At 70.0% G+C, this 113,535-nt stretch carries 111 protein-coding genes and 4 tRNA genes (1 of these 115 only partly in view); 56 read left to right on the forward strand and 59 right to left on the reverse strand.

Annotation, left to right across the window (positions count from 1 at the left end; all coding sequences use genetic code 11):
• Positions 1-159: 159 nt before the first annotated feature.
• The 3 genes from AC1DS4_RS04040 to AC1DS4_RS04050 all read right to left on the reverse strand — a co-directional run bounded on the left by AC1DS4_RS04040 (position 160) and on the right by AC1DS4_RS04050 (position 2,701).
• A tRNA-Arg gene (locus AC1DS4_RS04040) sits at positions 160-233 on the reverse strand.
• A gap of 13 nt (positions 234-246) precedes the next feature.
• Entirely contained in the window at positions 247-1,491 is a 1,245-nt protein-coding gene (locus AC1DS4_RS04045) for a M20 metallopeptidase family protein (protein ID WP_477632627.1), read from the reverse strand.
• A 10-nt stretch (positions 1,492-1,501) separates the two neighbouring features.
• A complete protein-coding gene (locus AC1DS4_RS04050) occupies positions 1,502-2,701 on the reverse strand; it encodes a PrsW family intramembrane metalloprotease (protein ID WP_477615292.1) in 1,200 nt (399 codons plus the stop codon).
• 65 nt (positions 2,702-2,766) lie between these two features.
• Here AC1DS4_RS04050 and orn point away from each other — a divergent pair, with 65 nt between their 5' ends.
• The 5 genes from orn (at position 2,767) to AC1DS4_RS04075 (ending at position 5,220) form a co-directional block, all read left to right on the forward strand.
• Positions 2,767-3,396: an oligoribonuclease gene (gene orn, locus AC1DS4_RS04055; protein WP_477615291.1), complete on the forward strand. Its 630-nt coding sequence runs from the start codon at positions 2,767-2,769 to the stop codon at positions 3,394-3,396.
• Positions 3,397-3,547: 151 nt separating this feature from the next.
• A tRNA-His gene (locus AC1DS4_RS04060) sits at positions 3,548-3,623 on the forward strand.
• Positions 3,624-3,704: 81 nt separating this feature from the next.
• A complete protein-coding gene (locus tag AC1DS4_RS04065; RefSeq protein ID WP_477615290.1) occupies positions 3,705-4,355 on the forward strand; it encodes a class I SAM-dependent methyltransferase in 651 nt (216 codons plus the stop codon).
• Between the two features lie 101 nt (positions 4,356-4,456).
• Positions 4,457-5,086 (forward strand): copper resistance CopC family protein, encoded by a 630-nt coding sequence (locus tag AC1DS4_RS04070; protein ID WP_477615313.1) that lies wholly within the window; start codon positions 4,457-4,459, stop codon positions 5,084-5,086.
• Between the two features lie 58 nt (positions 5,087-5,144).
• A tRNA-Lys gene (locus AC1DS4_RS04075) sits at positions 5,145-5,220 on the forward strand.
• A gap of 475 nt (positions 5,221-5,695) precedes the next feature.
• Here AC1DS4_RS04075 and AC1DS4_RS04080 read toward each other — a convergent pair.
• The gene (locus AC1DS4_RS04080; RefSeq protein WP_477615289.1) at positions 5,696-6,949 is read right to left on the reverse strand and encodes a PP2C family protein-serine/threonine phosphatase; all 1,254 of its coding nucleotides are present in this window, start codon (positions 6,947-6,949) and stop codon (positions 5,696-5,698) included.
• Positions 6,950-7,165: 216 nt separating this feature from the next.
• Here AC1DS4_RS04080 and AC1DS4_RS04085 point away from each other — a divergent pair, with 216 nt between their 5' ends.
• The gene (locus AC1DS4_RS04085; protein WP_477615288.1) at positions 7,166-7,504 is read left to right on the forward strand and encodes an STAS domain-containing protein; all 339 of its coding nucleotides are present in this window, start codon (positions 7,166-7,168) and stop codon (positions 7,502-7,504) included.
• A 25-nt stretch (positions 7,505-7,529) separates the two neighbouring features.
• Here AC1DS4_RS04085 and AC1DS4_RS04090 read toward each other — a convergent pair whose 3' ends face one another.
• The 5 genes from AC1DS4_RS04090 to AC1DS4_RS04110 form a co-directional block, all read right to left on the reverse strand.
• Positions 7,530-7,805, reverse strand: a complete 276-nt coding sequence (locus tag AC1DS4_RS04090; protein ID WP_477632626.1) for a hypothetical protein — start codon at positions 7,803-7,805, stop codon at positions 7,530-7,532.
• A gap of 145 nt (positions 7,806-7,950) precedes the next feature.
• Positions 7,951-10,503: a phosphoenolpyruvate--protein phosphotransferase gene (gene ptsP, locus AC1DS4_RS04095; RefSeq protein WP_477632625.1), complete on the reverse strand. Its 2,553-nt coding sequence runs from the start codon at positions 10,501-10,503 to the stop codon at positions 7,951-7,953.
• Between the two features lie 57 nt (positions 10,504-10,560).
• Positions 10,561-11,199, reverse strand: coding sequence for a dihydroxyacetone kinase subunit DhaL (gene dhaL / locus AC1DS4_RS04100; protein ID WP_477632624.1), 639 nt, complete (start codon positions 11,197-11,199; stop codon positions 10,561-10,563).
• A 2-nt stretch (positions 11,200-11,201) separates the two neighbouring features.
• Positions 11,202-12,203, reverse strand: a complete 1,002-nt coding sequence (gene dhaK / locus AC1DS4_RS04105) for a dihydroxyacetone kinase subunit DhaK (RefSeq protein ID WP_477615284.1) — start codon at positions 12,201-12,203, stop codon at positions 11,202-11,204.
• Between the two features lie 37 nt (positions 12,204-12,240).
• Positions 12,241-13,032, reverse strand: coding sequence for an MIP/aquaporin family protein (locus AC1DS4_RS04110; RefSeq protein ID WP_477615283.1), 792 nt, complete (start codon positions 13,030-13,032; stop codon positions 12,241-12,243).
• A 127-nt stretch (positions 13,033-13,159) separates the two neighbouring features.
• Between AC1DS4_RS04110 and AC1DS4_RS04115 the strand changes: the two genes are divergently transcribed.
• The 4 genes from AC1DS4_RS04115 (at position 13,160) to AC1DS4_RS04130 (ending at position 15,838) form a co-directional block, all read left to right on the forward strand.
• Positions 13,160-13,927 (forward strand): IclR family transcriptional regulator, encoded by a 768-nt coding sequence (locus AC1DS4_RS04115; RefSeq protein ID WP_477624411.1) that lies wholly within the window; start codon positions 13,160-13,162, stop codon positions 13,925-13,927.
• A 264-nt stretch (positions 13,928-14,191) separates the two neighbouring features.
• On the forward strand, positions 14,192-14,623 hold the full coding sequence (locus tag AC1DS4_RS04120; RefSeq protein WP_477645994.1) for a DUF309 domain-containing protein: 432 nt from the start codon (positions 14,192-14,194) through the stop codon (positions 14,621-14,623).
• Positions 14,624-14,765: 142 nt separating this feature from the next.
• Entirely contained in the window at positions 14,766-15,116 is a 351-nt protein-coding gene (locus tag AC1DS4_RS04125; RefSeq protein WP_477632623.1) for a VOC family protein, read from the forward strand.
• Between the two features lie 125 nt (positions 15,117-15,241).
• A complete protein-coding gene (locus AC1DS4_RS04130; RefSeq protein WP_477632622.1) occupies positions 15,242-15,838 on the forward strand; it encodes a VOC family protein in 597 nt (198 codons plus the stop codon).
• Between the two features lie 67 nt (positions 15,839-15,905).
• Here AC1DS4_RS04130 and AC1DS4_RS04135 read toward each other — a convergent pair whose 3' ends face one another.
• From AC1DS4_RS04135 to AC1DS4_RS04185, 11 genes are all read right to left on the reverse strand, one after another.
• Positions 15,906-16,463, reverse strand: a complete 558-nt coding sequence (locus AC1DS4_RS04135; RefSeq protein WP_477632621.1) for a TetR/AcrR family transcriptional regulator — start codon at positions 16,461-16,463, stop codon at positions 15,906-15,908.
• A complete protein-coding gene (locus AC1DS4_RS04140) occupies positions 16,460-16,900 on the reverse strand; it encodes an SRPBCC family protein (RefSeq protein ID WP_477615277.1) in 441 nt (146 codons plus the stop codon). The genes AC1DS4_RS04135 and AC1DS4_RS04140 overlap by 4 nt, the downstream gene beginning before the upstream one ends.
• Positions 16,901-17,002: 102 nt before the next feature.
• Positions 17,003-18,253 carry an MFS transporter gene (locus AC1DS4_RS04145; protein ID WP_477632620.1) on the reverse strand — a complete coding sequence of 417 codons (1,251 nt, stop codon included), beginning with the start codon at positions 18,251-18,253 and terminating at the stop codon, positions 17,003-17,005.
• A 198-nt stretch (positions 18,254-18,451) separates the two neighbouring features.
• Positions 18,452-18,949: a hypothetical protein gene (locus AC1DS4_RS04150; RefSeq protein ID WP_477615275.1), complete on the reverse strand. Its 498-nt coding sequence runs from the start codon at positions 18,947-18,949 to the stop codon at positions 18,452-18,454.
• Positions 18,950-19,228: 279 nt separating this feature from the next.
• Positions 19,229-19,942 (reverse strand): response regulator transcription factor, encoded by a 714-nt coding sequence (locus AC1DS4_RS04155; protein WP_477615274.1) that lies wholly within the window; start codon positions 19,940-19,942, stop codon positions 19,229-19,231.
• Positions 19,939-21,702: a sensor histidine kinase gene (locus tag AC1DS4_RS04160; RefSeq protein ID WP_477632619.1), complete on the reverse strand. Its 1,764-nt coding sequence runs from the start codon at positions 21,700-21,702 to the stop codon at positions 19,939-19,941. Before AC1DS4_RS04160 ends, AC1DS4_RS04155 begins: the two co-directional genes overlap by 4 nt.
• Before the next feature lie 334 nt (positions 21,703-22,036).
• A complete protein-coding gene (locus AC1DS4_RS04165; protein ID WP_477632618.1) occupies positions 22,037-24,574 on the reverse strand; it encodes a hypothetical protein in 2,538 nt (845 codons plus the stop codon).
• Between the two features lie 396 nt (positions 24,575-24,970).
• The gene (locus AC1DS4_RS04170; RefSeq protein WP_477632617.1) at positions 24,971-25,720 is read right to left on the reverse strand and encodes a hypothetical protein; all 750 of its coding nucleotides are present in this window, start codon (positions 25,718-25,720) and stop codon (positions 24,971-24,973) included.
• Between the two features lie 240 nt (positions 25,721-25,960).
• Positions 25,961-26,392: an SRPBCC family protein gene (locus tag AC1DS4_RS04175; RefSeq protein ID WP_477632616.1), complete on the reverse strand. Its 432-nt coding sequence runs from the start codon at positions 26,390-26,392 to the stop codon at positions 25,961-25,963.
• A 158-nt stretch (positions 26,393-26,550) separates the two neighbouring features.
• Positions 26,551-27,747 carry a luciferase domain-containing protein gene (locus AC1DS4_RS04180; RefSeq protein WP_477615270.1) on the reverse strand — a complete coding sequence of 399 codons (1,197 nt, stop codon included), beginning with the start codon at positions 27,745-27,747 and terminating at the stop codon, positions 26,551-26,553.
• A 28-nt stretch (positions 27,748-27,775) separates the two neighbouring features.
• The gene (locus AC1DS4_RS04185; RefSeq protein ID WP_477615269.1) at positions 27,776-28,354 is read right to left on the reverse strand and encodes an NADPH-dependent F420 reductase; all 579 of its coding nucleotides are present in this window, start codon (positions 28,352-28,354) and stop codon (positions 27,776-27,778) included.
• A gap of 93 nt (positions 28,355-28,447) precedes the next feature.
• Here AC1DS4_RS04185 and AC1DS4_RS04190 point away from each other — a divergent pair, with 93 nt between their 5' ends.
• Positions 28,448-28,963 (forward strand): MarR family winged helix-turn-helix transcriptional regulator, encoded by a 516-nt coding sequence (locus AC1DS4_RS04190; RefSeq protein WP_477615268.1) that lies wholly within the window; start codon positions 28,448-28,450, stop codon positions 28,961-28,963.
• Positions 28,964-29,004: 41 nt separating this feature from the next.
• Here the strand turns inward: AC1DS4_RS04190 and AC1DS4_RS04195 are convergent, their stop codons facing one another.
• Positions 29,005-30,468, reverse strand: coding sequence for a phospholipase D family protein (locus AC1DS4_RS04195; protein ID WP_477632615.1), 1,464 nt, complete (start codon positions 30,466-30,468; stop codon positions 29,005-29,007).
• A gap of 48 nt (positions 30,469-30,516) precedes the next feature.
• Positions 30,517-31,203, reverse strand: coding sequence for a hypothetical protein (locus tag AC1DS4_RS04200; protein ID WP_477615266.1), 687 nt, complete (start codon positions 31,201-31,203; stop codon positions 30,517-30,519).
• A 310-nt stretch (positions 31,204-31,513) separates the two neighbouring features.
• Here AC1DS4_RS04200 and AC1DS4_RS04205 point away from each other — a divergent pair, with 310 nt between their 5' ends.
• The 4 genes from AC1DS4_RS04205 to AC1DS4_RS04220 are packed head-to-tail and all read left to right on the forward strand — an operon-like array spanning position 31,514 to position 35,521.
• Positions 31,514-32,602 carry a glycosyltransferase gene (locus tag AC1DS4_RS04205; RefSeq protein WP_477632614.1) on the forward strand — a complete coding sequence of 363 codons (1,089 nt, stop codon included), beginning with the start codon at positions 31,514-31,516 and terminating at the stop codon, positions 32,600-32,602.
• The gene (locus AC1DS4_RS04210; protein ID WP_477624403.1) at positions 32,590-33,657 is read left to right on the forward strand and encodes a glycosyltransferase; all 1,068 of its coding nucleotides are present in this window, start codon (positions 32,590-32,592) and stop codon (positions 33,655-33,657) included. Before AC1DS4_RS04205 ends, AC1DS4_RS04210 begins: the two co-directional genes overlap by 13 nt.
• Positions 33,654-34,679 (forward strand): glycosyltransferase, encoded by a 1,026-nt coding sequence (locus AC1DS4_RS04215; RefSeq protein ID WP_477632613.1) that lies wholly within the window; start codon positions 33,654-33,656, stop codon positions 34,677-34,679. The genes AC1DS4_RS04210 and AC1DS4_RS04215 overlap by 4 nt, the downstream gene beginning before the upstream one ends.
• Entirely contained in the window at positions 34,676-35,521 is an 846-nt protein-coding gene (locus AC1DS4_RS04220) for a glycosyltransferase family 2 protein (RefSeq protein ID WP_477632612.1), read from the forward strand. Before AC1DS4_RS04215 ends, AC1DS4_RS04220 begins: the two co-directional genes overlap by 4 nt.
• A gap of 48 nt (positions 35,522-35,569) precedes the next feature.
• Here the strand turns inward: AC1DS4_RS04220 and AC1DS4_RS04225 are convergent, their stop codons facing one another.
• Positions 35,570-35,992 carry a hypothetical protein gene (locus tag AC1DS4_RS04225; RefSeq protein WP_477632611.1) on the reverse strand — a complete coding sequence of 141 codons (423 nt, stop codon included), beginning with the start codon at positions 35,990-35,992 and terminating at the stop codon, positions 35,570-35,572.
• 95 nt (positions 35,993-36,087) lie between these two features.
• The gene (locus AC1DS4_RS04230; RefSeq protein WP_477632610.1) at positions 36,088-40,875 is read right to left on the reverse strand and encodes a beta strand repeat-containing protein; all 4,788 of its coding nucleotides are present in this window, start codon (positions 40,873-40,875) and stop codon (positions 36,088-36,090) included.
• Positions 40,876-41,216: 341 nt separating this feature from the next.
• Between AC1DS4_RS04230 and AC1DS4_RS04235 the strand changes: the two genes are divergently transcribed.
• The gene (locus tag AC1DS4_RS04235) at positions 41,217-42,014 is read left to right on the forward strand and encodes an IclR family transcriptional regulator (protein WP_477615259.1); all 798 of its coding nucleotides are present in this window, start codon (positions 41,217-41,219) and stop codon (positions 42,012-42,014) included.
• 124 nt (positions 42,015-42,138) lie between these two features.
• Positions 42,139-43,362, forward strand: a complete 1,224-nt coding sequence (locus AC1DS4_RS04240) for a 4-hydroxybenzoate 3-monooxygenase (protein WP_477632609.1) — start codon at positions 42,139-42,141, stop codon at positions 43,360-43,362.
• Between the two features lie 38 nt (positions 43,363-43,400).
• Here AC1DS4_RS04240 and AC1DS4_RS04245 read toward each other — a convergent pair whose 3' ends face one another.
• On the reverse strand, positions 43,401-44,087 hold the full coding sequence (locus tag AC1DS4_RS04245) for a substrate-binding domain-containing protein (protein ID WP_477632608.1): 687 nt from the start codon (positions 44,085-44,087) through the stop codon (positions 43,401-43,403).
• Between the two features lie 98 nt (positions 44,088-44,185).
• Here AC1DS4_RS04245 and AC1DS4_RS04250 point away from each other — a divergent pair, with 98 nt between their 5' ends.
• The 5 genes from AC1DS4_RS04250 to AC1DS4_RS04270 are packed head-to-tail and all read left to right on the forward strand — an operon-like array spanning position 44,186 to position 49,175.
• On the forward strand, positions 44,186-45,211 hold the full coding sequence (locus AC1DS4_RS04250) for an amidohydrolase family protein (RefSeq protein WP_477615256.1): 1,026 nt from the start codon (positions 44,186-44,188) through the stop codon (positions 45,209-45,211).
• Between the two features lie 24 nt (positions 45,212-45,235).
• On the forward strand, positions 45,236-45,925 hold the full coding sequence (gene ligK / locus AC1DS4_RS04255; RefSeq protein ID WP_477615255.1) for a 4-carboxy-4-hydroxy-2-oxoadipate aldolase/oxaloacetate decarboxylase: 690 nt from the start codon (positions 45,236-45,238) through the stop codon (positions 45,923-45,925).
• Between the two features lie 7 nt (positions 45,926-45,932).
• Positions 45,933-46,862 carry an amidohydrolase family protein gene (locus AC1DS4_RS04260; RefSeq protein WP_477615254.1) on the forward strand — a complete coding sequence of 310 codons (930 nt, stop codon included), beginning with the start codon at positions 45,933-45,935 and terminating at the stop codon, positions 46,860-46,862.
• Positions 46,859-48,220, forward strand: coding sequence for a protocatechuate 4,5-dioxygenase subunit alpha (gene ligA / locus AC1DS4_RS04265; RefSeq protein WP_477615253.1), 1,362 nt, complete (start codon positions 46,859-46,861; stop codon positions 48,218-48,220). The genes AC1DS4_RS04260 and ligA overlap by 4 nt, the downstream gene beginning before the upstream one ends.
• Before the next feature lies 1 nt (position 48,221).
• Positions 48,222-49,175, forward strand: a complete 954-nt coding sequence (locus tag AC1DS4_RS04270; RefSeq protein ID WP_477615252.1) for a Gfo/Idh/MocA family oxidoreductase — start codon at positions 48,222-48,224, stop codon at positions 49,173-49,175.
• Between the two features lie 37 nt (positions 49,176-49,212).
• Here AC1DS4_RS04270 and AC1DS4_RS04275 read toward each other — a convergent pair whose 3' ends face one another.
• From AC1DS4_RS04275 to AC1DS4_RS04310, 8 genes are all read right to left on the reverse strand, one after another.
• Entirely contained in the window at positions 49,213-50,184 is a 972-nt protein-coding gene (locus tag AC1DS4_RS04275) for an aldo/keto reductase (protein ID WP_477615251.1), read from the reverse strand.
• 102 nt (positions 50,185-50,286) lie between these two features.
• Positions 50,287-51,288 (reverse strand): alpha/beta hydrolase, encoded by a 1,002-nt coding sequence (locus AC1DS4_RS04280; protein WP_477615250.1) that lies wholly within the window; start codon positions 51,286-51,288, stop codon positions 50,287-50,289.
• 14 nt (positions 51,289-51,302) lie between these two features.
• The gene (locus tag AC1DS4_RS04285; RefSeq protein ID WP_477615249.1) at positions 51,303-52,115 is read right to left on the reverse strand and encodes an alpha/beta hydrolase fold domain-containing protein; all 813 of its coding nucleotides are present in this window, start codon (positions 52,113-52,115) and stop codon (positions 51,303-51,305) included.
• Positions 52,112-53,389 (reverse strand): amidohydrolase family protein, encoded by a 1,278-nt coding sequence (locus tag AC1DS4_RS04290; RefSeq protein ID WP_477615248.1) that lies wholly within the window; start codon positions 53,387-53,389, stop codon positions 52,112-52,114. The genes AC1DS4_RS04285 and AC1DS4_RS04290 overlap by 4 nt, the downstream gene beginning before the upstream one ends.
• 118 nt (positions 53,390-53,507) lie before the next feature.
• A complete protein-coding gene (locus AC1DS4_RS04295) occupies positions 53,508-54,353 on the reverse strand; it encodes a fumarylacetoacetate hydrolase family protein (RefSeq protein ID WP_477615247.1) in 846 nt (281 codons plus the stop codon).
• Positions 54,354-54,355: 2 nt separating this feature from the next.
• Entirely contained in the window at positions 54,356-55,240 is an 885-nt protein-coding gene (locus AC1DS4_RS04300; RefSeq protein WP_477615246.1) for a fumarylacetoacetate hydrolase family protein, read from the reverse strand.
• Positions 55,241-55,360: 120 nt separating this feature from the next.
• On the reverse strand, positions 55,361-55,930 hold the full coding sequence (locus AC1DS4_RS04305; RefSeq protein ID WP_477632607.1) for a carboxymuconolactone decarboxylase family protein: 570 nt from the start codon (positions 55,928-55,930) through the stop codon (positions 55,361-55,363).
• The gene (locus tag AC1DS4_RS04310; protein WP_477632606.1) at positions 55,927-56,745 is read right to left on the reverse strand and encodes an IclR family transcriptional regulator; all 819 of its coding nucleotides are present in this window, start codon (positions 56,743-56,745) and stop codon (positions 55,927-55,929) included. The genes AC1DS4_RS04305 and AC1DS4_RS04310 overlap by 4 nt, the downstream gene beginning before the upstream one ends.
• 150 nt (positions 56,746-56,895) lie before the next feature.
• Here AC1DS4_RS04310 and AC1DS4_RS04315 point away from each other — a divergent pair, with 150 nt between their 5' ends.
• The 8 genes from AC1DS4_RS04315 to AC1DS4_RS04350 all read left to right on the forward strand — a co-directional run bounded on the left by AC1DS4_RS04315 (position 56,896) and on the right by AC1DS4_RS04350 (position 66,099).
• The gene (locus AC1DS4_RS04315; protein WP_477632605.1) at positions 56,896-57,654 is read left to right on the forward strand and encodes an SDR family NAD(P)-dependent oxidoreductase; all 759 of its coding nucleotides are present in this window, start codon (positions 56,896-56,898) and stop codon (positions 57,652-57,654) included.
• A gap of 46 nt (positions 57,655-57,700) precedes the next feature.
• Positions 57,701-58,495 carry an SDR family NAD(P)-dependent oxidoreductase gene (locus AC1DS4_RS04320; protein WP_477632604.1) on the forward strand — a complete coding sequence of 265 codons (795 nt, stop codon included), beginning with the start codon at positions 57,701-57,703 and terminating at the stop codon, positions 58,493-58,495.
• A gap of 50 nt (positions 58,496-58,545) precedes the next feature.
• Positions 58,546-59,520: a GlcG/HbpS family heme-binding protein gene (locus AC1DS4_RS04325; RefSeq protein ID WP_477615241.1), complete on the forward strand. Its 975-nt coding sequence runs from the start codon at positions 58,546-58,548 to the stop codon at positions 59,518-59,520.
• Positions 59,517-60,440 (forward strand): ketopantoate reductase family protein, encoded by a 924-nt coding sequence (locus AC1DS4_RS04330; protein WP_477632603.1) that lies wholly within the window; start codon positions 59,517-59,519, stop codon positions 60,438-60,440. The genes AC1DS4_RS04325 and AC1DS4_RS04330 overlap by 4 nt, the downstream gene beginning before the upstream one ends.
• Positions 60,441-60,563: 123 nt before the next feature.
• A complete protein-coding gene (locus AC1DS4_RS04335; protein ID WP_477615239.1) occupies positions 60,564-61,586 on the forward strand; it encodes a sugar ABC transporter substrate-binding protein in 1,023 nt (340 codons plus the stop codon).
• A gap of 11 nt (positions 61,587-61,597) precedes the next feature.
• On the forward strand, positions 61,598-62,686 hold the full coding sequence (locus AC1DS4_RS04340) for an ABC transporter permease (protein WP_477632602.1): 1,089 nt from the start codon (positions 61,598-61,600) through the stop codon (positions 62,684-62,686).
• A 5-nt stretch (positions 62,687-62,691) separates the two neighbouring features.
• Positions 62,692-63,471 (forward strand): ATP-binding cassette domain-containing protein, encoded by a 780-nt coding sequence (locus tag AC1DS4_RS04345; protein ID WP_477615237.1) that lies wholly within the window; start codon positions 62,692-62,694, stop codon positions 63,469-63,471.
• Positions 63,472-63,480: 9 nt separating this feature from the next.
• The gene (locus tag AC1DS4_RS04350) at positions 63,481-66,099 is read left to right on the forward strand and encodes a family 78 glycoside hydrolase catalytic domain (RefSeq protein WP_477632601.1); all 2,619 of its coding nucleotides are present in this window, start codon (positions 63,481-63,483) and stop codon (positions 66,097-66,099) included.
• A 42-nt stretch (positions 66,100-66,141) separates the two neighbouring features.
• Here AC1DS4_RS04350 and AC1DS4_RS04355 read toward each other — a convergent pair whose 3' ends face one another.
• Complete coding sequence (locus AC1DS4_RS04355) at positions 66,142-66,768, reverse strand: MBL fold metallo-hydrolase (protein ID WP_477632600.1); 627 nt, start codon at positions 66,766-66,768, stop codon at positions 66,142-66,144.
• A 111-nt stretch (positions 66,769-66,879) separates the two neighbouring features.
• Here AC1DS4_RS04355 and AC1DS4_RS04360 point away from each other — a divergent pair, with 111 nt between their 5' ends.
• The 9 genes from AC1DS4_RS04360 (at position 66,880) to AC1DS4_RS04400 (ending at position 74,880) form a co-directional block, all read left to right on the forward strand.
• Positions 66,880-67,422 (forward strand): VOC family protein, encoded by a 543-nt coding sequence (locus AC1DS4_RS04360; RefSeq protein WP_477632599.1) that lies wholly within the window; start codon positions 66,880-66,882, stop codon positions 67,420-67,422.
• On the forward strand, positions 67,422-68,330 hold the full coding sequence (locus AC1DS4_RS04365) for a flavodoxin family protein (protein ID WP_477632598.1): 909 nt from the start codon (positions 67,422-67,424) through the stop codon (positions 68,328-68,330). The genes AC1DS4_RS04360 and AC1DS4_RS04365 overlap by 1 nt, the downstream gene beginning before the upstream one ends.
• 3 nt (positions 68,331-68,333) lie before the next feature.
• Complete coding sequence (locus AC1DS4_RS04370) at positions 68,334-69,572, forward strand: FAD-dependent oxidoreductase (RefSeq protein WP_477632597.1); 1,239 nt, start codon at positions 68,334-68,336, stop codon at positions 69,570-69,572.
• Positions 69,569-70,336 (forward strand): SDR family NAD(P)-dependent oxidoreductase, encoded by a 768-nt coding sequence (locus tag AC1DS4_RS04375; protein ID WP_477632596.1) that lies wholly within the window; start codon positions 69,569-69,571, stop codon positions 70,334-70,336. The genes AC1DS4_RS04370 and AC1DS4_RS04375 overlap by 4 nt, the downstream gene beginning before the upstream one ends.
• Positions 70,337-70,355: 19 nt before the next feature.
• Positions 70,356-71,750, forward strand: a complete 1,395-nt coding sequence (locus tag AC1DS4_RS04380; RefSeq protein WP_477632595.1) for an FAD-binding oxidoreductase — start codon at positions 70,356-70,358, stop codon at positions 71,748-71,750.
• Positions 71,743-72,243 (forward strand): VOC family protein, encoded by a 501-nt coding sequence (locus AC1DS4_RS04385; protein ID WP_477632594.1) that lies wholly within the window; start codon positions 71,743-71,745, stop codon positions 72,241-72,243. The genes AC1DS4_RS04380 and AC1DS4_RS04385 overlap by 8 nt, the downstream gene beginning before the upstream one ends.
• Positions 72,240-73,484 carry a glycoside hydrolase family 1 protein gene (locus tag AC1DS4_RS04390; RefSeq protein WP_477632593.1) on the forward strand — a complete coding sequence of 415 codons (1,245 nt, stop codon included), beginning with the start codon at positions 72,240-72,242 and terminating at the stop codon, positions 73,482-73,484. The genes AC1DS4_RS04385 and AC1DS4_RS04390 overlap by 4 nt, the downstream gene beginning before the upstream one ends.
• Before the next feature lie 428 nt (positions 73,485-73,912).
• Positions 73,913-74,398 (forward strand): cysteine dioxygenase, encoded by a 486-nt coding sequence (locus AC1DS4_RS04395; protein WP_477632592.1) that lies wholly within the window; start codon positions 73,913-73,915, stop codon positions 74,396-74,398.
• Positions 74,395-74,880, forward strand: a complete 486-nt coding sequence (locus AC1DS4_RS04400) for a rhodanese-like domain-containing protein (RefSeq protein WP_477632591.1) — start codon at positions 74,395-74,397, stop codon at positions 74,878-74,880. The genes AC1DS4_RS04395 and AC1DS4_RS04400 overlap by 4 nt, the downstream gene beginning before the upstream one ends.
• A gap of 54 nt (positions 74,881-74,934) precedes the next feature.
• On the opposite strand, the gene AC1DS4_RS04405 is transcribed toward AC1DS4_RS04400, so the two are convergent.
• On the reverse strand, positions 74,935-75,222 hold the full coding sequence (locus AC1DS4_RS04405) for a DUF3618 domain-containing protein (RefSeq protein WP_477615227.1): 288 nt from the start codon (positions 75,220-75,222) through the stop codon (positions 74,935-74,937).
• 34 nt (positions 75,223-75,256) lie between these two features.
• Positions 75,257-75,727 carry a thioredoxin-dependent thiol peroxidase gene (gene bcp / locus AC1DS4_RS04410; protein WP_477632590.1) on the reverse strand — a complete coding sequence of 157 codons (471 nt, stop codon included), beginning with the start codon at positions 75,725-75,727 and terminating at the stop codon, positions 75,257-75,259.
• Between the two features lie 165 nt (positions 75,728-75,892).
• On the opposite strand from bcp, the gene AC1DS4_RS04415 reads away from it, so the two are divergent.
• Genes AC1DS4_RS04415 through AC1DS4_RS04430 form a run of 4 tightly spaced genes read left to right on the forward strand, consistent with a single transcriptional unit; the run spans position 75,893 to position 78,453 of the window.
• Positions 75,893-76,582: an energy-coupling factor ABC transporter permease gene (locus AC1DS4_RS04415; protein ID WP_477632589.1), complete on the forward strand. Its 690-nt coding sequence runs from the start codon at positions 75,893-75,895 to the stop codon at positions 76,580-76,582.
• Entirely contained in the window at positions 76,579-76,944 is a 366-nt protein-coding gene (locus AC1DS4_RS04420) for a PDGLE domain-containing protein (protein ID WP_477615224.1), read from the forward strand. Before AC1DS4_RS04415 ends, AC1DS4_RS04420 begins: the two co-directional genes overlap by 4 nt.
• Position 76,945: 1 nt before the next feature.
• The gene (gene cbiQ, locus AC1DS4_RS04425) at positions 76,946-77,707 is read left to right on the forward strand and encodes a cobalt ECF transporter T component CbiQ (RefSeq protein WP_477632588.1); all 762 of its coding nucleotides are present in this window, start codon (positions 76,946-76,948) and stop codon (positions 77,705-77,707) included.
• Positions 77,704-78,453 carry an energy-coupling factor ABC transporter ATP-binding protein gene (locus AC1DS4_RS04430; RefSeq protein WP_477624390.1) on the forward strand — a complete coding sequence of 250 codons (750 nt, stop codon included), beginning with the start codon at positions 77,704-77,706 and terminating at the stop codon, positions 78,451-78,453. Before cbiQ ends, AC1DS4_RS04430 begins: the two co-directional genes overlap by 4 nt.
• Here AC1DS4_RS04430 and AC1DS4_RS04435 read toward each other — a convergent pair whose 3' ends face one another.
• The 7 genes from AC1DS4_RS04435 to rph all read right to left on the reverse strand — a co-directional run bounded on the left by AC1DS4_RS04435 (position 78,454) and on the right by rph (position 82,971).
• A complete protein-coding gene (locus tag AC1DS4_RS04435) occupies positions 78,454-79,824 on the reverse strand; it encodes a CoA transferase (RefSeq protein WP_477632587.1) in 1,371 nt (456 codons plus the stop codon).
• 58 nt (positions 79,825-79,882) lie between these two features.
• Complete coding sequence (locus AC1DS4_RS04440) at positions 79,883-80,134, reverse strand: Ada metal-binding domain-containing protein (protein WP_477624388.1); 252 nt, start codon at positions 80,132-80,134, stop codon at positions 79,883-79,885.
• Between the two features lie 6 nt (positions 80,135-80,140).
• Positions 80,141-80,767, reverse strand: coding sequence for a DUF1684 domain-containing protein (locus AC1DS4_RS04445; protein ID WP_477624387.1), 627 nt, complete (start codon positions 80,765-80,767; stop codon positions 80,141-80,143).
• Positions 80,768-80,771: 4 nt separating this feature from the next.
• A complete protein-coding gene (locus AC1DS4_RS04450) occupies positions 80,772-81,362 on the reverse strand; it encodes a TMEM175 family protein (RefSeq protein ID WP_477615218.1) in 591 nt (196 codons plus the stop codon).
• A 46-nt stretch (positions 81,363-81,408) separates the two neighbouring features.
• A tRNA-Leu gene (locus tag AC1DS4_RS04455) sits at positions 81,409-81,493 on the reverse strand.
• 108 nt (positions 81,494-81,601) lie between these two features.
• Positions 81,602-82,210, reverse strand: coding sequence for an RdgB/HAM1 family non-canonical purine NTP pyrophosphatase (gene rdgB / locus AC1DS4_RS04460; RefSeq protein WP_477632586.1), 609 nt, complete (start codon positions 82,208-82,210; stop codon positions 81,602-81,604).
• Positions 82,207-82,971 carry a ribonuclease PH gene (gene rph / locus AC1DS4_RS04465; protein ID WP_477632585.1) on the reverse strand — a complete coding sequence of 255 codons (765 nt, stop codon included), beginning with the start codon at positions 82,969-82,971 and terminating at the stop codon, positions 82,207-82,209. The genes rdgB and rph overlap by 4 nt, the downstream gene beginning before the upstream one ends.
• Before the next feature lie 56 nt (positions 82,972-83,027).
• Here rph and AC1DS4_RS04470 point away from each other — a divergent pair, with 56 nt between their 5' ends.
• A complete protein-coding gene (locus tag AC1DS4_RS04470) occupies positions 83,028-83,840 on the forward strand; it encodes a deoxyribonuclease IV (RefSeq protein ID WP_477615215.1) in 813 nt (270 codons plus the stop codon).
• A gap of 25 nt (positions 83,841-83,865) precedes the next feature.
• Here AC1DS4_RS04470 and AC1DS4_RS04475 read toward each other — a convergent pair whose 3' ends face one another.
• The 5 genes from AC1DS4_RS04475 to clpS all read right to left on the reverse strand — a co-directional run bounded on the left by AC1DS4_RS04475 (position 83,866) and on the right by clpS (position 87,240).
• Positions 83,866-84,585, reverse strand: a complete 720-nt coding sequence (locus AC1DS4_RS04475; RefSeq protein ID WP_477632584.1) for an MBL fold metallo-hydrolase — start codon at positions 84,583-84,585, stop codon at positions 83,866-83,868.
• A gap of 17 nt (positions 84,586-84,602) precedes the next feature.
• Positions 84,603-85,379: an MBL fold metallo-hydrolase gene (locus AC1DS4_RS04480; RefSeq protein WP_477632583.1), complete on the reverse strand. Its 777-nt coding sequence runs from the start codon at positions 85,377-85,379 to the stop codon at positions 84,603-84,605.
• On the reverse strand, positions 85,376-86,227 hold the full coding sequence (murI, locus tag AC1DS4_RS04485) for a glutamate racemase (protein ID WP_477615212.1): 852 nt from the start codon (positions 86,225-86,227) through the stop codon (positions 85,376-85,378). Before murI ends, AC1DS4_RS04480 begins: the two co-directional genes overlap by 4 nt.
• A gap of 85 nt (positions 86,228-86,312) precedes the next feature.
• Positions 86,313-86,948, reverse strand: a complete 636-nt coding sequence (locus AC1DS4_RS04490; protein WP_477632582.1) for a DUF2017 domain-containing protein — start codon at positions 86,946-86,948, stop codon at positions 86,313-86,315.
• Between the two features lies 1 nt (position 86,949).
• Positions 86,950-87,240, reverse strand: a complete 291-nt coding sequence (gene clpS, locus AC1DS4_RS04495) for an ATP-dependent Clp protease adapter ClpS (RefSeq protein ID WP_477615312.1) — start codon at positions 87,238-87,240, stop codon at positions 86,950-86,952.
• Between the two features lie 71 nt (positions 87,241-87,311).
• On the opposite strand from clpS, the gene AC1DS4_RS04500 reads away from it, so the two are divergent.
• From AC1DS4_RS04500 to AC1DS4_RS04540, 9 genes are all read left to right on the forward strand, one after another.
• The gene (locus tag AC1DS4_RS04500; RefSeq protein ID WP_477615210.1) at positions 87,312-88,619 is read left to right on the forward strand and encodes a nicotinate phosphoribosyltransferase; all 1,308 of its coding nucleotides are present in this window, start codon (positions 87,312-87,314) and stop codon (positions 88,617-88,619) included.
• A gap of 28 nt (positions 88,620-88,647) precedes the next feature.
• Entirely contained in the window at positions 88,648-89,238 is a 591-nt protein-coding gene (locus tag AC1DS4_RS04505) for an isochorismatase family protein (RefSeq protein WP_477615209.1), read from the forward strand.
• A gap of 131 nt (positions 89,239-89,369) precedes the next feature.
• Complete coding sequence (locus AC1DS4_RS04510) at positions 89,370-90,782, forward strand: MFS transporter (protein ID WP_477615208.1); 1,413 nt, start codon at positions 89,370-89,372, stop codon at positions 90,780-90,782.
• Positions 90,783-90,816: 34 nt separating this feature from the next.
• Positions 90,817-93,027, forward strand: coding sequence for a molybdopterin oxidoreductase family protein (locus AC1DS4_RS04515; protein WP_477615311.1), 2,211 nt, complete (start codon positions 90,817-90,819; stop codon positions 93,025-93,027).
• Positions 93,024-94,625 carry an FAD-dependent oxidoreductase gene (locus AC1DS4_RS04520; protein ID WP_477645995.1) on the forward strand — a complete coding sequence of 534 codons (1,602 nt, stop codon included), beginning with the start codon at positions 93,024-93,026 and terminating at the stop codon, positions 94,623-94,625. The genes AC1DS4_RS04515 and AC1DS4_RS04520 overlap by 4 nt, the downstream gene beginning before the upstream one ends.
• Positions 94,626-94,635: 10 nt before the next feature.
• On the forward strand, positions 94,636-97,215 hold the full coding sequence (gene nirB, locus AC1DS4_RS04525; RefSeq protein WP_477615206.1) for a nitrite reductase large subunit NirB: 2,580 nt from the start codon (positions 94,636-94,638) through the stop codon (positions 97,213-97,215).
• A complete protein-coding gene (nirD, locus tag AC1DS4_RS04530; protein WP_477624380.1) occupies positions 97,212-97,682 on the forward strand; it encodes a nitrite reductase small subunit NirD in 471 nt (156 codons plus the stop codon). The genes nirB and nirD overlap by 4 nt, the downstream gene beginning before the upstream one ends.
• Positions 97,679-98,896: a uroporphyrinogen-III C-methyltransferase gene (gene cobA / locus AC1DS4_RS04535; protein ID WP_477615204.1), complete on the forward strand. Its 1,218-nt coding sequence runs from the start codon at positions 97,679-97,681 to the stop codon at positions 98,894-98,896. Before nirD ends, cobA begins: the two co-directional genes overlap by 4 nt.
• Before the next feature lie 20 nt (positions 98,897-98,916).
• Positions 98,917-100,008, forward strand: a complete 1,092-nt coding sequence (locus AC1DS4_RS04540) for a uroporphyrinogen-III synthase (protein WP_477615310.1) — start codon at positions 98,917-98,919, stop codon at positions 100,006-100,008.
• Positions 100,009-100,020: 12 nt separating this feature from the next.
• On the opposite strand, the gene AC1DS4_RS04545 is transcribed toward AC1DS4_RS04540, so the two are convergent.
• On the reverse strand, positions 100,021-101,952 hold the full coding sequence (locus AC1DS4_RS04545) for a bifunctional metallophosphatase/5'-nucleotidase (RefSeq protein WP_477615203.1): 1,932 nt from the start codon (positions 101,950-101,952) through the stop codon (positions 100,021-100,023).
• 154 nt (positions 101,953-102,106) lie between these two features.
• Positions 102,107-103,405, reverse strand: coding sequence for a homogentisate 1,2-dioxygenase domain-containing protein (locus AC1DS4_RS04550; RefSeq protein WP_477615202.1), 1,299 nt, complete (start codon positions 103,403-103,405; stop codon positions 102,107-102,109).
• A gap of 76 nt (positions 103,406-103,481) precedes the next feature.
• On the opposite strand from AC1DS4_RS04550, the gene AC1DS4_RS04555 reads away from it, so the two are divergent.
• The gene (locus AC1DS4_RS04555; protein WP_477645996.1) at positions 103,482-104,336 is read left to right on the forward strand and encodes a hypothetical protein; all 855 of its coding nucleotides are present in this window, start codon (positions 103,482-103,484) and stop codon (positions 104,334-104,336) included.
• A 1-nt stretch (position 104,337) separates the two neighbouring features.
• A complete protein-coding gene (fahA, locus tag AC1DS4_RS04560; protein ID WP_477615200.1) occupies positions 104,338-105,588 on the forward strand; it encodes a fumarylacetoacetase in 1,251 nt (416 codons plus the stop codon).
• A 3-nt stretch (positions 105,589-105,591) separates the two neighbouring features.
• Here fahA and AC1DS4_RS04565 read toward each other — a convergent pair whose 3' ends face one another.
• Positions 105,592-106,566: an RDD family protein gene (locus AC1DS4_RS04565; RefSeq protein WP_477615199.1), complete on the reverse strand. Its 975-nt coding sequence runs from the start codon at positions 106,564-106,566 to the stop codon at positions 105,592-105,594.
• A gap of 92 nt (positions 106,567-106,658) precedes the next feature.
• Positions 106,659-107,879 carry a 4-hydroxyphenylpyruvate dioxygenase gene (hppD, locus tag AC1DS4_RS04570; RefSeq protein WP_477615198.1) on the reverse strand — a complete coding sequence of 407 codons (1,221 nt, stop codon included), beginning with the start codon at positions 107,877-107,879 and terminating at the stop codon, positions 106,659-106,661.
• 107 nt (positions 107,880-107,986) lie between these two features.
• Between hppD and AC1DS4_RS04575 the strand changes: the two genes are divergently transcribed.
• On the forward strand, positions 107,987-108,460 hold the full coding sequence (locus AC1DS4_RS04575) for an Lrp/AsnC family transcriptional regulator (RefSeq protein WP_477615197.1): 474 nt from the start codon (positions 107,987-107,989) through the stop codon (positions 108,458-108,460).
• Positions 108,461-108,469: 9 nt separating this feature from the next.
• Here AC1DS4_RS04575 and AC1DS4_RS04580 read toward each other — a convergent pair whose 3' ends face one another.
• The 7 genes from AC1DS4_RS04580 to AC1DS4_RS04610 form a co-directional block, all read right to left on the reverse strand.
• A complete protein-coding gene (locus tag AC1DS4_RS04580) occupies positions 108,470-108,679 on the reverse strand; it encodes a dodecin (RefSeq protein ID WP_477615196.1) in 210 nt (69 codons plus the stop codon).
• 74 nt (positions 108,680-108,753) lie between these two features.
• The gene (locus AC1DS4_RS04585) at positions 108,754-109,161 is read right to left on the reverse strand and encodes a hypothetical protein (RefSeq protein WP_477615195.1); all 408 of its coding nucleotides are present in this window, start codon (positions 109,159-109,161) and stop codon (positions 108,754-108,756) included.
• A 93-nt stretch (positions 109,162-109,254) separates the two neighbouring features.
• The gene (locus tag AC1DS4_RS04590) at positions 109,255-109,647 is read right to left on the reverse strand and encodes a hypothetical protein (RefSeq protein WP_477615194.1); all 393 of its coding nucleotides are present in this window, start codon (positions 109,645-109,647) and stop codon (positions 109,255-109,257) included.
• A gap of 44 nt (positions 109,648-109,691) precedes the next feature.
• Positions 109,692-111,443, reverse strand: a complete 1,752-nt coding sequence (locus AC1DS4_RS04595; RefSeq protein ID WP_477615193.1) for a DEAD/DEAH box helicase — start codon at positions 111,441-111,443, stop codon at positions 109,692-109,694.
• Between the two features lie 129 nt (positions 111,444-111,572).
• The gene (locus AC1DS4_RS04600) at positions 111,573-112,535 is read right to left on the reverse strand and encodes a zinc metalloprotease (protein WP_477615192.1); all 963 of its coding nucleotides are present in this window, start codon (positions 112,533-112,535) and stop codon (positions 111,573-111,575) included.
• A 140-nt stretch (positions 112,536-112,675) separates the two neighbouring features.
• A complete protein-coding gene (locus tag AC1DS4_RS04605) occupies positions 112,676-112,978 on the reverse strand; it encodes a DUF3039 domain-containing protein (protein WP_477615191.1) in 303 nt (100 codons plus the stop codon).
• Positions 112,979-113,009: 31 nt separating this feature from the next.
• A protein-coding gene (locus AC1DS4_RS04610) for a YqgE/AlgH family protein (protein ID WP_477615190.1) crosses the window boundary here: on the reverse strand, positions 113,010-113,535 show its 3' portion. 41 nt of this gene lie beyond the right edge of the window; only the last 526 of its 567 coding nucleotides appear in the window; the start codon falls outside the window, past its right edge — the gene reads right to left on this strand; the stop codon is at positions 113,010-113,012.

Raw genomic sequence — 113,535 nt, forward strand, 5'->3', positions numbered from 1 at the left:
CAGAACCGCCTTGTACCGCTGCTCAGCCACGCTCATCTCCCTCATCAAGGGAGTGTCAAGGATCAGCCGAAGTAGGTGTCAACCATCAACCGAAACACTGTCAGGCATCAACCGAAGCCCAAACGTCAAGCATCAGGCGAAGTCGTACATGGCCGTGAGCGCCCCCGGCAGGACTCGAACCTGCGACCTAGAGATTAGAAGGCTCTTGCTCTATCCAGCTGAGCTACGGGGGCAATGGCGCAGAGTCTAGGACGAGCGCCACTCGTCACTCAGTTGCGCCAGGCGCCGCAGGGCGAGCTCGGCCAACAAGGCCGCGCCGTCGGGGACCACGGAGTCGTCGAAGTCTGCTCGCGGGGAGTGGTTGTCCGGTGCCGAGTCGAAGTCCGCGACAGGGCAGGCGCTCAGGTTGACGTAGGCGCTCGGCACCAGCTGTCCCACGAAGGAGAAGTCCTCCGCGCCCATCTCCGGGTTGCGCTGGTGGGCGTAGCGTTCCGCGCCGAAGAGATCCACGATCGTGTCCTTGGCGAACGCGTACTCGGCCTCGTCGTTGACCGTCACGGGGTAGCCCGGCAGGTGCTCGACCTCCGCCGTCAGACCGTGGGCCTCGGCGAGCCGGGTGGCGAGCAGCTCGATCTTGCGGCTCACCTCGGCCCTGGCCTTCTCCGAGAGGCTGCGCACGGTCGCCTCGAACACGGCGTCGTCGGGGATGATGTTGTCCTTGGTGCCGCCGACGAACTTGCCGACCGTGATGACGACCGGGTCGAAGACGTCGAACTGGCGCGTGACCAGGGTCTGGAGGGCGACGACGATCTCGCACGCCACCGGGATCGGGTCCTTGGCACGGAACGGCTGCGACCCGTGACCACCCTCGCCGACGACGCGCACCCTGACCTCGTCGGCCGCCGCCATGAGCGGCCCCGGGCGCCCGAACCACGTCCCCAGAGGGTGCTCGGAGGAATACACGTGCAGGGCGTATGCCGCGTCGACGCGCCTCCCAGCCGCCTCGAGCAGACCCTCGTCGATCATCGGCTTCGCGCCGCCAGGGCCCTCCTCGCCCGGCTGGAACATGAACACGACGTCGCCGGCGAGCTGGTCGCGCAACTCGTGCAGGATGCGCACGGCGCCCACGAGGCCCGCCACGTGGAGGTCGTGACCGCACGCGTGCATCAGGCCCTGGTGGCGTGACACGAACTCCAGCGGCAGGTCTTCGCTGACGGGCAGGGCATCCATGTCCCCGCGGAGCAGGACGACCGGCCGCCCGCCGCGCCCGGGTTCGTCATGGCGCCCCGCACCTCCGCGACCCCGCAGGACGGCGACGACCGACGAGAGCGAGTCCCCCACGGTGATCTCGAGGTCCAGTCCGGCCAGTGCGTCGAGCACGGCCTGCTGGGTGAGGGGCAACGACATCCCGACCTCGGGGATCTGGTGCAGCTCGCGCCGGAGCGTGATGAGGTCCGGGCCGATGGTCGCAGCGATCTCGAGGGTGCGCACCCGCTGCACGCTAGTACGCCCCGAGGAAGTCCCTGCGGCTGGCAGTGATGGTCTGCAAGAGGTCACGTTCGGTCTCCAGCGCGCGCTCGTCGGCAGCGCTGTGGTGCATCCGTGCCCGGAGCAGGGCCAGCTCGCTCGCGGAGTCCTGGAACCGGCGCATCGACCGCAGCATGGCCCGGCCCCCAGCGGTCCTCGCCCAGACCCGGGCGGACCGACGCCCGTTCATGGTCGAGAGCATGTGGACCTCGCTCGGCGACAGCCAGCCGGCGTCGGCGTACTCGCTCAGGTGGCGGCCGATCAGGCGCCCCTCTCGGCGACGTGCCCAGATCACCAGGGCGACGAACGCGACGAAGATCGGCACCTCCACGAGGAGGTAGACCGACAGCAGCCCCGCTCCCCCCGTGATGGCGGCGAGGTTCCACACGGCGTGGGACAGCGCAGCCAGCAGGTAGCCACCGACAGGAGCGAGGACCTTCAGCACGCGGTTGCGGGTCGTGGCGGCGATCCCGATGCCGATGCCGGTGAGCACCGTGAACATGGGGTGGGCGAACGGGGTGAAGAGGCAGCGCGCGATGAACGTGCCGGTGAGCGACGCGTCGCCACCGTGGTCGTAGGCCATCCCGAGGTATTGGATGTTCTCGGTGAACGCGAAGCCGGCTGCCACCACGCCGGCGTAGACCATGCCGTCGATGATCCCGTCGAACTCGCGACGCCGGAACCACCACACGAGGAGGACGAGCAACCCCTTGCAGGCTTCTTCCACCAGTGGCGCCGAGAACACGGCCGTGGCGAGCATCGCGTCGTCGTCACGACCGGTGGCGGCCTGGAAGGCGACATTGGCCCCCGTGTTGAAGACCCCCGCTGCCAGTGCCGCGACGAGCGCACCCCAGAGGAAGGCCGTCACGAGGTAGCGCCACGGTTCTGCCTCGAACCGGTCCAGCCAGAGGAAGGTGGGGATCACGATGCCGAGCGGGATGGCCGCGAGCACCACGGCCAGAAGGGTCGTCACCAGGCCCAGGGTCGCCCCGTAGTAGACGGACAGCACGATCGCGGCCAGCCCGAACCCCACCACCATCAGGCCCACCAGCAGCCAGCCGCGCAGCCTGCCGCGACCGGTCCCGCCGGTGGCCCCCTGCGAGGACGGCACGGCCCCCCGCCCACCCGCGGGCGACGCGTCCGCGGCATACCTCTGCTCTGGTCCCCAGCTCATGACGGGCAGGGTAGTCGAGGCGGCCGCGGCGCCGCCCTGTCACCACAGGGCAATATGGTGGTCCGGTGACTGCCACCCCCACCGACCGCTCCGTCAACGACCGCATCGTCTGGATCGACTGCGAGATGACCGGGCTCTCCCTGGAGGCCGACGCCCTCATCGAGGTCGCGGCGCTCGTGACCGACTTCGAGCTCAACCAGCTGGGCGACGGCGTCGACGTCGTCATCACGCCCCCGGCCGAGGCGCTGGTGCAGATGGACGACTTCGTCCGCACCATGCACACCACGTCTGGGCTGCTCGACGAGCTGGCAGGCGGCACGACCATGGAGGACGCGCAGGAGCAGGTCCTCGCCTACATCCGCGAGTGGGTGCCCGAGCCGCGCAAGGCTCCGCTGGGCGGCAACACCGTGGGCACCGACCGCAACTTCCTCGCCCGCGACATGGCCGAGCTCGAGGCCCACCTGCACTACCGCATCATCGACGTGTCCTCGATCAAGGAGCTGTCGCGCCGCTGGTACCCGCGCGCCTACTTCGGTTCGCCCAAGAAGTCCGGGGGGCACCGGGCGCTCGCCGACATCCGTGAGTCCATCGCCGAGCTGCGCTACTACCGCGAGGCTGTCTTCGTGGCACCCCCGGGCCCCGACAGCGACACGGCCAGGGGCATCGCGGCACGGCACGTGGTCAACCACAGCTGACCCACGAGCGACACCCTGGGTATGCCGCCGGGTCATGGACGGCGCGTCCCGCACCGACTCGCTGGTCTGCCGGGGTGGTCACGAGCACCGCTTCGGAACGGGTACTATTGGCGTCGCTTCCGCGGCCGGCATTGTCCGGTCGTGACGCATGGTGGGCGTAGCTCAGCTGGTAGAGCACCGCGTTGTGGTCGCGGGGGTCGCGGGTTCAAGCCCCGTCGCTCACCCCATACCGAAGGCCCCTGACCGGGATGGTCAGGGGCCTTCGTCGTGCTCTGGTGCTCGTGGTCCGGTGACGGGAGACTGGGCACATGCCGGGCTGCTGTGACCCCCAGGGGTACGACAAGATCTTCGGGCCCCGCTTCGCCCGGCGAGTGGCCCGTCGCTACCGCAAGCGCGGGCTGGGCTCGACCGAGCGCGACATGGTCGACTTCCTGGCCGGGCGTGGGCTGACGGGGGCCTCGGTCCTCGAGATCGGAGGCGGTGTCGGCGAGATGCAGCTCGAGCTGCTGCGCCGCGGCGCCGCCCACACGACCAACCTCGAGCTGGTCGCGGCCTACGACGGTCCGGCGCGGTCGCTGGCGGAGGAAGCCGGCCTCGCCGACCGCATGGAGCGACGGCTGCACGACATCGTCGAGGCTCCGGAGGAGGTCGAGATGGCCGACGTGGTCGTGCTGCACCGAGTCGTCTGCTGCTATCCGGACTACGAACGACTGCTGGGCGCCGCCGCCGACCACACGCGGCACCTGCTCGTGTTCAGCCACCCTCCGCGCAACGTCGGCACACGCGCGTTCGTCTGGTCGCAGAACGCCGCGCTGCGACTGATCGGTCGTCCGTTCAAGACGTTCACCCACCCGCCCGAGGCCATGCTCGCGGTGCTGCGCGAACGCGGGCTCACGGCGGTCCATGCCCGCCACGGGGTTGTGTGGCACGTCGAGGGGCTCGTGCGAGAGGCCGGCTGACGCGCGAACTGGCTCAGGGAGTTGCTGGCGCCCTTCTCGCGGTCCGACTCAAGGGTGCTGGACCGGCTCCCCCCTCCGTCCGGCAGGATGGTCGGGTGTACATGGACTCCGAGGGCAAGCGCAGGACGATCCGGATCGGTGTCTGGGTGGCGATCCTCGGACTGCTGCTGGGCGTGCTCGGCTCGATCGTCATGGCGACCGGGGCCGACGCCCACGCGGCGCTGACGTCGGTCTCCCCCAAGGACGGCTCCTCGGTGGACAAGGCGCCGACGCGGGTCGTGCTGACCTTCGACGAGCCCATCAGCACCAGCTTTGCGACCGTGACGGTCACCGGACCACAGGGTGCGGTGTCCGCGGGCAGGGCGGTGGTCGACGGCGTCACGGTCACCCAGGTCTTGGAGGCCGATCTTCCCAACGGCCGATACACCGTCGCGTTCCGCGTCGTGAGCGAGGACGGACACCCGGTCTCTGACAAGACCACGTTCACGGTGGCAGCCGCCGCTGCTTCGGCGACCGCGACCGACGCCCCGTCGGCCACGCCGCTTCCTGCGCCCTCCACCACGGCCGTCGCAAGCCCGGCGCCAACCCTCGCCGACGATTCCGGGGAAGCCCGCAATGGCCGCGGTCTGCGGATCGGGTTGGCCGTCGGCGTCGCGGCTCTCGCCCTTGCTGGCGGGACCGCGCTGGTCGCCTCCGGCAGGCGGCGATCCGGCGACGATCCGGGCGAATGAGTCGTGACGTCAGCCGATTTCACCCCGCCCGCCTCGTCCTGCTAAGGTCTCTCCTCGCGCGCCATTAGCTCAATTGGCAGAGCAGCTGACTCTTAATCAGCGGGTTCGGGGTTCGAGTCCCTGATGGCGCACCATGTGATCTCTCAGGAGATACCGGACGGGCCGGACCCAGGATTTGGGCCCGGCCTTCTGGTTTTTGGTTTGGGGCCGGGTGGTCTGCCGAGGGGTTGGTAGTTCCTCGCTGGGCCGAGAGTGAGCTCGCGGAGCATTTCCCCGGTTCCGGCGTTGATGAGAGCTCACACCGGGTGGCGCTCCCATTGTTGCTTGAGGCGTGCAGTTGGTGCTGGTTGTTACTCGTCGTTCTGGGCGTTTCGCAACCTGACCTGCGCGTTTCCGGTACGCCTGAAGATCGCAAGGCCACCGGATGGCCGCTCACGGTGCGAGCCGCTCCGATCAGCCATTGTCTTCCGCAGGTACACGGGCCCCGGCTCGGCCGCTCAAATTCCCTCCGCTGTCGATACTCCAGCCGTGTCCGAGCCTCGGGAGCGGCAGGCGAAGGACTCGAACCCCTGTTATCCGCAAAGGCGGCAGGCTCGTGATCGTCTATTGCTACAGCTCAATGATCAGAACAGCGGTGTCATCGGGTGCGGACTGAGGTTCAAGGACGGCCGTGACGATGGTGTCGATCAGGGCTTCGGGGCCCAGGCCGGGGTGGGCGGCCAGGCAGGCAACGAGGCGAGCGAGGCCCTGCGTGATGTCTTCACTACGGCGCTCGATGAGGCCGTCGGTGTAGAGGACCAACTTGGATCCGGGGCTGAAGTGGACGGCTGCCTGCGGGCGGGGGTCGGCTTCGGCGGTAGCGGCTAGCGGTGGACCGAGGGCCTGATCCAGGGCCTCGATCCTGCCGTCGTTGTGTTGTAGCAGTGGGGGCAGGTGGCCCGCGCTGCTGTAGGTCGCGGTGTGCAGCTGCAGGTCGAGGACGACTTTGACGGCCGTGGTTGCCGTCGCCTGCTCGATTTGTCGAGCGAACCGGTCCAGAACCCTCAGGGCATTTGCGGGTCCCACGTCGGCAACGGTCACGGCACTCAGGGCGCTGCGTAGCTGACCCATCACGGCAGCCGCCTGGAGTCCTTGACCCACGACGTCGCCCACCGCGACCGCTAGCCGCCCGTCTGGCAGCGCGGCCACGTCATACCAGTCGCCGCCGACACTCAGGGAGCTGCTGGCGGGCAGATACCGCGCCGCAACGCGCTCACGAGCCTCTTCGGGGATGCTGGCCGGGAGCATCGCACGTTGCAGGGTCAGGCTTGTCGTGCGTTCGCGGTCTTCGGCCTCCCGCAGGAGTGCGTTCGCAGTCTGCAGTTCCCGCGCCAGTCCGAACAGATCGGAGTGCTGCTCGAGGTTCAGGCTCGACAGCCCTGCTGTCGCGCCGAAGTCGGCGGCAATGGACAGCACCACGGGGGTCACGTCTTGGAGCTTGTGCAAGAGCGCAACCACCCCATTCGCCGGACCCTTGATGGGCGTGGCCGTGCTGATCCAGTAGCGCGTGGCGGGGGGCGATTGTGGTGCGGTGTCGATTCGCACGTCGTAGCGCTGCATGGGTAGGACCTGCGGCCGACCGGTGGACAGGCAACGCTCCAGGGATTCGCGAATTTGATCCGCGGCGCCTGCGAGAGACTCAAGCGAACCTGCCGGCAGCACGTCTAGAAGGTCACGCCCCACAAGGGCGCGTCGCGTGCGGCCGACGACACCCGAATAGGCAGTGTTCACATCCAGGATCTTGAGGTCCGGGCTGAGTAGCGCACACGGGTTGGGAAGGGCGTCAAAGACCGCGCGGTAGTCAAGGGGCGCGTCCCGATTCATTGGATGATCGTGCACCCTCACAGACCTCCATGCCCGACATTTGCGCGAGTCGTCGCAAGACGATCGATGGTGACACCCTCGTGAATGAACCAGACAGCGTTTGGACCACCGGTGTCTCTCCGCTCCTAGGCTTGCACCGGGCGCCGCAGTAGCAGACGGGCACGTGGCGGCACAGTATTCTTGCCGCGGTCGTTCGAGAGTGGGGCAGACGTGAACATGACATTGTCGATCGACGTGAGTCGCGACATCCCGGTAGTGCGCGTCGCGGGTGAGCTCGACCACGAGACGGTGCCTGCACTGAGGGCGGCCATGCAGGAGACGATCGACGGGCACCGAGACCTGATCCTGGACCTGCATGCCGTTACATTCCTCGACTCCAGCGCCCTCGGCATGTGCGTCACGCACCACAAGACCCTCCGAAAGCGCGGAGGTTCGCTTCGGATCGCGAACGCGTCCTCGCGGGCACTGACGCTGCTCACCCTCAGTGGGCTGAATCAGGTGCTCCAGCTCTACCCGACCCTCGATGCGGCTCTTGCGGTCCATGACCAGGGATGACTCCCGGGGTTTCGTCGCCCGCTCCTCAGACGCCCCGGGCGGCACGACGAACCAAGGCAACGGCTGACCAGACCATCTGTTCGACGGCCGCTTCGCGCGTCAGGCCGGCGATGTCGGTGAACCAGACCAGCGACTCGACCCCGCTCACAGCCCGGACCGCGATGGCCAGACGACGTACGCCGTCAGCGCCGAGCTGAGCGGCCAAGGGTTCGAGCGCCTCAGCGAACCAGCCGATCGCCCGTCCTTGGCGCAGCGGGAGCTGTCCCGACTCCGTGTCGGTCTCCAACGACAGCCGCAGCATGGTCCGTTGCTGTGCAAGAGCTCCCAGCCCGAGCCAACAGAGTGCGGCCACACCCCCGATCACCCCTACATCAGGGCCAACACCTTGTCGCCGGTCAGGGCGACGGTTGCCACGATGACGGCGGCATTCACGGCGCAGGACGACGTCATCGTGTCTCGACACGACTTCCGGTCCGGGCTCCTGATTCCGGGTCGCCCTGCGTCTCCGCCATGCTGGCGAGGACGAGCTTGCGGACTTCGTTGGCGCCGGGCAACGTGAGCGCCTGCCCCGCCAGGGACGCGCACTGCTCTACGTTGAGCTGACGGATGGCCGCCTTGACCCTGGGCACCGCGGGAGGCGAGACGCTGAGCTCTCGCACGCCGAGCCCCACCAGGACCGGAATGGCGAGCTCGTCGGAAGCGGCCTCGCCACAGACAGCAACGTCGATTCGCCCATTCACTACTCGACAGACGTGGTCGATCAGGCGGAGCACACCCGGGTCGAGGGCGTCTGAGAGGGCTGCCACGGCGCCGTTCCCACGTTCGGCCGCCAGGGTGTACTGGGTCAGGTCGTTGGTGCCGATGCTGACGAAGTCGACGTAGGGCAGGAAGGCCTCGATCTTGAGCGCAGCGGAGGGGACCTCGATCATCGTGCCGATCTGAAGACCCGAAGGCAGGCCCAATGATCCGGCAGCCTCGATGAGGACCTGTCGCGCCTCGATCAGCTCGTCGGGCGTCGACACCATGGGCAGCATGATGCTGGTCGGTGAGTGACGCGCCGTGTGGCAGATGGCGGCCATCTGTTCGCGCAGCAGGTCCCGGTGCGTCAGGCTCAGCCGTATGCCGCGTTGGCCGAGGAACGGGTTGGCCTCGTGTGGCATGGGCAGGTAGGGCAGTGGCTTGTCACCGCCGACATCGAGGGTTCGCAGGGTGATGCGCCGACCGTCCATGGCCGCGGCGATGGAGTCGTACTGGCTCTGTTGCTCGTTGATGTCGGGAGCGGCGGTCCTGTCGAGGAAGAGGAACTCCGTGCGCACCAGTCCGGCGCCGTCCGCCCCCGCCGCGAGCGCGGCACGCGCGTCGCTCAATGACCCGAGATTGGCAGCGACGAGGATGCGCGTGCCGTCACGGGACACCGCAGGCTGGTCGGCCAGGGCGACCTGCCGAACGCGTTGCTGTGCGGCCTCTGCGGCCCGGCGCTGGTACTCCTCGATCAGCTCGGGTGCCGGGTCTAGGTGCAGGGCACCGGTACCGCCGTCAAGGAGGATCGTCCTGCCTTCGGCGATCCCCAGCACCTCGGGACCGGCCCCGACGACGACCGGGATGTCGCGGGCCCGCGCCAGGATTGCCGCGTGCGACGTCGGACTCCCCTGGGCGAGAACCACTCCGGTCACCAGAGCGAGGTCCAAGCCGGCGGTCTCGGCGGGCGTGAGGTCGCTGGCAACCAGCACACCCTCTCCCGTCATCCGGCGGGCTGGTTGGCCGGTCAGAGCCTGCAACACCTGTTCTCCGACCGCGTGGACGTCGGCGGCTCGCTCCCTGAGGTAGGGGTCGGGAAGCTCGGCCCACTGACGTTCGATGTCGGCGAGTGAGCCGGCCCAGGCGGCAACCGCGCCGGTGCCGGGGCGAATTCGTGCCTTGACGTCGCCGAGGAGTTCGGTGTCGGTGAGGAGGGACAGGTGCGCATCGAAGATGCTGGCCTTGTCGGGCCCGACTTCCCGTTCGGTGAGAACCCGGACGTGCTCGATCTCACGGCGCACGGTCGCCACCGATTCCAGGACCCGCCGCCATTCCGCGGCCGGCTCCCCTGCGGGGTGTCCATCGAGATCGACGGGCGCGGCGCTCAGGCGGCGGACCTGGCCGATCGCGATTCCCGGGGAGGCTGGCAGCGGTCCGCTGCGGCGGGGGGCGGGTCGGGGCAGAGCAGGTCGAGCTGGGACCTGCTCGGGGGGTTCGTCGAACCGTCGCCCGGCGAGGGCCAGGACGTGCTCGACGGCCTCTTGAGCCTGCGGCCCGGTGGCACGAACCTCGACGTCGTGACCCTGCAGAGCCGTCAGCGTCGCCACTCGACTCAGGCTGGCTGCAGGGACGGGCCCGGCGCCGGTGGTGAGGTTCCTCAGCTGGACCGACGCATCGAGAGCGCGCACCTCGCTCACGAGTCGGGCCGCCGGTCGAGCGTGCAGGCCGTGGGGATTGGCCACCGAAAATACTCCGACGACGGCCTGCGCCTCGTCGTCCGGCTCGGGCGCGACTCCGGGCTCCGGGGGCGACAGGTGCGCGGCCTTACCCATCACCGCGTTCCGCGCCTCAGTCGCGACCTCTGCCCTGCTTGCGCCACCCGCCGCGGCGACGGCGGCCACGATGAGCCCTTCGACGAGAGGGGCCGGCGACAGCGTCACACGATCGCGGATGCTGGAGTCCCGTAGCAGGTCGAGCGCCAGCTCGGCACTGAGTACCGCGCTGCCGAGGTCCATGAGGACCACGACGCCGCCTGGGCCGTCCGCCCGTTCGATGGCCTGCATGATGCTGACGGCGTCGGTACCGAAGGTCGTGACGTCAAGACCGGCTGCCACTTCGATCTTCACTGGGCGGCCATGGAGCATCTCCCCCGCCAGCGCCACGGCCGCCAGGGCGAGCGCGCGGCTGTGGGAGACCACGACCAGACCGACCCGGCACTCGCTGTCTGTTGCGGGCGGCTTGGCGGATTTGCCCTCGGTCATTGTCACTGCCCTCCGCTGCTCGTCGTGCTGAACGTGAGTGTTCGATGGGTGGCTGTCTCAGCAGGCGGCATCTGCTGCAGCTTCGAGCAGCAGCGCCACGCTCGCCGCCCCTGGATCCTGATGGCCCACGCTCCGCTCACCGAGGTAGCTGGCCCGCCCTTTGCGCGCCAGCATGGGGGTCGTGGCGTCGCGACCCGCGGCGGCAGCATCCCGGGCCGCCTTGAGCCCGGTAGCCAGGGAGGCGTTGTCCGTGAGCGCTGCCTCGAGCGCATCGACGGCAGGCGCCAGAGCGTCATACATCGTCTTGTCGCCGGGGGCGGCCTTGCCTCGATCGACGATGCCCCCGAGCCCGGCTCGCAGCGCCGCTGCGACATCGTCTGCGGAGACCGTTTCGGCGGCGGCCCCCAGCGAGCCGCCCATCCGCATGAAGAGCGTCCCGAACAGGGGCCCGCTGGCTCCGCCTACCGTCGAGACCAGTGTCATGCCCACCTTGGTCAGAAGCGCGCCCGCCGTCGGCGGCCGGCTTTCATCGAGCGCAGCCACGGCGGCCTTCATGCCTCTGTCCATGTTCGACCCGTGGTCGGCATCGCCGATCGCTGCGTCGAGCTCGGTCAGGTGCTCGCGGTTGGCGGTGATGAGGTGTGCGAACCCGCGCACCCATTGCTCGAAGACCGCCGTGGTCACGGTGTCGCTCATGCTCAGATGCCCCATCTCAGTGCAGCAGTGTTGACAGGAGCGTCCCAGAGGGAGAGCAGCTCGTCATCGACCCTGAGGAGGGTGACCGAGACGCCGGCCATGTCGAGTGAGGTGATGTAGGAGCCGACGAGCGACCGGGCGATGGGCAGTCCCCGGCCGCCGAGGATCTTCTGGACCTCGTTGAAGATCACATAGAGCTCGATGAGCGGGGTGCCGCCGAGACCGTTGACGAACGCGATGACGGGGTTGCCCCGGGCGAACGGCAGGTCGGCGAGAATCGGCTCGACCAGGAGTGAGGCGATGTCGCTCGCGGGGGCGAGCGGCAGCCGGGCCCGGCCCGGTTCTCCGTGGATCCCGACACCGAGTTCCATCTCGTCGTCGCCCAGGTCGAAGGTCGGGCGCCCTGCCGCCGGCACGGTGCACGAGGTGAGGGCAAGGCCCATGCTTCGGCCGTTCTCGTTGACGGTCCTGGCGACCTGGGCGACCTCGTCGAGGTCGCGACCCTGCTCCGCTGCCGCCCCGGCGATCTTCTCGAGGAGCACGGTGACGCCGACTCCGCGTCGCCCCGCGGTCCAGGTGCTGTCCTGGACCGCCACGTCGTCGTCAGTGACCACCGAGACGATGCGGGCTCCGGTCTCCGCCGCCGCCATCTCTGCCGCCATCTCGAAGTTCATCACGTCGCCGGTGTAGTTCTTGACGACGTGCAGGATCCCTGCGCCTCCGTCCACCAGCTTGGTCGCGGCCAAGATCTGCCCAGGTACAGGCGAGGTGAAGATCTCTCCGGCACACGCCGCGTCGAGCATGCCCAGGCCGACGAATCCGCCATGGAGCGGTTCGTGTCCGGACCCTCCGCCGGAGATGATGCCCACCTTGCCTCTCTTCGGAGCGTCTCCGCGGTAGATGACCTTGCTCTCGTGGTCGACCCGCAGCTCAGGGTGGGCGGCTTCGATGCCACGCAGTGCCTCCACCACGACGTCGTTCGGGTCGTTGATCAACTTCTTCATCAGAGTCTCTTTTCGCAGTCAAACGGGTTCGGGACGGTCAGACGGTGCTGGTCTGACGGGAGATGGCGGCCTGCGCGTCGGGGTCGCCGAGATCCAGCCCGGGAGCCGCGACGGCACGGTCAGCCGGGGTGCGGGTGAGCAGGCCGTACAGCAGGGCGGCGACGACTCCGGCGAGGAGCTCGGCCGCGAGGTACACCGGGAGCTGGTGCCACTTCACCTCGCCGCCAGCGAGCTGCTGAACAAGCATGGGACCAACGGTACGAGCCGGGTTGATGGATGCGCCCGTTGCCGGAGCGACAGGGATGATGGCAGCGAAGACGACCAGGCCGATGGCCACGCCGGCGAACCCCGCGGCGGCCTTGCGGTGGATGACGCCGAAGATGGTGAACACGAGGATGAACGTGCCCACGAACTCGGCCGTAAAGGCTTGCAGCCAGCTGATGTCGCCGTACGAGGCAACACCCAGACCGACGTCGCTGGCCTTGTGTCCCAGGACACCGATGATCGCGGCAGCCCCGACGATCGCCCCGACGACCTGGGCTCCGATGTAGGCCGGCACCTGGGCCCACGGGAACTTGCCGGAGGCGGCCAGGCCCAGGGTGACTGCCGGGTTGATGTGGTTGCCACCGACATGCCCCAAGGCGTAGACGGTGGCAACTACCACGGTGCCGAACGCCAGGGAGATGACCCCCAGGTCGGCCATGGTGAACGGCGCCTTGCCGTTGACGATCAGGGTGGCGGGGACTGACCCCACGCCGATGAACACCAGGAAAGCGGTTCCGATGACCTCAGCGCCCAAACGCTGGAGGAGGGTGGTCTCGTCAAGCATCGCCCTTGCCCCTTTGCAAGTTGTCTGAATTTCATTCGATATTGTCGAACGTGATTTGGAGGCTACCCCTGTGATTCACTAGGAGGCAAGGGTTTTCGTGAACTACGTCACAGCGAAGAGGACATACGTGATCCAATCGGTCGATCGCGCCATCAAGGTTCTCAGCGCGCTTCAGGGCGCTCGACGGATGAGCCTGTCCGAGTTGGCCGCCCGCCTCGATCTGGCGCCCTCGACCACCCACGGGATCGTCCGCAGCCTGGTCGAGCACGGGATGGTGGTCCAGGAGCGCGGCTCCAGCCGTTACCAGCTGGGCCCGGCCGTTCTTCGGCTGGGCAACGTCTATCTCGACACGCTGGAGCTCCGGTCCAAGGCCATCCCCTGGGCCGAGGACCTCGCCCGGCGCACCGGTCTTGCCGTACGCACCGGCGTGCTGCTCGTCGACGACGTCGTGATCATCCACCACGAGCCGCGCCCGGACGGCAGTCGCCAGATGCCGGAGGTGGGCATCGTCATCCCGGCGCATGCGAGCGCCCTCGGCAAGGCTCTGCTCGCCTTCCTCCCAGAGGATGAGAAGCGAGTGCTGACCTCAGGAGAGCTGCGCAGCATGACCGGCGAGACGACCACCTCCGCCGACCAGCTTCGCGAGCAGCTGGAGGTGATCCGGTCGACCGGCATCGCCCTCGAGCAGGACGAGGCTGTGCTCGGCGAGAGCTCGCTGGCGAGCCCGGTCTTCGATTCGTACGGAGAGGCCGTGGGGGCCGTAGGGGTCGTGATCCCCTCAGACGGCGACGTTTCCCGCCACGACTCGCGCGACCTGGTTCGCGACACGGCCCGATCCGTGTCGCGGGAGCTGGGCGCCCAGGCGTGGCCCCCTCGCCCCCAGGGACGTAACTAAGCGACCGACAAGCGGTGGGTCCGGGGGCACCACCTGAACCGCCCAGTGAGCAGGGCGATGACCGCGTGCTCAGAGCCCCATGGCGGCACACACGTCAATGCCGTCGTGCGGGATCTTGATGGGTGTCACCGTTGTGCCGGCTGGGTGGTAGACGAAGTCGATGAGCCCAGTGGTGCTGAAAGGTTGTCAGGCCTTGATGATCGGTGGCGACCTGGACCCGCGCCCTACGCGGCGAGTGGTCTCGGTTCTTGGGAGACTGACCGCATGACAGGACTTGATCGTGACCGGGATACCGAAGGCCGGGCTCGCCAGGCGAGGCCTCGCGACGCCTTGGGTCGACCGCTGCCCTACGGAGCAGAAGGCGTCGAGCCGGTGTCGGAGGAGCCCCTTCCGCCAGACGACACCCTCGAGGCAGCTCGAGCACTCGTGGCGGCTGGACGTCCCTTCGCCGCGCACGAGGTCTTGGAGGCGCGTTGGAAGGCCGGGCCGATCGAGGAACGGGACCTGTGGCAGGGCCTTGCGCAAGTCTGTGTTGCGGTCACGCACGCAGCACGCGGGAATCAGGTTGGGGCCGACAGACTGTTCGACCGCGCTGCGGAGAGATTGGAAGCGTTTGCTGCTACAGGACGCTGGGCCTACGGCCTCGACTTAGCCCTAGCAGTGGAGCGGGCACGAAGTCACCTCGGCGCATGGTGAAGTCACGCCCGGCTCGCGGCGGATAGTCGCGCCCACCGGACGCCAGGCCGAGCTGGTCGCTGAGCACTGTCGATTGGAGACGGGCTCGAACGTCATCTGGTTGGAGGCCACGCCCGGTGGCCCCGCAGAACCGGAGGTCATCATGAGCCATTCCATCGTGCACGCCGAGATCCGTTCGAGCGACCCCGACGCAACAAGGGCATTCTTCGGCGAGCTGTTCGGCTGGACCTACCCAACCGAAGGCGCCTTCCCCGGCTACACCTTTGTCGAGACAGGGGTGCCCGGCGCCCTGTACACCGCGATCAGCCCGCTTCAGGGCGACGGCGACCTGGTCACGTTCTTCGTCGGCGTCGAGGACATGGCTGGCGCCATCGCCGAGACGACTCGCCTCGGCGGACGGGTCGTACAGGAGCCAGTCAGCGTTCCCGGAGTGTCATTCGCGCTGATCGCCGACCCTCAGGGTCATGTTGTCGGCTTGGCCCAGCAGGTTTGACGGGATGGCCGAAGAACCGCCCGACCGGGCCACCGGGCCGCCCCCCTTGACCACGACCCAGATTGCTTCCCTTTCGCGACAGCCTGAGCACAAGCGTCTTACGCTATGGCCGAGAGGAGGCGGCGATGGCCGATCCGGTGGGCGACATCATCGGGGACTATCGGGCGTTCGCCGCGCAGCAGCGCGACCGCCTTCTCGCCCGTGGCATCGACATCGGCCAGTACCCCCTCAGCCACCTCGCCGTCCGGGTACCGGAGTGGGACCAGTACACGCACGTTCGGAGTCTCCTCGAACGCCACGCGGTCGCCAATCGCGAGAACGTCTGGAACGGCCGGCCGATCTCCTTGATCGTTCCCACCGAACCGCTCGAAGTCCTGGACGGCAAGGTCGTCCCGCTCATCGAGCTCATCCCGCCCGTGCACCAGCGCGTCTACAAGATGGGGTTGGAGCACCTCGGCGTCGTGGTGGGCGACAGTTTTGACGCCTTCGTCGAAGCCCACAAGCCCGTCCTGACGGGACAGCAGTTCCAAGGCCCGAACAGCACACCCGACCCCGTGTACATCTTGTTCCAGGACTTCACCCACGTGAAGTTCTATCGACTTTCACTGAGGGCGTCCGTAGAGCTCGATGCTGGCCCGTTCGACGACGGGTTCCATCACGTGGACGACTGGGTGCCCCAGCGGCTCGTGACCGCGACCGGCCCGAACCCTCTGCCGCGCTGAGGCACGCCCGGCGCCAGCAGGCCGGAATCCGCGAGGTGGGCATTCGCGCCAACGGCATACCGCCTCGTCAGGCGCGCGCAGAGTCCGGCCCGTCCACGATCTCCCCTGGCCCGGAGCTCTCGCACCTGTCGCCAGGGGGATCGAAGGCCGCCACCAACTCATCCCACGCAGCCTGGACGTCCGCCCCTTCGGGGAACCGGTTCGCCAGCTCGAGGTCGACCAGCCCGTGGGCCGCAGCCCAGAGGGCACGCGCCCGGTCCACGTTCCCGCCGCTCAGTGCCACCAGGCGTGCTGACGCAGCAGTCTCCACGCCCTCCCCAAGCTGGTTGCGGTGCAACGGCTTCCTCGTCGTCAGCTCGTACAGCGATGGATGTGCCAGCGCCCACTGGCGGTAAGCGCGGCCCAGGGCGCGAAGATCGACGGCGAGGTGCAAGGCACTCCCCAGTTGGGTCAGCGCCCTTTCCTGCAGCTCCGCCTCGATCCGCTCCTTGCCATCGACGTGCTTGTACAACGAAGGAGCCTTGACACCGAGCTCGCCCGCAAGGCGTCGCATTGACAGGGCGTCCGGCCCCTCGTCCTCCAGCAACCTCTGGGCGACGTCGACGATCTCCTCCAGGCGACTCATGCGGTTTTGCCCGACACCGCACGCTGCCGTAGTCCGTCGTTCATGGCCTCAAAACCGGCTCGGGTGCGGGCCAACACCTTGCCGGTGAGCGGAACCAGCAGGCCGCTGAAGGCCTCGGACTGGGTCAGCCGGGTGCCTTGGTCTCCCAAGGATTCCAGGGTGAAGGTGTGTCGGCCGTCGAAGATGCCCTTGATGCCCATGGTGCCGAGCCACTCCAGGCGACGGCCTGGCTCGACCTGGGTCACGGTGGGCTTGAACGTCATGGCTCGACCGCCGGGCGGCGCGATCCTGACCTCGAGCTGCTGGCCGGTGGCAAGCTCTCCGGACAGTTTCGTGATGAACGGGTTCCAGGCCGGGTATGCCGCGGTGTCGACGAGCGTCGCCCACACCCGCTCCTGGGTGGCCGGTATGTCGATGACCGTCGTGACATTCTTCATGGTAGTTCTCCTCAGGGATGTGGCTAACGGCGTTAGCCCACTGAGGAACAATGCTGGGCTAACACCGTTAGCCTGTCAAGGACCACCGCGACCCGGACGAGCTCATCGGACCCGTTTGACGGGGAGGATTGACGCCGCGGCGAGGAACGCACTCAGTCCCGCCACGGCATACAACACCGAGTAGCTCCCCCCGCTCAGGGCCAGGATGGCTGGCGCGATGGCAGGCGCGACAGCGCTGGGCAAGGCGCCCGCGATGTTCAGCACCCCAAGGTCCTTCGCAGCGGTATCCGGGTCGGGTAGAACGTCCACGACGAGGGCCAGGTCGACGGCCATGTACATGCCGAAGCCCAACCCGGCGACCGCCATGCCGACCAGGAAGCCGTTGAAGCTGCTGGCCGCGGCGATGAAGAACATGGCCAGGCCGTAGGTTGCCGAGGCTGTGACGACGAACGCCTTTCGCCGTCCCGTGCGGTCCGACAGCGTCCCCGCGACCAGCGACGCGGTGACCAGCACGACGGACTGGACGAGGGTGCCCAGGAAGACCTGTTGCGGCACAGCATCCTCGCTGCTCCCGAGGTGGTCCAAGAGGTAGTACGCCTGGTACGTGGTCAGAAAGGCGAAGGCAAGGACGAACATGAAACGGCTGGCGAAGGCCCACGCGAAGTCCGGGCTCCTGCGCGGGCTGACCCAGAACGTGATGGCCAGCTCCCGCACCGACCACGTCGGCTTGTCTGCCCGGTCAAGTCGACGGTCCGGCAACGTCACCGCGAAGAGCAGGATGAAGAGCCCGCCGACGAGGCACGGCATGAGAAACATCGCGAGCATGTGGCCTGTGAACAGCTTGACGAGGAACGTGCCCGCCACCGAAGCGATCGGGAGGCACACGCCGAGAACTCCGGCCACCATCCCGCGCTGGGTGGACGGCACCTGGTCGGGCAGCACCGCCACCATCGTGGCCAGCAGCGCGTTGAAACCCAGTTGCGCCAGGCACCATCCCAGCAGGACCACGGGGATGGTCGGCGCCAGCGCAACGATGAGGACGCCCGCGGAGCCACCCGCGAGTCCGGCCACGATCCACGGCCGGCGCATACCCAGCGCGGAGGTGGTGCGGTCGCTGAGCTTGCCGAAGAAGGGGTTGGCGACGACTGCCACGGCGGCACCGATACCGGCAACCAGCGCAAGGCTGTTGGGTGCCCGGTCGATCCCGACGAGCGAGTTCACCTTCAGTGCCAGGCTCACCAACAACGGCGCGAGAAACACCAGGCACGTACTCATGTACGCCAACGTGTAGAGCAGTAGGAAGCGCCATTCGACGTCGGGCATCGTGGCGCGGTCCGCCTCCCCCGTGGCCATGCCAGCGGCGGCGTTGTGTGAAGGGGTCGCGTCGATGCACCCAGTGTGCTCCGCCCCCGTTGCCCACCTGTTTCGCCGACATGTCCTCGGCGGTTCGAAGCGCGACAGAATGCTCGGCCGACGACCGAACCGCCCCCGCCGTGTCTTGGGCGAGAGCGGTTCGATTCGGACGCCCCGTTGCGAGGGCCCTTTCCGGCGTCAGGCCGTGTAGCCCTCCGCAGTCAGGCAGCGCGCGGCAATGACGCCGCTCTTGCCGACGGAACCACTGATCCGCCAGTAGGGACGGATGGTGTGCCAGCCAGCGGGGACATAGAGCACGACCATGCTGTGACGGGTCTGCCAGTACTGCGTGTAGTTGGCGAAGTTCTGGGCGCCTGGCGTCTGGATCCCGCCGGCGTCGACGCGGTAGCCGAGCCGGATCTCGGCGAGGCTGCTGACGCCCGCGTCGGCGTTGAAGTTGACCACGACGTAGCGACCGGTGGCGCCGTTGTTGACCCGCACCACCGAGTTGACGGGCTGCCAGCCGCTGGATGCGGTGTTGCTCCGGGCGTCGAACGCACACGCCTTCTGGTAGTAGGGAATGGCCTGGGCGGGCCCGGCCATCATCGCCGACATGCCGACCCCGGCAACCACGGCGGTGCTTGCGCCAATGAGTGCCTTCTTCGTACGGGACATGGTGGACAGAGCTGCAGACATGGTGAACCTTCGTTTCGTTCTGGTGAAGCCTGGTGTGGTGGCCCCCGGAGGGAGTGCGCCGACCCTGCGCCGGTTCTCAGATGGTTGGCGCCCGCTGATCCGGACCCGTCCCATCGGCGACATCTGTTGCGTTCCTTGGCTGTTCGTGTGGACGTCCTGCGTCGCACTGCTGAACAGTGTTGGCGCACGGAGGGCGTCGCGGATCCGCGTTTGCCCGCGCTGTCCCTACGTGGAAACACGCAAGATTTCAGACTCGAGCGGGGCCGGGGCCGGGCTCCCTCACGGGCGGCTGTGCTGCGCCTGCAGGTAGGCAAGCACCGCCAGGACACGACGGTTGAGGGTCGTGTCGTGCCCGTGCAGGGGTAGCTTGGCGAAGACAGAGGCGACGTGGGCCTCGACGGTCCGCGGTGACAGATGCAGCTGCCGCCCGATCCCCGCGTTGGACATGCCCTCTGCCATCAGGCCGAGCACCTCCAGCTCCCGGTCCGTCAGGCTGCTGAGGGCGGAGGTCCGGCCATGGCTGCCCGTGAGGAGCTCGGAGACGATGTTCGGGTCTACGGCGGTGCCCCCTTCGGCAACCCTGGCTATGCCCTCCACCAGCGTGGGCACGTCGTTGACCCGGTCCTTGAGCAGGTAGCCCAGACCGGCTGCTCCGTCCTGAAGGAGTCGACGTGCCCATTCCGCCTCGGCATAGGTGCTGAGGACCAGCACCCCCACATGCGGCCAGTCCCGCCGGATGACGTGCGCCGTGACGATCCCCTCATCGGTGTGCGTCGGCGGCATGCGCACGTCGAGCACGACGACATCGGGACGGGCCGCCTTGATGAGGGCCGGCAAAGGCTCCGCGCTGGCCACTTGGCCCACCACCTCGATCCCCGCCGCGGTGAGGAGCCCGGCCAGACCCTGGCGGAAGAGTGACGAGTCGTCCACGAGGATCACCCGCAGGTGTTGCCCGGCGTCCGACAGGTCCTGTGGTCCCGGCGGGGCGCTCACGATGACTGACCGACTGTGACGGGGAAGCCGACCCGAAGCCGGCTGCCACAGGATTGGGGATGACCGGCGCAGGGGTCGGTGTGCAGGACGACCTCGCCACCCAGCGCGTGCACCCGGTCCCGCAGGCCCATGAGCCCGCCCTCCGGGGTGAAGTGTGCCTTGCCGTTGCCGTCGTCCGCGATCTCGACGGACAGGTACGGCCCCTCGGCCACGACCGTCACCGTCGCGGTCGTGGCCCCGGCATACCGCGTGATGTTCGCGAGCGCCTCGGCCACGACGAAGTACACCGCGGACTCGACTGCCGGCTCCAACCGGCGCCCGGCCAGGACCGGATCCAGCCGCAAGGTGACCCGCTCGGAGGCGCTCTGGCACAGGTAGGGCAGCGCGGCGCCGAGCCCGCCCTGGCTCAGCGCAGCCGGGTGGATGCCGCGGGCGAGCTGGCGCAGCTCGGCCATGGCGTCGGTGAGCCGGGTCCGTGCTTCGCTGACGAGGTCGCGCATTTGCGCCTCGGTCGCGAAGTCGGACTGCGCGAGTGTCGCCATCACCGCCAGGAACTGCTGCTGTGCGCCGTCGTGGAGGTTGCGCTCCACCCTGCGTCGCTCCGCCATGCCAGCCTCCACGATCCGGGCACGCGACGCCCGGAGCTCGGCCATCCGCTGAAGCAACTCACTGGTGAGCCGCGTGTTCTCGATCCCGAGCTGGGCTGCCGAGAACGCCGAGCGGAGCAGCACAGGGTCGCCGACGGCGCGCCGGTCGTATCCCACCACCACCAGAGCCGTCCCGTCCGCCGATGCCAGCGCCACCCTCCCCCTCCTGTCGCTCCCGGTTGCCCAAGGGGCTGGGTCGGCGCCCCACAGGGGAGCCCTGTCGTCGTCGCTGGCCGGTCTCACGGTGAGTGATGGGTCGAGCAGCACGTGGCGCAGCGCCATCTCGAGCTGGGCGAGGTCGCCCGTGCCGGCCGCACGGAGGATCTCCGACGTCACCGCGGCGGCGGCGGCCCGTCGGCGAAGCAGGTCGGCGAGGAGCCCCACCGGAATGGTCGCCGCACTGAGGTTCCGCGCGACCGCCACCGGCGCCCACGCCGCGCTGGGGGTCCCGAGGATCCAAACGACCTGGTCGAGGGCCGCGGCCGTGGCGCAGATGGCGCCCACGACGGCGAGGGGCATGAGGGACTGCCGGGTGACACCACGCGAGCCGGCCGCACGCATCACCAGCAGGACGCCCGCCCAGCCCAACAGCAGAGTCGTGCAGCCGTAGGCGCCCCGGATGAACACCCAGTCGTGCCACCACGCGTCCAGCGCGAGCACCGGTCGGTCGAAGGATGCGTGCAGGGGGCTGGGAAGGGTGCCACGGGTGAAGACCAGCGGCACCCGCAGCAGGACACTCGAGACCACCAGGCCCCAGCCGACCACCCGACCCTGCGTCGTCATCCTCGATTCGGGGTATCGCAGCACGAGGGTGACAGCAGCGGCCAGGTACAGCGGCTCGAGGACGAAACCGACCACCGTCAGTCCCTGAGGGTACGCGGGGTGGTTGAGGTCGCCGGGAATGGTCGCCGCCGCGACCGCGAGGCAGGCCCAGCCGTTGACCCTGGGAAGCCCCGCGGCGAACAGCGCCAGTCCCACCACGACAAACGCGATGACGACGAGCCAGGCGATGGACACCAGGGCGACGTCGTCACGAAGGTGCGGCAGAGAGGTGCCGATCTTCAGGGCGACTATGCCGATTCCCGTGGCCGTGGCGACGTGAGCCCGACTCAAGCTCTTCCGCACTCCGCTCGACCGCCTTTCCGCTGTCACACCGTGTTTTCACCGACTCGGACTCGGCCTTTCCACGCACCACCTTCCCGGGGACACACGGATCCCGACCCCGGCCCGCTCGACCTACGGTGACGAACGAGGGTCCTGGAGCGACGCAACTGACGTCTCGGGTCGAGGTCGGAAGGTCCGGCCGCGGAGGATGCCTCGGAACCTGAGCGGAGGAAGTCGTGAAACGCAGCAGAACCCGTCGGACCGGCGGCCACCACCCCCAGGTCCACCGCTCCGCCGCCGGCTGGGCGTGGCAGTGCGCCTGTGGGGGCGCCTCGTCCCGCAGCTATCCATGTGACTCGTCCTGGCACGTGGTGCTCGTCGGCGCCTTGCACCACGCCAGCTCCGTCATCGCCTGACGCACCAGGCTGCACCCCAGCTCGCGGTACGCCTCGAAGGTGAACTCGTCGAAGAGCTCGTACTCCATGGTCGTTGACGGGAAGCCGGGGTTGCGCGTGCGGTAGCTCTGCAGGTCCCAGGGCTGACCCTTCGGCAGCAAGGCCTTGATGTAGACGATGTCGCACGTCGACCCGTCGGGATAGGTCGCCGTGCAGACGGTCCACCCGCTCCGCGGGTACTGGCGAGCTCCTCGGCGCAACCGGCGGGGGTCGAACGCGATCTCCACCTGCTGGTCCATCCGTGCGGTGGCGATGGCGTTGGCCATAGTGGGGAAGCCGTCCTCCGGGTCCCCCGATCCGTCGAGCATGATGATGCGACGCGGCTTCGTGCGCAGGGCCTCCACGAGACCGAGGTTGTCGTAGTGGCCGCCGTCCGTGACGTACAGGAACGGCATGATGATCCGGGGCAGCCCGATGGCCTCGTGGAACAACAGCGATGGCGCGAAGTTGTCGAGGTAGTCGTTCACGCGAAGGACCCACCGAGCCCACCTCAGTCCCTCGGTGCCCCGCTGTCGTCGCGCGTCGTTGGCGACCCAGTACGGGTTCCGCACCCAGAGACCGAGGCGGATGTTGGCCAGGGCCAGCAGCAGCCGGTAGCGGCCCAGGACCCTGTCGTCGCGTCCCGCGATGGGGGCCACGGCCGCCCCGGACATCGCGACCGCCATGGCCACGGTGAGCTGACGGGACGCCCGGGCGTTCCACTTGACGTCCAGGTCGTAGCTGTAGGCCTTCGCGTCGAGCAGGGCGGTCCCCCCGGGTAGCCGCGGATCGCTGATCCCGATCGTGTCGGACAGGACGAAGGGCGTGCCGTGGCGGTCGGCCGGGAGCAGGTCGGGGTCGCGCACGTTGGCCGTCCCCAGGAGCATGAGCTTCGGCCAGACGCCGGGCGACGCGTCGGCGTTCACCTCCGCGAGGGTGGGCGTCGTGAAGGGCTCCGGCTTCCCCCCATCCGGTTGGTACGAGAGGTATGCCGCGTCCAGCCGGTCGCGGTAGAACTGGAAGATCGACGTGTCGTTCACCTTGAAGAGGACGGCGATCAGAAGCGGGACGAACACGAACACCCAGCCGTGGGTTCCGAGGATCCAGGCGTCCCGAAGGGCGAGCCAGGTGAACAGGACCAACGACCCGTACAGCCCGACGAGGAACACGATGATGGCGAGCACGGGTGCCGCCTGACGCCGGAACCAGGTGAGGAAACCCTGCTGTCCGGCGCTGAGGACGTCCTGTCGTAGACCGGTTCGCGCGGCGTTCAGGAGGCCGAGAAACGCGGTCAACGTCGTCACCAGGCCCGCGAGGGTGACCTGGAAGGTGCCGAGGTCGGGGCCGGTCCAGCTCTGCGTCCGGCCCTCGAGCTGGTACGCCAACCACAGCACCCCTGGGAAGAGCGGGAAGAAGAACAGGGCCATCTGGGACGCGCGGGCACCGAGGTTGCCGACGGCGAACTGCCACCCCTCTGAGGTCTCCCAGGTGCTGCGGCGCTGGGAGAACGTTGCTGGGCCAGCGCGGGCGCGCTCGGCATTGCGCCCCTCCCCCGACCAGGGGGCCGGATTCCGACGTGCGAGCAGGAACCACACGAAGGCCACCCCGAACAGGAACAGCGACGGAAGCGCCAGCAGGGGAAGCGGTTGGTGGCCTCCAGCGTTCCACGCCCAGTCACCGTCGTCGGGAACCACGAGAAGCCCGCTGCTCACGGCATACGTGGCCATCAGCCACGCCAGCACGACGCTCAGGCAGCCCAGCAGAACCAGGTTGGACATGATGCCCAGGAGCAGGGAGGCAATGAGCTCGAACCGTACCTCCGGTGAGGAGGCGAGGTACTTCGTCGACCGGCGCAGCCGGTTGAGCTCATCGGAACCGCTGGCGAACGGACCGGGATCGCCGTGGCAGTCCACGGGGCTGTCGGCCGGGCGTACGCCCTCGACACCGCTGGCCCGCCTCCGCCGCCACGCCAACGTGCTGAACGCCGCGGCCATGTACCCGCCACCGCTGACGCCGACGAGGTGACTCGCACCCTGGAGGATCCGGTGGTGCGACAGTTGCTGAAGGGCCCCCAGGCAGAACGAGGCGGACTTGATGCCTCCCCCCGAGCAGCAGACGACCGTGGTGGGCCCGGGCGCTGGGTCGTCGTCCCCGGGCCGGGCGCCTTTGACGATGCCGACCGGCCCCGAGGGCACCGCGTCGGCGGGCGGGCCACTGCCGACAAGCTCAGCCTGCTCGCCCGCGAACGGCCGGCTGACGACGAGGGCGAGGAAGCGCAGCAATGTCATGAGTAGCAGCACGGCGAGCACCACCACCAGGAAGACCAAGGCTGGATTCTGTTGGGGCGCGCCCTGGTCGAGCAGCGCGAGATAGAGCAGCAGGAGCAGCGACACCGCACTCAGAGCGGCGAGGTGCGCGAAGGCGCACTTGCGGCCCTTGCGTTCCACGAAGGCCGCGTCGTGGACCGGCTGAGGCTGTTGGCGCTCATGCGTCGCTGCCCCCGGAGCTGAAGCCGTGACCGGGTCTGACCCGGGCATCCGCGACACCGGAGGGAGTGCTCTCGCCTCGTGCGACATGGAAGGCATCCCTTCTCGCCGACCCCGGCTCGACGCCGCCGGGAGGCTGCTCGGCATGCCGAGCGGCAAGCCAGCAGGAGTCAGCGCGTCGATGCGAAGGCAAACCCATGCTATGGGTCCGATGCGAGGGCGTACAGGGCTAGCCGACCGACGATGCACGGTCCGCCTCGGACAGGGACCTGGCGTGGCAGACCACACCGAGCCCGCCCGCGCGGCAGTGGGCGCGTCCCACCTTGGCGGGACGGGCCCATCGGGTCGCGAGATCGATCAGGGGGTGACGGCGGCCGTCCTTGGTACCAGCCGACTTCCGGAGGGCACTGGGAACGGATGGCCGAGGACGGCGAGCCGGCCCCGCACCTGGTTCTGGGCTTGACAGTCGTTGGTGCAGTTGGTCGGCGGGTTCGCGACTTCGGTTGCGTCCTCACCGGTGACGAAGCCCAGGCGGCCACCACTGGCAACGTCCCAGGCGGACATGCCGCCGCAGTGCCGGACGCTGGGCGTGACGGGGGTGGACGTGTTGCACGCCGCTTGTGGCACGCGGGTCGCCACCTGGGCGCTGTCGCGAGCCACGAAGCGTGGCGACACGTCGTTGGCGATGTTGACGCGCGTGGACACCTGGACGCAGAACTGCCCGGGCGGTCCGGTTTGGACGCTGGTGCAGCCCGAGCCGAGGAACTGACCAACCCGGGCCCGGAAGTTCGGGTTGTCGAAGTAGAACGGTGTCAGCCCGGGAACCGTTGACTCGGCCAAGGTGTGCGTGATGCGGGTGGTTGTGCCGTCGCTTCGCTCGGGCTCCATCTGGAAGATCCCGCCCTGTGCGCAGTCCTTGGCCTGGATCTTCATCGACAGGCCTGGGCCCGTGCGTTGCAGCACGAGGTCCTCGTCGTCGAGCTCGATGGAGATGGCGCTGCTCAGCACGAGCCCACGGTGGTTGGGCACCTTGCTGGCGAAGACGGGGGTGAAACGTCCGCCCGTGATGTCGAGCTCGTTGGCCGCACCGGTGAAGGCCTGGTTCATGACGGCGAAGTCCGCGCTGCGGACGTCGAACTGGGTGTACCGGCCACGGACGGCGAACGTGGCCCCGAACTGAAATGCGGGGATCGTCGTGCGGACTCGGTCCTCCCGGGCGGCGGCGACGGTGGCTCCCGTCGCGAGGTTGACCAGCCGGAAGCCGCCGTTGACGCACCCCTTGGAGGACGCGGCCTGCGCCGGTGCTGTCGAAGTGGCCAGGGCTGAGGCGACGAGGGCTACGGCGACTCAGGATTCCAGCGCACGGCGGAGGTTCTCGACGAAGACCTTGTTCCGCCTCGGAACCATGAACGCCATCATCGGCGTCACGAGCACCTTCAGGCCCTCGGGGCGCATTTCCACCGTGCGAGTGAACCGCGACCCATCGCCCGCCGCCTCGACCGTGTAGGTGATCCGCGGCCGCAGCCCAGCGAAGTCGGCCCGATACACGACCCGCGTGCCTGGCTCGACCTCGAGAGCCGTAAACGTTCCGTCAGTCTTGCCCAAGAAGGGCTTGAACTTCAGGGGGTAGGTCTTGCCAACGACAGGGACCCGATCGGTCTCTCGAGGAACCGACTCTATGTCGACGTGCCAGCTCGGTTCATTCTGAAGGTCGGCGACGTATCGGAACACCTCTTCGGGCCGGCGGGCGACGACGACGCTCTCCGCTGATGTGACCATCGCTCGTCCTCAGGGCGTCACCAAGCCCTCGGCGCAGCTGGCTCCCTGCGGCGATCGACCGGGACCCCAGTCTATGTCTCAGGGCGTCCGACCAACCCTTCGGCATTGGTCGAGAAGCGGGCGACATGACGGGGATTCGTGTTTCCTGTTTCGATGCTTCAGGACGTTGATTGAGTTGCGAACGCGTGAGCCGCGGTCGTGATGGCCACGACGGTGTCGAGCTCTTCGGCGTCGCGGGGTCCGAAGAGCATGACGAAGCCAGGTGCGAGCCGGGTCCCGGCCCATGGGTGCGGCTGGCCCCACCCTCGGGCGACCAGGTCGGCCGCCAGTGGTGCCGGCAGGGCAAGGTGGAGTGAGCCGTCGTAGCCCGGGTGGAGGTGAGCGAACTCCCCCACCTGGGGAACGAGGAACGCGTCCTCAGGTCCGCTCCCGGCGGCGACGAGGAAGGCGCGAGCGCCGGGCACCGAGATGTGGGACGCAGCGGTCGAGACACCTGTCAGACCACCGATCCGCTCGAACAGCTGCTGCTGCAGCTCTGCTGGTGCGTTCTGCGTCAGCTGCTGTTGGGGGATGGCCCACGACACCTGCGGTCGCGATCCGCGTCGATGCGGCAACACCCCACCCGGCACCGAGGGCCACGTGACCTCCTGCGCCAGCCCGATCGTGACAGGTTGGTGCTGGGCAACGAAGTCAGCCCGGTCGGCGATCCAGCCCGACAGGCTGTGCAGCGTGGCGGCGGTGACCCCGTGGCCGCCAGGGTCTCGCCGGGCAACCGTGGGCGCGCCGGACTCCGTGAGCAGGTACGTCCAGGTGCGCTCGAGCAGCTCACCAGGGATCACCTGGTCGGCATCGCCCTGGGCCACGAACATCGGGAGGTTGGCCAAGCGGCCGGTGTCGACCGGGAGCCCCCCGTCGAACGGCATCGTGCCGTACAGGATCGCGGCCCCCGCGTACCGGGAGGGGTCGGCAAGGACCAGGCCGCCGGCAAACGCAGCGCCGCCGCTGAACCCGACGAGGAACACCGGCCGCCCGGGGGCTGCCACCTCGTCGAGCCAGCGGGCGAACCAGCGCATCGTCGCCCCGAGGGACTCCGCGACGGGGCGACCGATCCCGCGGTTGGCGAACCACGCGAAGCCGCCACCCTCGGCGATAGGGGCACGCACCGCGGCATACGCCAGGCCGTCGGGCAGGTGCGGAGCCAGCGACAGGATGTCCCGCTCGCTGGATCCCCGTCCGTGCAGCAACACGACAAGCGGCGCGGACGGCTCGGTCCCACCGTAGGTCGCGACGACGGGAGCGCCGAACGCGCCCGTCGCGCCTTCCCCGTCCCTGGAGTGGGTCTGAGAGATGCTCACGGCTGCTCCGATCGACTCGACGTGGTCGTCAGGCGGGGACGACGCCGAAGCCGCCGGTCCAGGCGATCTTCTCGTTGGCTGCCAGGGTGATCTGCAGGAAGCCGATCGCCTCGAGCTCGGTGGCCCGCGACAGCGACCCCGCGTCGATGGCCTTGAGGCCACCGGAGGTGACGACGCCGGCCAGGGCCGACTTCGCGTCCGCATCGTCGCCGGCGATCAGCACGGTGGTGGTGAGCTCACCCACCGTGCCTGCCGCCAGCGTGGCGGCGAACGTGGTGTTGAACGCCTTGACGACGCGAGACTGCGGCAGCGCGCCGGCGATCTCCGCGGTGGCGGAGCTGTCCGCGGGGACCGTAAGGGAGTCGAAGGTCTCGAAGTTGAGCGGGTTGGTGATGTCGACGACCACCTTGCCGGCCAGGCTGTCGCCGCGCTCGGCGATCACGCTGCTCACGGCCGGATAGGGAACAGCCAGTACGACGATGTCGCCGGTGACCTGCGTCGCGGCGTCGTCCTGGCCGAGCAGCTGGACCGAGTGTCCGCCGCGTCCGGCCACGGCCGCGATCGCCTGGCCCATGTTGCCGGTACCGATGATGGAGAGGTGTGCCATTTGGTGCTCCTGGGTCGATGGTGATTGGTTGATGCTTCAAGTAACACCCTACACCGTTTAGTTGTTCCTTCAAGTATTCGCTATCGTGGACCCATGGAACCGAGATGGCTGGACGAGGGCGAACGGGCGGCCTGGCTGCGGCTCATCGCGGTGACGGAGCTCCTGCCGAGCGCCTTGGACGCGCAGCTGCGGCGGGACGCCCAGCTCACCCACTTCGACTACTTCGTCCTCGCGATGCTCTCCGAGGCGCCGGACCGCACGCTGCGGATGAGCGCACTCGCTCAGCGCACCAACGCCACCCTCCCCCGCCTGTCCCACGTCGTCCGACGACTCGAGGAACGCAACCTCGTCGAGCGCTTCCCCTGCCCCGAGGACAAGAGGGCCACCAACGCCCGACTCACCCCGACCGGCTGGGAGAAGGTGGTGGCGGCCGCACCCGGGCACGTGACGGCGGTGCGCCGTCACGTCTTCGACGCCTTGGAACCCGCCCAGGTCGAGCAGCTCAGGCAGATCTGCGACGCCATGTTGACCACCCTCGATCCCGACGGGCTGATGAGCCGGCTGTTCACCGGGCACACCTCGGGTTCGGGCCGGTCAGCGGGCGGGTAGCACCCGACAGGTCGCCGACGACCACCCGCCGAGGCCGGACCTCAGAACGTGTCGGTGCGGCGCAGGCCCCGTGGTCGTCCATCGGGGTCGAACAGGATCCGGTATGCCGGGTCGGCCCACAGTCGGACAGCGCGGCGTACCGGCGCGAGGGCGTGGGGCCGGATGCGGGCGGCTGGCTCCTGGGCACGCTCCGCCCACAGGCCCGTGGCGTGATCCAGGTCGAGGAGTCGAGGGTCCTCCGGCGGCAGTCCGAGGTGCTCAGCCCACAGGGTCGCGCGGAGCTCGCCCGGCAGGCGGCCTTCCGGGTCGACCACGGCGCAGGTGACCTCGGAGTCGTGGGTCCAGGAGCGCAGGTTCAGGTTGTCGGACCCGCAGGTCATCCACTCGTCGTCGACGATGCAGACCTTCGCGTGGACGTAGACCGGTGTGCCGGCGGCGTTCTGTAGGTCGTACATGGCGAAACGTGCCCCGCCTGCCGCGTGCAGCAGGTCCCTCGCCAGCTGCTGGCCCCGGCGCATCGGTGTGCCGCTCATCGCGCTGTCCTCTTCGGGGAACCGCGGGACCACGGCGATGACCTGTAGTGCGGGTTCCCGGCGGAGTGCCTCCGCGAGCGTGCCCGTCACGGCCTCGGACCAGAAGTACTGGTCCTCGATGTAGACCAGCCGCTGCGCGCGGGCGAAGGCATGTTCGTACGCCTTGGCGATCGTTCTCTCCCCGTGCGGGGCGAAGGGAAACGGCGGTCGCTTCGCGGGATACGTGCGCAGGATCTGCACCAGGTGGGGACCGCGCGCTGGTGGAGGGTCCCAGCGTTCCGGCAAGGGCTCTGGATGCCTCGGCACCCGGGACGCGATGTTGACCAGCGCGCGGTACGGGTTGCGGTGATCCAGCGGTGTGGGGTCGTCCCAGCGCTCGGAGAAGACATCGAGGACCTGGCTGACGGCCGGACCGCGCATCTCCATGGTGGCGTCGTGCCAGGGCGGGTTGGGGCCGTAGCGTGCGTCCAGCGGCGCCGCCTGCGGATCTCCGAGGTGCTCGGCGTCGTCCCGCCGACCGTGGCAGAGGTCGATCCCGCCGACGAATGCCACGTCCTCGTGCGGGCGACCCTGCCGCCGCACCACCAGCAGCTTCTGGTGGTGCGACCCGCCACGGCGCACGCGCTCGTCGAAGAGCGCTTCGCCACCCGCCTCGTTGATGACCGCGCCGAGATGGCGGTTCTCCTGCTCGTTGAAGCGCAGGTTGTCGCTGTGCGACCGCCATAGCAGGCAACGGACCTCGACACCCCGACCCATGGCATCGACCAACAGGGCGCCGATGGTCGGACCGCCTTCAGCGAGCAGCTCGTCGGCGTCGCCCCGCCAGTCCGTGAAGAAGATCCGGTCCCCTTCGAGCGTGGCTCCCACGACCTGGATCAGACGCGCGAAGTACTCGGCGCCGTGCACGTGTGGAACCACGAGGTTTCCCGCAGTCCACGGGCGATCTCGCTGCGGGAGGAACCAGTCGCTCATCCCTACAGGCTGCCAGTTGGACGCCTTGACTCGTCGAAGGGACGTCCGTCACGCCTCGAGGTCGACTCGGTCGACCCTCCGGTGGAATCGCATCCCTGCGACGCCCCCGGCGATGGCACCCACCAAGCTGGTGACAGCGGCGAGAACGAGCGCGATGACACCGGCGGTGTTGAGGTCCGAGGTGCTGATCGGGAGCCGGGGGAAGCTGTTGAGCTGACCGAGCACGTCGTACTTGCTGCCCGCGGCGACTCCGACGATGGCCACGACCACCGCGACCACCAGGGCCCAGACCCACACGGCCACACCCTGTTTGGCACCGTTGAACCGCGCCATGCGACCGGCGACGTATCCGCCGCAGTAGTAGCTCACCAGGAGAATCACGGCGAGGGCGATCGCACCCACGATGCCCACCGTCGTCGCGTCGGCGGACGCTTGGTCGACCGCCTCGGTGGCGTCGGTCCCGGTGCTCAGCCCGACTGCCGTACCTGCGGCTGCGAGCACCGCGGTGAGGACGACCGCCATGCCCATGGCGGTGAGCCAGCCGAAGAAGGCGGAGCCGACCTTCACGCCTCCGAACCGTTCGGCTTGGGCTGCAGCCCGCCTCTCGTCATAGCCAGCACGCCCGTCCTCGACATAGGTCGCGCGCCCGCCCTCGGCATCGCCGGCTCGGTCGTGGCGGTCTGCCACCAGTGCTTCGTCCTGGTCATGATCGCGGGACTCGTGTGTGCTCTTCATGTTCGCCTCCCTGTGGGGCCCGGACCCGGATGATCTGACCCGGGCGCGAGCGGATGCTCCGTCGTGGGTGCCCGGGTACCGGTTGGTGCGGGCCTCCACGGCGTACCTCCATTCTTGCCCGCGGAAGCACCAGATGAAACGGTGTCGGCTGGCCGGGACGACCACTGGTCCCTCTTCGGACGGGACCTCGCCCTTGACGGCCACAGGGGTTATGTTGGGCAAGAACATCCAGAGCCGGTCAAGCAACGAGCCAGCTGCCCACGTCGGGTTTGCCGCTGGCGCGCTCGACGCCCCTTCTCAAAGGTGAGCCTTGAGCATCGTTGTCGCCTCCATCCCCTCCGGCCACGTCTACGTCAGACACCTCTCCCCGCCGACTGCCTCGGGCCAGGACGCGGTCGTGCGCATGCCCGACCCCCCATCGGGACCGTCGCCGGACTCTCCGTGGTGGCCCCCGCAGATGCTCAGGTCCGACTGGGTCACCCGCCACGCTGCCGACTTCGACGTCATGCACGTCCATTTCGGCTTCGACGCGATCGCGCCGGAGGACCTCGAGGACCTCACCAGAACCCTGCGTCGGCACGACAAGCCGCTCGTGTTGACCGTGCACGACCTTCGCAACCCGCACCACCGCACGGCAGGACTGCACGACGACCAGCTGGGGGTGCTGGTGTCCTCGGCCGATGCGGTCATCACCCTCACGCACGGGGCCGCCTCGGTGATCCGCCGTCGTTGGGGACGGGAGGCGATCGTCCTCCCCCACCCGCACGTGGTCCCGGACCAGTGGCTGGGTCGCCCCCGTCCGGACCGCGACGACTTCGTGGTCGGGCTGCACGTCAAGAGCCTGCGCGCCAACATGGACCCGCTGCCGCTCGTCGACGCGCTTGTCGCCGCCCTCCCCGGTATGCCGGGTGCCCGGCTTCGCGTCGACGCCCACACCGACGTCATGACAGCGGGGTTCGAGCGCCATGACGGTGAGCTCGCCCACCACCTGACCTCGCTGGGTCGACGCGGGCTGATCCAGCTCGAGGTTCACGACTACTTCTCCGACCACGAGCTGTGGAGCTACCTGCACGGTCTGGATGTCTCGGTGCTGCCCTACCGCTTCGGCTCCCACTCGGGCTGGTTGGAGGCGTGTCACGACCTCGGCACGTGGGTCGCGGTCCCGGACTGCGGGTTCTACGCCGAGCAGCACCCGTGCCTCACCTATGCCGCGTCCGGACCCGAGCGTGCCGCGTCCCTCGTCGAGGCGGTGCGCACCGCACACACCCGTTGGCTGACCGGGGAGGTCGCCCCGCGCGCTGAGCTGGCGCAACGGCAAACCGAACGCCTGTCCCTCGCCCGCTCCCACGAGGAGCTGTACACGGACGTCCTGGAACGCAGGCTCTCATGCACGTCGTGATCCTCGCCGCGGCCCGTCACCCCCTTCGGCAGCCGTTCGCCGGCGGCTTGGAGTCGCTCACCTGGGCCCTGGTCCGGGGCCTGCGCGAACGCGATGTCGACGTGACACTGTTCGCGGGCCCGGGAAGCGATCCGGCCCTGGATGCCCGGGAGCTGACGGTGGCACCCTTCCACCTGAGTGACGTGGCCCGGAGCGATGCCTCGATGCCGCCCGAGCCGTGGCTTCGTGAGCACCACGCCTACCTCCAGGTGATGCTCGAGCTCAGGGATCGTCTCGATGTGGACGTCATCCACAACAACAGCCTTCACTTCCTCCCACTGGCGCTCGCGCAAGCCTGCGCTGCGCCGATGCTCACCACGTTGCACACACCCCCGACTCCGTGGCTGGAGCCGACCATTGCCCTGATGGACCAGACGCGCAGCACCTTCGTCGCGGTCAGCACCCACACCGCGCGCCAGTGGGAGCACGTGGCCCACGCCGAGGTCGTCCACAACGGCGTGGACACAGCGGCGTGGACTCCGGGCCGCGGCGGCGACGACCTCGTGTGGGTGGGTCGGGTCGTCCCCGAGAAGGCGCCGCACCAGGCGATTCGCGTCGCCACGGCCAGCGGGCGAAAGATCCGGCTCGCCGGTCCTGTCGGGAACGCGGAGTACTTCCGCTCCGAGGTGCAGCCGCTCCTCGGGCCGCGTGCCGAGTACCTGGGCCACCTCGACGCGGCCGCCCTGCGCGACCTGGTCGGGTCGAGCGCGGCCATGGTCGTCACGCCTGAGTGGGACGAACCGTACGGACTGGTCGCCGCCGAGTCCCTCGCCTGCGGCACCCCCGTCGTCGGGTTCCGCCGCGGCGGGCTGCCGGAGTTCGTCGTCGACGAGTGCGGCGCCCTCGTCGCGCCCGGTGACGTCGCGGCAGCGGCCGCGGAGGTCGACCGCGTCTGCGCCATGGATCGTCAGGGTTGCCGTGACCACGCCGTGTCCCACTGCTCCCTCGACGTCATGGTCGACGCATACCTGGCCCACTACCTCGATCTCGCCACGAGACTGGGGAGGGCCGCGTGATCGGCTACTACGCCCACCACCAGGGCGCCGGCCACATCACACGGATGCTGAGCATCGCGGCCGAGATGGACGAGCCGGTCTGGGGCCTGAGCTCCTCCCCCGCTCCCGCCGGCTGGGCCTCGGGCTGGACCCAGCTGGCCCGTGACGACGACCCCGACGCGGCGCAGCTCGCGCGGGACTGCGACGCGACCGCGCACGGCGTCCTGCACTGGGTGCCCCGCGGACATGAAGGTCTGGCCCGTCGGTCGGCCCAGGTCACGGCTTGGGCCGTCCACGAACGGCCACGGGCGCTCGTGGTCGACGTCTCGGTGGAGATTGCGTTGCTCGCGCGACTCTGTGGGATTCCGACGGTGGTCGTGGCCATGCCGGGACGCAGGCGCGACCGTGCACACCGGCTCGCCTACGACACGGCCGACGCCCTCCTGGCGCCGTGGCCGCAGGGTGCTCACGACCACGACTGGCCCCGCGGGTGGACCGACAAGGCGTACTTCGTGGGAGCCATTTCCAGGTTCGACCACCTCGGTGCTGCGTCACCGGCTCCCGCGCACCGAGCCACTGCAGGAAGGACCGTGCTCGTGCTCTGGGGGGCTGGCGGCCGGACCACCACGCGGTCCGAGCTGGAGGCGGCGCGAGCAGCCACTCCCTCATGGACCTGGGTCGAGCGTGCGCCAGGGGTCTCGTCGACGAACCAGCTCTGGGACGACCTTCGGCGAGCCGACGTCGTGGTGACCCATGCCGGGCAGAACGCGGTGGCCGAGGTCGCCGCCGCCCGCCGACCGGCAGTCGTCGTGGCCCAGGCGCGACCCTTCGACGAGCAGGTGGCGACTGCACGTCGGCTCGACGAGTGGGGGATCGCTGTGGGACGCCCCACCTGGCCGAGGGCCGAGCACTGGCCGGCCGTGCTCGAGCGTGCCCTTCGCCTGGGTGGGGACGGTTGGGAACGCTGGTCCACCGGGCGAGGTGCGAGGGACGCCGCGGCGGCCCTGCTCAACGTGGGAGTCCGGGCAGGCGTCAGCTCGTGACCGAGGCAAGGGCTGCCGTCGTCACGATTGCGCACGGGCGCCACGAGCACCTGCGCGGCCAGGCGTGGGGACTCCTCCGTCAGACCCGCACCGCCGACCTCTACGTTGTCGTGGCGATGGGTGATCCCGAGATCGCCACGGTCGCCCGCGAGCAGCATGCTGACGTGGTTGTGCTGGACGTCGCGCCGGTCGACTCCGAGCTGCCCCTCGCCGCGGCCCGGAACGCCGGAGCCCGTGCGGCGATCCACGAGGGCGCTGAGGTGCTCATCTTCCTCGACGTCGACTGCATCCCGGACTCGACCACCGTCGCGCGTTACGCCGGTGTGGTGTCGACCGTGTGCCGGGCAACACCCGTGGTCGCCTGCGGGGAGGTGCGCTACCTACCGCCCGTTGGCCACCCATCGGAGTACCGCGTTCCCGGACTGGGTGACACTGCTCAACCGCATTCCGCACGCCCCTGTCCGGCCCCCGACGCCGTGCTCGTCGCCGAGGACGCACGCCTCTTCTGGTCGCTGTCCTTTGCCATGTCCACTCGCGACTGGCTGGCCCTCGACGGCTTCGACGAGGCCTACGTCGGGTACGGCGCTGAGGACACCGACTTCGGCCAACGCCTGACGGCAGCCCAGGGTGACCTGCTCTGGGTCGGCGGCGCCGCGGCTTACCACCAGCACCACCCGACGCACACTCCGCCCGTGCAGCACCTGCACTCGATCGTGCGCAACGCCAACGTCTTTCATGACCGTTGGGGGTGGTACCCCATGGAGGGATGGCTGGCTGAGTTCGCGGGCCGGGGCCTGGCAGAACGGGACCACTCCACGGGGCAGTGGTCCGTCAGCCGGTGAGCGAGCGCGCCCACGCCTGTTTGACCTCGAGTCAAGCAGTCGGGCGACTCAGGCGGGTGCCTTGGTGGCGCTGGGCACGCAGGACACACCCTTGTTGCTTCCCTTGTAGAACTTGTCCGCCTTGACGGTGGCGGACTCTCCGGGAGCCAGCGTCCGGGTGATCTGCTTGGAACCGAGGACGGTGCCGCCGTCGGTCTTGGCGACGGCCACCATCACGGTGTAGGTCACCTTCGCCTTTCCAGCGTTGGTGAGCTCGCCCGAGAAGGACCAAGCGCCTGCTGCGTACGTGCACGTGGCGTCATGCAGGTCCTTGATCGCTCCGGCGGGCTGGGTCTTGGGTGGCGAAGCGGTCACGGTGGCCGGCGGGTTGGGGTTCGGGGTGCCGGTCCCCTTCTCCCCCTGGCAGCCCGCAGCCGCCAGCAGCACGGCGCCGAGGACCGCACCCTTCATCACGATGGAAGGCGAACGCATACGTCAAATCTCCTTGGGCTGTCTGTCTGTTGCTTGCTGTGTCTGGTTGCTCGCAGTGTCTGGTTGCTCGCGGTGTCTGTTGCTCGCGAGGCCTGTTACCCGCGGTGTCTGCCGGCAGCGGCGGCCGGGTGGCCGTCAGCACGGCGGCGCCCGAGCAGGAGCAGGAATCCGAGCACGAGCAAGGCGAGCGCAGCTCCCAGCATGGTGAAAGCGTTGCTTCCCGTGAAGGCCAGACCGTCCGGAAGCGGGCTCGGGTCGTCTCGAAACTCCAGCCCAGGTGGACCGGCGGGCGGATCGGCCGGCGTCGTGACCGCATCGGCATCCCGGACGACCTGCCCACCCGGCCCCTCGCCGGTGGCGGTGGCGACGTTGCGCACCTGACCGGCGGCCACTTCGCTGGCCGTCACCCGGTGGCTCGTCACCAGCTCGGTGCAAGCCACCGACTCACCCGGCGCGACCGGTCCACGCGCGCAGAGCGCATCGTCGATGCCCAGCATGGCGTCGGTGATCCGGATCGAGGTCAACGTGACGGACCCGGAGCTCGTGACGGTGAGTCCGTAGTCGATCGTCTCACCGGCATCTGCCGCGCCGTTGCCGTCGCGGTCGTTGAGGGTCGCCGTCTTCCGCAGCGTGATGGCGCTCGGGCCGGCGGTCTGGAACGAGACCGAGCCATCGGCCGTCACGCTGCTTCCACCGGGGCCGCGACCCGTGACGGTGGCTGCGTTCTCCACGTGACCGGCGTCGAGGTCGGCCTGGGTCAGTGCGTAGGCCGGAGCGGCGCAGGTGCGCGAGGCGCCCGGAGCCAGGGGTCCGGAACCACACGGCATACCGGCCAGGGCCAGCTTTGCGTCGGTCACGGTCACCGGTTCCAGGGTGGTGGTCCCCTTGTTGGTGACGGTGAACGAGTAGGTGACCGAGTCGCCGACGTCCGTGCCGTTGTCGTCGAGGTCGGCGACGGCGCTGGCGGACTTCACCAGCCCGATCGCGCTGACCGGGGTCAGCGTGACCGCGGCCGTGTCGGTGACCGAGGGCAACGAGCCCTGCGGGCCGGTCGCCACGAGCGTCGCCGTGTTGTCCACGCGACCCCGGTCGATGTCCGCCTGCGTGAGGACGTATGCCGCGGCCGTGCACGTCATCGACGTGTGGGCTGCGAGCGTCGTCGACGGGCAGGTGACGGTGCCCAGCTTGGGGTCGGTCACCTGCACCCCGGTCAGGGTGAGGTTGGAGGTGTTCGCCACGGTGAACGTGTAGGTGACCGTGTCCCCCGCGTCCGGGCCGTTGCCGTCCGTGTCCGAGACTGCGCCGGCCGCCTTCGTGAGGGTGATCGACGCGACGTTGGCGATCGAGGTCGACGTGGTGGAGGTGCTGGTCGGCGGCGTCCCGGACGGCGGAGTGGCCGTCGCCGTCGCGGAGTTGTTCACGCCACCGGCGTTCACGTCCGCCTGGGTCAGCGTGTAGACGACCGTCGTCGAGCAGGCAGCGGTGCCGCCGGGGGCCAGCGAGGACACGCAGGGGGCGTTGGTCAGCCCGAGCCGGGCGTCGTCGAAGCGAACGTTCGTCAAGGTCGTGCTGCCGGTGTTGAGCACCGAGAACGTAAAGGTGATCGTGTCTCCGGCATCGGCACCATTGCCGTCCAGGTCGTTGATGCCGCTCGCCGACTTGGTCAGCTTCAGCTCGTTGCGTGGCGCGATGGTCACGGTGGCGGTGTCCGTGGCGCTGACCGGGGTGGCGCCGTTCGGCGGCGTGCCCACCGCCGTGGCCGAGTTGGCGACCCGACCGGTGTCCACGTCGGCCTGGGTGATCACGTGGGCAGGGGACGTGCACGTGCGGCTCGCACCGGGGGCGAGCGCGCCCGTGCCGCAGGCGAAGTTCGTCAGTCCGAGCAGGGCATCGTTGACGACGACGTTGCTCAGGGCGGTGTTGCCGGCGTTACGCACGGTGAAGCCGAACGTGATCCGGTCTCCGGCGTCGGGACCGTTGCCGTCGACGTCGGTGACCGCGGTCGCCGTCTTGGTCAGGTCGATCACCGGGACCTCGGCGATCGTCACCGAGGTGGACGAGGGAGGCGACGTCACCGGGGTGCTGAGGTACGGCGGGGTGCCCTGAGCGGTGGCGGTGTTGTTGACGGCACCGGCGTCGACATCGGCCTGTGTCGTCGCGTAGGCGCAGGTGAAGATCCAGGTCTCGCCGTTCTGCAGGATGCCGTCGGCGTTGGTGTCACCCGAGGAGTAGGTCGGGGTGCAGCGGCTGTCGTTGACCTTCGGCGACGTCAGCTGGACCACGCCCGGGTTGGTCACGGCGAAGCGGTAGTTCACCGTCTGCCCTGCGCCGGTGAGGGGGCTCGGGACCGTCGACGAGATCGACTTCGTGAGGGCGATCGCCGGAGTGGGCGGGACCGGTGGCGCGATGCAGGCCGCGTTGTCGGTGGTCGCGCCCTGCTCCTGGCCCGCGGCGAGGGCCACCGAGTTGTACAGCCCGGTGCCGGTCCCCGCGCAGGCACTCGCCTGGGTGGCGTTGGAGTAGTGGAAGGTGACCGTGAGGTTGTAGGTGTGAGTGGCACCGACTGCAATGGTCGTCCCAGCGGCGCCGATGGCGAACGGCCCGGTGCCAGTGGCGCTGCCCGTGGCCTGACCGGTCCAGGACGCGCCCGTGACGGCGAGGTTGGGGGCGAAGGCCGGGGTCTCGGCGATGGGACCGTAGGTGCCGGCGGCCGTGCCGGTGTTCGCGACCCGCACGGTGTAGGTCGCGGTGTAGTCCCCTGCGGCGTTCGGGCCCGACACACTGCCGCCGGTCTTGGAGAGGTTGAGGCTCGGGGCGGTCACGGTGACCGTCCACGTGTCGGTGTTGGTGACGGTGGCGCCGGAGAGGGTCCCGATACCGGTCGCCGTGGCCGTGTTGGTCGTGGTGGAGGTCAGGGTCGCGGCGCACGTGAAGACCCACGTCTCCCCCAGCTCGAGGATGTTGTTGCCGTTGACGTCGCCGGTCCTGGTGGCCGGCACCGAGCACTTGTCGTCGGTCAGCGTGACGTTCCTGAGTGGTTCGAGCTGCCCGGTCACCGCGTAGGAGTAGGTCACCGCAACGGGCGAGACGCCCGCGGTGACGTTGGCGGTCTTGTCGACCACGATGCCGGAGCGGCTCAGGGCGACGGGATGGTCCTCGATCTCCCCGCCGACCGCCGGGGTGGTGGGGCTGGGCGTGACGACCGATCCTGGGAAGAGTCGCAGTCGCAGGAAGGACGCGCCGGCCGAGGCCGTGGGTTTGGTCGGCCAGACCAGGGTGGCCGTGGTGGCGCCGGCGGGAACCGAGGTGGTGACCAGCTCGGTGGCCTGGAACGCGCCGTCGGCGTTGAAGTCCACCCACCCGGCGAGCGTGGCCGCTGCCCCAGTCGTGTTGCGCAAGGGCACAGCAAGACTCATGGGGCCGTTCGTGATGAGTGTCGGCGTTCCGCTGACCGCATCCTCGTCGTCGCTGCCGGTGGTGTCGTCACCCGTGCCGCCAGCACTCACGGCGGCCGCCGCCTCCATGTCCCGCGAGGAGCCCAGTCCCAGGGTGGGTGTCGTGGGCGCGGCAAGGGTCGAGGACAGGCTGTGCGACGCGGTGGCCGTGCCGTAGCTGGCCGGCGCGTCGCCGAAGTCGGTGTTGAAGAAGGTGACGCTTGCGGCGCTGGGCGGGTTGAGCCCGGACGTGGAGACGTTGCTGGGGCCGTTCGTGTAGGTCGCGGCAGCATTCGACGTGACCTGAACGACCACGGTGCAGCTGGTCTCCCCGCTGGCCAGGTCGCCACCGCTGAGCGCGACCGACTGGGCGCCTGCCACGGCTGTGACCGTGCCGTTGCCACACGTGGTGATGGCTCCGGCCGGGTTGGCAACCGTCAGCCCCGAGGGCAGCGTGTCCGTGAATGCGAAGTCGTCCTTTCCACCCAGCTCGCTGGTGTTCGTGACGGTGAGGGTGAGGGTGCTGGGTGTACCCACCGGAGCCGAGGTCGGCGAGAACGACTTGTCCAGGGCCGGGGTGGCGTCGAGGAGGCGCAGGTTGTCGAACGCGTGGTCGTTGCCGTCGCCGGTGAGCGTCTGGTTTCGCACCCGGATCTGGAGGGCCGCGAGGGCGGCTGGGGAGAGGAGAACTGCCTTGTCCGAGAAGTACCGACCGGCCCGCACCGCGTTGCCGCCATTCCCCCACGACGTGACGCCCGGCGGGAACGGCGACGTGTACGAACGGGTGGAGCTGTCAGTACAGGCCCGGATGGGGTTGACGTTGATCTTGGTCTCGGTAGCACCGTTGACGAGGTAGAAGTCGAGCTTCGAGTTGTTCGCACCTGCCAGGTAGGTGCACGAGGCCTCGACGACATCGAGGGACATGGTCACGTACCGCGACGACGTCGCAGGAAGGTTGAGCACGGTGCTCTGGAGCTCGATGTCTGCGCCAGCAGCCGCAGCGTTCCTGGTGGTCCACTCTGCCACGGCGTGGTTGGCCTGGGTGGCGGCAGTGGAGCCGTTGGCTGGGCTGGCGTCGGTGCCGCCGACCACGCCTGCATTGAACTGGCCGAGGACGTCCGCGAACCGCCGGATGTTGCTGCGGGAGTCGGCAATGTTGGGCTGGGTGCAGACACCGGTCAGGGGGAAGTTCGTGTTGGAGTACTGGACGAGCACCCCGTTGCAGTTCGCCTGGTCGACGAAGTAGGGGTCACCGGTGTAGGTCGTCCCGCCGGTGCCGGTGTACGCATCGACATCCACCGGGTCGGCGCCAGTGCCGTTCTCGAAGGTCTCGTTGAACAGCAGCACCGGCGCCGCCGGCACACCCGCCGCCGCGAAGGCCGGGGACTGGGTGGCCGAGATCACCGACTGCACGACGAGGCCCAGGGTCGCGACCAGGGCGACGACCACCAGCGACGCGGCACGCCTGCGTGCGCGTGGCGTCCACGCACGGGTCAGGCCGCGGCGATGAGCGCCTGCGCGTGGTCTGCGCGCTGGAGCGCCCGGAGTCGTGCCGCCCGGATCGTTCATTCTGCTGATGCCGCCTTCGAGTCAAGAACCGTGCGGCGCCCATCTGGCCACGGCACGTGGTTATCCCTATGACTGGCAGACTCTTGGGCCCGCTCGTCGTGACGACGGTTGGCGGGAATGTGATGGCGGTCATGCGCCAGCCCCCGCGGAGGTCAACCAAACGGCCCACTCGCTCATGGGCCGAACGGACGCGGCGCCGTCGAGGGTGACAGGATCGGCTCATGGCACGCGAAGGGCTGACCGCGGGCGGCAAGGCCCTGGCGGTCCTGTCCACGTTCGGACGCGACCACGCCCAGCTGACCCTGTCCCAGATCGCCCGCCGGACCGGGCTCCCTCTCAGCACCGCACACCGCATCGTCGCCGAGCTCGCGGACTGGGGGGCCCTCGAGCGTGACGACGAGGGAAGGTGGCACATCGGCTTGCGCCTGTGGGAAGTGGGCTCCCTGTGTCCGCGCGGCCAGATCCTGCGCGAGGTGGCCCTCCCCTACCTCCAGGACCTCTACGAGGTCACCCACGAGAACATCCAGCTCGCCGTGCGCGAGGGCACCGAGCTCACGTTCGTCGAGCGCATCGCCGGCCACCGGTCCGTCGAGCTGAAGACGATGGTGGGCACCCGCTTCCCCCTGCCGTCGACGGGCGTTGGCCTGGTGCTGCTCGCCTTCGCCCCGACCGACATCCGCGACGCCGTCCTGTCCCAGCCGTTGCCCCGACACACCGAGTTCACGGTCACGGACCCGCGTCGCCTGCGCGCCATGCTGGCGTCCGTGCGACGACATGGGTATGCCGTGAACGACCGCCAGCTGTCCGACCACACCGTGGGGTTGGCCGCCCCGGTCCGGATCGGCGCCGGAGGTCCCGTCCATGCCGCCATCGGGATCGTGGTGCTGGGCAAGACCGCTGCTGCGGTGCGCCACCTCCGCCAGCCCGTGGTTGCCGCTGCCAACGCCATCTCGGTCGAGCTGGGCCGTCGAGCGGGCAGCCCTGCGACAACCGACGTCATGATCTCCGCGCAGCGATAGCCCTTCCACCTGACGGAAGTTGCCTGTGGCGGCACGGGGCAACCGGCGATGCTGGACTCGTCAACCAGCGAACGGCCCCCCAGCCGCCGACTGGCACCCCTCCCACCGACCCGAGGAGACCCGGGTGGAATCCGCTCCGACAACGCCCGTCGACAGCGTCCTCGACGTGCCCGTCGCCATCGTCGGAGCCGGGCCGGCCGGGTTGATGCTCGCGCACCGGCTGGGCAGGGCAGGCATCGACTGCGTGAACATCGACCTCCGCACCAGGGCAGAGATCGAAGGCACGCACCGCGCCGGGATCCTCGAGGCCGGCGCCGCTCGCGACCTCGTCGATACGGGCGTCTCGGACCGGATCCTGCGGGACGGGCACGAGCACGACGGGACCGAGCTGCGGTTCGCCGGCCGGGCCCACCGCATCGACTTCCGGGAGCTCGTCGGCGGGTCGGTCTGGCTCTATCCCCAGACGGACGTCTTCATCGACCTCGCCAACGCCCGGGACCGGGACGGTGGCACGGTCCACTACGGCGTGACCGAACCGGAGGTCAGCGGGATCGACGGCGACCGACCGACGCTGCGCTTCACGAGTGCGGACGGTGGGCGCCACGAGGTGCGCGCCAGGGTGGTCGTCGGTGCCGACGGCTCACGGTCGATGTGTCGTTCGCTCATCCCCGAGGCGAGCCGCACCCAGTACTTCCGTGAGTACCCGTTCGCGTGGTTCGGGATCCTCGCCGCCGCGCCGAAGAGCGCACCCGAGCTCGTCTACGCCCACTCCGAGCACGGCTTCGCGCTGATCAGCCAACGCACCGACCTCGTGCAGCGCATGTACTTCCAGTGCGACCCCGAGGAGGACACCGAGGCGTGGAGCGACGAGCGGATCTGGGAGACCCTGCAGTCGCGCGTTGCTGGCGCCGACGGCTTCTCGCTCGTCGAGGGCCCGGTCATCGAGAAGACCGTGCTGCGCTTCAGATCCTTTGTGCAGCAACCCATGCGCTGGGGGTCGATGGTGCTGGCGGGCGATGCGGCGCACACAGTTCCGCCTACGGGAGCCCGCGGCCTCAACCTTGCCCTCCACGACGTGAAGGTGCTGGCCGAGGTGATCCCGCGTGCTCTCGCCAGCGCAGGACTCGACGCGCTCGACGACTACGAGCCGCGGGCGCTCAACCGGGTCTGGAGGGCACAGAACTTCTCGTACTGGATGACGCAGATGCTGCACAGGGCGCCCGGTGCCAGCGCCTTCGACCTCCGTCGACAGCTGGGTGAGCTGGACAACGTCGTCTCCACGCGCGCCGGTCGGACCTACCTGGCCGAGCAGTACGCCGGGTGGCCCAATGACTCCTCACGGCAATGACTCGTCAGGGCAGTGACTCCTGACGTCAGTCGACGGGATCAACCGGCAGGGGCAAGGGCATGACGCCTGACGATCTCGTGCGTGTCAGGGGCGGCGAGCCGGACCAGTGCGGCCAGCGCCTCCGTCGGATGCTCCGACGCGGTCGGCACCGCCCCGGTGAAGGTCGTGAGGATCTCCGCTCCGGGCGGCATCGGGCCGACCACGGTGACGCCAGGTGCGGCTGCGAGCTCACTGCGTTGCTGGAAGCCGAGATCGGCCGCGCCGTCGGCGAGCAGCCGGGCAACCGGCATACCCGGAGGTGCCTGGACCCACCTGTCCGCGAGCCGCTCGGTGAGGCCCCACGTGTCCACCAGGCCCACCAGCGCGGAGCCACTGGGCCCGGTGGAGTAGCCGATTCGCCGTGAGGCAAGAAGGGCGGCAACCAACGACTCGACGCTGCTGACGTCCGGCACGGGAGCGCCCTCCGGGACGCCGACCACGACGTCGGAGACGAACAACGGCACGATCGTGTGGCGGTCGACGAGGCCGTCGCGAGCGAGCGCCTCGATCGCGTCGCCCCCCAGCACCGCGACGTCGGCCTGCTCGCCTTCCCGGAGGCGTCGCGCCACCTCGACGCCCCCGGCCGACTGCACGACGAGCTGGCTCAACCCGAGGTCGCCCTCAGCCGTCAACGCGGCGAGGACGTCGCGGGTGGCCATCGACGAAAGCCCTCGCAGGGTCAGCACGAGGACCACGCTAGGTGCACCTCCCGGCCCGCCACAGAGGCCTTCCGTCAGACGGAAGGCTGCCTCTCCGGAGCATTCTCGGGTGCGAGGCTGGACTCGTGATCATCGACTGCCACGGGCACTACACGACGGCGCCGGCGCCGCTCGAGGCCTGGCGCAACGCGCAGGTCTCCGCGATCGGCCACCCCGACAACGCGCCGGACCCGGCGGCACTGCGGATCACCGACGACGAGATCCGCGCCAGCATCGAGGCCAACCAGCTGCGGCTCATGGACGAGCGCGGCATCGACGTGACGATCTTCTCGCCGCGCGCGAGCTTCATGGCGCACCACATCGGCGACTTCGACGTCTCCTCGACCTGGGCGCGGATCTGCAACGACCTCTGCCACCGGGTCAGCACGCTCTATCCGGAGCGGTTCGTGATGGGGGCGATGCTGCCACAGTCGCCCGGGGTCGACCCGGCGACGTCGGTGCCCGAGCTGCGTCGTGCGGTCGAGGAGCTCGGCGCCGTCACGGTCAACCTCAACCCCGACCCGTCCGGTGGCCACTGGGACAGCCCACCGCTGACCGACCGGTCCTGGTACCCGATCTACGAGGCGCTGGTCGAGCTGGACGTCCCGGCCATGGTGCACGTCAGCACCTCCTGCAACCCCGGGTTCCACACGACGGGAGCGCACTACCTGAATGCCGACACCACGGCGTTCATGCAGCTCCTCCAGGGCGACCTGTTCGCCGACTTCCCCACCCTGCGACTGGTCATCCCGCACGGCGGTGGCGCGGTCCCCTACCACTGGGGCCGGTTCCGGGGCCTGGCCATGGCGCTGAAGCGGCCTGACCCGGAAACGTTGCTGGCCAACGTCTTCTTCGACACCTGCGTGTACCACCAGCCCGGCATCGACCTGCTGACGAACGTCATCCCCACCAGCGCCATCCTGTTCGCGAGCGAGATGATCGGGGCCGTCCGCGACATCGATCCCCGCACCGGCGCCTACTTCGACGACACCAGGCGATACGTCGACGCGACACCCCACCTCACCGATGCCCACCGCGAGGACGTGTATGCCGCGAACGCGCGACGTGTCTACCCGCGCCTGGACGCGCGGCTGCGTGAGCAGGGACGCTGACATGAGCACAGAGGAGGAGACCCCATGAGCGGGACCGAGCTCGGTGTCGTGCACACCAGGATCGAGCGGGCCGACGCGGACGCGGTGCGGGCCCTGTCGGCCTACGGTGTCGCGACCGTCCACGAGGCCATGGGCCGGGTCGGCCTGATGCGGCCCTACCTCCGGCCCGTCTACCGCGGCGCGAAACTCTGTGGCCCTGCCGTGACAGTGCTCCTGCAACCCGGCGACAACTGGATGCTCCACGTCGCGGCTGAGCAGGTCCAGGAGGGAGACGTCCTGGTTGCGGGCTGCACGACCGAGAGCGAGGACGGCTTCTTCGGCGAGCTGCTCGCCACCTCGCTGCGTAGTCGTGGGTGCGCCGGGCTGGTCATCGACGGTGGCGTCCGGGACGTTGAGGACCTCGAGAAGATGGACTTCCCCGTGTTCAGTCGGGCCATCAACGCCAAGGGCACGATCAAGGCCACCCTGGGTTCGGTCAACATCCCGGTCGTGTGCGCCAACGCCCTCGTCAACCCCGGCGACGTCGTCGTGGCCGACGTCGACGGGGTGGTCGTCGTGCCCGCGGCGAGGGCCTCCGAGGTCGCTGCCGAGGCGGGCAGGCGCGAGGCCAACGAAGAGGGCAAGCGGGCCAAGTTCCGCAGCGGGACACTGGGGTTGGACCTCTACGACATGCGTGAGCCGCTCGCCCGTCTCGGCCTGCGGTACGAGGACTGACGCCCCGATGAGCGAGACGACGACGAAGACGCCCGGGTGGCTCGACTGGTACGCCGAGCCGACGAAGCCCCACTTCGTCGTGCCCCCCGGCGCGGTCGACGCACACTGCCATGTGTTCGGTCCCCGCGCGGAGTTTCCCTTTGCGCCCGAACGCAAGTACACGCCCTGCGACGCCTCCAAGGACCAGCTCTTCGCCCTGCGCGACCACCTCGGCTTCAGCCGCAACGTCATCGTCCAGGCGACCTGCCACGGTGCCGACAACCGGGCCATGGTCGACGCCCTCCGGGCGGCCGACGGTCGGGCGCGCGGGGTGGCCACGGTCCGGCCCGGCATCTCCGAGCCCGAGCTGGCCGACCTGCACCAGGCAGGCGTGCGCGGCGTGCGGTTCAACTACGTCAAGCGGCTGGTCGACACACCCTCCCCCGAGGACCTCCGTGACGTCGTCTCCCGGATCACGCCCTTTGGCTGGCACGTCGTCATCTACTTCGAGGCACCCGACCTGCCCGAGCTGCGCGACTTCTTCACCTCGATCCCCCTGCCCCTCGTCGTCGACCACATGGGCCGGCCCGACGTGGCGGCGTCGCCGGACGGACCGGGCTTCACCGGTTTCCTGGACTTCATGCGGGACAAGCCCGACGTGTGGTGCAAGGTGACCTGCCCCGAACGCCTGTCGCGGACCGGGCCACCCGCCCTCGATGGCGAGCGCACGGCATACCGGGACGTCGTGCCGTTCGCTCGCCGCGTCGTCGAGGAGTTTCCCGACCGGGTGCTGTGGGGCACCGACTGGCCGCACCCGAACCTCACCGACCACATGCCCGACGACGGCCTGCTCGTCGACGGCATCCCCCACATCGCACCGACTCCCGAACTCCAGCGGGCGCTGCTCGTCGACAACCCGATGCGCCTCTACTGGCCCGAGGAAGGATCAACCCCATGACCATGGACAAGCCATATCTCGACGTGCCCGGCACGACGATCTTCGACGCCGACCAGTCGGCCAAGGGCTACCACCTGAACCAGTTCTGCATGTCCCTCATGTCGCCGGAGAACCGCAGCCGCTTCATCGCCGACCAGGGCGCCTACCTCGACGAGTGGGAGCTGTCGCCCGAGCAGAAGCAGGCGGTGCTAGACCTCGACCTCAACGAGTGCATCCGGCTCGGCGGTAACATCTACTTCCTGTCCAAGATCGGCGCGACGTTCGGCCTGTCCTTCCAGCAGATGGCCGGGTCCATGACGGGCATGACCGAGGCCGAGTACCGCGACATGATGCTCGCCGGCGGTCGTTCGATCGAGGGCAACCGGATCCGCGACGCGCTTGCCGCGCGGATCGTCGAGGAGGGGTATGCCGCGCCGTCCACCGCCGCCGACGGCCACCCCACCATCACGGCCAGCGTCTACACCTCGCACGTACCGGCGATCGGTGCGGCGATGGACCTCGGGAAGACCGAGGAGCCTTACTGGAAGGCGGTTTTCGACGGTTACGAGTGGTCCCGTCAGTGGATGGCCGACAACACCCCCGACGTCGTGATCCTCGTCTACAACGACCACGCGACGGCCTTCGACCTGCACCTCATCCCGACCTTCGTCATCGGGACCGGTCCGCACTTCCCGGTCGCCGACGAGGGGTACGGGCCGCGACCGGTCCCGCCGGTGGAGGGCGACCCCGACTTCGCGGCGCACCTCGCCCAGTCGCTCATCCTCGACGACTTCGACCTGACCCTCGTCAACGAGATGGCAGTGGACCACGGCCTGACCGTGCCGCTGTCGCTCATGTTCGGAGAGCGCGCGCCGGATGAGCCGTGGCCGTGCAAGGTGATCCCCCTGGCCGTGAACGTCGTGCAGTACCCCGTCCCGCACGGCGCCCGGTGCTACGCCCTGGGTCGCGCCCTGCGCCGTGCCGTCGAGTCCTACGACCGGCCGCTGCGCGTCCAGGTCTGGGGCACTGGGGGGATGAGCCACCAGCTGCAGGGACCGCGAGCCGGACTGATCAACCGGGAGTGGGACAACGCGTTCCTCGACCGGCTCATCTCGGACCCGGCGGGGCAGTCGGAGGTGGGCCACCTCAACTACGTCGAGGAGGCCGGGTCCGAGGGCATCGAGCTCGTCATGTGGCTGATCGCCCGCGGCGCGATGGCCGACGTCGCCGATGACGGTGGTCCCGGCGCCGGGAGCACCGAGGTCCTCCACCGCTTCTACCATGTGCCGGCCTCCAACACCGCGGTCGGCCACCTGGTCCTCGCAAACCACCCGGCCAGCGACCCGGCCAGCGACCCGGCCACCCCGACCCAGGAGTGACATGACCAACCAGCCGATCCGAGTGGCCCTCGCCGGAGGCGGCGCCTTCGGCGCCAAGCACGTCAACGGACTCAAGCGCATCCCCGACGTGGACGTGGCGGCCGTCGTCAGCAGCTCCCTGGAGTCGGGAGAGGCGTTCGCGGCCGAGCACGGCATCGGACGCGCGGTGGCCACGCTCGACGACATCCTCGCGATGGACGACGTCGACGCCGTCATCCTCGCCACCCCGACCCCGATGCACGCCGACCAGACCCAGGCCGTCCTGCGGGCCGGCAAGCACGTCCAGGTCGAGATCCCGCTCGCCGACTCGCTGGCTGGGGCGGAAGCGTGTGCCGACCTCCAGGAGAAGACCGGGGTGGTCGCGATGGTGGGCCACACCCGCCGGTTCAACCCCAGTCACCAGTGGGTGCACCAGCGGGTCGTGGACGGCAGCTTCCACGTGCAGCAGATGGACGTGCAGACCTATTTCCTGCGCCGCCGGAACCTCAACGCGCTGGGTCAGCCGCGGTCGTGGACCGACCACCTCCTGTGGCACCACGCCGCCCACACCGTGGACCTCTTCGCCTACCAGACCGGCTCGCCCATCGTGCAGGCCAACGCGATCCAGGGCCCGATCCACCCCGAGCTCGGCATCGCGATGGACCTGTCCATCCAGCTGCGCGCCGAGAGCGGCGCGATCTGCACCCTGTCCTTGTCGTTCAACAACGACGGCCCGTTCGGCACCTTCTTCCGCTACATCGGCGACACCGGCACCTACCTGGCGAGGTACGACGACCTCAGCACGGGCAAGGACGAGCCGATCGACGTGAGCAAGGTGGCCGTGTCCATGGACGGCATCGAGCTGCAGGACCGCGAGTTCGTGTCAGCCATCCGCGAAGGAAGGCAACCCAACTCCTCCATCGCCGACGTCCTCGACTGCTACCGAACCCTCGACGCCTTGGAGCGGCAGCTGTAACTCCACCCGCAGGTGGCGACGACGGGGGTGCGAGGGGTCAGTACCAAGAGGGACCCTGGGGCGTGTACTCCTTCTCCATGGTTTGAGCCTCTTCATCGGTCAACTCGACATCCAAAGCGGCAACCGCCTCCGGCAGATGGTGATCCTTCGTGGCACCGACGATCGGGGCAGACACCAGCGGGTTGCGCAACACCCACGCCAAGGCCACCTGCGCCATCGTCAAACCACGCGCGTTCGCGACCGCCTCGACCGCGGTGACGACCGGTTCGTCGAAGGGAGAGTCGAAGGCCTGGACGAGGTGATCGACATCGGATCGGTGCGACTGCTGTCCCCACGGGCGGGCAAGCCGCCCCTTGCCTTGTGGCGAATAGGGCACGCAGCCCACACCCATGTCGGCGCACATGGCCATCAGCTCTGATTCGTCCTGGCGGCGAAGCAGGTTGTACTGGTTCTGCATGGACACGAATCGGGTCCATTCCCCCAGGTCTGCGGCGTGCTGCAGCTTGGCGAACTGCCAGGCGAACATGGACGAGGCGCCGACGTAGCGGACCTTGCCCGCCTTGACGACGTCGTGCAGGGCCTCCATTGTCTCCTCGACCGGCGTGTCGGGGTCGTAGCGGTGGATCTGGTACAGATCTACGTAGTCGGTGCCAAGACGGCCCAGCGACGCGTCGAGCTGCTCGAGGATGGCCTTGCGTGACAGACCTCGACCACCAGGCCCATCGTGCATCTTTCCGTAGACCTTTGTCGCGAGGACGATGTCTTCGCGTCGGGAGTAGCGACCGATGGCTCTGCCGACCACCTCCTCGGAGGTGCCGTGCTGGTAGACGTTCGCGGTGTCCCAGAACGTGATGCCCAGCTCGACGGCCTGCCGGAAGAATGGTTGTGCAGCATCGTCGTCCAGTGCCCAACGGTGCGCTGCTTCGGCCGTGGGGTCGCCGTAGCTCATGCAACCGAGCGCGAGCCGGCTGATGCGCAGCCCTGTGCTGCCAAGACGGGTGTACTCCATGGTCGTCTCCTTCGTGCGTGGCAGGTCGACGAGAGCAGGCGATGCGACGGTCGGCCGGCGGGTCCTGATCGATCCTCCTCCGCAGGTCGTACCTCGGCCTGGTCAGACGTGGCGCCCCGCTGACCCAGGGTCCAGCTGGGACGACAGCGCCGCGGCGAACCGGGCGAGCGTGCGCTCCGTCCCGGCAACGCGCGGCGACTCGTTGAGGTGACCGTGCAGGACGCCCGGCTCCGTGGAGACATCGCACTGCACACCGGCCTCGGCGAGCATTCGCGCGAAGTCCTCACCGGACACGCGTAGATCGTCGTACTCCGAGTTCACCATGGTCACCGGCGGCAACCCGGCGGGGTCGCCTGCCGCTGGCATGGCGTACGGGCTCACGGACGCGATGTCACCGCCGGCGTAGTCCCGGGTGATCCGCTCGACGTCTGCCGGACGGAAGCGCAACAGTTCCGGCACGTCGGACATGGCACCTTCGTGGGCGACGGGCTGCGGCGGGAGAACGGCGTGCAGACAGGGGTAGGCGAGCAGGAGTCGGCACGGTCGCACCTCGTCACCGTCGTCACGGAGCCTCATGGCTGCACCCGTGGCCAGGTTCGCGCCGGCACTGGCACCCCCGATCGCCACCCGCCGCGCGTCGAGACCGAGGGCGTCGGCGTGCACCACGACCCAGCGCCAGGCAGCCAGGACGTCGTCGAGCGGCACCGGGAAGGCGTTGGCGCCAGTGGCCGGGTCGACCAGCCGGTAGTCGACGCTGACCACCACTGCACCGGCCCGGACGACCAGCTCACGGGCCACGGCATCGGCCTCGGGCATCTCGAGGTCTCCGGCGACGAAGCCGCCACCGTGCAGCCACACCAGGCCGGCACGAGGCGTTCCGGGCGCGACACCACCGGATGAGTACACGCGCATCGGAACCGGACCATGCGGTCCAGGCGCCTCGACCGCCTCAGATTCCACCGCCGGTGGGACGTAGTCGGTCCGGCCCTGCGCCATGAACTGCTCGAAGCGCCCCCTCGACGCGGGATCACCGAAGGCCTCAGGCCAGGAAGCGATGCCGTCGATGAGGTGGAACCTGCGGGTGTAGTGGGGGTCGATCGGCATGAGAGTCCTCAGGGTCAGCCGGCGTGGGACAGCAGGAAGTCAGTCGTCCGGTCGACCAGCGCCTCGACCTCGTGGGCCCGGAGGGTCGGGAACATGTGCCCCTGCCCGGGCACGGTGACGAGGTCGGCGGTCCCGCCAGCGGCCAGGAGCGCCTCGGCCAGCCGGGCGCTCTGCCGTTGTGGCACAGCCAGATCCGCGTCACCGTGGACCAGGAGGAAGGGCGGTGCGCCAGGGCGGACGTGACTGACGGGGCTCGCCTCCCGAGCCAGCTCGGGGACGTCGGCCGGCGGTCCGCCGAGGAGCATCGCCTCACGCGAGCCCGGGCCGCGGTCGGCGTCGCCCCCCACCTCCGCCTGGTCGTCGGGCATCGCCAGCAGGTCGGTGACCGGGTACCAGAGCGCGACGGAGCTGACGGGCGGTGCAGCCTGCCCACGCAGAGCGTGCAAGGCGGCCAGGTGACCGCCGGCGCTGACCCCGAACGCCGCCATGGGCAGGTCACCGAGGCCGAGCCCGTCCCGGTTGGCGACGACGTAGTCCCAGGCTGCCGCGACGTCCGTGGGCTGGGCCGGGAACTGCGCCTCGCCGCTGAGCCGGTAGTCGGCACTGACGATCGCGACGCCGCTGCCGGCCATGCGCTCGAAGAGCCGGCCCGACGTGGGCGACAGTGGCCCGGGGCCGGCCCGTCGCGATCCCACCCGCCAGCCGCCTCCGTGCAGGTAGAGACAGATCAGCCGCGGCGACCGCGGCGCGTAGACGTCGAGCGCCAGCGGTCGGAAGCCGGGCAGGCCGGCATACACGACGTCCCGGCGGATCTGGACCTCGGTCACGAGACGGCCGCCACCTCCGGCGAGCGCTTGTGGAACCGTCCGCCCTGCACGATGCACACGAGGTTGTCGGCGTCCTCGAGGATCGTCACGTCGACGGTCGGGTCGCCGTTCACGACGAGCAGGTCGGCGAGGTAGCCCTGCTTGAGCAGCCCGAGCTCGTCACCCATGCCCATCAGCTGACCGCCGTACTGGGTGGCCGCGACGAGGGCCTCGGCGGGTGAGTAGCCCAGCTCGGTGACGAACAGCCCGAGGTCGCGGGCGTTGCGCCCGATCGGGTTGTTGGGGAAGCCGTAGTCGCCACCGATGAGGGCCCGGATGCCGCGCTTGCGGATCGCGGGGTAGATCGCCTGCATCCCCGCGAGCGCGTCGACGGAGCCCATCTGCTGGGCAACCTCGGTGGTGATCCCGAACTCGGCCCCCTCGTGGACGTTGGCGTAGATGATGCCGGGCGCAGGGCTGACGAACAGGAAGTCCTTGTTGGCCTCGAGCAGGTCCAGGCCCTCCTCATCGGCGTACGTGCAGTGGTAGATCGAGCGGAAGCCTGCGCGGACAGCGAGCTTGACCGACTCGGGTGACTGGCAGTGGCCGTTGAGCCACACGCCGACCTCACGGGCGGCTTCGCCGGCGGCGTTGAGCTCGTCGGCGTCGTACTGCGTCATGTGGCTGCCGCCGGGGACGAAGACGTCGTCGTTGCTCACGAGGAACTTCACGCTGTCGAAGCCCATCGCCGCCTGCTCGCGCACCCACCGCGCGCAGGCGTCGGGACCGGTCCAGTCGGGCTCGACGTGGCCGTCGGGGCGTTGCGGGTGGTTGTCGCGCTCCGCTGCCGCCGCCAGCATCCGCGGCCCCGGGATCACCCCGCCGCGGATCTTGTCGCGGACGACCGGCTCGACCGGCATCGGGAGGAGCGACCCGGCGGAGTATGCAGAGGTGAAGCCCGCGTCGAGCACGATCTTCGCGTTGCGCTCGGTGCGGGCCAGCTCGGACTCGAAGCCCTCGATGTGGTGGAAGAACGACACGTCGAGCGGCGGGTTGAACGACGGGTCGATGTGCCCGACCGCGGAGGGGAAGGTGAGGTGGGCGTGGCTCTCGATCATGCCGGGCATGACCGTCCGGCCCGCCACGTCCACGACCTCGGCGCCGTCGTGGTGATCCGGGTGGTGGCCCTGTCGGACATCGACGATCCGGTCGCCCTCGACGACGACCTCCCCGGGGAAGGCCGGCACCCCGGTCCCGTCGAAGACCTGCCCGCCGGTGAAGATCGTCCGACTCATGGTGACTCCATTATCACATCGTGAAAGTTGATTTCATTCCTACCAAAGTGTGCTCAGGTCCGTCCAGCATGTCAAGACTGGCCAGCCACCGCCCGAGCATCGGTGCTGTCCAACAGACTCAGACGAAACGCTGCCGGATCTGGCCGATGCCCTCGACCGAGCTCACCAGCTCCTCGCCGGCCTGCAGGAAGCGAGGCGGGGTCCTGCGGTTCCCGACCCCGGCAGGGGTGCCAGTGAAGATGAGGTCCCCCGGCAGCAACGGGCACACCGAGGAGATCCGGGCCACGAGGTCGTCGACGGGGAAGATGAGCTCACTCGTCCGACCGCTCTGGAGGACCTCGTCGCCCAGGCGCGACTCGAAGCCGAGGTCGTCCCGGTCGGGCAGCGCATCGGGGGTCACGGCCCATGGGCCGGTGGGACCGAACCCCGGGTGGGACTTGGCGAGCGAGAACTGCGGAGGCGTCCCACGGAGCTGCTGGAGGCGCTCCGACAGGTCCTGTCCCACGGTCACCCCGGCGACGGCGGCCCAGCCCTGCGCGCGGGGAATCCGGTACCCGCCCGACCCGATGACGACCACGACCTCGATCTCCCAGTCGACGTTGCCGGGCGGCAGCGCCACCTCGACGTCGGACCCCGTGATGCAGGTCGGGAACTTCGTGAACAGCAACGGCTCCTCAGGCGGCTGGTAGCCGGCCTCGGCCGCATGCGGCCGGTAGTTCAATGCCACCGCGAAGACCTGACGAGGCATCGGGACGGGCGCCCCCAGCCGACCCACTGCCACCGGAGCGGCACCGGACCAGTCCGCGGTGGCGGCCCACCGGCATACGTCATCCCACTGGGCGAGGGCGCCGACCGCGTCGGCAGGCAGGTCCCCGCCGGAGGCGGTGGCCACGTCGAGGACCTCGACCTGCGGGTCGTCGCCGCGGACGAGGACGAAGCGCCCGTCGAGTGTCCCGAACCGCACGCTCAGTCCTCGTGGTCGGCGTAGAGGTCGGTCGTGTAGGGCTCGGTGTCGTGGCGGTCCCGCCACGCGATCACGTGGTTGCGCAGGACGCCGACGCCCTCGATCTCGGCCTCGACCTTGTCGCCGACCTGGAGGTAGAAGTCGAACGGGTTGGGCTGGATCGCCGCGACGCCGGAGATGGTGCCGGTCGTGATGATGTCGCCCGCGCTGTAACCCTGGGCCGAGTGGTGGGCGACGAGGTGCGGGATGTCGATGAGCATCTTGGACGTGTTGCCGGCCTGGCGGACCTCCCCGTTGACGCGCAGCTCCATGGCGAGGTTCTGCGGGTCGGGCAGCTCGTCCTTCGTCACGATCCACGGCCCGATCGGGCAGAACGTGTCGATCGCCTTGGAGAACGAGAACACACCCGACTGCATCTCGCGACGCTGGATGTCGCGGGCGGTGATGTCGTTGAAGACGAGGTAGCCGGCGATGTAGTCCTCTGCCTCCTCGGGCCCGAAGAACTTGCCGCTCTTGCCGATGACGATGCCGAGCTCGAGCTCGTAGTCGAGTTCCTTGGTCAGACCCTCGGGGTACACGATCGCCTCGTCCGGGCCGATGATCGCGTCCACGTTCTGGAAGAAGACGATGCCCTTGTGGACCGGGTGGCTCCAGTCGACGGCCTGGAGCTCCTCGTGGTGGTCGGAGAAGTTGCCGGCAGTGTGGAAGAACTTCTTCGGCACGATCGGCGCGCGCAACGTGACGTCGGCAAGGGCATGCGTGGCGCCCGTCTCGCCGACCTGGCCCCCGCGCTCGAAGAACTCTCGCGTCGAGGGGACGTCGAGCTCGACGACGGTGTCCCCTTCGAGCCTGCCGACCTTGCCGTCATCGAACGTCACGAGCTTCATGGGGGCACTCCTCATCGAGATACGAAGACTCTCACATCGCGAAAGTCATTTTCACAAATGGTCACTCAGGTTTCGACGCCTGTCAAGGCAGTCGAGGCGAGGTGGACGTTCAGTCGGCGGTCAGGCCGACGGCACGCCGACGCGAAAGACCCTCAGCTGCAGGGCGAGCGTCGCGTAGTAGCCGACGAGGGTCGTGAGCTCGAAGACTCCGGACTCCCCCATCAGGGCAACGGCCTTCGCGTATGCCGCGTCGTCCAGGTCGCCGTCGGTCACCAGCGCGAGGGTGAGCTCGGCGACCGTGCGCTCGTCCTCGGGAAGCACGGCATACGAGCCGTCCTGTATCCCACTGAGCTCGTCGTCCGTGAGCCCGACGTGCCGGCCGACCGCCTCGTGGGCGTACCACTCGTACTCGGAGCGCCAGTGGACTCCGACGACGAGGATCGCGACCTCGCGGGCGCGGTCCGACAAGGCGGTCTCGTACCGGATGGCCGACCCCACCGCCTGGAGCGGACCGCCCACCCGGGGCTGGAGGAGGAAGGCGTTGAACGGCCCCTCGAGGCCACCGTCCTCGTCACGCAGGCGGAACAGCTGCGGTCCTTGGGCGCGCTTGCCACCAGCGATCGCGTCGTAGACGACCCGCTGGTCGTCGTCGAGGTGGGGCGGGGACAGCTTGGCGAGCCGGCGCGTCACGCGACGATGCCGGACGAGGCCAGCGTGGAGATGTCGGCACACGTGGCGAGCAGCTCCGGCTTGAGCTCCTCGAGCAGTCGTTCGCTGGACCAGTCCCGAGCCTGCACAGCGACATTCACCCCGGCCACGACCGCCCCTCCGGGCCCGACGATCGGTGCAGCGACCGAGCGGAGCCCGTACGCCAGCTCCTCGTTCTGGGTGGCCCACCCCTGGCTGCGGATGGCCGCGAGCTCGTCCTTGAGGGCCGCCAGGGAGAGCTTGGCGTTGGGACCGTGCTGGGTGTCGAAGGACGCGGCGGTGATCCTCGACTTGAGGTCCTTGGGGTCGAGGTTGGCCAGCAGCAGCTTGCCGATCGATGTCGTGACCGCGGGCAGTGTGGAACCCACCTGGATGTTGGCCGTCACGAGGTCACGGTTGCGCAGGCGGATCAGGTAGAGCACCTGGTCGCCCGTGAGGACCGCGAGGTTGACGGTCTCACCCGTCAGCTCCGCGAGCTGCTGGAGCTTGGGCGTCGCGAGCCCGACGAGGTCGAAGCTGCGCAGCGCTGCGGTCCCCAGCGTCAACGCCTTCACCCCGGGCCGGTAGTCGCCTCCGGGAAGGTGGTCGAGGTAACCCTCGGAGACCAGGGTCATCACGACGCGGTACACGGTCGGCATCGGCAGACCCGCCTCGGCGGCGAGGTCGGTCACCCGCCAGGTGGGGCGCTGCTCGTCGAACAGGCTCAGCAGGCGCAGCCCCTTGGCGAGCGCCTCCACGCGGTACTCGGGCTTGTCGGCGGGCTCGCCCTTGTCCGCCGCGGTCGTCCTCGGTGTCATGCGAACCTTCCTGTCCCATAAGCGCTGAGCGTTCCCTGTGAGCCAGCCTAGAGCCGCCTCCCCCGGACCCACACTGGACACATCGTCGGCGGTGGGTTACTTTTGCAGAAAGCGACTTTCATCATACGAGAATTGGGAGAGGCAGGCAAGGTGAGCAACTGGCTGTCCCTGCGGGAACGGCCCGCCCTGGTCGTCGGAGCAGGTGGGTTGGGCGGAGCAAGCGCACTCGGGCTGGCGGCGCAGGGCGCGCACGTCGTCGTCGTCGACCGCGACGCCGAGGCCCTCGACGCCGTGGCGCGCCAGGCCAAGGAGTCAGGCACCGAGCTGGCCACCATCGAGGCAGACGTGGGCACGGCCGAAGCCAGTCGGGCCGCGGTCGAGCAGGCGGTGCGGATCGTCGGCACTCCCCAGGTCTTCCTCCACGCCGTCGGCCGCAACACCCGCCGCCCCGTGCTCGAGCTCTCCGACGAGGACTGGCAGCAGATGGTCACCCTCAACCTGTCCACAGCCTGGTGGCTCGGCCAGGAGGTCGGGCGCCGGATGGTCGCCGCGGCATACGGTCGGATGGTGTTCGTCTCCTCGGTCTCCGGCCTGCTCGCCCACCCGAACCACGCGCCCTACGCCGCGAGCAAGGGTGGCATCAACCAGATGATGCGGGTGATGGCTCGTGAGTGGGCCACCCACAACGTGACGGTCAACGCCGTCGCGCCGGGCTACATCGAGACCGAGCTGACCCGCGCCTACCTCGACACCGACGGCCACCGCGAGGAGCTCGAGTCGCTCGTGCCCGCCGGTCGGCTGGGCCGACCCGAGGAGGTTGCCGACGCGGTGACCTTCCTCGCCTCCGACCGTGCCAGGTTCGTCACGGGACAGGTCCTCTACATCGATGGTGGCCGGGTCCTCGTCTGAGGCCTCTCCCCGCCACCGAACCCTCCTACCGCGAAAGGCCCTCCGTATGCCGCTCAACCCCGTCCCGATCCCCCGCCGCTTCGAGGGTCGTTCAGTCGTCGTCACCGGGGCCGGCACCGGCTTCGGAGCCGAGATCGCGGTGCGCGCCGCGCAGGAGGGTGCCCGGGTCGTCGGCATCCACTACCGCAGCTCCAAGGCCGGGGCCGAGAAGACCGCCGAGCGCGTGCGCGCCGAGGGCGCGGAGACGGTGCTGCTGCAGGCCGACATCGTGCACTGGGACCAGGTGGCGGCAATGGCGGACGCGGCCTTCGAGCAGCTCGGTGGCGTGGACGTGCTGGTCAACAACGTCGGCGACGTGGCGCGCGAGCAGATGTCCTGGCGGGACATCACCGAGGAGTCGATCGACCACGTCCTCGCCGTCGACATCAAGGGCACGATGGCCTGCATCCACGAGTTCGGCAGCAGGATGCTCGACCAGGGTCACGGCAGCATCGTCAACATCGGCTCGACGGTCATCGTCCGTGGCAGCGCCCGCGCGCCGCAGTACGCCGCGGCCAAGTACGGCCTCCTCGGCGCCACCAAGTCCTACGCCCACGCGTTCGCCCCGACCGTGCGTGTCAACATCTTCGCTCCCGGATTCATCGAGACCGAGGCCACCCTCGGCCGCGAGGACTGGAAGTCCGGGCGCGGTGAGCAGCTGCGCAAGCTGACGCCGATGGGTCGCATCCCCGGTCCGGCCGACTACGCCGGCGCCGCCCTCTTCCTCGCCACCGACGACGCGGACCACATCACGGGTGGCTACCTCGTCGCGGACGGCGGCTACAACATGGTTGGCGCCTGAGGGCTTCGACCTTCCCCACGATCTGCCGTCACCCTCGGCCAGGAGCTGACATGACCCATCCCCACGACGTCCCACTGGCCGAGGCGCGGTCGATCGTGCGACGCGCCGTGGACAAGGCCGAACAGCTCGGGCTGCGCGGCGGCGTCGCCGTCGTCGGGGCCAGTGGTGCCCTGGTGACCGCGTCGAGACTCGACCACGGCGGCCTCGGCGGCATGGCGCGCGCCACCTCGAAGGCCTGGATCTCCGCTACCCAGCAGATCCCGAGCACCGAGCACCTGCACCGGATGACGACCCTGCCGGCCCCGATCTCGAGTGGCTTCGTCGGCATCTCGCCGCAGGCGATGTTTCCCGGCGCCGGCGGGATGCCCTTGCGCAACGAGGACGGTCAGGTGGTCGGCGGCATCGCGGCCTCAGGGGCGACGGTGAGCCCGTTCCTCCCCGCCGACGTCGCCCCCGAGGTGGTCAGCGCCGACGGCGCCCCGGCCAACCCCGAGGACCTGCTCATCGCCTACGCCCTGGGCGTCCCCTACGTCGGTCAGCACGGTGACGACGCCGCTCGGTGGACTGCTCGCTTCGGTGACCTGACCATCGCCCCCGAGGACAGCCTCGGCACTGCGCCCGCCCCCGGGGCCACACGGCAGGTGCAGCTGGACTGGGCCATCGCCCTGGTGGACCGTGCCATCGCAGCTGCCGCCGAGCGCGGGCTGCGCGTCGCGGTCGCGGTCGTGGACGCGGGGGGCGACCCGATCCAGCAGGACCGGATGGACGACACGCCCGGGGCCGGCGTCGAGGTGGCCCTCGCGACGGCGACGACTGCGGCGCGGTACGGAGCGGCGAGCGAGGACGTGGCGCAGCAGTTCGGCTCCGCCGTCGCGCAGCTCGGACGACTCGCTCCGTCTCCCCTCCTCACGTCTCCGGGAGGCATCCCCGTCCTGGTGGAGGGCCGCATCGTCGCGGGCCTCGGCGTGGGCGGAGTGCACCCGGACCTGTGCGCCGAGCTGGCTCGCGCGGCATACGCGTCATGACCGAGCCGACCAGGGTCGCCGTGATCGGCACCGGCGCGATCGGCAGCCTGTATGCCGCGCACCTCGCCCGGGTGCCCGACGTCGAGGTGTGGGCCGTCGACCCGTGGCGCGAGCACACTGAAACCATTGCCGCACATGGACTCCGGGTCATCGGCCGCGCCGAGTTCGTCGCACCCGTGCGCGCCGTGACCGAGGGGTCACAGCTCCCACGCTGCGACTTCGGGATCGTCGCGACGAAGGCCCAACACACCCGGGAGGCGGTCGGAGGCGCGCACACCGCGCTTCAGGACGCCACCGTCGTCAGCGTGCAGAACGGCCTGGGGAACGAAGAGGTCATCGCGGAGGTGGTGCCGCTCGTGGCCCGGGGAAGCATCGTCCCGGCCGGCGCGGTCACCGCACCTGGCATCGTCCGCTTCGACGCCCAGGGCGACACCTGGATCGGGCCTTTCGAGCCGAGCCCCGCACCGATGGAGTCCATCCGGCGCCTCGCCCTCCTTCTCACCGAGGGTGGCCTCGCGACGCATGCCCTCGCGGACGCCCGGGGGCCGCAGTGGACCAAGGTGGTCTTCAACGCCGCGACGAGCCCGATCGCCGCCTTGACCCGTCTCACCATCGGTCAGGTGTGCCGCGACCCTGCTATCCGTCGTGAAGTGGATCTCCTTGTGGCAGAGGCTCTTTCAGTCTGCGACGCCGCGGGAATCGTCCTGACGAAGTCGCCCGACGAAGCCATGGCGGAGGCGATCGAGGTGGCCTTCCACCACAAGCCGTCGATGCTCCAGGACGTCCTCGCCGGCCGTGCGACCGAGGTCGACGTGCTCAACGGCGGCATCGCCGCCGAGGGCAGGCGGCGCGGGATCGCGACCCCGCGACACGACCTCATGTGCGCGCTGCTGCACGGCCTCGAAGCCTCCCGATCCTGATTTCGCGGAAGGCGTTTACAAGCGCCGCGCGACCGCCTACAGTTACCATAACCGAAATCGACTTTCACAATGCGAGAGTCGAACCGAACATCCACAGCCACGCACTCAAAGAGGAGACCGACCGTGAGCACCCCCCGTCGGCGTCACGCCCGCACCCTGTCCGTCGTCACGGTCGGCCTGACCGTCACCGCCCTGTCCGCCTGCGCCTCGGGGACGGGGTCGGGGTCGGACACCTCGTCCTCGTCGACCTCGAGCTCCTCGAGCTCGTCCAGCGGGGCCGCCTCGACCCTCCCCAAGACCCTGGTCTTCTCGCCGATCTCGCTCGCCCCGCCGGCCCTTCAGGGACTGTCGAAGGGCGTCCAGGGATACGGCGGGTCGAAGGGCTGGCAGGTCATCGTCCAGGACCCGAACTTCAACCCCAGCAAGCAGACCCAGGACCTCAGCGCCGTGATCGACTCCGGGCGAGCCGGCGCCGCCTGGGTCCTCGCCGTCGCGCCCAAGGGCTTCGGCGACATGCTGAAGAAGGCCCAGGCCAAGGGTGTGCCGATCCTGGTCAACGGCAAGCCCGAGGAGTACGGCCTCTCGGGCCCCCAGCCCGGCATCACGTTCGACTACATCGACTACACCCAGGCCGGCACCGCGCTCGGTGACCAGCTCGGCAAGTGCATCACCAGCAAGCTCGGGGGCAACGCGGACGTTCTGTTCTCCACGTCGGCCGCCGGTAGCGCGGGCAAGCAGGAGATGGAGGACGCCGCGAAGAAGGCCCTGGCGGCGGCTGCTCCCAACGCCAAGATCGTCGACGAGCAGAGCATCGTCGACCGCACCAAGGGCGTGACGACGATCGCAAGCGTCCTTCAGGGGCACCCGAACGTCAAGGCTGTCATGTCCACCGGCGACGAAGGCACCCTCGCCGCCATCACGGCGTTCAAGTCGGCGGGCAAGACCCTCGGCTGCAACGTCGACTTCGGTGGCAACGACGAGGTCCTCGCCCTCGTGAAGTCGGGTGCAGTCTTCGCCTCCGTCGCTCTGCAGTTCCAGGCCGACATGGCTCAGTCCTTCGACACGCTGGTCAAGATGCAGGCAGACCCGAAGGCGGTCGGCCAGGTGCTGGTCGTGCCGCAGAAGATCGTCACCCAGAACGGCTGAGCGAGCTCCCCATGAACGCCACCCCCACGACCCCGCGCGCGGCCGCTCCCTCCAGTGAGGGGGCGGCCGGGACGCCGGATGCCATTGCTCCCCCGCGTCCCGCCAAGGACCCGATCGGTATCCGCGCCCTGATCTTCGTCCGCGAGCGCGGGATCTTCGTCCTCTGGGCTCTGATCATCGTGATCTTCTCGGTGTGGGCGAGTCCCTTCTTCGGGACGTTCGACAACGCCATCCTCATTGCCAACGGCGCGGCCCTCACGGCGATCTTCGCCGCCGGAGTGGCGGTCGGCATCATCTGCGGGGCCCTCGACCTCTCGATCCCCGGCGTGGCGGCGGTCGCCAGCTGCACCACGGGGTGGCTCATGACCCACGGCCAGCTCGTCATCGTCTCGATCGCCGCAGGCATCGCGGTGGGTGCGCTCGTCGGGGTCGCGAACGGCCTCATCTCACTGCGCGGGTTCAACCCCATCATCGTCACGATCGGCACGCTCTCGATCACGAGTGCCGCCGCGGCCCTCATCGCCGGCGGCTACACCTTCCCGGGCCTGACGAACTTGAACTTCATGGGCACGCAGCGCTACCTCGGCGTGCCCGCACCGGTCTGGATCGTCGCCGTGCTCTTCGTCATCGTCACGGTCTTCCTCACCCGGACCCGCGACGGCATCCGGATGATGGCGGTCGGCGGCAACGCCGAGGCGGTGCGACGCTCGGGCATCCACAGCGACCGCTACAAGGTCGCCGGCTTCGTCATCAGCTCCGTGTGCGCCGCCCTCGGAGGCCTGGTCACGACGGCGGTCGTCACCGAGGCGAGCCCCTCAGCCAGTCCGGGCATCATCTTCGACGCCCTCACCGCCGTCGCCCTGGCCGGCGTCTCCCTCGCCGGTGGGCGGGGCAGCCTGCCCCGCGTCCTCGTCGGTGCCCTCGTGCTGGCCACGATCACCAACGGCCTGACCGTCAAGGGAGTGCAGCCCTACTGGGCCACCGGCGTGACCGGTGTCCTGCTGCTCGCCTCCCTCGGCCTCGAGAAGTGGGTCTCGACGGCGGTCTCCACCCGCCTGATGACCACGGCACAGGCCTCCGTCCACACCGGCACGAGGTGAGTCGCATGACCGACACCGCACCCGCCCTGCAGCTCGAGGGCGTCGACATGCACTACGGCTTCGTCCGCGCCCTCGACGGGATCGACTTCCAGGTCAACCAGGGCGAGGTCGTCGGTCTCCTCGGCGACAACGGCGCCGGCAAGTCGACCCTGCTCAAGATCATGTCGGGGGCCCACCGCCCCACCGGAGGAACCCTCCGTGTCCACGGCCACGAGAAGGTGTTCTCGGCCCCGAGCGACGCCACGGCGGCCGGGATCCAGATGGTCTACCAGGACCTCGCACTCGTCGACGCCCTCGACATCTCCACCAACCTCAACATCGGTCGCGAGATCATCCGCAAGGGACCGCTCGGCTGGCTGGGGTTCGTCGACCACCGGGCGCAGCGCAAGCGCTCAGAGGCGGAGCTCGAGCGCCTCGGTGTCCGCACCGCTGCGATGACCCGTCCGGTCGAGATGCTCTCCGGCGGTCAGCGACAGGTCGTCGCCCTGGCCCGCAGCGCGACCCGCGTCACCGGTGACCAGAACGGCGTCCTGCTGCTCGACGAGCCCACGGCCGCCCTCGGCTACGAGCAGACGCTCCAGGTCCAGAACCTCATCCGCCGCATGGCCGACCAGGGCATCGCGTGCGTCCTCGTGACCCACAACCTGCCGCTGGCCATGACCGTCTGCGACCGGATCGCCGTCCTCAACCGCGGCAAGCTGGTCGCCGACGTCCCCACCGCCGAGACCGAGAACGACCACCTCGTCGGCTGGATCACCGGGGCGCGCGCCTCGATGTTCGTCTGACCGCCTGCCGTGAGCACCCCTCTCCCGCCGACGAACCTGCGCGTCGACGTCGTCGGCGGCGACGCCTTCGGCCGCGGTGACCAGCCCGCCCTGAGCTGGTGGCTGCCCGTGGGCGCCACCGCACAGGTGGCCTACGCGATCCGGACCGGTGACGGCTACGAGACCGGCCGGGTCGAAGGTCGACAGCAGGGCTTCGTCGTCGTCCCCGTCTTCAACCGCTCGAGGCGGCGCACGTCGGCACGGGTCAAGGTCTGGACCGACCTCGGCGAGAGCGACTGGAGCGGCGCCGTCGAGCTCGACAGCGGGCTGCTCGAGGACGCGGACTGGCAGGGCTCCTGGATCGGTCCGCGCGAAGGTGAGGTGCCCCCCAAGGGGCGGAGACCGGCATACTGGCTGCGGTCGACGTTCCATGCCGAATCCGGCACTCCGGCAACGCTTTTCGCTACCGCCCTCGGCCTCTACGAGGTGTGGCTCAACGGCCGGCGCGTGGGCGACGCGGAGCTCACTCCCGGTTACACGCAGTACCGCGACCGGGTCCAGTACCAGTCCCACGTGGTCGACGACCTGCTCGTCGACGGCGAGAACGTCGTGGCGGTCCTGCTCGCCGACGGCTGGTTCCGCGGGCAGGTGGGTATGCCGCGCGCCGGGGACCAGTTCGGGACGCAGACTGCCGTGCGGCTCCAGCTCGAGTCGGGCGACGGCGCCACCCTCACCACCACCGGTCCGGGTTGGCTGAGCGGGCCGTCGCACCTCCTGGTCGCCGACCTCATCGGAGGACAGGAGGAGGACCGTCGGCGTCTGGACGGGTCCGTCCACGACCCCGCTCTCACCCCCGCCGGCTTCGCCCCCGCCGAGGCGCGGGACCCCGATGTGCGGGTCGTCCGGTCGATCGCGCCGCCCGTGCGCCCGATCGAGGAGCTCGTGCCGGCCTCGGTGACGAGGCTGCCCGACGGAGCGAGCCTGGTCGACCTCGGCCAGAACATCACCGGCCGGGTGCGACTCGCGGACCTAGGCCCGGCCGGCACGACAGTGACCCTGCGGCACGGTGAGCACCTGGTGGGCGGCGACCTCACGACGGCGCACCTCGACGTCGACGTGCCGATCTTCCCCGAGAAGCTGCCCGTCGGGCAGGTCGACGTGGTCACGTCCGCCGGTGTCGAGGGCGACGTCTTCGAACCCCGGTTCACCACGCACGGGTTCCAGTACGTCCGGGTGGAGGGACTCCCCCACTCACTCGCCGAGACGGACCTCACCGGGGTGGCGATCCACAGCGACCTGCGGCGCACCGGGTGGTTCGAGTGCAGTGACGAGCGGCTCAACTGGCTGCACGAGGCGACCGTCTGGTCGCTGCGCGACAACATCGTCGACATCCCCACGGACTGCCCCCAGCGTGAACGCTCGGGCTGGACCGGGGACTGGCAGATCTTCGCGCCGACGGCGGCCTTCCTCTTCGACGTCGGCGCCTTCACTCGCAAGTGGCTGCGCGACGTGGCCCTCGACCAGCGCGCCGACGGGTGCGTCGCGAACATCTCCCCCGCCTCCCCGATCGAGGGCTTCGACGGTCCCGTCGGCCGCGTGAACGGGTCCGCCGGATGGGGCGACGTCGTCGTCAGCGCCCCGTGGGACCTGCACGAGGCCTACGGCGACGCGCACCTCCTTCGGGAGGGTTGGCCAGCCCTCATGAAGTGGTTGAGGTATGCCGCGGGGCAGGCCGCCAGCCAGCGTCACCCGAGCCGTTCCGGGTCCGACCCCCAGCCTCACGAGGCGTACCTGTGGGACACCGGGTTCCACTGGGGTGAGTGGCTCGAGCCGGGGGTCGACCTCCACGACTTCTTCGCCTTTGCCAGCGCCGACAAGTCAGAGGTCGCCACGGGCTACCTCCACCGGTCAGCCGTCCAAGCCGCCCGCATGGGCGAGGTCGTCGGCGCATCCGCCTCGGAGACCCAGTGGCTGGACGGACTTGCGGCTGGGACCTTGGCGGCCTGGCGGGCCGAGTTCGTCGACGACACGGGTCGGCTGTCGGTGCAGACGCAGGCAGCCCACGTCCGGGCCCTGTCCTTCGGCCTGGTTCCCGAGCAGCACCGTGCCGCCGTGGCGGACCGGCTGGTCGAGCTGATCCGGGAGGCCGGCGACCACCTCGCCACAGGATTCCTCTCCACTGCCATGCTGCTGCCGACCCTGGCCGACCACGGCCACCTCGACACGGCCTACGACGTGCTCCTGCAGGACACCCAGCCGTCCTGGCTCGTGATGCGCGAGCGCGGCGCGACCACCGTGTGGGAGCGCTGGGAGGGAGTGGACGCCGACGGAGAGGCCCACGAGTCGCTCAACCACTACAGCAAGGGCGCCGTGATCTCCTTCCTCCACCGGTACGTCGCGGGACTGGTGCCCACCTCCCCGGGATACCGGACGTTCCGGGTCGAGCCACGACCCGGCGGAGGGCTGACCTCGGCCCGTGCCGACCTCGACAGCCCGTTCGGCCCGATCAGCAGCGCCTGGCAGATCACCGACGGGATCCTGCGGCTGGACGTCACGGTCCCACCGGGCACAAAGGCGGTCGTCGTGCTGCCCGACGGGGCCAGACACCAGGCCTCCCCCGGCACGCACACCTGGACCTCGACGACCTGACCTTCCCCACCCTTCGTCGACCTGACCACTCGTCGACCCGGCTCAGACCTCGGTCGCCTCTCCGCGGGCGAGCCGGCGGACCACGTCGTCGGCGCTGAAGGCTGCGAGCATCCCGGCATACTTCGCGGGGTCCGTCGTCTCGCCCTCGTGGATCGGGATGGCAACCCGCGGACTGGTCCCGGCGACGTACTCCACGGCCTCTGACAGCTTCAGCCAGGGTGCGTCGATCGGGACAGCCAGGACGTCGATGTCGCGGTGGGGCACCACGAACGAGTCCCCGGGATGCAGCAGCGCGCCATCGCCGATCAGGTAGGCGTTGTTGGTGCAGCCAGGCACCGGCCCCCAGACCGGTGCGTGGATGCCGCCGAGCACGTCGACGACGACGTCCCCGAGCCGAAGCCGTTCGCCCGGACGCGCGACCCTCGCCTCTGGCAGACCCACGACGGCGTCTGCCGTGTCCGGGTCGATGACCAGCTGGGCTGACGGGTTCGACGTCATGAGCGTGCGGACCGCCGCGGGGTCGAGATGGTCCCCGTGCTGGTGGGTGACCAGGATCGCGGCGAGGTCGGTCACGCCCGAGACGTCGGAGAAGACGCCCGGATCGATGAGCAGCCGGGAGCCGTCGAGCTCGACGAGCAGGCAGGCGTGGCCGAGGTGGATGATCTGCATTTCGAGCTCCTTGGGGTCCGCTCTTCCGTTCGCAACGAGTTCAGCGTACTCTCACTGTGAGAAGAAGACTTCCGCAGAGCAAGAGTTGTTCGACAACCTCGGGGAGAGCCGGTGCCGCCACTCCACCATGTCGGCTATTGGGTCGACGACCTCGCCAGCGCCATGGAGCGCGCGGTGCGGAGCCTGGGCGTCGGCCCCTTCCTCGTCCACGAGCACGTGACCTTCGACCAGTTCACGATGGCCGACGGCACGGAGGTCGACGACCCTTCCTTCTTCGACCACACCGCGGCCTTCGCGGCGTGGGGCCCCCTCGTCCTGGAGCTCGGCCAGGTCCACACGGTCGACGAGGAGCTCGCAGCGGCCTATGGCGTCGGGACCGACAACCTCGGCCACGTGAGCTGGGTCGTCGAGGACCTCGAGGCCGAGACGCGGCGGCTCGAAGCCCTCGGTTGCCCTCTGATCCACACGGCGCAGTCCGGTGCCGTGAACGTGGCGTGGCACGGGGGCGGCGACCTGTTCCCCCACCCGATCGAGGTCCACCGCGCTGCCCCACCGATCCTGGGCATGCACGCCCGGCTCGTCGGCCTGGCCGACGGCTGGGACGGCCGTGACCTCACGCAACCGATGCGGCCGCCGGCCACCCAGGAGTCCTGATGACCATGCGCATTCTCGGTCTCGGCGCAGGTGCCCCCGGGGGCAGTGCCGAGATCCTGCTCAAGGAGGCGCTGAAGGCAGCCCAGTCCGACGACGTCGCCGTCGAGCTGGTCCGCCTCGACGAGCTGCGCTACGGCACCGGGGCCGGTCGGACCGGCGACGACGACCTCCGGTGGCTGTGGGAACGCCTCCTCGACTGCGACGGCCTCGTCGTCAGCGCCCCGATCTTCAGCCGGACCGTCCCGGCGGTCGTCAAGGTCGTCGTCGACCGTCTCCTCGGGCCCAACGCCGATGCGGCGATCGTCCGCACGATGCTCGACATGCAGGCCCGCGGGGAGCAGCCGGCCATGGCCTTCCGCCTCGACGAGCGGGTGCTCAAGCCGCGCGTCGCCGGACTGATGGCCGTCGGAGGCTCGCTCGTCGGTCGGTGGCACACGCTCGCCCTCCCGGTCCTGCACACCCTGACGTTCTCCATGCAGACCGCCGTGGTCGACCAGCTGGTCGTCAGCGGCTGCGGCACCCCCAAGTCGGTGGTCCTCGACACTGCTGCCCTCGAGCGCGCCGGCCAGCTCGGGCGGCACGTCGCCGGCCAGCTCGGCCGCCCGTTCGACGAGGCCGTGTATGCCGGCGAGCCCGGGGTGTGCCCGCTGTGCCACCTGTCAGTCATCGAGCTGCGCGGCCGGGAGGTCGAGTGCGCGACCTGCGGTGCGCAAGGGCTCCTGCAGTCCGACGGCTCCGTCGAATGGACCTCCCTGGACACCTCGGTGATCACCATGGCGGAGAAGCACGAGCACTACCGCGAGATCATCGAGACCGCGCAGCGGCACGGGGCGGAGCGGTCCCGGATCGACGGCCTCGCGGCCGCCTACGACTCGTTCGATCCTGTCGTCCACCCGGAAGGGAACTGACCCATGCACGTCCTCATCGCCGGTGGCGGTCTGTCCGGACTCGCCCTCGCCCAAGGCCTGACCAAGGACGGCCACACCGTCGAGGTCTTCGAACGCGACCCCGACCTCACCCGCAAGCAGGGCTACTACCTGCACATGAATGCCTTGGGGGGCAACGCCCTTCGCCGGTGCCTCCCTGACGACCTCTACGAGCTGTACCAACGAACCTCCCGTGCCAACTACGAGCGCCACGAGTCGATCGTGCTCGACGACCAGTTCAACGAGCTCAGCTCCCAGCACCACATGGGACCCCCCAACGACGGCGACCGCCCGCACACCGGCGTGCATCGCCGGACCCTGCGCCAGATCCTCTCGGGGCGACTCGACGGGGTTCTCCACGTCGACTCCCCCGTGGTGTCCTACGCCGAGGACGCGGAATGCGTGGCCGTCACCCTCGCGGACGGACGGACGGCCCGGGGTGACCTCCTCGTGGCCGCCGACGGCATCCGTTCGGCCGTGCGGCAGCAGAAGCTGCCGGAGGTCGCCGTGGTCCCGACCGGTGTCGCCGGAATCGGTGTCTACGGGCGGACGCCGCTGACGCCCGACCTGTTCGCGGCGATGCCTCCGGTCCTGCACCAGGGCGTGATCATCGCGGTCGACCGCACGGGGTCGAGGATGCTGCTGGGTGAGTACCAGCCGCGACAGCTGGCGGGTGCGGCCGCGGCCGAGGTCGCGCCAGACGTAGCCGTCGAGACGGTGGAGCCCTACCTCATGGTGAGCTGCAGCGTCGCCCCGGGCACCGTGGTCCCACCGGTCGGCGAGTGGACTCCTGACACCCCGATCGAGCTTCGCGACTCGATGCTGCGGGCCATCGAGGGCTGGCACCCGGTGGCCAGGCAGATCGTCGGCCAGCTCGAGCTCGACTCGCTCTTCGCGATCCCGTTCGGCTACCTCGACCTGGCGCAGGAGTGGACCTCGTCCCGGGTGACCCTCGTCGGCGACGCCGCGCACGGCATGCTGCCGACCCTGGGCATGGGGGCCAACCTGGCGTTGCACGACGCAGCCACCCTGGTGGACCAGCTCGCCCGGGTCGACCGCGGCGAGACCGACCTGGTCGGTGCCGTGGCAGCCTACGAGGAGCACATGCGGGCCACCGCCTACCCCATCCACGCCATGACGCTCGACCACGACCGCAACTTCGGCGGTGGGGCGCTGGCCCGACCGGGCGGCGCCGGATCCGGCGGTTCCGGAGACCGCGCATGAGTGGACGGCTGGCTGGCAAGGTCGCCCTGGTCACGGGGACCGGAGGGGGCATCGGACGTGCGACGGCCCAGGTCCTCGCCCGCGAGGGGGCGCACGTCGTCGGCTGCGACCTCGACCCGGAGGCGTCGGCGGAGACGGTTCGGCTGGTGCGCGACACCGGCGGACGGATGGATGACATCGCGCCGGTCGACCTCGCCAGCGCGGAGGGGGCTGCCGCCTACGTCGACGAGGCGGTACGGCTCGCGGGGGCGGTCGACATCCTGGTCAACAACGCCTCCGCCATCCGCTTCGGAGCCATCGACGAGCTGTCCGTGGACGACTGGGCCTTCACGATCCGCAACGAGCTCGACATCGTCTACTACGCCATCCGCGCAGCCTGGCCCCACCTCAGGGAGCGTGGGGGGTCGATCGTCAACCTCGGCTCCATCTCGGGGTCTCGCGGAGCCTTCTTCATGCCGCAGAACGCACACGGCGCCGCCAAGGGAGGTGTCCTGGCGTTGACCTGCCAGCTCGCCGTCGAAGGCGGCCCGCTGGGCATCCGGGTGAATGCCGTCAGCCCGGCGATGACCGAGACTCCCCACACCGCACCCATGCTGCGGGACCCCGACGGTCCCGCCGCCGACATCGTCGCCCGGATCCCGTTGCGCAAGTGGGGCCAGCCCGAGGACATCGCCCACGCCATCCTGTTCCTGGCCAGCGACGAGGCCGGCCACGTCACGGGGGTCAACCTCCCGGTTGACGGCGGAACGGCAGCGGTGGGCTGAGATGGGCCGGGAAGTCCCTGTGGCGGCCGACCGCCCTGCCTTCGCCGGGCGGTTTCTCGAGCGGGGCGACACGGCATACGACCAAGCGCGGGTGGGACGGATCTTCAACGAGCGGCGCGAGGACCGCTATCCCGCAGCCGTGCTCGAGGCGGCGTCGATCGACGACGTCATCGCAGGCATCCGGCTTGCACGACAACGAGGGTGGCGCGTCTCGGTCCGCTCGGGTGGTCACTCGTGGGCAGCCTGGAGCCTGCGGCAGGACGCCTTGCTGATCGACCTGGCCGCTCTCCGCTCGATCGAGTACGACGACGCGACGGGCATCGTCGTAGCAGGGCCGGCAACGAGGGGAGGACTGGAGCTGGCGCCCTTCCTCGCAGAGCGTGGACGAGCCTTCCCCGGCGGACACTGCCCATCGGTCGGCATCGGCGGCTTCCTGCTCCAGGGCGGCCAGGGGTGGAACAGCCGATCCCGCGGCTGGGCCTGCGAGAGCGTCGCCGGCGTCGACGTGGTGACGGCCGACGGTGACCTGGTCCACGCCAACGCCGACCAGAACGCCGATCTCTACTGGGCGGCGCGAGGGTCCGGTCCCGGCTTCCCGGGCGTCGTCGTCGCCTTCCACCTGCAGACCTATGCCGCCCCGCGGGTCATGTGGCACGACACCTGGACCTTTCCCCTCGCCGAGGGGGAGGCGTTGCTGCACTGGATGCACGATCTCCTGCCCTCCCTGGATCGGCGAGTGGAACCGGTGATCGCTGCGACGCGGCTGCCGAACGTCCCACTGCACCAAGGCGTGGAGCACCCCGGCGGCACCACCTTGCTCATCCACACGACGGTCATGGCCGACACCGACGACGAGTGCGCCGAGCTCCTGCGCCCCTTCGCAAGCGGACCGCTGGCGGGACGCGAGCTCGGCCACGTCCAGGGACGGACGACGATCCTGGACGAGAACGTGGTGCAGGCCGAGCAGAACCCGGAGAACCACCGGTACGCCGTCGACTGCACCTGGACCGACGCCAGCGCAGCCGACCTCGCCCCGCCACTGACCCGGCTGTGGAGCGAGCTGGACACGGAGCACTCCTTCTCGATCTGGTACGGCTGGGCGCCCACCCGCGAGCTGCCCGACATGGCGTTCTCCGTCGAGGGCAACGTCTACGTCGCCACCTACGCGATCTACACCGACCCTGCCGACGATGAGCACTACCGGACCTGGGTGCACGACCGGACGGCTTCGGTCGCGGCACAGGGCGGCGTCGGTGTCTACCTCGGCGACACGGACTTCGGCCGGCGCAATGACCGCTTCCTGTCGGACGAGCACTACGACCGGCTGGAGCAGATCAGGGCTGCGCGCGATCCGCAGGGCCGGTTCGAGACCTACCTGACGGGCGACCCGGACGGACTGAACGTCCATGGCTGACAACGGGATCCAGCCCCGACTCGACCATGTTGGCCTCGGCGTTGCCGACCTCGACAGAGCGGCGGACTGGTATGCCGCGGCGTTGGGCTACGAGCGCGAGCTCACCCTGCGGGTGGACGCCATCGACCTCGACATCGTCATGCTCCGGCACCCGCAGCACGGGGACCGGCTCGAGCTCCTGCACCGTCCCGGAAGCGCCCCAGGGCTGCGGGCGCAGGACCCGGGCGAAGCGGCCCTGTCCGAGACGTTCAGCCACGTCGCCTTCGACGTGGATGGGCTCGACGCGGCCTACGAGCACGTCGTCGCGCTCGGGGCGCGCGCCGTGATGTCTCCGCGGCCGTCGCCCGAGCCCGGCGTGCGGATGGCCTACGTGGCCGATCCCGAGGGCAACCTCGTCGAGCTGCTCGACCGGACGAACCTCGTCACGCCCACCCCCGAGCAGCCAAGCGCCGGACCGACTCACCGACCACACCCATCAAGGAGAACACCATGACCGACATCGCGATGCCCAAGGGCTTCCTCTGGGGGGTCTCGACCGCCGGCCACCAGAACGAAGGCGACAACACCAACAGTGACACGTGGTTCCTCGAGCACACCGATCCCACTCCCTTCCGCGAGCCCTCCGGCAAGGCGACGAACAACTGGGTCCTGTGGCAGGAGGACATCGACCTGGTGAAGGACATGGGGCTTAATGCCTATCGCTTCTCCGTCGAGTGGGCTCGGGTCGAACCCGACGAGGGCACCTTCTCCCCCGAAGCTCTCGACCACTACGAGGCCATGGTCGACGGCTGCATCGCAGTGGGGCTGGCGCCGGTCATCACCTTCAACCACTTCACCGCGCCGCACTGGTTCGCCGCCAAGGGTGGCTGGCTGGCCGCGGACGCCCCTGAGCTCTTTGCCCGCTACTGCGGAGCCGTGATGGACCGGTTCGGCGACCGCATCTCCCATGCGGTGACGCTCAACGAGCCGAACCTGCCCCGGCTCCTATCGTGGCTGCACATCCCCCAGTTCGTCCACGACCTGGAGCGGGCGAACCTGGAGGCGGCCGGGGTCTCAGCAGGCGTCGAGCGGTACCGCGCCTCCAACGTCGTCGTGCCGGAGGAGTTCGACGCGATCGGCGACGGGCTCACTGCCGGCCACCGGGCAGCGAAGGCCGCCATCAAGGAACGCCGCCCCGACCTGCCAGTCGGCTTCTCGATCGCCGTCGTCGACGACGTGGTGGTCGGTGACGACGCCTCCGTCCGCGACCGGAAGCGCGCCGAGGTCTACGGCCGGTGGTTCGAGCTGGCCAGGGACGACGACTTCGTCGGCGTCCAGAACTACGAACGGATGGCCTACGACGGCACGGGCGAGGTCCCTCCGCCCGCCGACGCCGAGCGAAACCAGATGGGCTCAGCGATCGAGCCGGCCTCCCTCGGGGGCGCGGTCCGGTACACCTTCGAGGAGACGGGTGTGCCGATCCTGGTCACCGAGCATGGCATGGCGACCGCCGACGACCGCCAGCGAGCCGCGTTCCTGGCACCGGCCCTCGACGGGCTCCTCGCCGCCATGGCGGACGGGGTACCGGTGCGTGGTTACCTCCACTGGACCCTGCTCGACAACTTCGAGTGGGTCTTCGGCTACGAGTCGGCACTCGGGCTCCACGAGGTCGATCGCGAGACCTTCGCCCGCACGCCCAAACCCAGCGCGGCGGCATACGCGGCCCTGGTGCGGCGACACTCGAGCGCAGAGTGACCCCCTCTCCCCCCGCTGGGTCGATGTCACCGCGCCGGGGACCCCCTGCGCGGTGACGTCAATCCGATCGCGTCCCGCGTGGCGAGACGTGCGCCGCTCCCCGTGGACGACGCCGCACCCGTCGTGCTCAACTAGAGGCATGTCTTCGACCACCGCGGCGCACCGCATGCACATGGGCTCCATGTGCAGCGGCGTCATGCGGTGTTGCTGCTGCGCCTGACCTCAGCCCGCACCAGCCCCGGCGCCCCATCGTGAGCGCGCCGCCCGATCGGAAGACGAAACCATGGCTTCATCCCTCCACAGCCACGCGGCATACCACCGCATCCACCTCGACCTGCACCTGACGCAGGGTTCGCTCTGTCTCCGAATGTGTTGCCCCGCACCGCATTCCGACAGCTCGACCCACACCCATGATCAGGAGCAGGACCATGACCGCCATCACCACCGCCGGCACACCCGGCGTCAACCGCTTCACCCGTAGCCAGCTGCTGCGCACCGCACAGCTGTTCGCCACCGACCCCGACCTCGAACGCGAGGTCGACCTCGGCGCCACCGAGCGCAGCTGGCGCCGGCTCGACGCCAGCGCCCACCTCGAGATCTGGCTGATCCACTGGCCGGTCGGGTCCACCACGGGCTGGCACGACCACCTCCAGTCGGAGGGCGCCTTCCTCACGGTCAAGGGCGAGCTCGCCGAGCAGTCCTGGTCGGGGAACGCCGCACACGACCGCTACCTGTGGGAGGGCGAGGGGCGTTCGTTCGGCCCGCGCCACATCCACAACGTGGCCAACCTCGGCGATCGCCCGGCCCTGTCGGTCCACGTCTACTCACCGGCGCTCCGTGGCATGACCCGCTACGCCTTGCTGGACAACACCTTGCGACAGACCGGCGTCGAGCGGGCGGGTGAGCAGTGGTGACCGCCACGACCGTCCACTGGGAGACCCGCCTGTTCAGTGACCCGACCGCGACGGCGGCCCCGACGCAGACCGGTCGCGGCTGGGACGCCCCGACCTACGCCGGCATCGACGACCAGCTCAGTGACGCCCGCAGCCGACTGGACCGGGTCAGCGCCCGCGCCGCCTACCAGGAGGTGCTCCACGGCCGCGCTGTCCTCGTCGACATCCGGCCCGCCGCGCAGCGCGCGTTCGAGGGCGAGGTCGCCCCCCACCTCGGACCGATCGTCATCGAGCGCAACGTCCTCGAGTGGCGGCTCGACCCACGACACGAGGCGCGACTCCCGATCGCTGCCTACAACGCCCGCGTGCTGATCTTGTGCCAGGAGGGCTTCACGTCGTCATTGGCCGCAGATGCGTTGCTGCGCCTGGGAATCCACCGGGCGACCGACATCGTCGGCGGCTTCCGCGCGTGGCGCGAGGCGGGTCTGCCGACCGCCCCGTGAGGTGAGGTATGCCGCGGGGGSACGGCCCCGCGGCATACCTCACCACTGCTGGGCTCAGCGGTGACGGCGGCGCGCCGCTCCCAGGCCGATCAGCGCGACGGCGGCGGCAGCCAGCGCGGCGATGCGTTCCGTGCGAAGGTCGCCGGACTCGGTGCGGGTGGCCTCGGTGAACCTGGTCTTGAGCGACTGGACCTGCCGTCGGGCGATCTCCTGCGGGGCCGTGCGGGTGTGCAGCTCGTCCACGGTGCCCGCGAGGCGCTCCCGCGCGGCGGCGATGTCGGCCTCGATCTGGTCGACGGACTTGCCGCTGTCGGCCGACGGCTTGCTCGAGTTCTCGCTCATGCGGGCTCCTTGCGGTTCAGGCGGGCAGAACGGGTCAGCCGAGGCCGAGGTCGCGGCGCAGCTTGGCGACGTGACCGGTGGCCTTGACGTTGTACCAAGCGTGGGAGACCTTGCCGGCCTCGTCGACGACGACGGTGCTGCGGATGACGCCCTCGACGGTCTTGCCGTAGAGCTTCTTCTCGCCGAAGGCTCCGTAGGAGTTCATCACGGACCGGTCCGCGTCGGACAGCAGCCGGATGGTGAGGCCGTCGTGCTCGCGGAACTTGGCCAGCTTCTCGGGCTTGTCGGCCGAGATGCCGAGCACCTCGTAGCCCTCACGGTGGAGGGTGTTGATGTTGTCGCTGAAGTCGCAGGCCTGCGTGGTGCATCCCGGGGTCATCGCGGCGGGGTAGAAGTACACGATGACCTTCTTGCCACGAAGGTCGGACAGCGAGACCTCGCCGCCCTGGTCGTCGGGCAGGGTGAAGTCGGGGGCGGTCTCACCTGCGGTCAGTCGCTCGGCCACTGCTGTCTGCTCCTCGTCGATCGGATAGGGTTATTGCGAGTAAGTTGCAATAACGTGGTTCCACCAGCGGTTCCCAACCTATCCCAGCCGGGCAACCGCCACCTCAGGACGACATCCACAGGACGACGGGCCCCGCACCACAAGGGCCTCGAGACAGGAGCGACCGTGCACGTGCCCGACGGATTCCTCGACGCACCGACGTCGGTGGGCACTGCCGTCGTCGCGGTCGCCGGGGTGGCGCTGGCGCTGCGCGGTGCGCGCCGTGAGCTCGACGACCGCACGGCACCTCTGGCCGGCCTCGTCGCGCTCTTCATCTTCTGCACGCAGATGCTCAACTTCCCCATCGCCGCCGGCACCTCCGGCCACCTGCTGGGCGGTGCACTGGCCGCGGTCCTGGTCGGGCCCTGCACGGCCACCCTGTCGATCACCGTGGTGCTCCTGGTCCAGGCGACCCTGATGGCCGACGGCGGGATCACTGCGCTCGGCACCAACATCACCCTCATGGGCCTGGTCGGCGTCTGGGTGGGCTGGCTGGTCTTCGTCGTCCTGCGCCAGGTGCTGCCGAAGCGCCCGCTGATGGTCGTGCCGGCCGCGGCAGCAGCGGCCCTGGTCTCGGTGCCGACGGCCGCCTTCGCGTTCTCGCTGCTCTTCGAGCTGGGCGGCACGGTCGACGTGCCGTTCTCGACGGTGGCCACGGCGATGGTGGGCGTGCACACCCTCATAGGGGTCGGCGAGGCGGTCATCACCGGGCTGGCCGTCTTCAGCATCGTCGCCGTCCGGCCCGACCTCGTCCACGGAGCCCGGCCCAGCCTCGAGACCCGCACCCTGACCATCCGCGACGGAGTGGCGGCATGAGCACCCCCCGGCCGCGCGTCTCCACCAAGCGCCTCATGGTCGTCGGCATCCTCGTCTGCCTCTTCCTGGCGGGAGTCGTCTCCTACTACGCCTCCAGCAGCCCGGACGGACTCGTGTTCGTGGCTGGAGAGCAGGGTTTCCTCGGCTCGGCGCGTTCCCACGCCAGCGACGGCTCCCCCTTTGCCGGGTACTCGACCCGCGGCATCGACAACGCCCGCGTCTCCGGCGGCGTGGCAGGCATCGTCGGCGGCGCCCTCGTCTTCGTCATCGCCGGAGGCCTCTTCCTCGCCGTCCGCCGTCGAGGCGAAGGCGACCCGGTCCGCGCGCCCTCCCGCGACGCGTCCACCGACGGCGACAACTGACGTGGGCGCGGGGCACGGTCACCACCTGCACTTCCACGGGCACTCCCCCGTCCACCGCCTCCCGGCGCACCTCAAGCTGCTGGCGCTCCTGGGTTTCGTCCTCACCGTCGTCCTCACCCCGCGCACCGCGTTCGCCGCGTATGCCGTGTACCTCCTGCTCGTCCTCCTCGCCCAGCACGTCTCCCGCGTTCCCTTCGGCTACTACGTCAGGCGAATGGTCGTCGAGGTGCCCTTCGTGGTCTTCGCCCTGCTGATGCCGTTCGTCGCGACCGGGCCCCGGGTCGCCGTGGGCCCACTCCACCTGTCCGAGCAGGGGTTGATCGGCGGGTGGGCACTGCTGGCCAAGGGCACCCTCGGCGTCATGGCCTCACTCGTGCTCGCGACCACCACGGAACCGCGGCACGTCGTGGCCGGGCTCGAACGACTGCGCCTGCCCCACCAGCTCGTGCAGATCATGGGCTTCATGGTCCGCTACCTCGAAGTCGTCACCGGCGAGCTGGCACGGATGAAGGTCGCGCGGGAGTCGCGCGGCTTCCAGGCCCGCTCGGTCCGCGCCTGGCCGGTGCTGGCGACGACGGCGGGGGCACTGTTCATCCGCTCCTACGAACGCGGCGAGCGCGTCCACCTCGCGATGCTCTCGCGCGGCTACAACGGCACGCTGCCCGTGACGCACCCTGCGACGGCCACGGCCGAGCAGTGGCGCGTGGCCGGCATACTCCCTGCTGTGGCGCTGGCCACCCTGCTCTTGGTGGTGGCCGCGTGACCACTCCCGTCCTCGACGTCCAGGGCCTGGCCTACGCCTACCCCGACGGCCACCAGGCGCTGTTCGGCGTGAACCTCCATGTGCACCAACGCGAACGCGTCGCCCTGCTCGGGCCCAACGGCGCCGGCAAGACCACCTTGGTGCTGCACCTCAACGGCATCCTGACCGCCGGCGCCGGCACCGTTGCCGTGTCCGGGATGCCGGTCACCAAGGAGAACCTGCAGGAGGTCCGGCGCCGGGTGGGGGTGGTCTTCCAGGACCCCGACGACCAGCTCTTCATGCCGTCGGTGCGCGCCGACGTGGAGTTCGGACCCGCCAACCTCGGGCTGCGCGGGGCCGCCCTCGAGGCGCGGGTGCTCGCGGCCCTCGACCGCGTGGGGATGGTCGACTTCATCGACCGTCCGCCACACCACCTGTCGTTCGGGCAGCGTCGTCGCGTGGCGGTCGCCACCGTTCTGGCGATGGAGCCCGAGATCCTCGTCCTCGACGAGCCGTCGTCGAACCTCGACCCCGCGTCGCGGCGCGAGCTCGCCGACATCGTCCGCTCCCTCGACGTCACGGTGCTGATGGTCACCCACGACCTGCCCTACGCCTACGAGCTGTGTCCGCGGTCGGTCGTGCTGTCCGATGGGGTCGTTGTTGCCGACGGGCCCACGCGGGACGTCCTCACCGACGACGCCCTCATGACTGCCCACCGGCTCGAGCTGCCGTTCGGCTTCGACCCGCGGACGATGGCGGCGCCCTAGTCAGGACACGCGGTCGGCCGGGTCCCAGACGGCTGGGTCACTACCCCATCGGCGCCCCACCGACGCGAATTCCCTGGGGGCGTGATCGACTCCGAAAGCCGGGCGCGACTGGGCGACACGACCGTAAGCCGTGTCGGACTCGACCAGCCAGGGACTCGGGTCGTCGATCGCCGCGGCTGGCGCGTCGAGCGCATCTGTCTGGAGCAGCCAGTGGGCCGTTCGGGCCAGGTGTGCCTCGACCCGCCAGGTGCCGCCCTCGGTGGCCCGTCGACGCAGGGCGGCCAACACGCCGGCTGCGAGGAGGTAGCCGGTCGCGTGGTCCAGCGCCTGCGCGGGCAGTGCTCCGGGCGTCGCCCCCTCACGCGACTCGATGAGCGAGATCCCGGTGGCGGCCTGGACGATGCTGTCGAACCCCCGACGCCTGCCCCAGGGGCCGGTCGGGGTCCAGGCCGTCAGGGTTGCGCAGACCAGCTGGGGGTGCTGCTCGGCGAGGTGGTCCGGGTCCAGCCCGTAGGCCGCGAGCGCACCGGGCCGGTAGCCGGTCACCAGCACGTCGGCCTCGGCCAGCAGGTCGTGGAGCCGGTGTCGGGCATGCTCGTCGTGCAGGTCGACCAGCGTCGAGCGCTTGCCCGCGTCCGTGTCGAGGTGGAGGGCCTCCAGCTCGGGCAGGTTCGGGCTGTCGACCCGCAGCACGTCACAGCCGAGGAATGCCAGGGTCCGCGTGGCGACCGGCCCGGCGAGCACCCGGGTGAGGTCGAGGACCCGCGGGCGCTCGGGCACGGGGACGGGGGCCGCCGAAGAGACTCCTGAGGGACCCCCGTCCGAAATGGTCCTCACCGAGAGCACGTCGTGACTGGCCACGGCGCCGCCCTGATCGGAGGCCATCCACTCGCCCACCGACCGCACTCGCACCGCGATGCCGTGGTCGGCCGTGACGACGTCCTCGACCTCCTGGGCCGACCGCTCGGCGATGGCCCCGGCTGCATCCTCGCGGGTCGTTTCCTCGGCCAGACCCAGGGCCCGCAGCAACCGCACCCGGTGATGGGGATAGTTGGCGTGGGTGCGGACCCAGCCGTCCCCCGCCTCGAAGAACCCTGACAGCGGCGCGAAGCCGGGCTCGTGCACGCCGTCCACGGTCTGCACCTGGTCGTTCCGGAACGACACCGACACCTGGCGCGGGTCGACCTGCACCCGGTCCAGGCCGCGCAGCGCGGCACCGGCGAGACCGGCCGCGGCAACGGAGCCGCAGGCGAGGGTGTTCACCGGTAGAGCGGCAGGGAGGCCGCTGCCGTCGACCACGTCGAGGTGCGCCGCGGCATACCCCTCGTCGAGGCCGAGGGCCGGGAGCACCTCGCGCAGAAGGTGGTTCACGGGTCGACTCTATGCCGCGCCCGGACGCCACCCAGATCGGCAGGGCAACCTCGGGGGGTCAGGGCTGCGTCGCCTTCCAGGAGGCGTACTCGGCGCGCAGGCAGGTGCCGCAGGGCCGGTAGCCCGCGGCGATGGCGCTCGCCTCGTCAGCGAAGAAGACGCGGTGCTGGACGTAGCCGCCCTGCCGGATGGCGCGCAAGGCGGACGGGCAGTCGAGGCGTCCGTAGAGCTTGCCCCGGCGGTTGCCACCGAGCGTCCCGGGAACCTCGCTCGCACAAGGCTTTCCGTCGGCCCCGATGAGGGTGAACACGGTGGCCTAGTAGCCCTCGGGGAGCAGCTCCCCCACAGGGGTGCTCGCCTCGAGGCGGTTGGCCGAAGGGGCGAGCGGGCACACCCACCGGTAGTCGTAGACGCACGAGGGGTTGTAGGCGAAGTTGAGGTCGGCCACCCAACGCCCCTCGTCGTCGCGGCCAAGGTCGGTGCCCTTGACCGTGTCGAGCAGGTAGCGCCCGGCTCCGTAGGTCTCGGTGCCGGCCGAACCGTCGCGCACCGGCAGGAACAGCCCGCCACCGTAGGAGTTGAGCCACCAGAGGTCGAGTGTCCCCAGACCCTCGAGCGTGACGCGACCGGCGCCGGCGAACGGCACGATCCCGTCGGTTGCCGACCGGAACTCCCACGGCTCCTGGTCGTCGACCTCCTCGACCTCGACGACGAACCGGTATGCCGGGTCGTACGGCGCGTGCCTCAGCTGCTGACCCTCACGGCGTGGGGAGGCGGGGTGCTCGAGGAACAGCCGCGAGCGGGCGTCGACCCACAGCGCGTGGGCGGTGACGGGGTCAGGCTCGGCGCGCACCACGGCATACAACGCATGCACCTCGCGCCGCCACGACGCGACGGCGAGCGCCGGCGGGTAGGTGAAGTCGTCGTCGTCCGGCTCGGGCACGGGATCAGTCCTCCAGGGCGTGGTCGTGGATGAAGCGCTCGGCTCGGCGGTCGGGAACGAGCCAGGTGATGGCAACGGCCACGTAGGCCAGCACCCCGAGCCACGGTGCCACCAACGACCCGAGGATGCCGAGCACGTAGACCGCGGGGCTCAGCTTGCCCTTGAGGTCGCGGCCGACCGCCTGGCGCAGGAGGCCGTCCGGCCCGTCGCGGCGGAAGACCGCCAGCTGGAGGACGTAGTACGCGACGGCGGCCCCCAACAGGTTGACCCCGTAGACGACGACCGGCAGCTGGGCCAACCGGGTGTCGTCCATCCACGCCGTCGTGAACGGCACGAGCGAGAGCATGAACAGCAGCCCGAGGTTGGCCCAGAGGATGGCCCCGCTCACGTGCCGGACCAGCTGGAACATGTGGTGGTGGTTGTTCCAGTAGATGCCGAGGTAGATGAAGCTGAGCAAGTAGGTCAGAAGGCCGACGAGGGACGGTCGGAGGGCCTCGAACGTCGGCTCCTCGGGGACCTTGAGCTCGAGCACCATGATGGTGATGAGGATGGCGAGGACGCCGTCGCTGAACGCCTCGAGCCGGCCGGTTCGCATGCTGGGAGTCTAGGCACACCCCACCGACGGTTGGGCCGCCCCTGACTGGTGCGCAAGGCGGGACTTGAACCCGCACACCCGAAGGCACCAGGACCTAAACCTGGCGCGTCTGCCAATTCCGCCACTTGCGCGTGGGGCGCCAGCCTAGCGGTCGCCGCTGCGTCGCTCAGTGAGCCCCAACCGACTCTCCACGAGCGGGAATGAGTGGGTTGGCGCTCACTCACCGAGGGCAGCGCGGGTCAGCCCAGGAGTTCGCGGAGGTGCGGGACCATCGCGCGGAAGGCCTTGCCGCGGTGCGAGATCGCGTTCTTCTCGTCGGGGCTGAGCTCGGCGGCGTGACGCGTGTCGCCCTCGACGACGAGGACGGGGTCGTAGCCGAAACCGTTGGCGCCCTTGGGCTCTCGAGCCAAGGCACCCGGCATACGCCCCTCGGTGCTGCGCACCGTGCCGTCGGGCAGGGCCAGCACCGCCGCGCAGACGAACGCTGCCGCACGGTGCTCGTCCTTGACGTCGGCGACCTGTGCGAGGAGCAGCTCGAGGTTGGCCTGGTCGTCGCCGTGTCGACCCGACCAGCGCGCCGAGAAGATGCCCGGCGCCCCGCCGAGCACGTCGACGGCCAGCCCGGAGTCGTCGGCCAGCGACGGGAGTCCGGTGTGGGCGGCGAGCGCCACGGCCTTGAGGCGGGCGTTGCCCTCGAAGGTCACCTCGTCCTCGACGACGTCCGGCGCGCCCTCGAACTCGGACGCCCCCACGATCTCGAGGCCGAGCTCCTCACACACGTCGGCGAGGATCGCCCGCAGCTCACCGACCTTGTGGTCGTTGCGGGTGGCGAGGACGACGCGGGTCACAGCAGCCGCTCGCGGGGTGTGGTCGCGAGCGCCTCCTGCTGCTTGCGGGTCAAGTCGGCGCACCCGACGGTGGCCTTGTCGAGCAGCTTGTCGAGCATCTCGCGGTCGAACGCGCCGTTCTCGGCCGTGCCCTGCACCTCGACGAAGCGACCATCGCCGGTCATGACGACGTTCATGTCGGTCTCGGCGGTCGAGTCCTCCGGGTAGTCGAGGTCGATGACCGCCTCACCCTTGACGATGCCCACGGACACGGCCGCGATGGACCCGGTGAGGGGCTGGGCATCCTTGCGGATGAGCCCCTTGGCGCGGGCGTCCTCGATGGCGTCGACGAGGGCGACGTAGGCCCCCGTGATGGAGGCCGTGCGCGTCCCGCCGTCGGCCTGGAGGACGTCGCAGTCGAGCACGATGGTGTTCTCGCCCAGCGCCTTGGTGTCGATGATGGCGCGCAGGCTGCGACCGATGAGCCGGCTGATCTCGTGGGTGCGACCGCCGACCTTGCCCTTGCGCGACTCGCGGTCTGAGCGCGTGTTGGTCGAGCGCGGCAGCATCTCGTACTCCGAGGTCACCCAGCCCGTGCCCTTGCCCTTGAGCCAGCGCGGCACGCCCTCGGTGAACGACGCCGCCACCAGCACCCGCGTGCGGCCGAACTCGACGAGCACGCTGCCCTCGGCGTGGTCCAGCCAGTTGCGCGTGATGCGCACCTCGCGGGTCTGGTCGGGGGTACGTCCGTCGTGGCGGGTGGTGGGGCTCGTGTCAGTCACGCCGCAAGGCTAACGGGGCCCTGCCCGGCGTCGGTGGCCCGGCCTAGGCTGGACCCATGGCTGACACCACCTCTCCCGCCCAGCGGCTCGGTGCCCACGTCGACTCGGCAGACCCGGTCAGCGCCGCCCGGGAGCGCGGCGCGGGTCTGAGCCAGTTCTTCCTGGGCAACCCGCAGGGCTACAAGGGTCCCGAGTACGACTTCGAGGGCGGCCCCGAGGCGCTGCGTGCCGCCGCCGAGGCAGCGGACGTCGACCTCTACGTCCATGCGCCCTACCTCATCAACGTCGCGACGACGAACAACCGGATCCGCATCCCGAGCCGCAAGCTGCTCCAGCAGTTCATCGACGCCGGCGCCGCGATCGGGGCCAAGGGGCTGATCGTCCACGGCGGCCACGTCGACAAATCCGAAGAGGTCGACAAGGGTTTCGACAACTGGCGCAAGGCGATCGAGGCCACCGACCTCAAGATCCCGCTGCTCCTCGAGAACACCGCCGGTGGGGACAACGCCATGGCCCGCACCCTCGAGCGCATCGCCCGGGTCTGGGACGCCATCGGCAGCGCCGAGGGGTCCGACAACGTCGGCTTCTGCCTCGACACCTGCCACGCGCACGCCGGGGGCATCGCGCTGGCCACCGCCGTCGACGAGATCAAGGCCATCACCGGGAGGATCGACCTCGTGCACTGCAACGACAGCCGCGACGAGTTCGACTCCGGGGCGGACCGCCACACCAACCTCGGCGAGGGCCTGATCGACCCCGACGAGCTGGCCGGTGTGGTCCGGGCAGCGGGCGCCCCGGTCGTCATCGAGACCCGCGGCGGCCTCGACGGTCAGCGCGCCGACCTCGACTGGCTTCGCGAGCGCCTCTGACCGAGGGTCAGTCCGCGTGCATCCCTCAGTCGACCAGGGGGTGCGTGGCGAGGAAGCGCCGGATGTGGTCTCGCGGGTTGTCGGCCAGGTGCGGACCGTGCGTGAACGCCGCGGTCGTGTAGTCGAGCTCGGCCAGCCGGTGGGCCGTCTTCTGGGTCAGCGCGAAGTTCGTGCAGAACGACTTGATCGGCCACCGCAGCCCGCGCACGTTGAAGATCGAGTCACCGGTGATGAGCACCCCGGACTCACGGTGCAGGTATGCCGCGTGGCCGGGTGAGTGCCCCGGTGTGTGCACCACTTCGAGGCCTCCCGCGACGTCGAGCACCTGGCCGTCGACGAGCCGCTCCCCCACCGTGACCGCGGGGAAGGCGTTGGTCCCGAAGAACCGCGTCATGAGCCTCGCGAGCAGGAACAACTGGTCGCGCTGGGCGGTGTGACCAGCCTCCGCGAAGGGGGCGTCGTCCTCGTGGATGCCGAAGTCGAGCCCGGTCCTCGCAGCCACGTGAGCCGCGCCGCCCGCATGGTCGGGGTGGGCGTGCGTGAGCAGCAGCCGGGTGACGTCGGACGGTCCGGAGCCGATCGAGGTGAGGGCCGCCATCACCTTGGGTCCGGACTGCTTGATACCCATGTCGACGAGCGTGACCTGGCCGTCGGCGTCGCGGAGGATGAAGCCGTTGACGAAGTCACCGAGCAACGGGATGCGCCAGACACCAGGCGCGATGGGAACGGCTGCCGCTCTGGCCATGACGAGAGCCTAGGCGATCAGCTGCCGCTGACCTCGTATGTCTTGCCCTGCACGGCGAGGTCCAGCGGACCCGACCAGACGGCGGCGGCTTGCGCGCGGCATACCTCGGGGTCGTTCCAGGGCGGGATGTGGGTGAGCATCAGTCGCCGCACCCCACCCGCGGCCACCGCGGCGGCACCCGCGCGGGTGCCGGAGAGGTGGACCCCTACGGTGGCGTCGCGGCCGTCGATGAAGGCGCTGTCGACCAGCGCCACGTCGGCCCCGGTCAGCAACGGTGTGAGCGCCTCGCAGGTGTCGGTGTCACCGGTGTAGGCGAGGACCGCGCCGTCGGCCTCGACGCGGAATCCGTAGGCCTCCACCGGATGGTTCACGCGAAATGCCGTGATGGTGAACGGGCCGACCTGGGTCACCTGGGCGTCGGCCAGCTCGTGGACCGCGAACTCCGAGCTCATCCCCCCGTGCTCGAGCCCGTGGTACATCAGGGCGAAGCGTTCCTCGGCACCCGTGGGGGCATGCACCGGGAGCTGGCCCTCAACCCGACCGCCGGGCCGGTACTTGCGGGTGACATAGAGACCGCACACGTCGACGCAGTGGTCGGGGTGCAGGTGGCTGACGTAGACAGCGTCGATCTCGGCCAGGTCGACGAAGCGCTGCAGCGGGCCAAGAGCACCGTTGCCGAGGTCGAGGACGACCGACCAGGTGCGGCCGGCGTGCTCTGCCTGCACGAGGTAGGAGGAGGCGGGCGAGTCGGGGCCGGCGAAGGAGCCCGAACATCCGACGACCGTGAGCCTCATCGGGCCCCTCCCGTGGCGGTCGGCGCAGCGACCGACCGGACCACTGCGTTCCCGAAGACGGCGTCGCTGTCGGCTCCGACCTCGGGACCGAGGAACCGCCGGGCGAGCCGGGTGAACTCCGCGGCGTCCCCGGTCGTCGTGAACCCGTGGCTCGGCGGCGGCAGGTGGGCGGGCCGCAGCGAGTCGGAGTCGGCGAGCACGCGGTAGACGTCCTTGGCCGTCTCGTCCGCGGAGGACACCAGGGTCACGCCGTCACCCATGACGTACGAGATGGCCCCGGTGAGGAGCGGGTAGTGCGTGCACCCGAGGACCAGGGTGTCGACGTCGCCGTCGACCAGCGGGGCGAGGTAGCCACGGGCCACGTCGATGACCTCCGGTCCGCTCGTGACGCCGGACTCGACGAACTCCACGAACCGTGGGCACGGGACGCTGGTCACGTCGAGGTGAGGTGCCGCGGCGAAGGCGTCGACGTAGGCGCCGGACTGGTGGGTCCCCCGGGTGGAGATGACGCCGACGCGATGGTTGCGGGTGGCTCGCGCCGCGCGTCGCACGGCCGGGCGGATCACCTCGACCACGGGCACGTCGTAGCGCTCGCGGGCGTCGTGCAGCACGGCGGCGCTCGCGGTGTTGCAGGCGATCACGAGGGCCTTCACGCCATGGTCGACCAGGCGGTCGAGGCACTCGAGGGCGAACTCGCGGGACTGAGCGATCGGGCGGGGACCGTAGGGCGCCCGGGCGGTGTCCCCGAAGTAGGCGATCGACTCGTGCGGGAGCTGGTCGAGCACGGCGCGTGCGACGGTCAGCCCGCCGTAGCCCGAGTCGAAGATCCCGATGGGTGCATCCGCCACGGGTCAAGGCTAGGTGCCGCCCTCCCCCTGCACCCCATCAACCCGACGTCTGGTGTGTCACACCGGCGGTCTGGGCGCCCGGGCGTCAGGGGGTGAGAGCGTGGGCGAGGGTCTCCTGCAACCAGGTGAGGAAGTCGTAGACCGCCAGCGCGTAGACCGCCGGGTCGTCCGGCGGAAGGCCCGACACCTGCTCCTCCAGCAGGTCGAAGTCGTCGTCGCGCTGGAGCCCGAGCCGCTCCCCCAGCACCAGCCGCACGTCGGTCAGCGCGATGAGCAGGGCGAGGGCCTGTGGCTGCTCGAGCGAGAGCTTCTGGTCCTCGATGCCGGACAGCGCCCGGATGGCCGTCGTGAGGTTCGCCGACTTGCGCGCTCGGAGGCCGTCCTCGGTCAGCCGCCGGAACTCGGCCGCGATCTGGTCGTCCTCCCGGTTGGCGGTCGGGAAGATGCGCTCGAGCGCCGGGTCGCGCTCCCGCGGCACCGAACCGCCCAACTCGGGCACCTGGTCGGCCGCCGACAACGACACCCCCATGCCGATGCCACCCAGCCCGGCCACGATCTGGTCGAACTCGTCGCCGTCCGCGGCACCGGGCACACCCTCGACGGGCTGCTCGGGCTCGACCAGCTCGAGCACCTGCTCCATCAGCCCGACGACGAGGCCGCGTTCGACCGCGTCGAGCTTCGCGACGTACCGGCCATCGCGCCGCTTGAACCCACGTGCCACGTCAGCTGTCCTTCTGGAAGGTGGCCCACAGCCCATACCCCTGGAGCGCCTCGGTGTCGGTCTCCATGCGCTCGCGGGCGCCCGTGGAGACGACGGCGCGGCCCTTGGTGTGGACGTCCATCATCAGCCGCTCGGCCTTGGACTTGGAGTAGCCGAAGTAGCTCTGGAAGACGAACGTGACGTACGACATCAGGTTGACCGGGTCGTTCCACACCAACGTGATCCACGGGACGTCGACCTCGGCGCGCTCGTCGGTGGAGGCACGCTCCTGCTCGACGGGCGCGACGGACATCTCGAGGGACATCTCGACGGACATCTCCAGGTGGACAGCATGCGGCACGGCCACCACCTTAGGCTGCCGAGGTGACCTCACGTTCACCCAGCACGGCGCTGCTCACGGACCACTACGAGCTCACGATGCTCGAGGCCGCCCTGCGCAGCGGTGCGGCCTCCCGCCGCTGCGTGTTCGAGGTGTTCGCCCGGCGCCTGCCCGAGGGACGCCGCTACGGCGTGGTGGCCGGGACGGGGCGGCTGATCCCCGCGATCGAGCAGTTCCGGTTCGGCGAGGGCGAGCTGGAGCAGCTGCGCGGGATCGTGGACGCCGCGACCCTCGACTTCCTCGCCGACTACCGCTTCGACGGTGACATCGTCGGGTATGCCGAGGGCGAGTGCTTCTTTCCCGGCTCACCCGTGCTCGTGGTCGAGTCGGACTTCGCGCACGGGGTGGTCCTGGAGACCCTCGTGCTGTCGATCCTCAACCACGACAGCGCCATCGCGTCTGCTGCGTCGCGGATGACCTCGGCTGCGGGAGACCGGCCGTGCATCGAGATGGGCTCTCGCCGCACCCACGAGGAGGCTGCGGTCGCCGCCGCCCGCGCGGCCTACATCGCGGGGTTTGCGACCACGTCGAACCTGGAGGCCGGGCGACGCTTCGGTGTGCCGACCGCCGGCACCGCGGCGCACGCCTTCACCCTGCTGCACGACGACGAACGGGAGGCGTTCGCCGCCCAGATCGCCTCGCTGGGCAAGGGCACCACGCTGCTCGTCGACACCTATGACGTCCCGGCCGCGGTCGCCCTCGCCGTCGAGCTCGCCGGGCCGGAGCTCGGAGGAGTGCGGCTCGACTCCGGCGACCTGCTCGTCCAGGCGCGCGAGGTGCGTGAGCAGCTCGACCGTCTCGGTGCCGCGGGCACCCAGATCATCGTGACCAGCGACCTCGACGAGTACGCGATCGCGGCACTGGCCGCCGGGCCAGTGGACCGCTACGGCGTCGGGACCTCGCTGGTCACCGGCTCGGGTGCGCCGACGGCGGGGATGGTCTACAAGCTCGTGTCCCGCGAGGACGACTCCGGGACGATGGTCGGCGTCGCCAAGCGGAGCAAGGACAAGGCCTCGGTCGCCGGCCGCAAGTATGCGCTGCGCCGGCGCAACACCCGCGGGATCGCCGAGGCAGAGGTGGTCGGCATCGGAGCGCCCCCGCTCGACGACGGGGATGACCGCGTGCTGCTCGTGCCGCTGATGACCGCCGGCCGGGTCGTCGATGACGCCGTGCTGGACCTCGAGGCCGCCCGGGCGCGACACGCGGCCTCCCGCGCCGAGCTCCCTGCCACCGCCCGGAAGCTGCAGCGCGGGGAGCCCGCGATCCCGACGGCGTACCTCGACGGCGAGTGACTGCTGGTGTGGCAGTAGCGTGCGAAGCATGAGCCTCGCGCTGGTCATCGTCGACGTGCAGAACGACTTCTGCGAGGGGGGCTCCCTCGCCGTGGTGGGGGGCGCCGAGGTGGCGCGACGGATCAGCGAGCACGTGCTCGCCCACCACGACGACTATGCCGCGATCGTCGCCACCGCCGACTGGCACGACGACCCTGGCGCGCACTTCAGCCAGGCCCCTGACTTCGTGGACAGCTGGCCGGTGCACTGCCGAGTGGGCAGCGACGGTGCACTGTTCCACCCGGCGGCCGAACCGGCGTTCGAGTTCGTGGAGGCGATATTCCGCAAGGGCCACCACAGCGCGGCCTACAGCGGGTTCGAAGGACACACCGTGCAGGCGGACGTGACGGTGGGCCTGGCCGACTGGCTGCGCGAGCGGGCCATCGAGGAGGTCCATGTGGTCGGCATCGCCACCGACTACTGCGTGCGCGCGACCGCCCTCGACTCCGCCGAGGAGGGCTTCGACACGACGGTGCTGCTCGACCTCACCGCAGGGGTTTCTCCCGAGAGCACGGCGGCAGCGCTGGCCGATCTGGCTGCTGCAGAGGTCGCCACCCGTGGTGAGGTCGTGAGGGCGTAGGAGCCGCGCGGCCTACCCCTCCTCCCACCCGGAACTTCTCACAGACCCGATGACGGGACTGTGCGGCAAGTGTTACGAGCGCTTTACGGCGGTCGCAGGGGTGCGAAACATCCGTTTGTCACGCTTCCCGGGTGACCACGAACCTGACCTCGGGCGACTCCGCCACCGCGACGGCGCCGGCCAGCACGGCCGGCGCCACACCTGCCACCACCTCAACCACCACCTCGACCACCACGTCTGCCCCGATCCACCGGTCCGGCCGCTGGATCGACCACTGGGATCCTGAGGACCCGACGTTCTGGCGCGGGGGCGGGCGCTCGATCGCCCGGCGCAACCTGAGCCTTTCCGTCTTCGCCGAGTTCCTCGGGTTCTGCGTCTGGGCCCTCTGGAGCGTGGTCGTCCCCCTGCTGCCGGCAGCCGGGTTCAGCCTCACGCTCGACCAGCAGTTCTGGCTCATCGCCGTGCCCAGCCTGGTCGGCGCGACCGTGCGGATCCCCTACACGTTCGCCGTCCCGCGCTTCGGCGGACGCAACTGGACGATCATCTCGGCCCTGCTGCTGCTCATCCCCGCGTCTGCACTGGCGTGGGTGGTGACGCAGCCCACATCGTCGTTCGGCCTGCTCCTCGCGTGCGCGGCCCTCGCCGGTTTCGGGGGCGGCAACTTCGCCTCCTCGATGACGAACATCTCCTTCTTCTTCCCCGAGGCGGAGAAGGGCAAGGCCCTGGGCCTCAACGCAGCCGGCGGCAACCTCGGCACGGGCCTCGTGCAGATGGTCGTGCCCGCGGTCATCGTCATCGGGGCGGGGACCCACCTCGAGCGGGCCGGCCTCATGTTCATCCCCCTGGCCGTGATCGCTGCGATCCTGGCCTGGCGAGGGATGGACAACCTCACCGGAGCCAAGTCCGACTACCGCAGCTTCGCCGCGGCGACCCGCAACCGGCACACCTGGATCATCTCGTTCCTCTACATCGGCACCTTCGGGTCGTTCATCGGCTACTCGGGCGCGTTCCCGACGCTGCTCAAGACGCAGTTCCCCGAGACCCCGACGACCATCGCGTTCCTCGGTGCCCTCACCGGCGCGCTCACCCGGCCGCTGGGCGGCATGGTCGCCGACAAGCTCGGCGGCGCCCGGGTCACGATCGCCTCGTTCGTGCTGCTCGCCGCAGGCGCTCTGGGCGCCATCGAGGGGCTGAAGTCGCACAGCTTCGTCGTCTTCTTCAGCTCCTTCCTCGTGCTCTTCGTGGGTGCCGGCATCGGCAACGGCGCGACCTACCGGATGATCCCCGCGGTCTTCCGCGCGGGCGTCAGCCCGGAGCGCCTCCCGATCGCGCGCAAGACGGCTGCGGGCTGCATCGGGATCGCGGGTGCGGTCGGCGCCTACGGCGGCTTCTTCATCCCCCGCGGCTTTGCCATGGCGAAGGCGCACTACGGCTCGCTGGTCCCAGCGCTCTGGGTCTTCATCGTCGCCTACCTGCTCATGGCCGCGACGACGTATGCCGTGTACGCGCGGCGCAGCTCGTCGCTCGCCGGCGAGACGATCTGAGCCGGGAAACCCATTGACCCCCACGCCCGACACCATCGGCAGCCCGACTCCCAGCGCCACCAGCGCTGGGAGCCCAGGCGTCGCCACCCACTGCCCGTACTGCGCGCTGCAGTGCGCCCAGACCCTCACGGCCACCCCCGGACTCGACGGTGCCAACGGCGTCACCGTCGAGGGCCGGGCCTTCCCCACCAACCGGGGGGGCCTGTGCCAGAAGGGCTGGACGAGTGGCGAGCTGCTGACGACCCCCGGGCGGCTGACCACGCCGCTCGTGCGTGGGAGCGACGGTGAGCTGGCCCCGGTCGGCTGGGACGAGGCGCTGGACCTCGTCGCGGACCGGCTCCTGCGGATCCGGAGCGAGGACGGCGCCGACGCGGTGGCCGTGTTCGGCGGAGGCGGACTCACGAACGAAAAGGCTTACCAGCTGGGGAAGTTCGCCCGAATCGCCCTCGGCACGGCGAACATCGACTACAACGGCCGGTTCTGCATGAGCAGCGCGGCCGCCGCAGCCAACCGCTCCCTGGGCATCGACCGCGGCCTGCCCTTCCCCCTGACCGACCTCGCCGGTGCAGACGCCGTCCTCCTGCTCGGCAGCAACCTCGCCGAGACCATGCCACCCTCCGTCGCCCACCTCGCGGACGTTCGTGGGCGCGGCGGGCTCGTGGTCGTCGATCCCCGCCGCAGCGCCACCGCGGACCTCGCCAAGGACGGTCAGGGACTGCACCTGCAGCCCGTGCCCGGCACCGATCTGGTCGTCCTCCTGGCGATCGCCCACGTCCTGCTCTCGGAGCACCTCACGGACGCCGACTACCTGGAGGCCCGCACCACCGGCCTCGAGGACGTGCGCCGACGCTGCGCCGCGTGGTGGCCGGAGCGAGCCGAGCAGGTGTGCGGTGTCCCTGCGGGGCTGCTGCGCGACTGCGCCCGGCTGCTGGCCGCGGCGAGTCCCGCGCAGGGCGGACGTGGGGCATTCGTCCTCACCGGACGGGGCGTGGAACAGTCCCGACAAGGGACGGCAACTGTCTCGGCGGCGATCACCCTCGCCCTCCTGCTCGGCCTGCCCGGCCGCCTGGGTAGTGGGTACGGCGCGGTCACGGGTCAGGGCAACGGCCAGGGGGGCCGCGAGCACGGCCAGAAGTCCGACCAGCTCCCGGGCTACCGGATGATCGACGACCCCGACGCGCGCGCCCACGTGGCCGGTGTCTGGGGTGTCCCGGAGTCGTCGCTGCCGGGAAAGGGAAAGCCGGCCGTGGAGCTCCTGGCCTCGCTGGGCACACCAGGTGGCCCGCGCGCCCTGCTGGTGCACGGTTCCAACCTGCTCGTCAGTGCTCCCAACGCCCAGCCGGTCGCTGATCGGCTCCGTGCGCTCGACCTCCTCGTGGTCTGCGACTTCGTGCCGTCGGAGACCGCGATGCTCGCCGACGTCGTCCTGCCCGTCACGCAGTGGGCCGAGGAGGAGGGCACGATGACCTCGCTCGAGGGCCGGGTGATCCGACGCCGCAAGGTGGTCGACGCCCCGTCTGGTGTGCGCAGCGAGCTGTGGGTCTGGGCCCAGCTCGCCTCACGTCTCGGCTCGGCAGGCACCTGGGACACCGAGCCGAGCGTGGTCTTCGACGAGCTCGCACGGGCGAGTCGGGGCGGACGGGCCGACTACAGCGGCCTGAGCCACAGCCGCCTCGATACCGGGGAGGCCCTGTTCTGGCCGTGTCCCGAAACTGCTCACGGCGAGGCCCCGCATCCGGGCACGCCACGGTTGTTCGGCGAGTCCTTCCCCACTTCGGACGGGCGTGCCCGGATGGTCGCCGTCGACCACGTCGGACCGGCGGACGACCTGCGCCCGGACGCACCGCTCTACCTCATCACCGGCCGTGTCCTGCAGCACTACCAGTCTGGGGCCCAGACCCGACGGGTCCCGGCGCTGGCGACAGCGGTCCCCGGCGTCTTCGTCGAGGTGCACCCCCTGCTCGCTGCCCGTCTCGGCGTCGTCGAGGGTGAGAGGCTGCGCCTGACGACGAGCCGGGGTTCGGTCGCCGTCCCGGCACGCATCACCGACTCCATCCGCCCGGACACCGTGTTCATGCCGTTCCACTGGGCAGGGACCAGCAGCGCGAACCGCCTCACCAGCGACGCGACCGACCCCATCTCGGGCATGCCCGAGTTCAAGGTGTGCGCCGTCGAGGTCACACCGGCGCGAGTCCAGCTCGCGGACCAGGGCACCCACCGCGTGACTGCCGAGGCCCGGACATGACCCGCCTGGTCGTCGTCGGCAACGGCATGGTCGGCTCGCGCTTCGTCGAGGACCTGCTGGGCGCCGACGCTGCCGGCCGGTTCGAGGTGACGGTCGTCGGCGCGGAAGGCTGCGAGCCCTACAACAGGGTGCTGCTCAGCGAGGTCGTCGCGGGCAAGCACGACCTGGCCGCCCTCACGCTGCCGACACCCTCCAGCCCCCGGCTGCACGTGATGCGCGGCGAGAGCGTGACCCACGTGGACCGCGAGGACCGGCTCGTGGTCACCGACGAGGGCGCACGCCTGCGCTACGACCGCCTCGTCCTCGCCACCGGTTCGGCGGCGCGGGTTCCCCCGCTCCCGGGGCTGTGGACCGGCAACCACCTCACCAGTGGCGTCCACGCCCTGCGCACCATCGACGACGCCCGCGAGATCGTCGCCGCCACGCTGAACGCCCACCGCGCCGTCGTCCTCGGCGCGGGCGTGCTGGGCATGGAGGCCGCCTGCGGACTCGCCAGGCGTGGAGTAGCCGTGACGGTTATCCACCCCGCGAGCACCCTCATGGAGCGCCAGCTCGACGAGGAGGCCGGGCGGGTCGTCGAGCTCGCGATGTCGGGCCTGGGCATCGACCACCGCGTCGGCGTGGGCGCGACCGAAGCCCTGGTCGAGGGCGGTCGGCTCCACGCCCTGCGCCTGGACGACGGCGAGGTGGTCCCCGCCGACCTGCTCGTGCTCGCGACCGGCACCCTCGCCAGCACCGCCCTGGCCAGCGCCGCGGGCCTCACCGTCGACCGCGGCGTCGTCGTCGACGACAACCTCCGCTCGCCCGACGACGCCCGCGTCTTCGCCATCGGCGACTGTGCCCMGCCGCCCGAGGGCGGCACCGGCCTGGTCGCCCAGGGCTGGGACCAGTCGCGACGGCTCGCCGCGCACCTGTGCGGAGACGCCACGACACCGGATCCCTCGGCGCCAAGGCCGACCTCCACGTCGCGGCAACCGTCGACGGTCGGCAGCGACGTCGTGCGGCTCAAGGCGCATGGCCTCGACGTCGTGACCATGGGGGTGTGTGGCTCGCAGCGGGTCGACGACCCGGCACAGCGCACGCTGCGCCTCAGCGACCCCGACGTCGGCCGCCACATCGAGGTGGTCGTGTCCGGCGGCAGGCTCGTCGGCGCCACCTGCGTCGGTGCCGGCGCGGTGGCGGCAGACCTCGTCACGACGTACACCCGACGCACACCGGTGCCTGCCGACCCGGCATACCTGCTGCTGCCCGCCCTCGCGCCGCACCCGACGAGCGCGCCCACCTCGCCCGGCGCCATCCCCGACGACACCACGATCTGCCGCTGCAACGGCGTCACCAAGGCCGACATCTCGGCGTGCGTCCACGAGGGGGCAAGCACCGTGGACCAGGTCGCCGGCGCCACCCGCGCCACCACGGGCTGCGGTGGGTGCACCGACGACGTGTGCGCCCTCGTGGACTGGCTCTCGTCCAGCGCGGGCCCGAGCGCAGCGGGCGACACCGCCCCCGCCCATTCCTCACCCTCCGACCTCCGCCTGGGTGAGAACCACGTAACGAAGGGGAAACACGTGATCCACAGCCCTGAAACCGCGGTCTCCTAACGTGGCCGCCATGGTCCAGAACCCGTCTCCGCGCCAGCTTGTCGTGGTCGGCGGCGGCATGGTCGCCCGACGCCTCGTGGACGCCCTGCGTTCGCGCGACACCGCCGGCGAGTGGGCGGTGACGCTCCTGTGCGAGGAGCCGCGGGCACCCTACGACCGGGTCGCCCTGACGTCGTACTTCACCGGGCGCGACCCCGACGACCTCGCCCTCGGTGGGCAGGAGCTCTGGGACGACCCACTGGTCACCCTGCGCCGCGGCGTCGCCGCGACCGCGGTGGACCGTGAGGCCCGCACGGTGGCGACGTCCGACGGCCGCACGCTCCCCTACGACTCGCTCGTCCTGGCGACGGGTTCGTATGCCGCGGTGCCCCCGGTCCCCGGCAAGGACCTCCGTGGGGCCTTCGTCTACCGAACCATCGACGACGTCGCCGACCTGCGCGCCTACGTCGAGAAGCTGCGCGAGGAGCTCGGCCGACCCCTGCGCGGAGCAGTCGTCGGCGGCGGGCTCCTCGGGCTGGAGGCCGCTGGCGCCCTCACCGCGCTCGAGGTCGGCACGACAGTCGTCGAGTTCGCCTCGCGCCTCATGCCCCTCCAGGTCGACGACGGCGGCGGCGAGGCACTGCGCCGGCTCATCGAGGCCCTGGGCGTCACGGTCCGGACCGGCACCGCCACGTCCAAGATCGTCGGTCGCCTGGGCCGCGTCGCGAAGATGGAGTTCGCCGAGGGCGCTCCCCTCGACGTCGACGTCGTGGTGTTCGCCGTGGGCGTCCGACCGCGCGACGAGCTCGCGCGGGACGCCGGACTCGAGGTCGGCGAGCGCGGTGGCGTCGTCGTCGACGACTCCTGCGCGACCGCCGACCCCGCCGTCTGGGCTGTCGGCGAGGTCGCCTGCATCGGTGGACGGACCCTCGGACTCGTCGCCCCCGGCTACACCATGGCCGAGATCGTCGCCGACCGGCTGCTCGGTGGCGAGGGCACCTTCCCCGGCGCCGACCTGTCCACGAAGCTCAAGCTGCTCGGGGTCGACGTCGCGTCCTTCGGCGACGCCTTCGCCGCCGAGCCCGGCGGCCTCGAGGTCGTCATCTCCGACCCGGTCGCCGGCGTCTACAAGAAGCTGGTCATGTCCGACGACGCCCGCACCCTGCGCGGGGGCATCCTCGTCGGCGACGCCAGTGCGTATGCCGCCCTCCGCCCGATGGTGGGTCGCCCCCTGGGTGGCGACCCGGCGGCATACCTCCTCCCCGAGGGGTCCGCGCCGGCACCGGCGGGCGACCTGCCCGACGAGGCGACAGTGTGTTCCTGCAACAACGTCTCCGCCGGGGCGATCCGCTGCTCGGTGACCGAGGACGGCTGCACCGACCTCGCCGGGGTGAAGGCGTGCACGCGCGCCGGGACGAGCTGCGGCTCCTGCCTCCCGCTCGTCAAGCGCCTCGTCACCACCGAGCTCGAGAAGTCCGGCGTCGAGGTGAGCAACGCCCTGTGCGAGCACTTCGGGCTCTCGCGGGCACAGTTGTTCGACGTGGTCCGTGTCCAGGGCCTGACGACCTTCAGCGAGATCATCGGCCGCCACGGCACAGGCCGCGGTTGCGACATCTGCAAGCCCGTCATCGGCTCGATCCTCGCCTCGCTCGGCACCGGACACATCCTCGAGGGTGAGCGGGCCTCGTTGCAGGACACCAACGACCACGTCATGGCCAACCTGCAGAAGGACGGCTCCTACTCGGTCGTCCCTCGCATCCCGGGCGGCGAGATCACGCCCGAGGGGCTGATCGTCATCGGCGAGGTCGCCAAGGACTTCGGGCTCTACACCAAGATCACCGGTGGCCAGCGGATCGACCTGTTCGGGGCTCGCATCGAGCAGCTCCCGAAGATCTGGAAGCGGCTCGTCGACGCGGGCTTCGAGTCCGGCCACGCCTACGGGAAGTCGCTGCGCACCGTGAAGTCGTGCGTCGGGTCGACCTGGTGCCGCTACGGCGTGCAGGACTCGGTCGGTCTCGCCATCGCCCTGGAGCTGCGCTACCGCGGACTGCGGTCCCCGCACAAGCTGAAGCTGGGGGTGTCGGGCTGTGCGCGGGAGTGTGCCGAGGCACGAGGCAAGGACGTCGGGGTCATCGCGACCGACAACGGCTGGAACCTCTATGTCGGCGGCAACGGCGGCTTCACCCCCAAGCACGCCCAGCTGCTCGCCGAGGACCTCGACACCGAGACCCTCGTGCGCACCATCGACCGCTTCCTCATGTACTACATCCGCACCGCGGACCGGCTGCAGCGCACCGCGATGTGGGTGGAGGACCACGAGGGCGGGCTCGACGCCATCCGGGCGGTCGTGCTCGAGGACTCCCTGGGCATCGCCGCTGACCTGGACGACGCGATGGCGGGCCACGTCGACGGCTACGAGGACGAGTGGGCTGCTGCGCTGGACGACCCCGAGAAGCTGCGCCGGTTCGGGTCCTTCGTCAACGCGCCGGACCAGGCCGACGACTCCCTCGCCTACGTCAGCGAGCGTGGTCAGGCCCGACCGGCCACGCCGACCGAACGAACCGATGGCTCGGTGCTCATCGCCGGAACGACCTTGGAGGTGCGCCGATGACCGCCGAGATGAGCCTCTCGTCACGTGCAGCGGAAGCGACGTGGCAGCCGGTCTGTGCCCTGGAGGACCTGCCCCGCGAGCGCGGTGCCTGCGCGCTGGTGGACGGTGCCCAGGTCGCGTTGTTCCGCGCCTACGACGACGCCGTGTATGCCGTGCAGCAGCTCGACCCGTACAGCGGCGCCCACGTCATGTCGCGGGGCATCGTCGGCACCCGCGGCGGAGCACCGACCGTCGCCTCACCGATGTACAAGCAGGTCTTCGACCTGCGAACCGGCGAGTGCCTGGACTCCGTCGGGAAGGACGCCCGGCACCTGCTCGTCTACCCGGTGCAGCTGCTCGACGGCGTGATCAGCATCGGGCGGCCGTTCCTGCCGGGTCAGCCAGACCTGACCGTTCAGCCTGACCTGACCGTTGAGCCTGACCTGACCGTTGAGCCTGACCTGACCGTGCAGCACGGTGCCGGGTGACGACGCTCGTCGGCCTCGAGGTCGCGGATCGCCCCGTGCTGGTCGTCGGTGGCGGCCCCGTTGCCGCACGTCGGGCAGCCCGGCTGGTCGCGGACGGCGCAGTCGTCACGGTGGTGGCTCCCCATCTCTGCGAGGACCTCGTCGACCTGGTCGCAGCCGCACGAGTGGGCTGGCACGACAGGGAGGTCGAGGAGTCCGACGTCGAGGGGGTCTGGCTGGTCCATGCCGCCACCGACGACCCGCGGACGAACACCATGGTCTGCGCGTGGGCGACCGCGCGCCGGGTGTGGAGCATCTGTGCCAGCGCGGCCGAGCACGGCTCGGCCCGCACCCCGGCGACGACCGACCTGGCCGGCCTGAGCCTCGCGGTCGTGTCCCAGGGTGCTCCCGACCCGGCACGCGCTCGCGCTGTCCGCGACCAGCTCGCGGCGAGCCTGCGCAACGGCGAGGTCGACCTCCGGCACCGTCGAGCACGTGCACGAGCCGGTCAGGGGCGGGTGGTGCTCGTCGGGGGCGGGCCCGGCGCTGCGGACCTGATGACCCTGCGCGCGCGGCGCCTCCTGTCAGAGGCGGATGTGGTCGTCACCGACAGGCTCGGCCCGACCAGCGTGCTCGCCGACCTGCCGTCCGACGTGGAGGTCATCGACGTCGGCAAGACCCCGGGCCTGCATGCGGTCACCCAGGAGGAGATCAACGCGATCCTCGTGGAGCAGGCGGGGCGTGGACGGCTGGTGGTGCGGCTCAAGGGTGGGGATCCCTTCCTCTTCGGACGCGGTGGCGAGGAACAGCTGGCACTGGCTGCCCACGGCATACCGGTGGAAGTCGTGCCGGGCGTCAGCTCGGCGCTGTCCGCTCCTGCCGTCGCAGGCATTCCCGTCACCCATCGGGGCACGGTCGGTGCTCTGCACGTGGCCCACGGTCACGGCCGGCTCGACGACACTGCGGTCTCTGCCGTCGTCCGCGGCGAGGCGACCCTCGTCGTGCTGATGGGCGTCTCCCTGCTGGCCGAACACATGTCCCGGCTGCTGGACGCCGGCGCCTCCGACACGATCCCGGTCGCGGTCGTCGAGAACGCCAGCCTGCCCACCCAGCGGGTCACCACAGGGACCATCTCGACCATCGCCGACGTCTGCGCAGTGGGCGGCGTCAGGGCTCCGGCCGTGATCGTCATCGGTGCCGTTGCGGCGCCGGGGTTCCTCGAGGGCTGCGCGTGAGCGCTCGCCTGGGCCAGGTCATGGCCGGCTGCGTCGTGCTCATCACGGCCGACCGTCGATCGGGCGAGCTCGCCTCCGCGCTGACCCGCCGCGGCGCCAGTGTCCGGCACGCCCCAGCCCTCAGCATCGTGCCTCACGAGCACGACGAGGAGCTGCTCGCCCACACCAGGGAGCTGCTCGCCGAGCCCCCCGAGACCGTCGTGATCACGACCGGGATCGGGTTCCGCGGCTGGGTGGAGGCGGCCGACGCCGCGGGCCTGGCTGAGCAGCTCGTCACGGTTCTCTCGAGAGCCCGCATCATCGCGCGAGGCCCCAAGGCGCACGGGGCGATCCAGGCAGCCGGGCTGCAGGCCGACTGGGTGGCGGAGTCCGAGACGAGCGCCGAGATCCTCGACCTGCTGCTCGCTGAAGGCGTTGCCCAGCAACGGATCGCGGTGCAGCACCATGGCGCCGGTGCCGACGGCCTCGACACCGAGCTCGCCGCGGCTGGGGCGCTGGTCCGCAGCCTGGTCGTGTACCGCTGGGGGCCGCCACCGGACCCCGTGGCGCTGAAGCTGTCCGTCATCGCGGCCGCGGACGGCGAGATCGACGCGGCCGTCTTCACCTCGGCTCCTGGGGCGGCCGCCTGGTTGGCCGAGGTCGACGCCCAGGGTGTGGGCGAGCTCGTGCTGTCCAGGGTCCACAGCGGCACGATGGTGATGGCCGCGGTTGGCCCGATCACGGCCAAACCGTTGCAGGACAGGGGGATCGAGCCGATCGTGCCCGACCGGGGCCGCCTCGGCGCGCTGGTGCGCACCCTCGTCAGCCACTACGAACAAGCCCAGACCTCAGCCGTCCTGACCAGCGCCGGGCGCCTCCAGGTCCGTCGTACCGTGGCCCTGCTCGACGACCACGTGCTGCCGGTGTCCCCCAGCGGGCTCGAGGTGCTGCGGGTGTTGACCTCGGCCGGGGGCGAGGTCGTGACGCGAGCGCAGGTCCTGGCGGTGCTGCCGGGCGACTCGACCGATCCTCACACCGCCGAAGTGGCTGTGGCCCGCCTTCGTGAGGCCGTGGGACACAAGGGACTCATCCAGACAGTGGTCAAGCGCGGCTACCGGCTCACCACGACCTGAGGTCCTGCGACGCTAGTGCCGCCCACCCTCGGCCGCGCCCTCGACGATGACGGGCTCACCGTTGGCGACCAGCTTCCAGTCGTAGGTCGTGAACGTGGTCGGGTCGATGGGCTCCTTGTTGGCCCCCTTGTCGACCGTCCAGTCGATCAGGAGCTGTCGGATCTCGACCTGCGCGTTGTACAGCACCGGCGCGGTGGTCACTCCGGGGAAGCCGCCACCACCTGACTGGCGGTAGTTGTTGATGGCGATGACGAACTGTGCCGCAGGATCGATGGCCTGGCCGTGGTAGGTGAGGTCGACGATCCGCTGCCCCACGGGCAGGGCGATGTCGATGTCGTAGGCCAGCGAGGAGTCCAGGCCGCCCATGATGTCGTAGTTGTAGTCAGGGATGGGGCTCCCGGTCGTGGGGCTCAGGGCGCCGGTCACGTCGTCCGGCGCGTACGGTCCGGGGCTGGTCACGGTCTTGAAGTAGGCGGCCGAGAACTCGAGGTAGGCCTTGACCTGTGCCCCCGTGAAGCGGATCCCCAGGAGCGTGTTGTCGTAGATGTAGAGGCCGGCGATGTCGCGGACCGTGACGTTGCCGGCGGGGATGGCAGCGTCGCGGTTGAACGGTGCGGCGATGGAAAGCACCGGAAGCACTTCGTCGGGAGTGCCCACCAGGGCAGCCTTCACTGCCTCGGCCTGGACGTGGTTGATGAAGTCGATCGCGGCGGTGTCCTCGAACCGTGCGGTTGCCGCTGACATGGCGACCGTGCACCGGCCGATGACGGAGTTGACGTAGGTGCGCACGACCGCGTGGTCGTCACGGACGAGGTCTGCCACCTCCGGGTCCTCGGGCACCGCGTTGGCGTTGAGCACGTGCGAGTGCGAAGCGACCAGCTGCCAGCGCCCCTTGACGAGCTCGAGGTCGAAGTCCATCACCGACAGCCGCATGCCCCACTTCAGCGGTTCGGTCAGCAGGACCTTCTTGCCCGGCGTGACCTTGCTGGGCACGAGCTCCTCGACGATCTCGACGTGGGCGTGGCCGACGAGCACGGCGTCCACGCCGGCCACCTCTTCGGCGAGCTGGCGCGACGCGTTCTCGGGGAAGGGCAGCGCGTCACCGTAGGACGACCCGGGCTTGGCTCCCGAGTGGCAGGACACGATGACCAGGTCGCAGCCGGCGGCCTTGAGCCTGGGGACCATGACCTTGGCCTGCTCGACGATGCCCGGGAAGCGGACCTGACCCTCGACGTTGGCCTTGTCCCAGATGGCGACGCCCGGTGTCACGAGGCCGAGGATGCCGACCTTGACGTCCTTGCCACCACGCGCCTTGAAGGTGCGGATGAGATAGGGCTTGAAGATCGGGGCGCCGGTGGCCCAGTCGACCGAGTTGGCACTCAGCAGCGGGAAGTCGCACTGCGACTCGAAGGTGCGCAGGGTGTCGAGGCCGTAGTTGTACTCGTGGTTGCCCAGCGCCGCCGCGTCGTAGCCGATGGCGTTCATGGCCTTGGCCATCGGGTGGACGGGACCGCCGGGGATGGTGATCGGATCGACCTTGGCGTAGTAGTACGACAGGGGCGTTCCCTGAATCGTGTCACCGGCGTCGAGCAGAAGGGTGTTGGCCGAGCCCCGCTCGGCACGCAGGGCCGTCACGAGGGTCGAGATCTTGGCCAGCCCGATGTCGTTGTGGGCCGAGTCGTCGTACTCGACGTCCTTGAAGTAGTCCCAGTTGAAGACGTTGCCGTGGGTGTCCGTCGTCCCCAGCACGGTGAGGCGGAACCGCCCCGGCGTGCCGGCAGCCCCGGGCCTCGCGGCGGGCCCCGCGTCCAGCGCAGCGTCCGCACGGGTCGCACCCCCGAAGAAGGCGGCCCCAGCTCCTCCGACCACGGCCATCGCGATCATCTCGCGACGGCTGCGCTCCTGCACGGCGAGCTCCCGGGCGACGGTGCGGGCGGACGTCATGAGTGCCTCCAACCTGAGGGTGTCCGGGCTCTCGACGGAGTGCCCGGGGCGCGAGCCACGGCTGCGTCGACGTGGCGGTTCTTCCACCCTAACCGCTGTGGCGGATAGCCGACCATGGTGTGCACAAAACCGGCATTGTGCACTCAACCCGGCGTCACCCGATGCTGTAGTCCGATCCCTCGGCGCCCCGGGTGGTCCCGCCAGAGGCAGCACCACCCCGGCTCCACGACCAGGCGTACGCGCCGTCATCGACCGCCCGGCCACCCTCGCCGAGCTCCAGCGGGCGGAAGGTGTCGACCATGACCGCCAGCTCGTCGAAGAACTCCACCCCGATCGAGGCCTCGGAGGCACCGGGCTGCGGCCCGTGCGCGTGGCCGCCGGGGTGCACCGAGACGGAGCCCTTGCCGATACCCGACCCCTTGCGCGCCTCGTAGTCGCCGTCGACGTAGAACATGATCTCGTCGCTGTCGACGTTGGAGTGGTAGTAGGGCACGGGGATCGACAGCGGGTGGTAGTCGACCTTGCGCGGCACGAAGTTGCAGATCACGAAGTTCCAGCCCTCGAAGACCTGGTGCACGGGCGGCGGCTGGTGGACGCGGCCGGTGATCGGCTCGAAGTCGCGCACGTTGAACGCGTAGGGGTAGAGGCAGCCGTCCCAGCCGACCACGTCGAGCGGGTGGAACGGGAGCGTGTGGACGGTTCCCACGATGCCGCCACTGCTGGACGGCCCGTTTCCGCGGTGCTTGATGAAGACGTCGGTCTCGTCGTCCGCCTTGGCCCCCACGTCCTCCGCGAGGAGTGGACCCGACGGCCCGCGGAGGTCGCGCTCGCAGTAGGGCGCGTGCTCGAGCAGCTGGCCGAACTTGCTCAGGTAGCGCTTGGGCGGCGTGATGTGCGAGTTGGCCTCGATGCAGTAGGCCCGCAACGGCTCCTTGGTGGAACGTTTCGGGATCCACCGGTGCGTCGTCGCTCGCGGGATCACGAGGTAGTCGCCCTCGGCAACGTCGAAGGCCCCGAACACCGTCTCGACGCGTGCCCTGCCACGCTCGACGTAGACGCACTCGTCGCCGATCCCGTTGCGGTACCACGGGCTGGGAGCCCCGGCCACGGCATACGAGATGCGGACGTCACCGTTGCCGAGGACCAGGCGCCGCCCGGTCACGACATCGGTGCTCTTGACGTCCTTGGCCTCGAAGAGGTCGTGCAGCTTGAGGTGGCGCGGCACGAGTGGGTGGTTCGGCCTGGTCGAGAGGTCACCGATGGACCACTCCCGGGCGCCCGCGATGGTCGAGGGGATGTTGCGGTGGTAGAGGAGCGAGGAGTCCGAGGAGAACCCCTCCTCCCCCATGAGCTCCTCGTAGTACAGCTCGCCCTTCGTGCCGCGGGCCCCCGGCCGGCGGTGCTGGGTGTGCCTCTTGGGCGGGATGCTGCCCATCGCCTGGTAGTGCGCCACAGGTCCACCTCGGTGTGGTCTCGCGTCGGTGCGGGCCGGGTCCTCGGCCCCGCCCCACCCTAGTAGCCTCACCGCCATGACATCGCTGCCGGAGGCGCTCGCCGACCGCCCGGCCGAGCCGTCGCTGTTCGCCTCGCTGGTCGACGACGCCGCCGTCTTCCCCCCGGGCAACGCCCCCCTTCCCGMGGCGGKGCGCCGGCMCCGCCTCCACCGCACCAGCGGGTATGCCGCGTGCGTGGGTCCGCTGCTCGTCCCCGCCTCCGCCGCTCGTGACCTCGCCGGGCTCCTCGACGGCACACCCCTGACCGTGGTGGTCATCGGCCGGCCGGGCACGCCCCGCGTCGAGGTGGCCACCGCCGTGCGGCAACTCCGGTCGACCGCACTCGTCGAGGTGACCGGGGTCGAGCTCGGCTGGACGCCCGACTGGCGGGCCACCGACTTCGGCGGGCTGCCCGTCAGCCTCGAGGTGCCGCGGGGGGCCGACCAGCTCGCCGCGATCGCCGACATAGCTGCGGATGCCTCGGATTCCGTTGCGCTGCAGGCGAAGTTCCGCACGGGCGCCACAGAGACGTGGGCCTGGCCTGACGAACGAGAGCTCGCGACGTTCATCCGGACGGCCATCGACCACGACCTCGGGTTCAAGCTCACCGGGGGGCTGCACCACACCGTCCGGGGCACCCATGACGGACAGGAGCAGCATGGCCTCCTCAACGTCCTGGCCGCGGTGCGCTGGGCACTCAACGGTGAGGACGTCGATGAGCTCGTTCCCCTTCTGGCGGAACGTGATCCAGCCGTCCTCGTCCCCCAGATCACCCGCATGAGCGCCGCTGACGCGGCGATCGTGCGCGCCTTCTTCACGGCATACGGATGCTGTGAGGTGACCGACCCGATCGGCGAGCTCACCACGCTCGGCCTCGTCCAAGGAGCCTGACTTGTCCTCCGCCAGCACCTGGCTCGACCTCCCCGCCGACCACCCCTTCGGGGTCGCCCACCTCCCCTACGGCGTCTTCTCGACGCCGGACACCGCCCCGCGGGTCGGTGTGCGGGTCGGCGACTGGGTGCTCGACGCCAGCGAGGTGGCGCGCATCGGTCGTGACGCCTTCGGCGTGGGTGAGGGCCCCGACCTCACGGCGGCGTGGGAACAGCCGAGCCTCAACCCCTTCCTCGAGCTGGGGCACGAGGCCTGGGCGGTCGCCCGCGCGTGGCTGGTCGAGATCCTCACCGACGACGTCCACGAGGACGGCGTCCGGCCACACCTGCTCCCGCTCGAGGGCGTCACCCTGCACCTGCCGATCGAGGTCGCGGACTACGTCGACTTCTACGCCAGCGAGCACCATGCGACCAACGTCGGGCGCATCTTCCGCCCCGACTCCGAGCCGCTCACCCCGAACTGGAAGCACCTGCCGATCGGCTACCACGGACGCTCGGGCACGGTCGTCGTCTCCGGGACCGACGTCGTGCGGCCGCAGGGCCAGCGCAAGGCCCCGACCGACCAGGCGCCGACCTTCGGCCCGAGCCGCAAGCTCGACATCGAGGCCGAGCTGGGCTTCGTCGTGGGCGGCAGCACCACCCTGGGCGAGCCGGTCGAGGTCGGCCGAGCCGCCGAGGAGCACCTGTTCGGTGTCGTCCTGCTCAACGACTGGAGCGCCCGGGACATCCAGGCGTGGGAGTACGTCCCCCTGGGACCGTTCCTGGGCAAGTCGTTCGGCACGTCGATCAGCGCCTGGGTCACCCCGCTGGCCGCCCTGGCGTCGGCCCGGGTGCCGCTTCCCGGCCAGGACCCAGAGCCGCTGCCCTACCTGCGTGGTGACGCCGACTCCGTGTTCGGACTGGACCTGCACCTCGAGGTGGAGTGGAACGGCAGCGTGGTCGCCCGACCCGAGTACCGCGACATGTACTGGTCGCCCGCCCAGATGCTGGCCCACCTGTCGGTCAACGGCGCCTCGATCCGCAGCGGTGACCTCTTCGGCTCGGGCACCATCTCCGGCGCCGCGAAGGACACCCGCGGCAGCTTCCTCGAGCTCTCGTGGAACGGCACCGAACCGGTCCGGCTCGATGACGGCAGCGAGCGCACCTTCCTCGAGGACGGCGACACCGTCGTGCTGCGCGCGTGGGCAACCGGCGCGGACGGCGTTCGCCTCGACCTGGCCGAGGTCAGCGGCACGATCCTCCCGGCGCGCTGAGTCCTAGCTGCGCGGCTGCTTGCCCACGACCACGTTGGTCTTGGCGAGCTTGTCGTGGAGCGCCTGCTTCTTGTCGTCCCAGGCGGGCCAGAGGAGGTCCACCAAGGCTGCCAGCGAGAAGAGGTTGCCGACCAGCGGGATGTTGCCGAGCAGGCTCAGCACGGCCTGCACTGAGGTGCGCCTCGCAGCCACGGCGACGGTCAGCGGTCCCGGGCGCTCGCGCAACCGCACACTGATCCCCATTGCGGACTTGCCGGGAGTCGCCCCCGTGCGAGTCAGGAAGAAGATGGCGTACGCGAACCCGATCAGCGCACCGACGACCCCGAAGGCAAGCAGGTAGCCGTAGTTGACGGCGCTGGTGTTGATGCTGTCCAGCGTCGAGGTGTCCCCCGAGTCGACGGCGGTGGTGATCTCGTCCCACACCGGCTGGATCGCCTTGAAGGCCAGCCACCCGCCGAGCACCAGGAGAATCAGGAACTGGATGATGCCGTCGATGAGGTAGGCGCCGACGCGCTGCCAGTACCCGGCCAGCGGCTGGCCGTCCGGCGTGGTCGCCGCAGGCTGCATCCCCGGGTAGGCGGGGGCGTTCCAGCCACCCTGTTGGGGGGCGCCGGGGAACTGCGGGCTCTGCTGCCCCGGGTACTGCTGCCCCGGGTACTGCTGGCCCGGGTACTGCTGTCCCGGTGCGCCCGCTCCGGTGGCCGGCGGCGAGGCAGACCCGCCCGGCGCCTGCGGAGGCTGCCCCTGCGGCTGGTCCTGCACCTGACCCTGACCCTGTGTCTGGCCCTGTGTCTGGCCCGGGTACTGGGGCGGGTGTCCCTGACCCGGGAACTGCTGCTGCCCGGTCTGCGAGGCTGCTGCCGTCGGACGGGTGGACCGGGGCGTCGTGTGGTTGCTCCAGATCACGCCGTCGAAGTAACGCAGCTTGGTGTCGTCCTGCGGGTCGTCGTACCAGCCGGGAGTCGTTGGCGTACTCATGCCCCAAGCGTCTCACGCTGGCCGAGACGTTCACGCCACTCGTCCCCGGCCGCGTGGCCCCAGCGCGCACAGCAGAAGGGCTGGGGCGCGACTCAGAGGTTGCCGCGGGCGTCCTGCTCGCGCTCGATGGCCTCGAACAGCGCCTTGAAGTTGCCCTTGCCGAAGCCGAGCGAACCGTGCCGCTCGATGATCTCGAAGAACACGGTCGGGCGGTCGCCGAGCGGCTTGGTGAAGATCTGGAGGAGGTAGCCGTCCTCGTCGCGGTCGACGAGGATCTTGCGCTTCTGCAGCTCCTCGATGGGTGCCCGCACCTGACCGATCCGCGAGCGCAGCTCGGCGTCCTCGTAGTAGGAGTCCGGGGTGTCGAGGAACTCGACGCCGTTGGCGCGCAGCTCGTCGACGGTGCGCAGGATGTCGTTCGTCGCGAGCGCGAGGTGCTGGGCACCGGGGCCGTTGTAGAACTCGAGGTACTCGTCGATCTGGCTCTTGCGCTTGGCGATCGCCGGCTCGTTGAGGGGGAACTTCACCCGGTGGTTGCCGTTGGCGACGACCTTGGACATCAGCGCGGAGTAGTCGGTGGCGATGTCGTCGCCGACGAACTCGGCCATGTTCACGAAGCCCATGACCTTGTTGTAGAAGGTCACCCACTCGTCCATCTTGCCGAGCTCGACGTTGCCGACGATGTGGTCGAGGGCCTGGAAGAGGCGCTTGGGCGCACCCTCGCGCTTGACCCACGTCGACTGCCTGGCGACGTAGCCGGGCAGGTAGGGACCGTCGTAACGGGAGCGGTCGACGAGGGTGTGCACCGTCTCGCCGTAGGTGGCGATGGACGCGATCCGCACCGTGCCGTGCTCGTCCGTGACGTCTTCGGCCTCACGGACGACGCGGGCGCCGGACCGCTTGGCCTGGGCGACGCACTTGTCGACGTCGGGCACCTCGAGGGAGATGTCGACGACGCCGTCGCCGTGCCTGGCGTGGTGCTCGATGAGCGGGCTGTCCGGGCTCACCGCGCCGTTGACGACGAACCGGATCGAGCCGGACTTGAGGACGAACGACTTGTGGTCGCGCTGGCCGTTCTCGGGTCCGCTGTAGGCGACCAGCTCCATCCCCCAGGCCGACTGGTAGTAGTGCGCGGTCTGGCTCGCATTGCCGACGACGAAGACGATGGCGTCCCAGCCGGTGACGGGGAAGGGGTCCTTGCTCTCGTCGTACTCGACGAGGCCGACCAGCTGCTTGAGCTGCTCGATGTCGAGGTTCGCCTCGCGTTCCTGCGGGGTCAGGTCAAGGGACGTGTCGGTGGCGTGGGTCGTCATCTGTGCAGCGTGGCGCCTGGTCGGCGAGTGTGCAACTGTATGCCGCTGCGGTGCACAGTCTGCGCAGAATGCTGGCTTGGACACCCTTCGAGATGGACAATGTGACCATGAACCTGGACGAGCTCGACGGACGGCTCATCACCCTCTTCACGACGGCGCCGCAGATCGGGGTGCTGGGCGCCTCCCGCGAGCTCGGCGTCGCACGCGGGACCGTGCAGGCCCGGCTCGACCGCCTGGTCGAGCGCGGCGTCATCCGGTCGTGGGCGCCCCAGATCGACCCGGCGGCGATGGGCTACCCGGTGTCGGCGTTCTGCACGCTGGAGATCCGGCAGGGCCGAGGCCACTCCCCCGTGGTCGACCACCTGTCGCGCATCCCCGAGGTGCTGGAGGCACACACGATCACCGGTTCCGGGGACCTCTACATCCACATCGTCGCGCGCGACAACGCCGACCTGCAACGCGTCATCGATGCCGTCGTCGACGACGAGCACGTCATCCGGGCCAACACGGCCATCTCGCTGGCCACGCGCATCCCGCTGCGCACCCTGCCGCTGGTCCGTGCCGCGGCCGAGACCCCCTAACCCCGGCCCCTAGTCGTCGAGGCGGAAGCCGAGCTTGACGGTCACCTGCCAGTGGGCGATAGCACCGTCGGAGATCTGACCGCGGACGCTCTGCACCTCGAACCAGTCGAGGTTGCGCACCGTCTTCGTGGCCTGGGTGACGGCGTTCGCCACGGCGGACTCGACGCTGTCGGGTGAGGTGCCGACGACCTCGGAGATGGAGTACACGTGGTTGGCCATTGCCTGCTCCGTCCTCGGCGGCCCAGCGTCGCCGTCCTCGTCACGCTAGCGGCGCAGGCGCCGACGGACCACCCTCAGAGGCGGTCGCCCACGAAGAACCACGTGAAGAAGGAGATGCCCAGCAGCATGCCGATGTGCCCCAGTGCGGACAGCCATGGCCCGTGCGCCCAGCCGTCGTCGGTGGCCCCGGTGGCGTGTCGGCCACGAGTCGGCACCCACCGGGCCAGCACCAGCAGGCCGATCACGACGACCGCCCACCACGCGACCATGGCCGCCCAGCCGACCAGACGTGGCGCGCCGACCAGCCAGGCGACCCACGCGCACAGGGCGACGACCCCGAGCGCCGTGTGGGTGTTCAGCAGGCCACGCGGGGTCTCGGTCACCCCCGACTGCTTCTCCGTGGCGATGAGCCGCGAGCGGGTGAGCAACACGACCACCGCTGCGAGGGCGGTGAGCATCCAGACGACGTTGACGAGATCCACGCCCGCCACCCTGTCGTGAACACCCATCACCACGCAACGTCCGCGTCCGGTCGGTCGAGCTGGACCGAGGCCCGGGCTGGACCGAGGCCCGGGCTAGACCGAGGAGAAGGCGTCGGGGTCGGTGCCCAACCGGGCACGGAAGGCGTTGTCGAGGGCTGCGTCGTCCTCGATGGCCTCGTCGTAGTGGTTGTCCGCGGACAGCTCGAGAGCACTGGCCCGGTCGTCGTCGTCCAGCGCACCAGCGGCGATCTCGCGACGCACCGCCGCAATGGCCTCCGACGCTGCGGGCACATGGAGCCAGCGGTAGCCGGCCTCGGCGGCGTCCAGCTCCTCGTCGGTCATGTTCTGGACGGCGTCCAGGACGCCGCTCGACATCGCGGAGCTGTGCAACCTCAACGCAGCCGCGAGCGCCTCGTCTCCGACGCCCGGGGTCGGTCCCCCGGCCTCGAGCGCCGCACGGTTCCAGATGGTGTCAGCCTCGTCCATGGTGGCAGCATGTCACCTCATCCCTACCGGGCGCAGGACGAACGTCAGCGACGACCGACGAACCAGGCCCTGATCTTCTCGACCCTGGCCACGACCTGCTCCGAGGTGGCCTCGTCGAGTGACGGGCCGCCGCAGGCTCGTCGCAGCTCGTTGTGCACGACGCCGTGCGGCGTGCCCTTCTTGCGGGCATAGGCGGCCACGAGCTTGTTGAGCTCCTGCCGCTGCGCGGCGAGGGCCCGGTGGGCCGACACCGGCTGCTCGACCTTGCGGGGCCGACGGGTGCTCTGGGCCGTCTGCCGCTCGTGCAGCAGCACCGCCATCTGGTCCGGCTCGAGCAGGCCCGGGAGGCCGAGGTACTCCTGCTCCTCCTCCGAGCCCGTCACGGCGTTGAGCCCGAACTGCTTGGCATCGAAGAGCACGTGGTCGAACTCCGCGTCCGACTCCAGCGCCTCGAAGGCCATCGCGTCGATGTCAGGCGTGCGAGCGGTGCGGTTCGCGGCGTCGAGCAGGGCGTCCTCCTCGGCCCACATCGACGCGGCGCTGTCGTCCTTGGCGACCCGGTCGAGGGCGTGGTCGCGCTCGTCCTCCAGCCGGGCCGCGTGCTCGAGGATCACGGGCACGGACGGCAGGAAGACCGAAGCCGTCTCCCCGCGGCGGCGGGCCCGCACGAACCGGCCGACGGCCTGCGCGAAGAACAGCGGGGTGGACGTCGAGGTGGCGTAGACGCCCACGCACAGCCGCGGCACGTCGACCCCCTCGGACACCATGCGGACGGCCACCATCCAGCGCGAGTCGCTCGCGGCATACTCCTCGATCCGCGCCGAGGAACCGGCGTCGTCGGAGAGCACCAGGGTGGGCTTCTGCCCGGTCAGGGCCTCGAGGATCCGCGCGTACGCGCGAGCCGCCGTCTGGTTGGACGCGATCACGAGGCCGCCCGCATCCGGCACGCCACGGCGTACCTCCGTCAGGCGCTTGTCGGCTGCAGCCAGGACCGACGGGATCCACTCCCCCTTGGGGTCCAGCGCGGTGCGCCATGCCTGCGCCATCGAGTCCTTGGTGAGCAGCTCGCCGAGCCGGGCCGCGATCTCGTCGCCGGCCTTGGTGCGCCAGCGCATGGCGCCGCCGTAGGCGAGGAACAGCACGGGGCGCACGACGCCGTCACGCAACGCCTCGGCATACCCGTAGGTGTAGTCGGCGGACGAGCGGCGGATGCCGTCACGGTCCTCCGCATAGGTGACGAACGGGATGGGGGAGGTGTCGGAGCGGAACGGCGTGCCCGTCAGCGCGAGGCGGCGGGTCGCGGGTTCGAACGCCTCGCGGATCGCGTCGCCCCACGACAGCGCGTCGCCGCCGTGGTGGATCTCGTCCAGGATCACGAGGGTGGGCGCGGACTCGGTGCGGGTGCGGTGCAGCGACGGCTTGCTCGCCACCTGTGCGTAGGTCAGCGCGACCCCGTCGTACTCGCTGGAGTGGCGGGCCGAGGAGTTGGAGAACTTCGGGTCGATGTGGAGGCCGACCTTGGCGGCGGCGTCGGCCCACTGGGTCTTGAGGTGCTCGGTCGGCGCCACGATGGTCACGGCCGAGATGGTGCCGCGGCCGAGGAGCTCCGTGGCCAGGCGGAGGGCGTACGTCGTCTTTCCCGCGCCGGGCGTCGCCACGGCCAGGAAGTCTCGGGGATCCGCCTGCAGGTATGCCGTGAGCGCGGCCTGCTGCCAGGCACGCAGCTTGGCGGCCGTCCCCCAGGCCGCCCGCTCCGGGAACGCTGGTGACAGGTGGGAGGCGGCGGCGGTACTCATAGGGCGGCCACGGTATCCGGTGCGGCGAGACGACATGCCGAGGCCCCGGCGTCTGAGCCGGGGCCTCGGGGGTGTGCTAGAGCGTGTCGCCGGGAGGCGTCATGGATGGGGCGTTACCGGCCGAATCGGTCAGCGGCCCTGTCGGTAGGTCACCCAGGCGTTCTGCGCCCGGACGATCTGGCCGGGCGTGAAGTTGTCCATGCACGCGTCGTCCGTGTAGTCCATGAAGTTCGTGATCGGGTCGCGGCCGGCCTGGCTGGTGCAGGTGTCCCGTCCGGTCGGGCACCCGAAGGCCGGCGAGGCCTCGGCTGCCGTGTCGGTGACGTAGTCGCCCTGACCCGCGCAGCCGCCCTGGAACGTGTGGTAGAGCCCGAACCAGTGCCCCGCCTCGTGGGTCGCGGTGTCACCCTCGTCGTAGGGCGCGGCGTTGCCACCCTTCAAGCTCTGGTCCAGGACGACGACGCCGTCCATGACGTCGTACGACGACTTCGGGAAGGTCGCCCACCCGAGCAGCCCACCGGAGAGGTTCGCGGTGTAGATGTTGAGGTCGTCCATGGTGCCCTGGCGCAGGGCCGTCTTCATGGCCCGCTCCGCGCTGCTGCCCTGCGAGAGGTTGTACCAGCCGGCGTTGTTCGTCTTATTCACCCCGGCCTTGACGAACGAGAAGCCAGAGCCGCCGTAGGCGCTGTTCAGCACGCTCAGCTGGGCGTCGACCAGACCGGAGACGTCGCCGGTCGTGCCGCTGGTGATGATGTGGAAGTAGACGTTGACCGAGGTGGGCGTGAACGCACCACCACCGCCGGGCTTCCTGGCCGAGCCGTTGGCCGCCTTGGTGTAGCCCTTGGCTGCCATGGCCTTGGCGAGGCCGGCCTCCATGGCCTTGGTCTGGGCGGCGGACAGCTCGTTGCCGTCCTTGCGGTTGCCACCCTGCGCGCTCCGGGCGGCGTTGACCGAGTCGGAGTGCGTGGCGCAGTCGGCGGCGACCGTGGACTCGCCGGCCATCGGCTGGGCGAGTGCGCTGCCCTGGCCGAGGCCGAGTGCGGCGGCCCCCCACACCAACGTGGACAGGGCGATTCGAGAGCGAAGCAACATGTGCGTCCTTTCGCGGGTCACCACCTCCCGGGTTGGGAGGTGGCTCGACCTCGCACGCTAGGAGGCATCGCCCCTGTTCAGGGACGCAAGAAGGTAAAGAGTCGTTCAGGCTTTGGGGGCGACCCGGCGAGTGCGACCGCTCACTCGCCGCCGTCCTGCGGCGCGCGCAGCCCTTCGTAGATCTCCTTGCACGTGGGGCAGACCGGGAACTTCTTCGGGTCGCGTCCCGGCACCCAGACCTTGCCGCACAGGGCCACGACGGGGTCGCCGGACAGGGCGCTCTCGAGGATCTTCTCCTTGCGGACGTAGTGCGAGAACCGCTCGTGGTCGCCCGGTTCCTGCAGCTGCTCCTCGACCTGCTCGCGCTCCAGCACCGCGGTCGTGGTGGAGGGCTGGGCCTGCGGGACCAGCGGGTCGTCCAGGGGGATCTGGGGCTCGCTCATCCCCCGATTGTATGCCGGGCGGTGCTGCGGCTCAGTTCATCTCGGGGTCGGTCGGGAAGGTCGCCACGAACGCCAGGTGGTCACGTTGGCGACGCAGCACGCGGGTCCAGAGCTGCTCGGGGTCGTCGTCGAAGGCGTCGCGCCCCTCCGACTCGACGACGTACCAGCTGCCCGACGCGACCTCCTCCTCGAGCTGCCCGGGTGACCACCCGGCATACCCCGCGAAGATCCGCAGGCCCGCCACCTCGGGCACCACGATCGCCGGAGGCGTGTCGAGGTCGACGAGCCCCAGGCCGCCGAACAGCCGCTTGACCCCCAGCGGCTCGGAGTCCCCCGGGACGGTGACGAGGCCGAGCGCGCTGTCGAGGCCGACCGGTCCGCCTTCGAACAGCACGGAGGGAGCGGTGGCGTAGGCCTGCCAGTCGGGCAGCACCACGTCCACCCGCGCATCCATGGGGCGGTTCAGCACCACGCCCTGCGCGCCCTCCGCGTCGTGGTGCAGGAGGAGGACGACGCTGCGGCAGAACACCCCGTCGACGATCTGGGGCGTCGCGACG

The organism is Pedococcus sp. P3_C7, from assembly GCF_056402615.1.

Bases quoted from the DNA above. Each gene is read 5' to 3' on its own strand.
- AC1DS4_RS04050 (WP_477615292.1), bottom strand. From the start codon at position 2,701: ATGAGCTGGGGACCAGAGCAGAGGTATGCCGCGGACGCGTCGCCCGCG.
- AC1DS4_RS04065 (WP_477615290.1), top strand. From the start codon at position 3,705: ATGCCGGGCTGCTGTGACCCCCAGGGGTACGACAAGATCTTCGGGCCC.
- AC1DS4_RS04070 (WP_477615313.1), top strand. From the start codon at position 4,457: ATGGACTCCGAGGGCAAGCGCAGGACGATCCGGATCGGTGTCTGGGTG.
- AC1DS4_RS04080 (WP_477615289.1), bottom strand. From the start codon at position 6,949: ATGAATCGGGACGCGCCCCTTGACTACCGCGCGGTCTTTGACGCCCTT.
- AC1DS4_RS04085 (WP_477615288.1), top strand. From the start codon at position 7,166: ATGACATTGTCGATCGACGTGAGTCGCGACATCCCGGTAGTGCGCGTC.
- AC1DS4_RS04090 (WP_477632626.1), bottom strand. From the start codon at position 7,805: ATGCTGCGGCTGTCGTTGGAGACCGACACGGAGTCGGGACAGCTCCCG.
- ptsP (WP_477632625.1), bottom strand. From the start codon at position 10,503: ATGACCGAGGGCAAATCCGCCAAGCCGCCCGCAACAGACAGCGAGTGC.
- dhaL (WP_477632624.1), bottom strand. From the start codon at position 11,199: ATGAGCGACACCGTGACCACGGCGGTCTTCGAGCAATGGGTGCGCGGG.
- dhaK (WP_477615284.1), bottom strand. From the start codon at position 12,203: ATGAAGAAGTTGATCAACGACCCGAACGACGTCGTGGTGGAGGCACTG.
- AC1DS4_RS04110 (WP_477615283.1), bottom strand. From the start codon at position 13,032: ATGCTTGACGAGACCACCCTCCTCCAGCGTTTGGGCGCTGAGGTCATC.
- AC1DS4_RS04120 (WP_477645994.1), top strand. From the start codon at position 14,192: ATGACAGGACTTGATCGTGACCGGGATACCGAAGGCCGGGCTCGCCAG.
- AC1DS4_RS04125 (WP_477632623.1), top strand. From the start codon at position 14,766: ATGAGCCATTCCATCGTGCACGCCGAGATCCGTTCGAGCGACCCCGAC.
- AC1DS4_RS04130 (WP_477632622.1), top strand. From the start codon at position 15,242: ATGGCCGATCCGGTGGGCGACATCATCGGGGACTATCGGGCGTTCGCC.
- AC1DS4_RS04135 (WP_477632621.1), bottom strand. From the start codon at position 16,463: ATGAGTCGCCTGGAGGAGATCGTCGACGTCGCCCAGAGGTTGCTGGAG.
- AC1DS4_RS04140 (WP_477615277.1), bottom strand. From the start codon at position 16,900: ATGAAGAATGTCACGACGGTCATCGACATACCGGCCACCCAGGAGCGG.
- AC1DS4_RS04145 (WP_477632620.1), bottom strand. From the start codon at position 18,253: ATGGCCACGGGGGAGGCGGACCGCGCCACGATGCCCGACGTCGAATGG.
- AC1DS4_RS04150 (WP_477615275.1), bottom strand. From the start codon at position 18,949: ATGTCTGCAGCTCTGTCCACCATGTCCCGTACGAAGAAGGCACTCATT.
- AC1DS4_RS04170 (WP_477632617.1), bottom strand. From the start codon at position 25,720: ATGAACCAGGCCTTCACCGGTGCGGCCAACGAGCTCGACATCACGGGC.
- AC1DS4_RS04175 (WP_477632616.1), bottom strand. From the start codon at position 26,392: ATGGTCACATCAGCGGAGAGCGTCGTCGTCGCCCGCCGGCCCGAAGAG.
- AC1DS4_RS04185 (WP_477615269.1), bottom strand. From the start codon at position 28,354: ATGGCACACCTCTCCATCATCGGTACCGGCAACATGGGCCAGGCGATC.
- AC1DS4_RS04190 (WP_477615268.1), top strand. From the start codon at position 28,448: ATGGAACCGAGATGGCTGGACGAGGGCGAACGGGCGGCCTGGCTGCGG.
- AC1DS4_RS04195 (WP_477632615.1), bottom strand. From the start codon at position 30,468: ATGAGCGACTGGTTCCTCCCGCAGCGAGATCGCCCGTGGACTGCGGGA.
- AC1DS4_RS04200 (WP_477615266.1), bottom strand. From the start codon at position 31,203: ATGAAGAGCACACACGAGTCCCGCGATCATGACCAGGACGAAGCACTG.
- AC1DS4_RS04210 (WP_477624403.1), top strand. From the start codon at position 32,590: ATGCACGTCGTGATCCTCGCCGCGGCCCGTCACCCCCTTCGGCAGCCG.
- AC1DS4_RS04225 (WP_477632611.1), bottom strand. From the start codon at position 35,992: ATGCGTTCGCCTTCCATCGTGATGAAGGGTGCGGTCCTCGGCGCCGTG.
- AC1DS4_RS04235 (WP_477615259.1), top strand. From the start codon at position 41,217: ATGGCACGCGAAGGGCTGACCGCGGGCGGCAAGGCCCTGGCGGTCCTG.
- ligK (WP_477615255.1), top strand. From the start codon at position 45,236: ATGAGCGGGACCGAGCTCGGTGTCGTGCACACCAGGATCGAGCGGGCC.
- AC1DS4_RS04260 (WP_477615254.1), top strand. From the start codon at position 45,933: ATGAGCGAGACGACGACGAAGACGCCCGGGTGGCTCGACTGGTACGCC.
- ligA (WP_477615253.1), top strand. From the start codon at position 46,859: ATGACCATGGACAAGCCATATCTCGACGTGCCCGGCACGACGATCTTC.
- AC1DS4_RS04270 (WP_477615252.1), top strand. From the start codon at position 48,222: ATGACCAACCAGCCGATCCGAGTGGCCCTCGCCGGAGGCGGCGCCTTC.
- AC1DS4_RS04275 (WP_477615251.1), bottom strand. From the start codon at position 50,184: ATGGAGTACACCCGTCTTGGCAGCACAGGGCTGCGCATCAGCCGGCTC.
- AC1DS4_RS04280 (WP_477615250.1), bottom strand. From the start codon at position 51,288: ATGCCGATCGACCCCCACTACACCCGCAGGTTCCACCTCATCGACGGC.
- AC1DS4_RS04290 (WP_477615248.1), bottom strand. From the start codon at position 53,389: ATGAGTCGGACGATCTTCACCGGCGGGCAGGTCTTCGACGGGACCGGG.
- AC1DS4_RS04300 (WP_477615246.1), bottom strand. From the start codon at position 55,240: ATGAAGCTCGTGACGTTCGATGACGGCAAGGTCGGCAGGCTCGAAGGG.
- AC1DS4_RS04310 (WP_477632606.1), bottom strand. From the start codon at position 56,745: ATGACACCGAGGACGACCGCGGCGGACAAGGGCGAGCCCGCCGACAAG.
- AC1DS4_RS04320 (WP_477632604.1), top strand. From the start codon at position 57,701: ATGCCGCTCAACCCCGTCCCGATCCCCCGCCGCTTCGAGGGTCGTTCA.
- AC1DS4_RS04325 (WP_477615241.1), top strand. From the start codon at position 58,546: ATGACCCATCCCCACGACGTCCCACTGGCCGAGGCGCGGTCGATCGTG.
- AC1DS4_RS04330 (WP_477632603.1), top strand. From the start codon at position 59,517: ATGACCGAGCCGACCAGGGTCGCCGTGATCGGCACCGGCGCGATCGGC.
- AC1DS4_RS04340 (WP_477632602.1), top strand. From the start codon at position 61,598: ATGAACGCCACCCCCACGACCCCGCGCGCGGCCGCTCCCTCCAGTGAG.
- AC1DS4_RS04345 (WP_477615237.1), top strand. From the start codon at position 62,692: ATGACCGACACCGCACCCGCCCTGCAGCTCGAGGGCGTCGACATGCAC.
- AC1DS4_RS04355 (WP_477632600.1), bottom strand. From the start codon at position 66,768: ATGCAGATCATCCACCTCGGCCACGCCTGCCTGCTCGTCGAGCTCGAC.
- AC1DS4_RS04365 (WP_477632598.1), top strand. From the start codon at position 67,422: ATGACCATGCGCATTCTCGGTCTCGGCGCAGGTGCCCCCGGGGGCAGT.
- AC1DS4_RS04370 (WP_477632597.1), top strand. From the start codon at position 68,334: ATGCACGTCCTCATCGCCGGTGGCGGTCTGTCCGGACTCGCCCTCGCC.
- AC1DS4_RS04375 (WP_477632596.1), top strand. From the start codon at position 69,569: ATGAGTGGACGGCTGGCTGGCAAGGTCGCCCTGGTCACGGGGACCGGA.
- AC1DS4_RS04385 (WP_477632594.1), top strand. From the start codon at position 71,743: ATGGCTGACAACGGGATCCAGCCCCGACTCGACCATGTTGGCCTCGGC.
- AC1DS4_RS04390 (WP_477632593.1), top strand. From the start codon at position 72,240: ATGACCGACATCGCGATGCCCAAGGGCTTCCTCTGGGGGGTCTCGACC.
- AC1DS4_RS04395 (WP_477632592.1), top strand. From the start codon at position 73,913: ATGACCGCCATCACCACCGCCGGCACACCCGGCGTCAACCGCTTCACC.
- AC1DS4_RS04405 (WP_477615227.1), bottom strand. From the start codon at position 75,222: ATGAGCGAGAACTCGAGCAAGCCGTCGGCCGACAGCGGCAAGTCCGTC.
- AC1DS4_RS04420 (WP_477615224.1), top strand. From the start codon at position 76,579: ATGAGCACCCCCCGGCCGCGCGTCTCCACCAAGCGCCTCATGGTCGTC.
- AC1DS4_RS04450 (WP_477615218.1), bottom strand. From the start codon at position 81,362: ATGCGAACCGGCCGGCTCGAGGCGTTCAGCGACGGCGTCCTCGCCATC.
- AC1DS4_RS04470 (WP_477615215.1), top strand. From the start codon at position 83,028: ATGGCTGACACCACCTCTCCCGCCCAGCGGCTCGGTGCCCACGTCGAC.
- AC1DS4_RS04475 (WP_477632584.1), bottom strand. From the start codon at position 84,585: ATGGCCAGAGCGGCAGCCGTTCCCATCGCGCCTGGTGTCTGGCGCATC.
- AC1DS4_RS04480 (WP_477632583.1), bottom strand. From the start codon at position 85,379: ATGAGGCTCACGGTCGTCGGATGTTCGGGCTCCTTCGCCGGCCCCGAC.
- clpS (WP_477615312.1), bottom strand. From the start codon at position 87,240: ATGTCCGTCGCGCCCGTCGAGCAGGAGCGTGCCTCCACCGACGAGCGC.
- AC1DS4_RS04505 (WP_477615209.1), top strand. From the start codon at position 88,648: ATGAGCCTCGCGCTGGTCATCGTCGACGTGCAGAACGACTTCTGCGAG.
- nirB (WP_477615206.1), top strand. From the start codon at position 94,636: ATGGTCCAGAACCCGTCTCCGCGCCAGCTTGTCGTGGTCGGCGGCGGC.
- nirD (WP_477624380.1), top strand. From the start codon at position 97,212: ATGACCGCCGAGATGAGCCTCTCGTCACGTGCAGCGGAAGCGACGTGG.
- AC1DS4_RS04540 (WP_477615310.1), top strand. From the start codon at position 98,917: ATGGCCGGCTGCGTCGTGCTCATCACGGCCGACCGTCGATCGGGCGAG.
- AC1DS4_RS04545 (WP_477615203.1), bottom strand. From the start codon at position 101,952: ATGACGTCCGCCCGCACCGTCGCCCGGGAGCTCGCCGTGCAGGAGCGC.
- AC1DS4_RS04565 (WP_477615199.1), bottom strand. From the start codon at position 106,566: ATGAGTACGCCAACGACTCCCGGCTGGTACGACGACCCGCAGGACGAC.
- hppD (WP_477615198.1), bottom strand. From the start codon at position 107,879: ATGACGACCCACGCCACCGACACGTCCCTTGACCTGACCCCGCAGGAA.
- AC1DS4_RS04575 (WP_477615197.1), top strand. From the start codon at position 107,987: ATGAACCTGGACGAGCTCGACGGACGGCTCATCACCCTCTTCACGACG.
- AC1DS4_RS04580 (WP_477615196.1), bottom strand. From the start codon at position 108,679: ATGGCCAACCACGTGTACTCCATCTCCGAGGTCGTCGGCACCTCACCC.
- AC1DS4_RS04590 (WP_477615194.1), bottom strand. From the start codon at position 109,647: ATGGACGAGGCTGACACCATCTGGAACCGTGCGGCGCTCGAGGCCGGG.
- AC1DS4_RS04595 (WP_477615193.1), bottom strand. From the start codon at position 111,443: ATGAGTACCGCCGCCGCCTCCCACCTGTCACCAGCGTTCCCGGAGCGG.
- AC1DS4_RS04600 (WP_477615192.1), bottom strand. From the start codon at position 112,535: ATGTTGCTTCGCTCTCGAATCGCCCTGTCCACGTTGGTGTGGGGGGCC.
- AC1DS4_RS04605 (WP_477615191.1), bottom strand. From the start codon at position 112,978: ATGAGCGAGCCCCAGATCCCCCTGGACGACCCGCTGGTCCCGCAGGCC.